The organism is Paraburkholderia dipogonis (assembly GCF_042680985.1).
In the GTDB taxonomy this organism is placed as follows: domain Bacteria; phylum Pseudomonadota; class Gammaproteobacteria; order Burkholderiales; family Burkholderiaceae; genus Paraburkholderia; species Paraburkholderia phytofirmans.
Map to the genome: position 1 here is coordinate 246562 of NZ_JBHUFR010000008.1, position 115343 is coordinate 361904.

Genomic DNA, 115343 nt, shown 5'->3' on the forward strand with positions numbered 1-115343 from the left:
GCGCATCGCCACCGCGACCTTCGACGCATCGCCTTGCTGCGAGAAGTCCGCGTAGCCTTCGCCGTGCGCGATCGCCACCGGAATGCGAGAGCCTTCCATGCCGCTGAAGAAGAGCGACGGCGAAGCCTGCACTTCGACCAGCGAGAAGCGCGCTTCGAACTTCTCCGACTTGTTGCGCGTGAACTTCGGCCACGCTTCGGCGCCCGGAATCATCGAAGCGAGGCTGCTCATCATCTGGCAGCCGTTGCAGATGCCGAGCGCAAACGTATCTTCACGGCCGAAGAACGCGGCGAACATGTCGGCCAGTTGCGCGTTGAAGCGGATCGCCTTCGCCCAGCCTTCACCGGCACCCAGCGTGTCCCCGTACGAGAAGCCGCCGCACGCCACGGCGCCGGCGAAGTCCGCCAGATTGGCGCGGCCGGCCAGCAGATCGCTCATGTGCACGTCGTGCGCGTCGAAGCCGGCGCGGTCGAATGCATACGCGGTTTCGAGGTGCGAATTGACGCCCTGCTCACGCAGGATCGCCACGCGCGGACGCGCGCTCTTGCCGATGAATGGCGCGGCGATGTCTTCTGCCGGATCGAACGTCAGGATCGGTGAAATGCCGGGATCGGCCGCATCGGAAAGCGCGTCGTATTCGGCATCGGCGCAAGCGGGGTTGTCGCGCAGACGCGCGATACGCCAGCTCACTTCGCTCCACGTGCGATGCAGTTCGGTGCGCGGCGCGTCGTAAATCTTCTTGGCGTCGCGATAGATTTCGATCGTGTCGCGCTCGTTGATCTTGCCGATCACATGCGAGCACGCCGACAGCCCATGTTCGCGCAACGCCGCGAGCACCGCGTCGCGCTCGGACGCGCGCACCTGGACCACCGCGCCAAGTTCTTCATTGAAGAGCGCGCGGATGGTGCGGTCTTCGCGGCGCCCGCTGGTCTGCTTGGCCCAGTCTTTGGCGTCGCCATAATCGGATTCGTGGTTCGGATCGAGCACCAGCATGTCGACGTTCAGCGACACGCCCACGTGGCCCGCGAACGCCATTTCGCACACCGTCGCCCACAGGCCGCCGTCCGAGCGGTCGTGGTAGGCGAGCAACTTGCCGTCCTGGTTCAGCGCCTGGATCGCGGCGAAGAAACGCTTCAGATCTTCCGGATCGTCCACATCCGGCACCGTGTCGCCGACCTGCTGCGTAACCTGCGCAAGGATACTGCCGCCCAAACGATGCTTGCCGCGGCCGAGGTCGATCGCGATCAGCACGGACTCGCCCACGTCGCTCGTGCGGCGCAGTTGCGGCGTGAGGTGGCGGCGCACGTCCTGAACCGGCGCGAACGCCGAGATGATCAACGAAACCGGTGCGACCACTTCCTTCGCGACGCCGCGGTCTTCCCACTTGGTGCGCATCGACAGCGAATCCTTGCCGACCGGAATGCTGATGCCGAGCGCCGGGCACAACTCCATGCCGATCGCCTTGACCGTGTCGTAGAGCGCGGCGTCTTCGCCCGCCGCGCCGCACGCGGCCATCCAGTTTGCCGACAGCTTGAGCTTGTCGAGCGACGCGATCGGCGCCGCCGCGATGTTGGTCACGGCCTCGCCGACCGCCATGCGGCCCGAAGCCGGCGCGTCGATGACAGCCAAAGGCGTGCGCTCGGCCATCGTCATGGCTTCGCCGGTGAAGCCCGCGTAGTCCATGGTGGTGATCGCGACGTCGGCCACCGGCACTTGCCACGGGCCGACCATCTGATCGCGCGCAGTCGTGCCGCCCACCGAACGGTCGCCGATCGTGATCAGGAACGACTTGCTCGCCACCGTGGGATGACGCAGCACGCTAGTCGCGACATCCGACAGCGCGAGGCCGGTCACATCCACCGGTTCGAGCTTCCGCTCGACGCGCTTGACGTCGCGATGCATGCGCGGCGCCTTGCCGAGCAGCACTTCCATCGGCATGTCGACTGGCTGGTGCGCGGTGTCTTCGTTCAGTTCGGAATCGATCAGCTTGAGCTGACGCTCGGCGGTAGCCGTGCCGATCACCGCGAACGGACAGCGCTCGCGCTCGCACATGGCGGCGAAAGCCGGCAGATCGGCCGGCGCGATGGCCAGCACGTAGCGTTCTTGCGCTTCGTTCGACCAGATCTCGCGCGGCGACAAACCGCTCTCTTCCAGCTGGATTTTGCGCAGATCGAAGCGCGCGCCCTTGCCGGCGCCGTCGACCACTTCAGGGAAAGCGTTCGAGAGACCACCCGCGCCCACGTCGTGAATGCTCAGAATCGGGTTCTTCTCGCCAAGCTGCCAGCACGCGTTGATGACTTCCTGCGCACGGCGTTCGATTTCCGGATTGCCGCGCTGAACCGAATCGAAGTCGAGTTCAGCGGTGTTGGTGCCCGTCGCCATGGAGCTCGCGGCGCCGCCGCCCATGCCGATGCGCATGCCCGGCCCGCCGATCTGGATCAAGAGCGACCCTTCCGGCAGATCGTGCTTATGCGTGTGCTGGTCCGAGATATTGCCGATCCCGCCTGCGATCATGATCGGCTTGTGATAGCCGCGCACCAGACCCGCGACGTTCTGTTCGTAGGCGCGGAAATAGCCGCCCAGATTGGGCCGGCCGAATTCGTTGTTGAACGCGGCGCCGCCGAGCGGGCCGTCGATCATGATCTGCAGCGGTGAGGCGATGCGGTCGGGGCGGCCGTACGCTTCGTGCTTGTCGTCGGGATTGCGGTGCGCGAGCGGCTGCGCTGCGTCGCGCGCGTTTTCCCATGCCTCGACGCCGTCCGGCAGTTCCAGGTTCGACACCGTGAAGCCCGCCAGACCCGCCTTGGGACGCGCGCCGCGGCCGGTTGCGCCTTCGTCGCGGATTTCGCCGCCCGCGCCGGTCGCGGCGCCCGGGAACGGCGAGATCGCGGTCGGGTGATTGTGCGTTTCCACCTTCATCAAGGTATGCGTGAGTTCGTTGCTGCGGCGGTAGTGCTCCGGCAGCTCGCTCGCACCAAGGTCCGCCGGCGTGCGCGGGAACCAGCGCTCGGCCATGCCGCCCGCCATGATCGCCGAGTTGTCCGAATACGCGACGATCGTGCCTTGCGGATTCAGCTTCTCGGTATTGCGGATCATGTTGAAAAGCGAGATGTCCTGCTTCTCGCCGTCGATGGTCCAGTCCGCGTTGAAAATCTTGTGGCGGCAGTGTTCGCTGTTGGCCTGCGCGAACATCATCAGTTCGACGTCGGTCGGGTTGCGGCCGAGCTTCGTGAAGGCGTCGACGAGGTAGTCGATTTCGTCGTCGGCGAGCGCGAGGCCCAGTTCCGTGTTCGCTGTTTCCAGCGCGCCGCGGCCGTTGCCCAATACGTCGACGGTTTGCAGCGGCTTGGCCGGCAGTTCGTCGAACAGATGCAGCGCGTGGTCGCGCGAGCTCGACACGCTTTCGGTCATGCGGTCATGCAAGGCCGCCGCGACAGCCGCGCGGGCTTCGTCGGAGAGCGCCTTCTTGCCGCCCAGCAGGCCGCTTTTCAGCGTGACCGTGTACTCGACGCCGCGCTCGATGCGGCGCACCTGCGTGAGGCCGCACAGATGCGCGATATCCGTTGCCTTGCTGGCCCACGGCGACACCGTGCCGAAACGCGGCACCACGAGAAAAGTCTCGGCCGTGCCGCGCTCTCTGGTTTCTTCGAGCGGATCGCCGTAATGCATCAGCGCTTCGATCTTCGCGTTGTCTTCAGCCGAGAGCGGCGTCTGGGCATTGACGAAGTGCAGATATTGCCCCCGCACGCCGGCGATGTTCGGATCGATGCGCGTGAGCGTTTCGAGCAGGCGGGTTTGACGGAAATCGGAAAGGGCCGAAGCGCCGGGAAAACACGAGAAGTGGGCCATGGACTTGACGTTGCGTCGCTAATGATGCCGATGAGTGATGCCGTGAGTCGCGCCGATGAGTCGCGCGTGAAGGCGACGTGAGGCGCAAAGGAAGTCCGGGATTATACCCCGGGAAGAGGCTTCCAGCGGGCCTGGCGGTACGGCTTCGGGCGGGTTTCGAGATAGTTTCGGGTGGGTTCCGTGCGGGCTCCACGTGAGTTTCGCGCAAGTTCCGGACGCGTTCCGGCCAGACTCCGGTTCGCCCGCGGCACGCACGGCGGCGGCGCTGCGGCGTTGCGCCCGCGTGGCCGCGCGGCCGGTTTGACTGCTATCATTCGCCCTTTCACCAGATCGGCGCGAGCGGCCTGAGAGGCCGGCAGCGCGCCGCATGTCACGCTCAACGGGCCAGCGCCGCTTCGGCGTCCCGTCGGCCAATCGAATCAGAACATGGATGTCATCGTCATCGGCGGCGGGATCGCGGGCGTCGCCACCGCTTATCAACTGCGCGCGGCCGGCCATCGGGTATGCGTCGTCGAGCGCCACGCAACGGTCGCGCAAGGCGCAACCTATGGACACGGCGGCACCGTCCTGCCGACCCCGCTCGACGTCTGGTTCGGCCCGACTTTCATGGCCAGCCGTCAAAACGCCAGAAACGGCGTCGTCAACAAGGCCGGCTTCAACGGATCGGCGCGCCAGTTCGTCAAGCAACTCGCCGAGTTGCAGGAACCCAACGCGTTCGGTCATCAATACGGCCTGCTGCGACCGCTGATCGAGCTGTCGCGCGACACCATGGCGGACATGGAGGCGCGCTTCGGCCTCGAGTTCGAACAGACCAGCGGCCTGCTCTATCTGGTGCGCTCCGAACAGGAATGGGAGCAACTGCGGCCCGCGCGCGGCCTGCTGCAGCTCTTCGAAGTGCCGCATCACGAACTGACACCCGAACAATGCGCCGCGTTCGAGCACTCCGTGCGTACCGAGCCGGAATTCGCGGGCGGCGTGCTGTTCGACCAGGAGCGCACGGCCAATGCGCCGCTCTTCACCAAGCTGATCAAGCAGACGCTGGATACGCAGGGCGGCGTGCAATTCATGCTGGGCTGCGAAGTCTCGTCGATCCGTCTGGACGGCCAGCGCGCCTCGGTGGAACTGGCGCCGCAGCCGGGCGCGAGCTCCCGTTCGCGCGAAGTCGACGTGATCCACGCCGACGCGGTGGTCGTGGCCGCCGGACATGGCAGCCTGCCGCTGCTCGAGCGGCTCGGCCTGCGCTTGCCGCTGCACCCGCTGCGCTTGCACACACTGGTCGCGCCGATCGCGCATGAGGAATGCGCGCCGCACGTCGCCATCGTGGACGCGGTGAAGCGGATCGCGATCAGCCGGATGAACCATCGCTTGCGGATTGCGGGCGGCGCGGTGCTGCAAAGCGCCGGCCAGATCGACAAGCCGTTGGGCGAAGCGGTGACGAAAGAAGCCCTCGCGCTGCTCGGCCAGGCCACGCACGACTGGATTCCGGGCGCCGCGCGAATCTCGGTGGCGTTGCCGTGGGAAGGCGTCAAATTGCTGTCGCCGGACGGCTTGCCGGTGATCGGCAACGCACTGCATCCGCGTCTTTTCGTCAACTTGGGCCACGGCCCGGCCGGCTGGGGTCTCGCCTGCGGGTCGGGCAAACTGGTGGCCGACCTGATTTCGGGCGGCACGCCAGACGTCCCCGTGGACACACTGGCCGCGCTGCGCGCGGACCGGTTCAAGTAAATCTCGCCGGCCCGCGTACGAGCGGGCCGCAAGAGGCGCCCGCCGGGCGCTCATCGGCACTACCATAGCGATTCCCCAAGCTTTTTCGCCTGCCGCCGGGCGAACCGCCAAGCCTCGCCATGACAGAAGCCGACCACACGCCGCCGACACTCATCAGCCCGCACAACCGGGCGCTGCCGCTGCTGACGCTCACCGACCTGCGGATCGCCGAATCCCAGGCGCGGGCCGCCTTGCCGCAACACACGCTGATGTCGCGCGCCGGGAAATCCGCCGCGAGCTTGCTGCGCGAGCAGATCACCCGCGATACCTCGTTCGAGAAATCCAGACAGAAGGTGTGGCTGATCGCCGGGCCGGGCAACAACGGCGGCGACGCGCTGATTCTCGCGACGGAACTGCACCAGGCCGGCATTGCCGTCGAACTGTGCATGCCGGTCGAGGTGAAACCGGAAGATGCGCGCTGGGCGCTCGAGACGGCCCGCGCGGCCGGCGTCGCGATCACCGGTGCGCCGCCCGCGTCGCTGGACGGCTACAGGTGGCTGGTGGACGGCATGTTCGGCATCGGCCTGACGCGGCCGCTCGAAGGCGTGTTCGCGGCCGTCGCCCGGCAGCTTTCGCAGCGCGCCAAAGCGCGGCCGCGCAAAGGCGGCGTGCTGGCGCTCGACGTGCCGAGCGGCCTCGACAGCGACACCGGCACAGTGGTGGGCAATGGGGATGGCGCCGTCGTCCATGCCACCCATACGGTCACCTTCATCGGCGCCAAACCCGGGCTCTTCACCGCGCAAGGGCGTGATCTCGCCGGCGCCGTCACGGTCGCGCCGATCGGCGTCGACACGAGCGGCCGCGCGGCCGTGCAACTGAACGCGCCCGAACTCTTCGGCGCCTTTCTGCCGCCACGCGATTTCGCAACCAACAAGGGCAGCTTCGGTAGCCTCGCCGTGGTCGGCGGCGACACCGGCATGTGCGGCGCGCCGATCCTCGCCTCGCGCGCGGCGCTCTACACCGGCGCCGGCAAAGTGCACGTCGCGTTGCTGGGCGAAGGCGCCCCGCCCTACGATCCGCCGCATCCCGAACTCATGCTGCATGCCATCGACGATCTGCCGCTCGACCAGATGGACGCGCTCGCCGTCGGCTGCGGCATGGGGCATCGCGAACGCGCCACGCGCGTGATGCACGACGTGCTGCAACTCGACGTGCCCAAGCTGTTCGACGCGGACGCGCTGAACCTGATCTCGAAAGACGCCGCGCTCGCCGCCGAAGTCACCGCGCGCGGCGTACAAGGCGATCCGTGCGTCCTCACGCCGCATCCGCTCGAAGCCGCGCGCCTGCTCGGCACCGACGCGCCGGGCGTGCAGCGCGACCGCCTCAGCGCGGCGCGCTCGCTCGCCGCGCGCTATGCAGCCGTGGTGGTACTCAAAGGCACGGGCACCGTCATCGCGGCTCCGGACGGGCGCCTCGCGATCAATCCGACCGGCAACGCCGCGCTCGCCACGGGCGGCACGGGCGACGTGCTCGGCGGCATCATCGGCGCCCTGCTCGCGCAACATCTGCCGCGCTATGAAGCGGCGCTCGCGGGCGTCTATCTGCACGGCCTCGCCGCCGACACGCTGAGCGCGCAAGGCCACGGTCCGGCCGGCCTGACGGCGGGCGAACTGGCGCCAATGGTGCGGACCTTGCTCAACCGCTTGTTCTATCCGGCAGCGGAGTGCTGAAGCTGTCCGTCCCAAGCTATGGGTGGACCGCCCAAACCGCTGCCGTCTCTCACGCAACGCCGTTATACTGACTGACTGCGCCGCGCGTCGGAGCCACTACGGGTGACGGCGAATTTTCACCGCCACCCATGGCGAACCGGGCCGCGCGGCATCGCTCTAACAGCATCGTTGCATCATCCTCGGCAGCGCTTCACGCGCGCGCCTTTCTTCGTGCCACTTGGTTAGACGGACGCTATGACCCAGAACTCGCTCCCCTCCTGGTCCTCGCTGCAAACGCATTACGACAAGATTCGCGATGCGCACATGCGCGACTGGTTCGCCCCCGAGAACGACCCCGCCCCTACCCGCGCCGAACGCTTTGCGTTCGCGGGCGGCGGTCTCGCGGCCGACTTCTCGAAAAACCGCATCACCGACGAAACACTGAAACTGCTCGTGCAAGTCGCGCGCGAAGCCGGCGTCGAGAAACGCCGCGACGCCATGTTCGCGGGCGACATCGTCAACCCGACCGAAGGCCGCGCCGTGCTGCACACGGCACTGCGCGCCACCGATCCGAAAGCGCCGTTCTACGCGCAAGTGCAGGCCGAGCGCAAGAAGATGGCGGCGTTCGCCGACCAGCTGCGCAGCGGCGAATGGAAAGGCTATACCGGCAAGCGGATCCGCTATGTCGTGAACATCGGCATCGGCGGCTCGGACCTTGGGCCGAAGATGGTGGTGCATGCGCTGCATCATCTGGCCACGCCGGAGATCACCACGCACTTCGTGTCGAACGTAGACGGCGCCGATCTGTACAACGTGATGCAACAGATCGATCCCGAAGAGACGCTCGCGATCATCGTCTCCAAGACTTTCACCACGCTCGAAACCATGACCAACGCGCGCTCGCTGCGCGACTGGTTCATCGAGAAAGGCTGCCCGGAAAGCGCGCTGGCGAAGCACTTCGTCGGCGTGTCGGCCAATCCCGCGGAAGTGGTCAAATTCGGCATCGCGAAAGAGAATGTCTTCGAGATGTGGGACTGGGTCGGTGGGCGCTATTCGCTGTGGTCGGCGGTTGGGCTATCCATCATGATCGCGATCGGACCGAAGCAGTTCGACGAACTGCTCGCCGGCGCCAACGAGATGGACCAGCATTTCCGCAACGCGCCGCTGGAAAAAAATCTGCCGGTGTTGCTCGGCATGATCGGCATCTGGTATCGCAACTTCTTCGGCTCGCAAAGCTACCTGGTCGCGCCGTATTCGCAAGCGCTGCATTTCCTGCCCTCGTATCTGCAACAGCTCGAAATGGAGAGCAACGGCAAGTCGGCGCGCCTGGACGGCGCGATGGTCGACTACCCGACCGCCGCGGTGACATGGGGCGAGCCCGGCACGAACGGTCAGCACGCTTTCTTCCAGATGCTGCACCAGGGTCCGACGATCGTGCCGATCGACTTCATCGCCGTGTTGACGCCGGAGCATCCGCTCGTCAGCCATCATCCGAAGCTGCTCGCCAATTGCTTTGCGCAAAGCGAAGCGCTGATGGTCGGCCGCACGCTCGAAGAGGCGAAGAAAGTGGCCGGCGCAGACAAGCCGGAACTGGCGCCGCACCTCGTATTTCCGGGCAACCGTCCGACCACTACGCTGCTGGTCGACGCGCTCACCGCACGTTCGCTCGGCGCATTGATCGCGTTGTACGAGCACAAGGTGCTGGTGCAGGGGACGGTGTGGGACATCAACTCCTTCGATCAGTGGGGCGTGGAGTTGGGCAAGATTCTCGGCAAGGTGGTCGAAGCCGATCTGACGGCGCCGAGTGCCGATGTGAAGAAGCATGATTCTTCCACGTCGGCCTTGATCGCGCGGGCGCGTGCCGCGTTGAAGAAGTGATGGCGTGCGGCGCGGTGGTCCGCGCCGCTTGAAATGAATGGTACGGTCGCCCGGTACGGGATGAGCCGTTAGGAAAAAGCGGGCCCTTGCGGCCCGCTTTGCTTTTTGCAGCGTGGCTCGACGCTCACTCAGGCGAGACGTCCCGCCTCGATCGTCACCGTCGTGTCGCAACGGCGCGCCAGTTCGATGTCATGCGTGACGAGAATCAACGTGGCGCCGTTCGCGCGGTTCATCTCGAACATCAGATCGATCACCGCGTGGCCGGTCGCGGCGTCGAGACTGCCGGTCGGTTCGTCGGCGAACAGGATTGCCGGATGCGTGACGAACGCGCGTGCAAGCGCCACGCGCTGCTGCTCACCGCCCGAGAGCAGCTTCGGATAGTGACCGGTGCGCTTGCCCAGACCCACCTGCTCCAGCAAGCCGCGCGCACGCGTTGCGGCTTCGCGCGTACCGATGCCGCCTTGCAACTCCAGCGGCAACGTGACGTTTTCGAGCGCGGTCAAATGCGGCATTAGCTGAAACGACTGGAACACGAAGCCAACCGAACCGCTGCGCAATGCGGCACGCTCGTCTTCGTTCAACTCACCGAGTTCGCGGCCGAGCAACCGAACCGAGCCCGAACTCGCGCTGTCCAATCCTGCGAGCAAGCCGAGCAGCGTAGACTTGCCCGACCCGGATGCACCGACGATCGCCACACTGCTGCCGGCATCGATAGCAAGATCGATGTCGTCGAGAATCGTCAGTTCGCCTGTTGCATCTTTAACCTTCTTGCACAAACCCCGCACTTCGATGACTGGATCAGTTTTGTTTAGCATGGTGAAGCGTAGGTTGAAAGTGCGTGCCATGACGACTCGCGCCACGGCGTCGACAACGGCATGCGGCTGCGCCGTCGTGGCCGCCAGCCTGTTTTCGGTGAGCTTCACGGCGCGGGCGGCCAACGCCCCCGAACCGGCCAGGCCGGTGATCGTCGTGCTCGGCGACAGCATCTCCGCCGAATACGGCCTGCCTCGCGACACGGGCTGGGTTGCCTTGATGCGCCAGCGCCTCGCCGACGAGCGAATCGATTATAGCGTCGCCAATGCGAGCATCAGCGGCGACACCACGAGCGGCGGACGAGCCCGCATGCCGGCGCTCATGCAACGCCTGAAGCCGAGCATTGTGATCGTCGAACTCGGCGCCAACGACGCGTTGCGCGGCGTGCCGCTCTCCACCACCGAAGACAACTTGCGCACGATCATCGAGCAGGCTCAGCAAGGTCACGCGAAGGTCGTGCTGGTGGGCATGTATGTGCCGCCTAATTACGGCCCCGACTACACGCAAAAGTTCCACGGCTTGTACGGCGAACTGTCCAGACAGTTGCGTGTGCCGCTCGTGCCGTTTCTACTCGCCGGCATCGCCGATAAACCGGATATGTTCCAGGCCGATCAGATTCATCCGACCCAGCAGGCACAGCCAGTGCTACTTAACAACGTGTGGCCCGCAGTCAAGCCACTCCTTCGCACAAGTTCGCCGCACTGAAAAGCCTGCTAACAACTTGTTTCCAGAACTGTGGGAACGCGGATCGGTAAGTTCTCTCTGACACTTTCGTAATCCCGCGTAACCGGCTCGATTTTGAGCGACTTTTGAGGAGATAACGTGAAATATTTACCGTTAATCGCTTTGACCGTGGCAATTTCCGCCTGCGCCGCTCAACCACCCGCTGGCGTTCAATCCGTTGGTCAAAGCCAGCAACCGCCTAAGGCCGTCGCTACCTGCATCGCGCAGAAGTGGGCCGACAGCTCGCAGCAACAAGTGGTCTCGCAAGACACAATGGCTAACGATCAAGCCATGGATGTGTATGTTCCGGGTCAGCAGCCGCCCAATGGCGCCGCCGCTGTCGTACGTCCGTCGTACTCCGGCAAGGGCACGTGGGTCGGCTTCCGCGCCGGTGGCGCCGGCGGCAGCGACGCCACGAGTGCAATCAGCGGCTGCCTGTAACTGCCTGTAAGACTCGCAGCATGCCGCAGCAACCGTTTGACGAGCTTGCACTCGTCAAATGAAAAAGCCCCGCAATTGCGGGGCTTTTTTGTGTTCGGGCGGCTTTACTCGCCGCTCGCCTGGGCATTGCTGCTGTCGAGGGGACCGTAGAACTTCACCTTCGAACGCGCGCGCACTGCTTCGACATAGGCCTCTGCTTCGGACTGCGCATCGACCTGCGCGATCTGTTGCTGCGCCGCAGCCAGACGTTGCGGATCGACCGTCGTACCCGCCACCACCGCGTTCACGCGATAGATCGCATAGCCGTCGTCGCCGAGATCCACACCGACGTAAGCCGGCAATTTTTGCGCGTCCGCCTTGTAGATTGCACTCAATGCAGCGGGCGGCACGCCTTGCGCGTCGTTGCGCGACACTTTCAGCGGCGACGAGAAGCCGGTGGTCGACTTCGACTTTTCGAACTCGGCCAGTTTGGCCACGCCGTCCTTGTGAGCCGCTTCATTCGACTGGACCGCGATCACCTTCTGACGCACCGCGTCCTTGACGGCGTCGAGCGCGGGCACTGCCGCGGCCTTGTAGTCGGTCACGCGCGCCGCGATCAGCGTGTTGCCGCCGACGTCGATGGCTTGCGTGTTGTTGCGTGCCGTCGTGGAGTCGCTCGCGAACACCGCGGCGAGGAACTTCGCATTGTTTAGCGGACTGTCCGGCGCGAGCTTCGGGTCCGGCTGCGGCGTGACCGTGGCGGTCTGCACTTGCAGCTTGTACTTGTCGGCGGCCGGCTGCAGGCTCTTGGCTTTTTCATAGACGATCGACGTGAAGCCTTCCGAGTCGTCGGTGAATGCCTTGCTGGCCAACTGCGTCTTGAGGTCTTTCGAGATCTGATCTTTCACTTCGTCGAACGGCTTCGTGACCGCCGGTTTCACGTCCGTCACCTTGACGATGTGATAACCGAAGTCAGTCTGCACGATGCCGCTGACCTCGTCTTTCTTCAGCGCGAACACAGCGTCGTCGAACGCCTTGCCGCCCGCGATCATGCCGCGGCCGAAGTAACCCAGATCGCCACCCTTCGACGCCGAACCTGGGTCCTGTGAATTCTGCTGCGCGATCTGCGCGAACTGATCCGGATGCGCCTTGATCTGTGCGAGCAACTCTTCGGCCTTCTGCTTCGCCTTGGCCTTGTCGGCCGCGCTCGCGTCTTTCGGCGCCGCGATCAGGATGTGGCTCGCACGCACCTGACCATCGGTACGGTAGTGCGCGATGTTGTCGTCGTAGTACTTCTTCAGATCGGCGTCGCTCGGCTGCGCGGAAGCGGCGAGCGTTGCCGGCGACATGACGACGTACTGGATCGTGGCCGTAGCCGGCGTGGCGAATTCGTTGCGATGCGCGTCGTAATATGCTTGCAGTTGCGCGTCGGTAGGCTGCACCTTCGCGGCGTAGTCGCGCGGATGGAACGCGATGCCCTGCACTTCGCGCTGCTGTTCCGCGAGTTCGGTCAGATGCCGCGCGAGCGTTTTCGACGTGAAGGCGCTGCCTTGAATGCTGGCCGGCAACTGCTGCGTGGCGATGCTGTAGCGCACGCGCTCGTCGTACTGGTCGGGCGTCATGCCCTGCATGGCGAGCAACTGCTTGTAGCGGTCGACATCGATCGTGCCGTCAGGATTTTTCAGCGACGAGATCACCGGATCGTTCATCAGCACGCGGCGCACTGCGTCGTCGGATGCCGTGAGATGCAGGCGCTGTGTTTCATCGGCCAGCACGCGTTGCTCGATCAGACCGTCGAGCATCTGCGCGCGGCGTTCCGGCGTGTCGAACGACTTCATATCGAACTGCGCGCCGAGCATCTGACGGGCGCGGTCGAGTTGCTGACGCATTGCGTCGTCGTATTCAGCGCGCGTGATCTTGTGACCGTTGACGCTCGCGACGTTTGCGCTTTCGTCAAAGAAGCCGCGAAAGCCCTGAATACCCACAAAACCCAACCCCGGCACAATGACGAGGATGAGCATGAACATCATCAGGCGTTTGTGATTGCGGAAAAAATCGAGCATGCGTGAGGAGTGCCAAAAACAGAACGCCCGATCTTACAACAGCGGGCAATAAAAAAGGCGAACCGGAGTTCGCCTTTCGAGGATACTGGCGGAGTGGACGGGACTCGAACCCGCGACCCCCGGCGTGACAGGCCGGTATTCTAACCGACTGAACTACCACTCCTTAATACAGCAACTGCGCTGAAACACTTGAACGAATCTGAAACTGGTGGGTGCTGAGAGGCTCGAACTCCCGACCTACGCCTTGTAAGGGCGCCGCTCTACCAACTGAGCTAAGCACCCGTTTCACGATTCAGTGCTTCTGCTTGCTTCTATCTGCTGCCTGATCTTTGTCGCTTAACGTGAATCAACGCCCCTCAAGCAGCAAGCCCATTAGTTTAGCGCATCCTTCAGAGCTTTGCCAGGCCTAAATTTGGGGACCTTGGCCGCCTTGATCTTGATGGCAGCGCCGGTGCGCGGATTGCGCCCGGTGCGCGCGGTGCGCTTGCCGACCGCGAACGTGCCGAAACCGACCAACGTCACCGAACCGCCCTTCTTCAACGTACCCTTGACACCATCGATCACAGCATCGAGTGCACGGCCTGCCGCTGCCTTCGAAATGTCGGCTTGCTGCGCAACGTGATCGATCAATTCCGTCTTGTTCATCCCAACCCCCGAGAATGTTTATGGCAATCGTGACGGCGCTTTGTTAGCGCCTGGCATCACGCGGCCGGCGGCCAACGCCGGGCGCAATCATTAGAATTGGCCGAAACCCTTGTGTCAAGCGGGGTTGAGCCTGATTTGCGAGGTTTTCGAGGAGGCTTCCTATAACAAAATGTTGCCTCGAATCGATGCACATACAACTAGTCGGCAAACGTACTGCGGCTTTGCTCAATAGGTGGGAAAACGCGCCTCACTGATGCTTGACGAAAGTCACGCGGCCAATAAAAAACCCGCGGCCGTGACCGCGGGTTTTCTTCAAGCAAACAGCTTTGTTACTGACTGTCTCAGTGCTTCACGACTTCCGTTGCTGCGGCGTCTTTGCCCGGTTCTGCCGCGACCGGCGCAGCAGGTTTCGGCTCTTCTTCCGGCAACGCCGTCGGCACGCGTTCGAGCGCCAGTTCGAGCACCTTGTCGATCCAGCGGACCGGCACGATTTCGATTGCGTTCTTCACGTTGTCCGGAATCTCCGTCAAGTCTTTGACGTTTTCTTCCGGGATCAGCACCAGCTTGATACCGCCGCGATGCGCCGCCAGCAGTTTTTCCTTCAGGCCACCGATCGGCAGAACTTCGCCACGCAACGTGATTTCGCCCGTCATCGCGACATCGGCGCGCACCGGAATTCCGGTCAACACCGACACCAGCGCGGTCGTCATCGCGATACCGGCGGACGGACCGTCCTTCGGCGTCGCGCCTTCCGGCACGTGAATGTGAATGTCCTGCTTCTCGAACGCTTCGTCCTTGATACCGAGACGGCGCGAACGCGAACGAACCACCGAGCGTGCTGCCTCGACCGACTCTTTCATCACGTCGCCGAGCGAACCCGTGCGGATCACATTGCCCTTGCCCGGCATCACCGCGGCTTCGATGGTCAGCAGATCGCCGCCCACTTCCGTCCACGCGAGACCCGTGACCTGGCCAACCTGATTTTCCTTCGCGGCCAGACCGAAGTCGTACTTGCGCACGCCGAGGAACGTATCGAGATTGCTGCCGTCGACCTTCACCGCGCCTTCCGCCTTCTTCAGCAGAAGCATCTTCACGACCTTGCGGCAGATCTTCGAAATTTCACGCTCGAGTGAACGCACGCCCGCTTCACGCGTGTAGTAACGAATGATGTCGCGGATCGCGGTTTCCGTCACATCGACCTCGCCATCCTTGAGGCCGTTGTTCTTCTTCTGCTTGGGCAAAAGATAACGTTGCGCGATGCTGACCTTCTCGTCCTCCGTGTAACCCGACAGACGGATCACTTCCATCCGGTCGAGCAACGGCGGCGGAATGTTCAGCGAGTTCGACGTCGCCACGAACATCACGTCCGACAGATCGAAGTCGACTTCGACGTAGTGATCGGCGAACGTATGGTTCTGTTCCGGATCGAGCACTTCCAGCAGAGCCGACGACGGATCGCCGCGGAAATCCTGACCCATCTTGTCGACTTCGTCGAGCAGGAAGAGCGGATTGCGCACGCCGACCTTGGTCAGGCTTTGCAGAATCTTGCCGGGCATCGAACCGATATACGTGCGACGGTGACCGCGAATCTCGGCTTCGTCGCGCACGCCGCCGAGCGCCATACGCACGAACTTGCGGTTCGTGGCGCGAGCGATCGACTGACCCAGCGACGTCTTACCGACACCCGGAGGCCCAACGAGGCACAAGATCGGAGCTTTGACCTTGTCGACACGTTGCTGGACCGCGAGATACTCGAGAATGCGTTCCTTCACTTTCTCGAGACCGAAGTGGTCTTCGTCGAGCACGCGCTCCGCATTCGAGAGGTCGTTGTTGACCTTGCTCTTCTTGCGCCACGGCAAGCCGATCAGCGTGTCGATATAGTTGCGCACGACCGTTGCTTCAGCCGACATCGGCGACATCAGCTTGAGTTTTTTCAGCTCGGCGTCGGCCTTCTTCTTGGCTTCCTTCGGCATGCGGGCAGCGGTGATGCGTTTCTCGAGTTCTTCGAGGTCCGCACCTTCTTCGCCTTCGCCCAGTTCCTTCTGGATCGCCTTGACCTGTTCGTTCAGGTAGTACTCGCGCTGACTCTTTTCCATCTGGCGTTTTACACGCCCACGGATGCGCTTTTCGACCTGCAGGATGTCAATCTCGGCTTCGAGTTGCGCGAGCAGATGCTCGAGCCGTTCGATCACCGGGAACATTTCGAGAATGTGCTGCTTCTGGTCGAGCTTGAGCGGCAGATGCGCCGCGATCGTGTCGGCCAGACGACCCGCTTCGTCGATGCCCGACAGCGACGTCAGGATCTCGGGCGGAATCTTCTTGTTCAGCTTCACATACTGGTCGAACTGCGACACGATCGCGCGGCGCAGCGCTTCGGTTTCAGCGCTGTCGGCGTGGTCGGGTTCGAGCGGCATGACTTCGCACGAGAACTGCGTCTCCTGTTCTTCGATGGAAAGCGTTTTCGCGCGCTGCAAGCCTTCGACGAGCACCTTCACGGTACCGTCGGGCAGCTTGAGCATTTGCAGGATGTTGGCGACACACCCTACTTCGTACATGTCCTTTTCGGTCGGCTCATCTTTCGCAGCCGTTTTCTGGGCGACGAGCATGATGTGCTTGCCGCCTTCCATCGCTGCTTCAAGAGCCTTGATCGACTTCGGGCGGCCTACGAAGAGCGGAATCACCATGTGCGGGAAGACGACTACGTCGCGCAGCGGGAGCAGCGGGAGCGTAATGCGTTCCGGCGGAAGGAGTTGGGTTCCTGACATTTCATTTCCCCATGAGTGGAATCAGTTCGTTCGATAGGTGAGGCCAGCAGAAAAGATTGCAAGCCTCCGCGTGTGGGAAAAGTTCAGTGACTCCGAAGGTTCAGTGACTCCATAGTGAAAACAACCAGCCTGACCACACGATAAACGAAAAAAGCCGTTCACGTTGCCATGAACGGCTTTTTTTGCAGAACCCGAAAGCCGATCAGTTCGAACCCGCCACTTTGGGCGCGTCTTCGTAGATCAGTAGCGGTTTGCCGTCGCCGTCAATCACGTTGTCGTCGATGATGACCTTGCTAACGCCTTTCATTTGCGGCAGGTCGTACATCACATCAAGCAACGCCTGTTCCAGGATGGAGCGCAAACCACGCGCGCCCGTCTTGCGACGAATTGCCTTACGCGCGACAGCTTGCAACGCGGCCGGGCGAATTTCGAGCTCGACGCGCTCCATGTTGAACAGCTTGTGGTATTGCTTCACCAGCGCATTCTTCGGTTCAACGAGAATTTTCATCAACGCGACTTCGTCGAGCTTGCCGAGCGTGGCCACCACCGGCAGACGGCCGATCAGTTCGGGAATGAGACCGAACTTGATCAGATCTTCCGGTTCCACTTCGCGCAGCACTTCGCCGGCGTCGCGGTCCTGCTTGCTCTTTACGCTCGCGCCAAAGCCGATGCCGGTTTTCTCGGTACGATCGACGATGACCTTTTCGAGGCCGTCGAAGGCGCCACCGCAGATGAACAGAATGTTGGTGGTGTCGACCTGGATGAAGTCCTGATTCGGGTGCTTACGGCCGCCCTGCGGCGGCACCGACGCCATCGTACCCTCGACAAGCTTCAGCAAAGCCTGTTGCACGCCTTCGCCCGAGACATCGCGGGTGATCGACGGGTTGTCGGACTTGCGGCTGATCTTGTCGATTTCGTCGATGTAGACAATGCCGCGTTGCGCCTTGTCGACTTCGTAATTGCAGTTTTGCAGCAGCTTCTGAATGATGTTCTCGACGTCTTCACCGACATAGCCGGCTTCCGTCAGCGTGGTTGCATCGGCAATCACGAACGGGACGTTCAGGAGGCGCGCGAGCGTTTGCGCGAGCAGCGTCTTGCCAGAACCGGTCGGGCCGATCAGCAGGATGTTGCTCTTGGACAGCTCGATTTCGTCTTTCTTGTCGAGATGCTTGAGGCGCTTGTAATGGTTGTACACCGCGACCGCGAGAATTTTCTTCGCGCGTTCCTGACCGATCACATACTGGTCGAGGATTTCACGGATTTCCTGCGGACTCGGCAGATCGGACTTCGACAAGCCCGCCTCGATGCCCGCACCTGCAGCCTCATCACGAATGATTTCGTTGCACAGGTCGATACATTCATCGCAGATGAACACCGACGGGCCGGCAATCAGTTTTTTGACTTCATGCTGGCTCTTGCCGCAAAACGAGCAATACAACAGCTTTTCGCTGTTAGAACCTTTCTTGTCCGCCATAGATGTTTGAGCCTCCGGACACTCGATTACATGATACGCCGTTTGCCCTGGCCTCGCAGTTTGGGCGGGGCCGGGCTTGAGCCAAGGTGACGGCGTTTGCCGCAGGCACTCGGACGAAGTTTGATTATTTCACAACCGATCCGGCCACGTTTTTGCCCCATTTCAGGGCAAAAACGCACCATCTCAAGGACGCTTGTGCGCCACCTGGTCGACGAGGCCGTAAGCCTGCGCGTCGTCGCCCGACATGAAGTTGTCGCGGTCGGTGTCGCGTGCGATACGCTCGACCGGCTGGCCGGTGTGATGAGCGAGCAGATGATTCAGCCGTTCCTTCAGATACAGGATCTCGCGCGCCTGAATTTCGATGTCCGACGCCTGGCCACGCGCGCCGCCAAGCGGCTGGTGAATCATCACGCGCGAATTCGGCAAGGCAAAGCGCTTGCCCTTCGCCCCGGCTGCCAGCAGGAATGCGCCCATGCTGGCCGCAAGACCCATGCACAGCGTGGAGACATCCGGCTTGATGAACTGCATCGTGTCATAAATCGCCATGCCCGCCGAAACCGAACCGCCCGGGCTGTTGATATAGAAACTGATGTCCTTATCGGGATTCTCGCTCTCGAGGAACAGCATCTGCGCGACGACGAGATTGGCCGTCTGGTCGTTCACTTCACCGACCAGGAACACGATCCGTTCCTTCAGCAGACGCGAATAGATGTCGTACGAACGCTCGCCCCGGCCGCTCGTTTCCACGACGATCGGCACCAGTCCGAGCGCCTGCGCTTCGAGATCCCGCGACGACTGGGAGGTCAACGTGTCCAGCATTTGAGCGCGAAAGGTCATGCAGTGGATCCTTGTCTGAAATATTCTAAATATTAGATGCTGGACAGGTGTGGCCGACAACCCCGTATTCAAGTGCGCGTTCAGTGCGGCGCAATGCGTGACACCCGCGCAAAACGCACCGCACATTCACAGCACAAAAAAAACGGCGTGCGGGCCGTCGCTCCGACAGCCGGCACGCCGTTGCAGCGACGCTTACGCTTGCGCCGTTGCGCTTGCCAGTTCTTCGAAGCTCACTTCCTTGTCCGTCACCTTGGCCTTGCTGAGCACGAAATCGACGACGTTGGCTTCAACGACGTACGCTTCCATTTCGGCAAGACGTTGCTGGTTGGAATAATACCAGCGGACGACTTCCTTCGGGTCTTCGTAGCTTTTAGCGAATTCGTCGACTTCGGCACGAATCTGCTCCGGCTTGGCTTGCAGTTCGTTGGCCTTGACCAGTTCGGCCAGCACGAGGCCCAGCTTCACGCGGCGCTCAGCCTGTTCCTTGAACATCGCAGCCGGGATCGGCGCATCTTTGGCGTTCGGCACGCCGCGTTGCTCCAGATCCTGACGCGCCATCGCGACCAGGCGCTCCTGATCCTGTTCGATCAGCGCGTTCGGCACGTCGAGTTCGGAAATCTTCAGCAACGCGTCCATCACCTGGTTCTTGACGATGGCTTGCGTGCGGCGCTTTGCTTCGCGTTCGAGATTGTCTTTGATCTCAGCGCGCATCTTGGTCAGGTCGCCGTCTTCGATGCCGAGCGACTTGGCGAATTCAGCGTCGATTTCCGGCAGATGCGGCCACTCGATCTTCTTCATCGTGATCGTGAATTGCGCGGTCTTGCCGGCGACGTCCTTGCCGTGATAGTCCTCAGGGAACGCCAGATCGAATTCCTTCGATTCGCCGACCTTCAGGCCCGTGGCGGCCTTTTCGAACTCCGGCAGCATGCGGCCTTCGCCCAGCACGAACGCGAAGTCGTCGGCGCTGCCGCCCTGGAACACTTCACCGTCGATCTTGCCGACGAAGTCGACCGTCACGCGATCGCCTTCTTTCGCTGCCGTGTCGCCGCCGCCGTCACCGTGCTCGCCGGCTTCGCCGCGAGCGTGGAAGTGCACGCGCTGCTTGCGCAGGATGTCCAGCGTGCGGTCGATTTCCGCTTCGCTGATGGTGGTCGTGGTGCGCTCGATTTCAGCCGTGGCGACGTCGCCCAGCTTCACTTCCGGATACACCTCGAACGTCGCGTCGAACGCGTAGTCGCCTTCAGTCGCGTCGCTCTTCGGTGCGAAGCTCGGCTGACCGGCGACGCGCAGGTTTTCGGTGCGGCTGATGTCGAAGAATTCCTTGCCGACCTTGTCGCTCAGCACTTCGGCTTCCACCTGGCCCGAATACTGTTGCGTCACCATCTTGAGCGGCACCTTGCCCGGGCGGAAACCCGGCATGCGCACGTTCTTCGCGAGTTGACGGATACGCGAGTCCACTTCCTTCTGCACGGCGTCCTTCGGCAGGGAAATCGTGACGCGGCGTTCGAGCTTGCCGAGGTTTTCAACAACGTTAGCCATGGCTTCAATCGTCCTAAAATTATTCGAGCGAATCAGTTATCTTCTCCGTGCCGCTTGTCGATGTCGTGCGACGTCGCGTTTTTTGGTCGCGTTTAGGTCGCTTCGCATCGATTGCGCGCCTGCGCCGCGGGCTTGCAGGCCGCCGGCAGCACGGTTGAGTCCAAAGAGCCGAATATTTTAGCAAACTATTTGCGCGCCTAGCCGGGATTCGATGAATGCGTGCGTTTTTGTCGAGGTTTTGGTCGGATTCCGGCCGCTTTCCGCGCTGTTTCATGCCTGTTCGCGCACTGTTCCAGTGCGGCCGGGGTGCTTCGCCGCTGCTGTACACGAATTTTCCCCGGCGACTTCGCTCCAACCTGTCTGCACGAATTTCCCCAAGCGAATTCTTTTGGATCAACACACGCCTACAAAAGCAGCCGCGCCCGCCGCGCATACGCGCCCAGCCGCCGTCCATGCCGGCTATGCCATTCGACATATTCAGTCGGCGCGCCCATGCTGATAAGCTAGTGGACGCGCTTGGGGTCGCGCCCGCATCTCGCCGTTTCACCCGCCCTCGCAACGATATCAACCACTCAGAGACACCATGCCGAATTCGCCGTCCTCGCCCGTCGTCGTCATTGCTCCCGACTCCTTCAAAGGCTCGCTTAGCGCGGAACAGGTCGCGCAAGCGATCGCAGCGGGCATCAAGCGCGCCAGTCCCGCCGCGGAGGTGCGCATCTGCCCGATGGCCGACGGCGGCGAAGGCACGCTCGACGCCATGCTCACGCGCGGCGGCGAACGCCGCACGCTCAGCGTGCGCGGCGCGGCCGGTCCGGTGCGCGAGGCGCTCACGGGCCTGCTCGCCGACGGCAGCGCGATCGTCGAAACGGCGGAGGTCGTCGGCATCACGGATCCGGTGGGAATGGGCGTGCCCGTCGAGGCGCGCAGCACACGCGGCATGGGCGAGGCGATTCGCGCGCTGATGGACGCCGGCGTGCGGCGCTTTTTTGTCGCGCTCGGCGGCAGCAGCACCAACGACGGCGGCGCGGGCCTGTTGGCGGGTCTCGGTCTCAAGCTGTTCGACGCACAAGACAATGAACTCGACGCCACGCCGGAACAACTCGCGCGTCTCGCACGAGTCGACGTGTCGCAGCTCGACGCGCGTTTATCGAGCGCGCAGTTCGTCGGCATGTCGGACGTAGACAATCCGCTTACCGGCGAACACGGCGCAACCGCGGTATTCGGTCCGCAAAAGGGTGTGAAACCGGAACAGGTTGCCACGCTCGACGCAGCGCTCGCCCGCTTCGCCGATCTGCTCGAACCGGCGCTCGGCCGCACGGCGCGCGAACTGCCCGGCGCGGGTGCTGCCGGCGGCCTCGGCTTCGCATTGCATATGCTCGGTGCGAAGTTCGAACCGGGCGCGGAAACCGTCGCGCGGCAAATCGGCCTGGACGCCGCGCTCGAAGGCGCCGATTGGCTGATCACCGGCGAAGGTCGTTCGGATGTGCAGACGCTGCATGGCAAGGCGCCTTTCATCGCCTGCCGTCATGCACAGGCAGCAGGCGTGCCGGCCACGCTTCTTTCCGGCGGAGTCGACTCGGCCGCCTTGCCGCGCCTCGCCGAATATTTCAGCGGCTGCTTCTCGCCGGCGCCCGGCCCGATCACGCTCGAAGTCGCGATTCGCGACGCGGCGCGTCTGTTGGCGGACGAAGCCGAACAGTTGACGCGCCTGAAATACGGCACGCGTTGACCGGCAGGACGGTTGCGGCAACAATCACAGCGCCGCGACCGCTCACACACTACGGGAAGACCATGAAGGACGCCAAAGCCGGCCTCGAACAGTTCCTGACGTACCGTCTGCATGTCCTCAACAAACTCGCCGAACGCGGCATCAGCGAACGCTATCAGAGCAAGCTCGGGGTGACCTTGCCTGAAGCGCGCGTGATTGCGTCGGTGGGATCGTTCGGGCCGTTCTCGATCATGGAACTGGCAAGGCATGCCAATCTCGACAAAAGCCAGGCAAGCCGCGCCGCCGAAGCGCTGATCAGGCAGGGACTCGTGAAACGCGAGGCGAGCGCCGAAGACGGCCGCGTCGTGCTGGTGTCGCTGACCCCCGAAGGCCGCGCGCTGTATCGGAAGGTCATGCCGATCGCGCGCAAATGGAACGGCGACATGTTCGACTGTCTGGACGAGCAGGAAAAACTTGCTTTCGGTCACGCGCTCGACAAGATCATCGGCACAATGACGGCGCCCGAGGAATGACTTGCGCGCCGAAGGCGGCGCTGAGTTCAGCGCTTGCCTTCGCCCTGTCCGTTGGTGTCGCCGGTGGTGGGAGCATTGGCTGCCGGGCCCGCTCGATCGGATTCCGCCGACGCATCCGCTGCGCCCGTCCCCGCCGACGTACCCGCTACGCCAGATCCTGTAGACGCACCCGCAACGCCCGTCCCCACTGACGCACCCGCCACACCGGGTCCACTAGAGCCGCCCGACACACTACCCTGCCCACCGCTCGCCGGCACACGCGCACCCCGCGCGAGCCGCCACGCAATCGCTGCAAGCGAGCCCACGGCCAGCAGCAACGCCGCCCATAGCAAATAGCGGCGCATCGCATCCGGATCCCTCGCGGACTGCGCTCTCGCTGCCTGCTCGGCTGACAACGCCTCACCCAGACGCGCCGTCGCGGGGACCGCCGAGGCGCCCATCAACAGATCGTCGCGGCTCACCGCCGACGACACCGTCGTCGCGCTGCCCACCGCCAGCGTGAACGGCGCCGTCCCACGCGCGACGAACGTCAGCATCGCCGGACGCCAGCCCGCGGCGACGGTCAGCGTCCCGCTGCCGAGTCCGCCATTGCGCGTGTCGACCACCACACGCCATTGACGATCCGTGTCGGGCGTCAATTCGAGCGAAGGATTGCTTTGCTCCACCTCGCCGTTGTGCAAGCGGAACAATGTCGCGCCCGCCACTTCGCGCCATGGCGTATCGAACCCCGTGCGCGAATAGACGACCGCGGGCGCGACGGTGTTCGGCTGAGGCAGGTTCAGGCGCAACCGGTCGACGGGATACGGGCCGCTAGTGCTAAAAAAATACTCGCCGGGTTTCGGTCCCGCGTGCGCGACGATGCCTTCGCGCCATGCCCGCTCCGCGCGCTGCGCCGCGTCGGCGGCAAGCGGTTGGATCTCCATGTCCAGCGACTCGACATATGGCGCGCCGTCAAGCCAGCGCAAACGCAAATAGCGCGCGCGATTGCCGTCCAGTTCGATCCGGTCCTGACTCAGCGTGCTGCCGTTGTAGCTGACCTTGAGCAGTTGCGCATCGCCGGCCGGTTGCCAGTGACGCAAATCGTCGCTCGATTCGACCGTGACGCGCCCCTGGTAATTGTCGTCGCGCAGGTGCACGACCAGAGCGGTCACGCGGCTTGCACGCGACGCCCGCCCGAGGTCGATCAGGTCCGTATCGTGTTGCGCGCGCGGCGGCGGCGCCGAGGTCGCGCGCAGCGAACCGTCGCCGGCGATCGTCACGCCGAGCGGTGCGGAGGTACTGCTGGCGGCTGCGGGCGGCAACGGAAACCAGCGCACCGGACGCAGCGTGGGCGGCTTGCGCGCGGGCTCGCGCGGCGCATCGAGCGAATACGGAACGGGTTCGCCCGTGCCGTTGAAGACCCGCACGTCGCCGAGATCGTGACGCTGGCTTGCCGCGTAGACGGCGGCCGAAAGCGTCACGCTGTAGTACGCGGCGCCCTCTTCGAGTTGCAGCGCGAAATGCTGCGCGAAATCGTCGGCCGCGGTGGCGGGCGCGGACGCCCACATGGTCGCGATTGCAAAACACCAGCCGCTAAATGCAAAGACACGCTTCATTGCTTGGATTCCACGACCAGAGCCTTAGGCGGTAACGGTGAGAAGTAGCCGATCAGCAACAACATCAAACCGATGCCGATAAACGAAACGATCCGCTCGATTCCCGTCACGTGAGACAGATCGAACAGGAACAGTTTGACCACGGTCGCCGCCAGCAGCGCGCCGCCGATGAACCAGAACATCCGGCTCGCCCGGCGCGTCGCCCAGATCATCACGGCCAGAGCGCACACCGTCCAGAATACCGATATTGACGCCTGCACGAGCATCGAGTGTGACATGGTCTCGAACTCATATGGCACGCCGGTCCAATGATGCAGCGTACGCAGCAGCATCGCGTTCAGCCAGACGAAGCCGGTCGCGCCGGCCGCCACCTGCAAAGGCATGCGATATTCGCCGATCGGCACGCCAAGCCGGCGAATCCGCACGAGCCAGAACGCCGCCAGCGCGAACACCACCGCCTGCACCAAATCGAGCGGATTGAGCAACGGCAGACGCGCCGATGTGCCGCCGTCCTGCGTCAGATTCGCGAAGAACGTCCATAGCCACATCACCAGCACGAGCGGCGTCGACGCGATCGCGCACAGCCGCGCGATACTGTCGCGGCGCGCGAGCCACAACCCGGCAAAAGCAAACGCGCTCCAGCCAACCAGGAACACCTGCTGCAGGCTGAACGAGGCGAGCACCGCACCGACATCGTACGCCGCGTGAAAATGATGATGCAGCGTGCGCAACAGCAGCGCGTTGAACCAGAGGAACAGCGTGGCGAGCACCAGATAATCGAAGGCGCGCGGACGCCATTGCACACCCAACGCGCGGAGTCTGCGCAGCCACGCCACACCGGCGACGAACGCGAGAATCTGCGCGACGTCGAGCGGATTGAGGATCGGCAGCCACATGAGCGGCGCGGAGCTGCCGTCGCTTGTCACGCTCGCGATACTCCACGCCCACAGCAGCACAGCGAGCGGCGCGGCGGCCCACACCTGATACGCCCGCATGAAGCGCGCGACCGGCCAGCGCAGACGGTGCCCGGCCCCCGCCAGCAACAGCAGCAGCCCGCCGAAGCCATACGCCCACGCGCTCCAGCTCCATGCGCCTTCGGGCACGCAGGCCCGCAAACCCCAGTAGCCTTCGAGCGCGGCAAGCGCGCCGGCCGTCCAGAACATCAGCGTATGCAGCGGCGCGAGCACGATGTCGCTAACGTCACGCTGCTGGCGCCACAACAATCCATACGCCGAGAACGCAGCGAGCGCGCCGACCAGCCAGCCGTAGCCGCTCAACGGCGCCATGCCCAACGTGAAGAGTTCCGCGGTGAGCAGCGCGAGAACCGGCACGAGCGCCAGCGCCGGCAATTCGGCAAGCGGCCAGCGCAGCGTGCGGCGCGCGCCGTGCGCGAGCCACGCTGTCAGCACCGCGAAGAGCGCGACGGCGGCCGTATCGAAACGGGCGTGTTCAACGCCAGGATGAGCGCTCGTGTATGCATGGATTTCGTACAGGCCGCCAAAGATCCACCACGACAAACCCCACACGCTGGCGACGAGGCCGATCTGCGGCATCCACAGATGCCATTCGCCTGCTTCGCTGCGGCCGTGCAAACGCCATCCGGTGAAAATACCCGCGAGCGCGATCAGCACCGACGCGATGTAAGCGCCGTTCAGGACCGGCCAGACATTCGCATCGTGAGTCTGCGCGATCGTGCCGGCCGCGTAGGCGCCCGCCGCGCCCAGTTGCAGCAGCAGGCCGAAACCGAACGCGCTCAGGCGCCGCTGACGCACCGCGAGCCAGCTGATCGCGGCGCCTTCGATGGCCCAGGTCGCGCTTGTGGTCGGTCCGGTGAACGCGAGCGGCACGGCGAGCGTGGCAAAGATCACCGCGAGCGCGAGCATGGCCTCGAACATCATGCCGAGGCGCTCGCGGCGTCGCGCGAGCCAGCCCGCGATCGCCAGGTAGAACGCGGCGAGCGCCACCGCGCTCCACGCCAGGCCGAACTCGGTGTTTCTCATCAACGCGGCTTGCAGGCCGATCGCCACCAGCGGCGTGCCGAACACCAGCGTGCCGTCGACGTAATGCTTGAGGGCGATTTCGCGCCGCACCGCGTAGAGCAGCGCGATGCCGACGTACATCAGGAAAAACAGAATCAGGAACGGCTCCGTGCTGGCGAGCAACTCGGGGCGGTAGGCCGTCGCGCCCCACGCGGCGCCGATCGAAAACGTGAATACGAAACCGAGCAGATTCAGCGGACGCCACGCCTTGAACCAGGCGATCGCGAAGATGCCGGCGTTGAGCAGCGCGTAGTAGCTAAACAGCATGACGTGACTGCCGCCGCCCGTCGACAGCAAAATCGGCGCGAGAAAACCGCCCGCGCTGCCCATGAAGGCCAGCGACGACGCGTTCTGCCGCACTGCAAGAAATGCACTGAGCGCGCAGATCGCGACCATCAGCGGCAAGGCCGCGCCCGCCGGCAGCAGATGGTAGAGCCGCGTGGCCGCAAAGACTGTCAGATACAGCGCGCCGACGCCGCCGCCTTGCAGCACCAGCCCATAGGCGCCGCTTCGCTCGCCGATGCGCCAGCCGAGCACGATCAGGGCGGTCGCGGCGAGCGCCACGCCGGCAAGGCGAAATTCGATCGGCAGCAGGCTGTTGTCGGCGGCGTATTTGAGCAGGAAGGCGATGCCGAAAAACAGCACGATGATGCCGACCCGTACGACCGTGTTGCCGCCCAAAAGCCAGTCACGGCCGGCTTTGAAGAGGCGCTCGGCGAGACCGGGGCCGCGTGGCGGCGCGGGCGGTGAAGGTGGAACGGGAGGCTGCGGCGCCGACGCTGGCGTGGAAGCAGGTTGTGCGGTCGCAGCGACTTGAGATGCGCCGGACATGCCAGGTGCACCGGGCACGCTTGGTACGCCTGTTGCACCACGAGCGCCCGTTGCGCCTTCCGCACTCGCAGCAGCCTGCACCATCGCTTCGGCGCTTGCCGACGAGCGCGCGGCGGTGAGTGGCATCGCCGGCACCTCGGGCTGCGGACGTACTGTCCGCTCATTGACAGGCGGTATCGCGTAGGGACTCGAAGCTGCATCCGACGGCGACCGCCTGAACGCCGCCGTGTCAGCGGTCTGCGCACCAACATCCGCAGCACCCTCGACGCCTCCCGCTCGCAACTGACGAATCTCGCCGCGCAATGCGACGACCTCCCGCTCGAGCCGCTCGACGCGCGCCGCCAGTTCGCCCGGAGGATTCGAGCCATAAGTGGTGACCGCTGTGGTGGCCGCTGTGGCCGCGGATCCCGTCGCGGTATCCGCAGACTTCCTTTGCAGCAGACGCGAAAACGCAAAACCAGCCACGGCGCCCAGCAGTGCGCCGAAGCCGATCGGGAAATCGTTCGACAAGGCAGTCAGCATGCCGACCACCGCGCCGAGCACGGTCAATATCACCCTCATCGCATCCCTCTTTTTTATTGTGTTCTATTGCGAGATTCGCTTGGTTACGCACTGATTAATCCGTGCGTATTACATCAACGATACGGCTAAAATCGGCGCGGAGAATACCATGTAAACCGCGCCTCAGAGCTAACTATCAGGCGAGTCAATGACGCGTGCGTAACGATGCTTGGCAATTCGCCGGCGACATTGCGCCATTAGTCCCAACCGCATCGATGTCAGCAGCCGCGCAAGCCGCCAATCGTGTCAAAATTCGCCACCGGCCGTCGGCCATCGGGCCATCCCTCTCCCATATTTCATCTAAGGAAGTAGCAGTGGACATCAACAAACAGGTCGCGGCCCTCACCGCTTCGGAACTCCAGACGGCCGGCGCGAGCCAGGCCACGGCAATTGCCGTTAGCGTACTGCTGCGTCATCTGCGCTCGCCTGAGTTGGCGAAGCTGCTGTCGTCGGCGTTCGAAAACCATCAGGCGGTGATGCTGCAAACGCCGTGGCCCGAGCCGATGCTGCAGGCGTTCGAATCGACCCGCCGCTTTCTTGAAGGCGCCACGCAAGCGGACCTGCCGGGCACGCAAGCGTCTGCGCAAACGCCGGACGCCTGAGCGCGGCCGGCACCCTTCAGGAAGACATTCAGGAAGACGCCGCGAGCAGCGCGCCGAGCCAGGCGCGCAGCGCCGATATCTCCTCCGCGCAGACTGAATGCGGCATCGGATACGCACTCCAGTCCACCTTGCAACCTCGCGTGATCGCAAAATCGCGCGCGGCCTCCCCTAGCTGGATCGGCAACACGTCGTCGTACATGCCATGCGCGGCGAAGACAGGCGTGCCACGGTTCGCGGCGCTCAAGCGGCTGTCGATAAAGCCCGGCGACGGCACATACCCCGACATCACGATCAAGCCGGCAAGTGTCTCCGGATGCGTCAGCCCTGCCGAATAGGTCATCGCCCCGCCTTGCGAAAACCCCGCGAGAAAAATGTTCGAAGTCGGAATGCCACGCCGGTTCTGCGTCTCGATCAACTGACGCACGGTTGCGCAAGACGCTTCGATACCCGCTTCGTCGACCTGCTCATTGATGTTCTGAAACGAGCGGATGTCATACCACGCGCGCATCACGTAGCCGTTGTTCGCCGTAACGGCAATCTCCGGCGCATTGGGAAACACGAAGCGCACGCCAGGCGCATTGCCGAGACGCAGTTCGGGCACGAGCGGCACGAAGTCGTTGGCATCGGCGCCGAGACCGTGCATCAGGATCACGGCGAAGCTCGGATTCGGCGCGCTTTCAATTTCAATGGTAGGCGGTTGCTCGGTCATGTATCGCGATTACCCGGTTGCGAAAAACGGTTCAGAGGATCGGAATGAGTACGAGGAGGATATACCGCGAGGCGAGACAAGGCACATCCGGCTTCTTCAAAGCCTGTCCCCTGCCGCCTCGGCCCGCGACCGCCCGCGCCCTGCCGCGCTTCGCGCCGGCGCCACGACCTCGGCGAGCAGTTCCTCGTGCAGCGCTCGCAAGACCTCGACGAACGCCGACGCCAGCCGTTCTCGCGGCCTGTGCGGAGGAAACAGCAAATAGGTCTGAAAACGCGTAGCCGGCAGGAACGGACGAATCGCGATTTCCGGCCCGGCGAAGTCGCGCGCGACGATGGGATGCGCGAGCGTCACGCCCATGCCGTGGCGAACCATCTCGCAGCACATCGCGGCGTATTGCGCCTCGATCGACATGACGCGCTGCACGCCCGCGCGCTGGAACACTTCGTCCATCAGGGCGCGCGTGCCGTCGCCGTGACACAGCGAAATGAACGGCTCGCCTTCCAGATCCTCCGGCTTGATGCTGCGCTTCTTCGCCAGCCGATGCGCCGCCGGCATCACACACACGGCGGCCACGTCCGCCAGCTGTTCGACTTCGCAATCGGATGCCTCGCTGACATACACCGCCACGCCGAGATCGCAGAACTGCGAGGCCGTCCAATGATTGACCGTGCCCGACGTATTCACGTGCAGCGACACGGTGACATCCGGAAATAGCGCCACAAAACGCTTGATGGCGTGCGGCACCAGCGTCATGCCCGCCGACGGCATCGCCGCGATGCGCAGACGGCCGCTGCCGAGATTGCGAATCTGCGCCGCGGCATTCGCCAAACCCTGCAGGCCGACAAACGCGCGCTCGACTTCGCGAAAGAACGCCTCGCCCTCGCTCGTGGGAATCAACCGCACGCCGCTGCGCTGAAAGAGTTGCAGCCCCGTGTCGCGCTCGAGCTGCGCGATCAGACGGCTCACGTTCGGCTGCGACGTGAAGAGCGCCTTGGCCGCGGCGGTCATCGACCCCGACACCATTACCGCGCGGAACGCCTCGATGTGCTTGAGATTCATCCGTACTCTCCCTTAGACGACGCCCTGCAATCCATATCATCCATGCATAGATTGCTATTTTATTCGTATTGGACGGCATGACCAGCCGGCGCGACACTGCATTCTAACGACGGGCAGCAAAGCCCGCGTCCCCACACCGGAACTGGAGATCGTCGTCATGAAAAGAGCGTTGCATCGCCGCCTGTCCGCCTCGTCCCGCCCCGCCCTCGCACCGCTTCTGGCCGCTTGCGCCCTTGCCGCTCCGCTCCTCGCGCAGGCCGACACCACGCTTTATGTCGCCAATGTCGGCGGCTCGAACGAGCAGCTCTACCGGCAGAAAATCATCCCGCCGTTCGAGAAGGCGCATAACGTCAAGATCGTCTACGTCGCGGGCAATTCGAGCGATACGCTCGCCAAGCTGCAGGCGCAGAAAGGCCATCAGCAGATTAACGTCGCCGTCATGGACGACGGTCCGATGTATCAGGCAATGCAGCTCAACCTGTGCGCGAAACTCGACGACGCGCCCGTGATGAAAGACGTCTACCCGCTCGCGAAGCTCGGGCCGAGCGCGATCGGTGTCGGCATGGTGGCGACCGGCATCGGCTACAACGAGGAGGCCTTCAAAAAGGCCGGCCTGCCGCCGCCCGACTCGTGGAAGGCGCTCACCGACAGCCGCATCAAGGGCAAACTCGGCGTGCCGCCGATCACCAACACCTATGGTCTGCATACGCTCGTGATGCTCGCGCGTCTTTCCGGCGGCGGCGAGAAGAACATCGATCCCGGCTTCACCGCGATGACCAAACAGGTCGCGCCGAACGTGCTGTCCTGGGCACCGACGCCCGGCGAAATGGACGGCCAGATGCAGTCCGGCGACGTGATCCTCGCGCCGTACGGCAGCGGCCGCGCCGTCGCCTTGCAGAACACCGGCTTCCCGCTCAAGTTCATTTACCCGAAGGAAGGCGCGGTCGCGTTGCAGGTGGCGGCCTGCGCGATCGCGGAGAACGCGCAGCCGCAGTTGTCGCAACAGTTCGTGCAATACCTGTTGAGCCCGGAAGTGCAGGTCTTGCAGGCACAAGGCATCGGTCTGGGTCCGGTCAACAAGACCGTCAAGCTCACGCCTGAGATCGCCGCCCGCGTGCCCTACGGTCCCGAGCAGATCTCGAAGCTGACGGCGATGGACTGGGCCACGATCAACCAGCATCGCACCGAGTGGACCGAGCGCTGGAACCGTTCGGTCGAACGCTGAAGTGCGGCACCAGCACGTTCCTCGCGCGACGCGCGATCTGATGAAGGAGCGAGGCGCATGGCCTTCCTGACTCTGCAAGGCATCTCGAAACGCTACGGCGATTTCACGGCGATCGAACAGCTTGATCTTGCCGTCGAACGCGGTGAACTGCTCTCGCTGCTCGGACCGTCCGGCTGCGGCAAGACCACCACGCTGCAAATGGTCGCCGGTTTCATCACGCCGACCACGGGCCGTATTCTGCTCGACGGCCGCGATATTACCGTCGAGCGTCCCGAGAAGCGCGGCATCGGCGTGGTGTTCCAGAGCTACGCGCTGTTTCCGCACATGACGGTGGCGGGCAACGTCGGCTTCGGGCTGGAGATGCGCAGGGTCAGGCGCAAGGAGCGCGACGAGCGCGTCGCCGAAGCGCTTTCCCTCGTGCGCCTGAAAGGCCTCGGCCACCGCTATCCGAAGGAACTGTCGGGCGGTCAGCGCCAGCGTGTGGCGATTGCGCGCGCCATCGCCATGCAGCCGGAACTGCTGCTGCTCGACGAACCGATGTCGAACCTCGACGCCAAGCTGCGCGAAGAGATGCACATCGAACTGCGCGCGATCCAGAAGCGCCTCGGCATCACGACGATACTCGTCACGCACGATCAGGTCGAAGCGATGACCATGAGCGACCGCATCGCGGTGATGCATCGCGGCGTCATCGCACAACTGAGCACGCCGTATGACGCGTACGAGCGTCCCGCCACGCCGTTCGCCTCGACGTTTCTCGGGCGCACCAACGCGTTCTCCGGCGAAGTGCTGCGGCGCAACCCGCGCTGCGCGGAAGTCGCCGTCGCCGGCACGACGCTGCATGTGCCGCACGAAGGCCGTCATGTGGACGGCACGGTGAACGTCTATATCCGCCCGGAAAAGGTTCATCTGGCCAATGGCGATGCGCGCCTGCGCGGCCGCATCGCAACGCGCGTGTTCGTCGGCAATCAATGGTTGCTCGAAGTGGACACCGAACTCGGCAAGTTGCGCATCGCGCAACCGAACCACGGCGCGCCGCCGCCCGAGGAAGGCCACGAAGTCGGCCTCGCATGGACCGACGACGACCTGCGCGTGCTCACGCAAGACACTCCGGAGAGCGCTCATGGCCACGCTTGACGACGCCCGTCCCGGCGCCGCGCCGTGGCTGCTGTCGGGGCCCGCGCTGCTGCTGTTCGTCGGTTTGCTGCTGGTGCCGCTGCTGCTCACGCTGATGCTGTCGTTCCGCGTGTTCAGCGACACCGCCGGCGTCACCGCCGCCTATACGCTCGCGAACTACTGGGAAGTCGTCAGCGATCCTTACTACGGCACGATCTTTCTGCGCACCGCCGGCCTCGCCTTCGCCGTCACGCTGCTGTCCATCGTGCTCGGCGTGCCGGAGACCATCGTGCTCGCGCGCATGAAGCGGCCGTGGCAATCGCTGTGTCTGCTGGTCGTGCTCGGCCCGCTGCTCATCTCCGTGGTGGTGCGCACGCTCGGCTGGCAGATCTTGCTCGGCAACAACGGCGTGCTGAACAACCTGCTCCAGGCACTGCATGTGACCGACGAACCCATCCGCCTCGTCTTCACGATGACCGGCATGATCATCGCGCTCACGCATGTGCTGGTGCCCTTCATGGTGATGTCGGTGTGGGCGACCATGCAGAAGCTCGACCCGCAAGTGGAATGGGCCGGCCGCTCGCTCGGCGGCTCGCCGTTCGCGGTGTTCCGCCGCGTGGTGCTGCCGCAGATCATGCCGGGCGTGCTGTCGGGCTCGATCATCGTGTTCGCCCTGTCGGCATCGGCGTTCGCCACGCCGGCGCTGATCGGCGGCCGGCGCCTCAAGGTGGTCGCCACCGCCGCCTACGACGAGTTCCTCGGCACGCTGAACTGGCCGCTCGGCGCCAGCATCGCCGTGCTGCTGCTGATCGCCAACGTGGCGATCGTGATGGGCTGCAGCCGCCTCGCCGAGCGCCGCTTTCAGCACATCTTCGATTGAGCGGGAGACAGCGATCATGAAACAGAACGGCATTCTCGGGCTCGTCTACAACGCGTTTTTTCTGACCTTTATCCTCGCGCCGCTCGCGGCGGTGATGCTGGTGGCCTTCACCGACAAGGGCTTTATCTCGATGCCTTTCGATGGCGCGTCGCTGCGCTGGTTCCGCGCGATCATCGAGAACGGCGACATCGTCGCGGCCTTCTGGCTGTCGGTGCGGCTCGCGTTCGCGGCGGCGAGCATCGGCGTGCTGCTCGCGGTGCCCGCCGCGCTGGCGATCGCGCGTTATCGTTTTCCGGGCCGCGCCGCGCTCACCAGCTTCTTCCTCTCGCCGATGATGATTCCCGCGGTCGTGCTCGGCATCGCGTTCCTGCGCTTTCTGTCGCTGCTGCATCTGTCGGGATCGTTCTGGTCGCTGGTCTGCGCGCACGTGATCATCGTGCTGCCGTATGCGTTGCGCCTCGCGCTGTCGTCGGCCGTCGGGCTCGACCGCGATGCCGAACGCGCCGCGCTTTCCTGTGGCGCGAGCCGCTTCACCGCGTTTCGCCGCGTGGTCCTGCCGATGATCCGCACCGGCGTGGCGGGCGGCTGGGTGCTCTCGTTCATTCAGAGTTTCGACGAACTGACCATGACCATCTTCGTCGCGACACCGGGCACGACCACGCTGCCCGTCGCCATGTACAACCAGATCGCGCAGACGATCGATCCGCTGGTCGCTTCGGTGTCGGCGGTGCTGATCGTTGGCACGGTCCTTCTGATGATCCTGCTCGACCGCATGGTCGGACTGGATCGCATTCTGATCGGAGAAACCCGATGACATTGACAAGCACCGATAGCCCCGACGTGCTGGTGCTCGGCGGCGGCCTGGTCGGTTCGGCCGTGGCCTACGGACTCGCCCGCGAAGGCGCGCGCGTCACCGTACTCGACGAGGACGACGGCGGCTTGCGCGCGTCGCGCGGCAATTTCGGCCTCGTCTGGATTCAGGGCAAAGGCTATGGCCTGTCGCCTTATGCACGCTGGTCGCGCAGTTCGGCCATGCGCTGGCCGGGACTCGCGCAAGCGCTGCATAACGAAACCGGCGTGGACGTGGCGTTGCGCCAGCCGGGCGGCTTCCACTTCTGCTTCAACGACAACGAACTCGCCGAACGCGAGAAACGTCTCTCGACGCTGCAAATCGAGCTGGGCGATTACCCCTACCAGATGCTCGACGCCGCCGAAGTCCGCGCGCGCATTCCGCAAATCGGCCCGGCGGTGATCGGCGCGAGCTATTCGCCGATGGACGGTCACGTGAATCCGCTCAAGCTGCTGCGCGGTCTGCATACCGCCATGCAGGCGCGCGGCGTGCGGCTCGTGTCGGGCGAACGCGCGGAGCGCATCGAGCCGCAGGCGCAGGGCTTCGTCGTGCATGGAAAGCGCGGCACGTATCGCGCGGCGCGCGTCGTGCTCGCCGCGGGACTCGGCAATCGCGCGCTCGCGCCGTCCGTCGGACTCGACGCACCGGTCGCGCCGAATCGCGGGCAGGTGCTGGTGAGCGAACGCGTCGCGCGCTTTCTCGACTATCCGACGCTCAACGTACGCCAGACCGATGAGGGCAGCGTGCAGTTCGGCGATTCGATGGAAGAAGTCGGCTTCAACGATTTCACGACCACGCATGTGCTGGCCGACATCGCCCGGCGCGGCGTGCGCGCCTTCCCGATGCTGCAGCACGTGCGGCTCGTGCGCATGTGGGCCGCGTTGCGTGTCTATAGCCCGGACGGTTTTCCGATCTACGACCAGTCCGAGGCGCACCCCGGCGCGTTCGTCGTCACCTGCCATAGCGGCGTGACGCTCGCGGCCGCGCATGCGCTGCGCGTCGCGCCGTGGATCGTGGGCGCGCCGATGCCCGACGAACTGCCCCATTTTTCCGCGCGCCGCTTCGAGCACGCCGGTGACCTGACTCCCGCTCATTGAATTCGACATGACTACCCAATCGACTCATTCGCTTTTCAAGCCGCTGCCGGGCGCGCAAGGCGCGGCCGCCACGCAGGTCGCCATCTGGTTCAACGACCGGCCGCTGTCCGTGCCGGGCGGCTGCTCGGTCGCGGCGGCCCTGCTTGCGGCGGGTGTGTCGCGCTTTCGCGCGACGCCCGTGTCCGGCGCGCCGCGTGCGCCCTTCTGCATGATGGGCGCGTGCTTCGACTGCCTCGTCGAGATCGACGGCATGCCGAGCCGCCAGGCCTGCATGGTCGAAGTCACGGCCGGCATGCGCATCCGTTCGCAGGAAGGCGCGCGCGATCTGCCGCCTTGCGGCGCGACCGACATCAACAACGCCCCGCTGGAGACCGCCCATGACCGCTGATTTCGCATCCGAAGCCGTCGACGTCGTCGTAGTCGGCGCCGGCCCAGCCGGCATGAGCGCGGCGACGCGCGCGGCGCGCGCAGGCCTCTCGACCGTGCTGATCGACGAACAGGACGCCGCGGGCGGCCAGATCTATCGCGCCATCGGCCGCGCCGACGCGCGCCGCAAGGAGATTCTCGGGCCGGACTACGCGGCGGGCGCCGCCATTGCCGAAGCGTTCGCAGTCTCGGGCGCGCGGCATCTGACCCATGCGACCGTGTGGCAGGTCACGCGCGAGCGCGGCGTCAACTATCTGAAGGACGGCAAGATCGGCAGCTTCGACGCGCAACGCGTGATTCTCGCCAGCGGCGCGCTGGAGCGGCCCTTTCCGATTTCCGGCTGGACGCTGCCCGGCGTGCTGACGGCGGGCGCGGCGCAGATCCTCTTGAAAAGCGCGGGCGAAGTGCCCGCCGCGCCGCCGGTGCTCGCGGGCTGCGGACCGCTGCTGTATCTGCTCGGCTGGCAATACGTGCGCGCCGGCGTGCCGATCCGCGCGCTGGTCGACACCACGCGCCATGAAGACCGCTGGCGCGCGAAGCGTCATATGCTGGCGGCGCTGCGCGCGTGGCCGTTCCTGAGCAAGGGCTTGCAACTGATCCGCACGCTGCGCGACGCCAACGTGCCGATCTTCGAGGCCGCCGACGATCTGCGCGTGGAAGCGCGCATCGGCACGGATCACGTCGAGCGTGCCGCCGCGCTGCGTTTCACGACGCAAGGCACCGCGCATCGTCTCGAAGCCGACGTGATCCTGCTGCATCAGGGCGTCGTGCCGAACACGCAATTCACCCAGGCGCTGCGCGCCGCGCACCGCTGGGACGACGCGCAACTGTGCTTCACCCCGAAAGTCGACGCGTGGGGCGAACTGGACGTGCCCGGCATCTTCGTCGCGGGCGATGGCGCGGGCATCGGCGGCGCGCAGGCGGCCGCTTTGCAGGGCACGCTCGCGGGTCTCGCGGCAGCCGCGCAACTCGGCGCGCTCACGGCCGAGGCGCGCGATGCCGAAGCCGTCGCGCAGCGTCGCGCGCTCGCGGGCGTCATGCGTATCCGGCCATTTCTCGACAGCCTGTATCGTCCACGCGACATCAACCGCATTCCGCGCGACGAGACCATCGTCTGCCGTTGCGAGGAAGTCACCGCTGGCGAGCTGCGCAAGTTCGTCGAGCTCGGCTGTGTCGGACCGAATCAGGCGAAGTCGTTCGGACGCTGCGGCATGGGTCCGTGTCAGGGACGCATGTGCGGCCTCACGGTGACCGAAGTCATCGCCGATGCGCGCCGCGTCTCGCCCGCGGAAGTCGGCTATTACCGCATCCGTCCGCCGATCAAGCCGCTCACGCTCGGAGAACTCGCCGGTGAGTGACACGACCGACCTCCAGCGAGCCGATGTCCTCGTGGTCGGCGGCGGCCTGCACGGCACGAGCAGCGCGTTCCATCTGGCGCGGCGCGGCGTGAAGGTCGTCGTGCTCGAAGCCGATTATGTGGCGCGTCACGCGTCGGGCGTGAACGCGGGCGGTGTACGCACGCTGGGCCGCCCGTTGCCCGAAATTCCGCTCGCGCTGATGTCGCGGGAAATCTGGCACGGCATGAGCGAGCTGCTTGGCGAGAACGGCGGCTTCGTGGCTTCCGGCCAGTTGAAGATCGCCGAAACCGATGACGAACTGGACGCGTGCCGGCAACGCGTCGCGCTGCTCGAAGCGCATGGATTCACGCACGAGAAGGTGATCGACCGCGAGACCGTGCTTGAACTCGAACCGGCGCTCGCGCGGCATGTTACCGGCGGCATCTGGGTCGAGCACGACGGTTACGCGCTGCCTTATCGAACCACCACGGCCTTTCGGCTCGCCGCACAGCGGCTCGGCGCGCGCTTTCTGGAAGGCACGCCGGTCCGCCGCATCGAGCAGCGCGGCACGAGATGGTTCGCCGTCACGCCGCACGGCACGTTCAGCGCGAACCAGTTGCTCGTCACGGCGGGCGCATGGTCCGGCGAGTTGGCGAAGCAGATCGGCGAGAGCGTACCGGTGCATCCCGAAGGTTTGATGCTGATGGTCACGCAGCGCGTGGCGCCCTTCTGTCGGGCGACGCTCGGGGCAACTGGCCGGCCGTTGTCCTTCAAGCAGTTCGATAACGGCACGGTGGTGATCGGCGGCAAACTGATCGGCATTGCCGATCTGGCGAATCGTCACGGCGAAGTCGATTTTTCGCGGCTCGTGCGCAGCGCGCGAACCGTGACCGATTTGTTTCCTCATCTGCGCCATCTCGGCGTGAACCGCGCGTGGGCCGGTGTCGAAGCTTTTACGGAAGATGAACTGCCGGTCATTTCCGCGAGCCGCAAGGCGGCGAATCTGTATTACTCGTTCGGCTATTGCGGCAGCGGTTTTCAGCTCGGACCGGGTTGCGGCAAGCTCGTATCCGAACTGATGCTGGACGGCAAGCCCTCGCTTTCGCTCGATACGTTTGCCATCGATCGTTTTGGCCGCGCGGCCGCGGCTTCCCGTCCTGGCGCTTCGCATCTCGTTGCGCACTAACCGATTTTTTTCCGTCGCGCGCTTCTGTCGACGCGCGCGGCGGTTTCGTTCGCCTTTTCAAATGGAGAGATTGTCATGACCGATATCGTTCGTATCGAAACCAACCAGCGGATGAGCCGCGTCGTCAAAGCCGGCGGCCTCGTATTCGTCGGCGGCCAGACTTCAGCCGATCACACCCTTGACGTGAAACTCCAGACCGCGAAGGTGCTGGAAAAGATCGACGGTTACCTGGAAAAGGCCGGCATCGACAAAACGCGCCTCGTCTCCGCGCAAGTCTGGCTCGCGGACATTGGCCGCGATTTCGCGGGCATGAACGAAGTATGGGATGCGTGGGTGCCGCAAGGTCACGCGCCGGCCCGCGCGACGGTGCAAGCGAAGCTCGCCGCGCCCGAGTTGCTCGTCGAGATCGCGGTCGTGGCACTGGGTTGAGGGACGCGGTAAGCGCGTCCGCACAGCACTGATCTCGGTGTGCCGATGCCCTGCCGCCCAATTCATGCGGTTGGCGAGCGGCCAGTCACCAGGGTACCGGCCGCCCGAGATAGTCGAGGTAATGCAAGCCCGCGCGCCCTTCATAAGCCTCGATCGTATTGACGAGGTTCGGAATGCTTTCTTCGATGGTCAAGCGCGCCGTGGGACCGCCCATGTCTGTCTGGACCCATCCGGGCGCCATCAGCAGAAGGCTGCGCGGAGAGCCGGCGCTGCGCGCCGCGAAGGTGCGCATGAACATATTCAGCGCGGCCTTGCTCCCTCTGTAGACTTCATAGTTCGCGTTCGTGGCGTTAGTGATACTGCCCTGCCCCGACGACATGACACCGATCGTTCCAGTCGGCGGAACAAGGTCCTGAAACGCGTCGACGACTCTCATCGGACTCAGCGAGTTCGTTACCATCACGCGCACGAATTCCTCGGTCGAGACGTCCGCTAGCGTTTCACGATCGTCGTTCTTCACGCCTGCATTCACGAAGAGCACATCTATACGGCGCCCTTCGAGACGGGCGCGCAACGCCGCGATCTGCTCTGGAATCGTGATATCGACAGTGTCTACCTCAAGCGCGCCAGCGAAAGCTTCAGCCAGATGCCGAAGCTTTTCTGTCGAAGCCGCTCGCCCGGTGGCGATGACCCGGCAGCCGCGCTTCAAAAACTCCTCGACCATCGCGAGACCAAGGCCGCGCGACGCGCCGACGAGGAGAACGGTTTTCTGCGAAGGTGTGTCTTGCATGGGCATCCTCGATAAACAAAGCCGCTCTCGAACTCGGAAGTAACGGGAGCGATGCTTTCAGGTCAATTTCGGGTCATTCACCCAAACCAATGTAGCGGTTCATCAGGGACGGCGGAAGCCGCACCGAATGCAACTAATATATGCGTCGGACGCCCTACCTCATCTTGCCTACTGCGATCACGCGATGCCAGAACCGGACCTCAATCTACTTTTCGCGCTCGATGCGTTGCTGACCGAGAAAAACGTCACACGTGCCGCTCGATCGCTGCATCTCAGTGCGTCCGCAATGAGCCGCACGCTGACTCGCCTTCGTGCCGCGACCGGCGATCCATTGCTGGTCCGCGCGGGGCGCAACATGGTGCTGACTCCGCATGCCGAGGAGATTCGTGAGCAAACACACAACATCGTTCTCGAGGCGCGTTCGTTGCTGTGTCCGTCGTCGGCGGCAGCGGATTTTTCAACGCTGCGCAGAACCCTGAGAATTCGCGCCAATGAAGCTTTCGTGGAAGCCTTCGGCGCACGATTGATTGCTGAAGTGACCGCGGTTGCGCCGCTCGTGCGTTTGCACTTTTCCTCGAAAGCGGAAAAGAGTGCGGAGTATCTGCGAAACGGTTCGGCCGATCTCGAGATTGGCGTGCTGGAAGAAATGGGCCCTGAAATACGCGTGCGCGCGTTGTTTCGCGACCGCTATGTCGGCGTGGTGAGAAAGGGGCATCCGCTGGAAACGGAACAGGACGTGACTATCGCGCGATATGCTGCGTTCGGCCATGTAGTCGCGCCGCACGGTCGCCAGATAATTGATGCGCTTGACGCCGCGATTGCATTGCAAAGATTGGAACGAACGACCGTGGCGGTCGTGCCGGGTTTTCCAGCCGCGTTGGCGGTGGCGCGAGCGTCCGATCTGGTCGCGCTCCTGCCTGCCTCTTTCGCGAACGCGCAGCAGAGCGAGTCCGTCCACTCTTTTGAGCTTCCCGTGGCGACTGACGGCTTTACGATTTCCCAGATGTGGCATCCCCGTTTGGAGAATGATCCGGTTCATCGTTGGTTTCGGCAGTTGGTGCTCGATGTGTGCCGCCGGCAGGTGCCGTTCTGAACGCAGCTTGGGTTGCGTTCAGAACGGTGCGGCAGCGCGTTGTTCGACGCGAACCCAGTTGGTTCGCGACTGACGGGCTGCGAGTAAGCGTGGCCTCCGGCAGGCTGCGCTCACAAAAGGATCACGACGAGGATCACGACGAGGATCACGAAGACTCCGCGTCTCCGGCATTGCGCGCGCCGCACAGGCGCCATGCGGCCTTGGGTGCCGCAGCGGTCTCGCCGACATGGCGCCACCAGCGTTCGCCGCGATGCGGCGCGCTCAGATCCAGCCGTTCACCCATGCGCGGCGTCGATAACGCGACGCCGCGCGCGAGGGCGAGTGCCATCACCCTTTCGAACGGCTCCTGCCAGCGGTGCATGGCGAGGTCGAAGGTGCCGTTGTGAATCGGCACGAGCCAACGGCCGCGCAGATCGATGTGCGTCTGCACGGTTTCTTCGGGCTGCATGTGAACGTAGGGCCACTGCGCGTCGTAGGCGCCCGTTTCGACCAGTGTGACATCGAACGGCCCAAGCCGCTCGCCGATCGTCCTGAAACCATCGAAATAGCCCGTGTCGCCGCTGAAGAACACGCGCAGATCATCGTCGACGATTACCCACGACGCCCACAACGTGCTGTTGCCGTCGAACAGGCTGCGGCCGGAAAAATGCTGCGCGGGCGCAGCGGTGAATTGCACGCCGTCTACCTCGGTGCCTTGCCACCAGTCGAACTGCCGCACCTTCGACGCATCGATGCCCCATTCGATCAACCGGTCGCCGACGCCGAGCGGCGTCAGAAACACGCCGGTGGTCTCCGCGAGCGCGAGCACCGTTTCACGGTCCAGGTGGTCGTAGTGATCGTGCGACAGGATCACGCCGCGCAATGGTGGTAAATCGGTGAGCGCGATCGGCGGCGCATGGAAGCGCTTCGGGCCGAGATGCCGGAACGGCGAGGCTCGTTCCGCGAACACCGGATCGGTCAGCCAGAACTGGCCGCGCAGCTTCAGCAGCATCGTCGAATGGCCGAGCCGGTAGAGGCTGCGGTCGGGCGCCGCATCGAGCTGAGCGCGCGTCAGCGCATCGACGGGCAAAGCCTCGGCCGGCACGGTGCCGCTCGGCTTGTTGAGCAACACATTCCACACAATGCCGAGCGTCTTGCGCAGGCCTTCGGTGGGACGCGGCTTGACGTTGCGAAAGCGTTCGCCGTCGTGCTGCGGCGAGGTGCTGGACAACGCGCGACCGCGACGCGCGGCGGTCAAGCCGAGCACGCGGCTCACAAGAGCGGGAAGCGACGTCATGAGATTGGCCGTCCATAGAAAAATGTACACTCGGCAGTGTAGTTTATTTTCGAGAAAAGTAAACTGCCCGGTGTAAAATCTATCGATGGATCCGAGCGCCACTCACCAACGCCTGACTGACCGCAAGCGTGTCGCCATTGTCGACGCCGCAATCGAGGAATTCCTCGCGGCCGGCTACGACGCGACCAGCATGGACCGTATCGCCGCCCGAGCGAATGTCTCGAAGCGTACGGTCTACAACCATTTCCCAAGCAAGGAAGCGCTTTTCGCGGCGATTCTCCACCAGCTATGGGACGCGAGCCAGAGCGGCGATGCGCCCGCGTACAGCGCCGACCAGCCATTGCGCGCGCAGTTGCTCGACCTGTTGGGCCGCAAGCTGCGGCTGCTGAACGACGAATCTTTCCTGGCGCTGGCACGGGTGGCGATTGCGGCCGGCATCCATTCGCCGGAGCGAGCGCGAGACATGGTCGCCCGACTCGGCGAACGCGAGGAAGACCTGACCGTGTGGATCCGGGCGGCCGCCGCCGACGGCCGTCTCAAGACCGACGATCCGCTGTTCGCGGCGCTGCAGTTGCAGGCGCTGGTGAAAGCCTTCGCTTTCTGGCCGCAGGTCACGATGGGCCAGGCGCCGCTTGGCGAACGCGAGCAAAAGCAGGTCGCTGAATCGGCCGCTGACATGTTCCTCGCACGTTATGCGTGAGCGTACCGCCGGGCCGCTTTCGTGGGCATAAGGGTCGGCCAAACGGCTTGTTCGAGCGTCTACAATCGACGTTTTCTACTCGTTCACATTGCGCCGATGTCCCAAAAGATCGACTACCTCAACCCCGCCCTTCCCTCCGGCCTGCGGCGCGTGTCGATGCCCGTGGTCGACGCGACTCCGGCAACGCTCGACGGATTCGGCCGGCTCGTGACGGACCCGAGCGAGTGTCCGATCGAGATCGTGCAGTGGCCGGCGGCAGGCTCGCGGCCCATCGACCCCGGCACCGGCGATGAGGCCGGCACCACCGAAGGCACCTTCGTGAGCGAATGGCGCGGGGACATTCTCTACGGCCGCAACGAAGCGGTGGGTGGTCACTACGTTCTTGCGTACGCAACCGAGCCTGAAGCCGCCCGCGACGACAGCGCCCGCACACCGGAACGGATGCTGCTGTGGCACGCGAACTACCATCCGGATGGCGGCCAACTGTTCTTTCCGCTGGACCATCGCCCGTTCTACGTTCCCCTGGCGTTGCCCGGCGACGACATCGCGCCGGAGAAGTTCGTGTGCTTCCGCTTCGACGGAAAGCAAGGGCTCTACATCCATCCGAACATCTGGCATGAAGGGGTGTTCACGCTCGAAGGGACGCAGCGGTTCTTCGACAAGCAGGGCGCCGTCCATGCACGGGTCTCTGTCGACTTTGCCCGTGAGTTTGGCTGTCTTCTCGAGGCGTCGATCGACCTGTAGCGATACGAAGCGGAGGCGCTCGAATACGCGCTGCAGATGTAGAAAAGGCCACGTTCCTTTTGGGAACGTGGCCTTATTTCCTGGTGCGTGAGGCCGGACTCGAACCGGCACACCATTTCTGGCGTCAGGACCTAAACCTGGTGCGTCTACCAATTTCGCCACTCACGCGAATTTTCACTGCAGGCAGGACCGCTACGGTTTCGCACGCGATACAGTTCGCCGCAATACCAGCAACAGCCCTTATTCTACGCGGGTTCCAACGGCTTCAGCCCTGCCGCCGCCCAGGGGAACGTCAGGCCTGGAGCAGGTGCGCGCACCTGCTTCGTCGCCCGCGTAGGCAGGCATGACACGATGCGCCTGCCTGTTGTCCCGCGTGCCGTCAGCCGCGTCAAAAACACGCGCCCGAAAGCGTAAGCGCGAGATTCTAACCGATTGATTCGCGCTTGTCTGCATTTGCCCGGCATCTGTCAGGGCGGCGCCGATGCTACAATTTTTGGCTCGATGCACGCACGGCGTGCTCCCTCTTCGCCTGCCCTTCCCCACATTCCCAATCCCGTGAATTTCGACGAATATTGCCAGCAGAAAGCGGCGCCCCCTGGATCGAGTACTTACTATGCGCTTCGGCAGGCGCCCGCAGCGAGCCAGCCGCTGTTGACCGCGCTGTTCGCGCTGCGCCGCGAGTTCGAGGAAACGGTCAAGGAGACCAGCGATCCGGCCATCGGCCGCACGAAACTCGCGTGGTGGCAAAACGAGCTTGCCGCGCTGGCTGCGGGCACGCCGTCGCATCCGGTGTCCAAGGCGCTGGCCGCCTACCTGCCCGATGTGAAGGCCGAATACCCGATGCTGCAGGCGTTGCTCGCCGGCTTCGAGATGGATCTCGACCAGGCGCGCTACCTCGACTATCCGAATCTGCGGCGCTATGTGCAAGGCGTCGGTGGCACGTTCGCGTCGCTGGTCGCGCGCGCCACGGCGAAAGATGCCGCGCAGGCGTCGACCTGGTCCGCGGCGCTCGGCGAGGCGCTGCTGCTCGCGCAGTTCGTGGTCGAAACGGGCAATGACGCGCGCCACGGCCGCATCTATATTCCCATCGACGAAATGCAGCGTTTCAATGTGACCGCCGCGGATCTGATCAATCGAAAATATAGCGACGCGTTCACCGAGTTGATGCGCTTCGAGACCAGGCGCGCCCGCGACGCGCTGCAGACCGCGCTCGGCGCCGTGCCCGCCGGCGAGCGCCGCTCGCAGCGCACGCTCGTCGCGCAAACTGCATTGGCGTTGGCCTTGCTGGATGAAATCGAACGTGACGGCTATCACGTTCTGCATCAGCGCATCGCGTTGACGCCGATTCGCAAGCTTTGGATCGCGTGGCGCGCGAAGTGAACTGAGCTACTGGCGCGTCGGCGTCACGCGACGCGCGTTCCGCACGTCGTCATGCGCGTAACAACGGCAGCGGTTCGAACCGCTGCTGCAGGATCGCCGACGCATCGAGTCCCCACCAAGGCCCGAGCACGGTGGCATAAAGCTGCTGGAAATCGATGCCGACCGGCAAGTTGCCATTGCCGTCGAGCCGCGCCAGTACCGGCGGCACGCCATATAGGCCGCCGCGCACGCGTCCACCCATGACGAAATGCGGCGCCACGGTGCCGTGATCGGTGCCGTTGCTCTGATTCTCACGCGCACGCCGGCCGAACTCGGCATAGGTCATCACCAACGTATTGTCCCAGCGGCCAAGTTCGACGAGCGCCGACTTCATCGAGATCAATCCGTCCGCGAGTTGCTTGAGCAGCGCCGCCTGCTGACCCGGCTGATTCTGATGCGTGTCGAAACCGTTCAGCGTCAGACGGATCACCGCGACGCCGGCGCCTCGCTGCGCTTGCGCTTGCCCTTGCTGCGGGTTGCGCGAAGACGCGTCTTTTGGAACCTCACCCGCTGCCAGCACCTGCATCGCCGTTCTGATCGAACTGCCGAACGCGCCGCCGGGAAACACGGCCTTCAACGGCGCCTGACCTTGCGCGGGACGCAGCCGGTCGGCGGCTTTCACAATATCGTTTTCGACGTCGAGAATATGCGCGAGCTCGGGATTGCGCTCGTGCAGCGACACGGGTGTAGCAAGCCGCGAAGCCTTGACGAACTGCGCCGGATTGACCAGCGCGATCGCGCGCGCGCCGTTCGCGAGCGGCCCCATCTCGGCGCTGCCGATCACCACGCCGTCGGCGGCAAAACCGGCGGGCACCGGCGCCTGCGCAAACGCGCGCGTCAGCCATCCCTCGCGCAGATACTGGTCGGAACGCGAAGCGGTGTCCCAGATTTCGATCGAGCGGAAGTGTGACAGGTTCGGTTGCGCATAGCTCACGCCCTGCACGATCGCCAGTTGCTGGTCACGCCACAGCGGCAGCAACGCTTGCAAGGACGGATGCAGCGCGGTGCGCTCGTCGAGTTGAATGACCTGCTCTCGTTTGATGCCGATGTTTTTGCGCAACTGGTAGTACGTGGGATCGGCAAACGGAATCACGGTATTCAAACCGTCGTTGCCGCCCTTCAGTTCGACGAGAATCAACAGGTTGTCGTAGCCACGCGCCGAAGACGCGCCCGGCGCCGCCATCGGCGCGCCGAATGCGCGAGGCAGCCAGAGTGTCGCGCTCGCGGCCGCGCTCATCGAGAGAAAGCTGCGTCGTTTCATCCTGCACCTCGTTCGATCGCCGCGGCGCGAGTCGTATCGCCGTCGACAGACATATTCTTTTTAGCTGCGCGGCGCGTGCTTATTTCAGCGGCTCACTTCAATTGATACGCCGGGTCCATCAGCAATGCTTCCAGATACGCACTCGCGGTCGCACCGGTTTCGATCGCGTCGACCGGCGTGAGCGGCAGGACCGCATGCTGCAACTGCAATTCGGCCGACAACCCCGGTCTCGCGGTCGGCGCGGTGTTGTAGTGCGCGAGCCATGTCTCGATGTCGAAGCGTACGCCACCTTGGCCACGTTGAGCGGCTCGGGTCATCGTGCGTTGCAGCGTGGGAGCCGTCTGCATCTCGGGCATCGTGCCACTCGCCGCGACATTTGCGTTCATCGGATTGGTCATGCGCCGCGGACCGGCGGCCTCGGTCGCGCGAAACAGTTGCTCGACGAATTGCTTGCGGGCGAGCAGCGTGGAACTGTTGATCCATGTCGTGCCGCCCGGCCACCCTTTGACGTTCGGCGGATAGAACAGGTTCTCGCCGAGCGTGCGGATTTGCGAGGCAAACGGCGCCGTGTTGTCATAGCCGATGTCGAACGCGCGCAGCGTGCCGGCCACGAACTCCGCCGGCGACTTCACGAGGACGCCGCGATTGCCGTCGTCCCAGAACGCGTCGCTCAGGAAGACGCCGCGCAACGCGACCTTGATATCGTAGTGGCTCGCGCGAAAGCGCGCCGCGATCGGTTCGATGCGAGCAAGGTCCGGCGTATCCGAGACGAATTCGCGCCACAGCTTGCTCGTCACAAAAGTGGCCGTTTCGGGCCGCGCGAGCAGGATATCGAGCACCTGATCGCCGTCGAACGCCCCTGTCTCGCCGAGCACCGTCCTCTCGCCGTCGTCGTGCTGGTTGGCGCGCCACACGTAGGCCTGCGTGTCCGGATCGAGGCTCCAACCCGTATATGCGCGCGCGGCCTCCGACACGTCGCGCTGCGTGTAGTGCCCTTCACCGAGCGTGAAGAGTTCCATCACTTCACGGGCGAAATTTTCGTTGGGCTTGCCCTTGCGATTGCTTGCGCCGTCGAGGTATTGCAGCATCGCCGGATCTTTCGCGACGTCGTGCAACAGCTCGCCGAAATTGCCGAGCGCGTCGCGCCTCAACAGCATGTTCTGCAGTGCCATCTGCTGCGGATACGGCACCTTGTCCTGACCCGAGGTGAAGTGGTTATGCCAGAACAGCGTCATGCGCTCGGTGAGCGGCGACGGCGTGGTCAACATCTCGCGCACCCACCATGAGCGTAATAATTCGTAACGCTGCGCGCGCAGTCGCTGCTCGTCGCGCCGTTGATCGTCGGTCCACGTCTTCTTCGTTTCGCGAGTCGGAATCGGTTCGAGCACCCAGTCGGGCAGGGGCGTGACCGCCTCGGTCCGAGCGCTCGCGAGCACTTTATCGACGGCCTGCGCTCGCGTGAGTCCAATGTATTGCGCGAGCTCGGCGCTATCCGGCGCGAAGCCGACGCGCGTCAGGAAAAAACGCGCATCGTCGGCATCGAGGATGCTCTGATCACGCTCCGAAGCGGCATGCTCAGCGTGCTTGACGTGCGGAACATGAACCGCGCCGGATTGCACTGCGGCGGCCGGCCCACCCAACGTCACGACCGCCAGGGCAATCGCCAATGCTACAAACTTGCGGCCACAACTACCACGCGTGTGCAATTTCATCATCGTCATCAAGGTTGGCGCGATCTGATGGAGGGGGCATTGGCGCGTGCCGTGATTGCAACACGCGCTTCGCTCTGACGACTCAACGGCGGATCGAATGGGGACGTGGACAGGAGAAGTGCAACGAATTCTTTCACGCAGGCGAGAAACGTGAAACGCGTGCCGAGGGCTGGCACGATAATAGCTACCGCTTATAGAGTTCGCGGACAGCATCTTCGATATGCTGCCGCAACAGACGCCGTTCGTCGGGTGTCATGTGACCATCGCGACGGCGTTGATCAAGATCGGGGGGAACTGCGGTGCGCAACATGACGTCTGATGCGGGGTGGTCGGTGTTCGGGTCGTGGCGGTTGGCCCTGCCCTGCCTGGGCGCGTGCACGCCGCGCTCGCTCGCAGCTCTGTCGGCGGAAGGCTGGGCATGCGCGAGCGTTGGTCCTAGTGAGCCTGCAAGCGTACCGGCTACCGCCAGTGCAATCACGCTTAGGCGCACATTCGGCCAAACCCCTCCCTTCATGTTGTTCCCTTCGTGGCGCGGCAACCGGCTACCTCAAATGCGTATACAAACCCCGGTAACGAGCCGGGTGCGAGAGTTTTAGTCGTGTGAAGTATCCACCGAACAGCCGCATTCAGTAAAGGAGTCTACCTGCCCCCGCTTTACGTCGTGCCACAGTGCGGGTAAATTTTGTAACTGACTGTAACCCGTTAATTGATGCAAACGCGCACCACTTTCTAATCGCGCTAAGATGCCGACCATGGAAACCAAAAACCCTTCGAAAATCCTCGTCGTCGATGACGATCCGCGCCTGCGCGATCTGCTGCGCCGCTACCTCGGTGAACAGGGCTTCAACGTCTATGTCGCCGAGAACGCGCCGTCCATGAACAAGCTCTGGGTGCGTGAGCGCTTCGACCTGCTGGTGCTCGATCTGATGCTGCCGGGCGAAGACGGTTTGTCGATCTGCCGCCGCCTGCGCGGGAGCAACGACCGTACGCCGATCATCATGCTGACGGCCAAGGGTGAAGACGTCGACCGGATCGTCGGTCTGGAAATGGGCGCCGACGACTATCTGCCCAAGCCGTTCAACCCGCGCGAGCTGGTCGCGCGCATCCACGCGGTGCTGCGCCGCCAGTCGCCGTCGGAGTTGCCGGGCGCGCCGTCCGAAACCACCGAGGTGTTCGAGTTCGGCGAGTTCGCGCTGAATCTCGCCACCCGCACGCTCACCAAGGCCGGCCAGGAAATTCCGCTCACCACGGGCGAGTTCTCGGTGCTCAAGGTGTTCGCGCGTCATCCGCGCCAGCCGCTGTCGCGTGAAAAGCTGATGGAGCTCGCACGCGGCCGTGAGTACGAAGTGTTCGACCGCAGTCTCGACGTGCAGATTTCGCGTCTGCGCAAGCTGATCGAACCCGATCCGGGCAGCCCGCGTTTCATCCAGACCGTCTGGGGTCTGGGCTACGTGTTCATCCCCGACGGTGCAGCCTGAGTTTGTTCTCGCCTCCAGTTTTTGATTTCAGATAAGAAGGGCCCATGCGGATCGACCGGCGCCTCCTGACGCTCGCGTTCGGCGGCCTTTTCTGGCGGACCTTTCTGTTGATCGCGCTGTTGATCGCAGTCAGTCTCGCCGCGTGGTTCCAGAGCTTCCGGGTGATCGAACGCGAGCCGCGCGCGCAGCGCGTGGCGTTGCAGCTCGTCGCCATCGTGAAGCTCACACGCACCGCACTCCTCTATTCCGATCCCGACCTGCGGCGCGCCCTGCTGCAGGATCTGGAAAGCAATGAGGGGGTGCGCGTGTATCCGCGCGAAACCACCGACAAGTACAAGCTCCAGCCCGACGAGTCGCTGAATCGGCTGATCGAACACGACATACGCGGGCGCCTCGGCGACGACACCGTCATCGCGCAAAGCGTGAACGACATCCCCGGCGTGTGGATCAGCTTCAAGATCGACGACGACGACTACTGGGTCGCGCTCGACCGCGATCAGCTCGACAACGCCACCGGTTTGCAATGGGCCGGCTGGGGCGTGTTCGCGCTGGCGCTCTCGCTGTTCGGCGCGGCCTTCATCACGAGTCTCGTGAACCGTCCGTTCGCGCGCCTCGCCATGGCCGCGCGCAAGGTCGGCTCAGGCCAGTCGCCCGAGCCGCTGCCCGAGCGCGGCATGGGCGTGGCCGCGGAAACCAATCGCAGTTTCAACCAGATGGTGCAGGATCTCGAACAGCTCGAGGCCGACCGCGCGCTGATGCTCGCGGGCATCTCGCACGATCTGCGCACGCCGCTCGCGCGCTTGCGGCTTGAAACCGAAATGAGCCCGTCCGACCAGGCCACCAAAGATGCGATGGTCGACGACATCGAGCAGATGGACATGATCATCGGCCGGTTCCTCGATTACGCGCGGCCGGTGCAGCGCGTGCCGGAGCCTGTCGACCTGTCCGTGATCGCGGGCGAGTTGGCCGCGCGCATGCAGAGCGAAGACAGCATGCGCCTGATCACGCGGCTCGCGCCGTCGGCGGTGATCGAGGCGGATGAGACCGACATGCGCCGGGTAGTCGGCAATCTGCTGGAAAACGCGCGCAAGTATGGCCTGAGCGACGGCGACGGCATTCCGCATGTGATTCTGGAAACGCGGGTGTCGCACTCGCGAGTCGAGCTCTCGGTGGTCGACGAAGGCCCCGGCATTCCGGAAGACCAGTTGGCGCTCGTCACACGGCCGTTCTATCGTGTGAATTCGGCGCGCACTCAGGCGAACGGCACAGGCCTTGGCATGGCCATCGTCCAGCGCCTCGTCGGCCGTTACCGCGGCGCGCTGCGCTTGCGCAATCGCACGCCTGGACCGGGTCTCGAGGTCACCATCGAATTTCCGCTTGCCAAGGGCGTCTGAACGGAACAGCGGTCATCCGCCCTTCGTGCGAGTTTGCCGCGTCAACGGCTATCGATCGAATCACCCAATAGAGGCGAGACAGATAACGTATAACGGGTTCGTTGCGACGAGTTGGTCGCTTTAACCATGCTATTTTCCGACGCACGAAGGAGCACTCTCATGAAAACTGTCGGCGATAAAGTTGAAGCGTTCACCGTCACTGCCGCGAAGCCGGGCTTCAACCATCATGAAGAGAACGGCATTTCGGCATTCGAAGAGATCACGGAGCAGTCGTTTCCGGGCAAATGGAAGATTATCTATTTCTACCCGAAGGATTTCTCGTTCCTGTGTCCGACGGAGATCGTCGAGTTCGGCAAGCTGGCCAGGGATTTCGAAGAACGCGACGCGGTGTTGATGGGCGGCAGCGTCGACAACGAATTCGTGAAGCTGGCGTGGCGCCGCGAGCACAAGGACCTGAACAAGCTCAATCACTATGCCTTCGGCGACGTGAAGGGCGAGCTGATCGACCAGCTCGGCGTGCGTGACCAGGAAGCGGGTGTCGCGTTGCGCGCCACCTTTATCATCGATCCGGACAACACGATCCAGCATGTGTCCGTGAACAACCTGAACGTCGGCCGCAATCCGGAAGAGGTGCTGCGTATTCTGGACGCCCTGCAAACGGACGAGCAGTGTGCCTGCAACCGCCCAATCGGCGGCGCCACGCTCTGAGCGGTGCCTGTCAAAAGGCTCCGTCTGGCTTGAATGCGCGCGGCGCGACGACAAAACGCCCGCCGCTGCGCGCGTCTTGTGAACCCAGGCTCAGTTCTTGATCAGCAGAACCGCGGCCTGAGCTTCGATACCCTCGCCTCGGCCGAGATAACCGAGCTTCTCATTGGTCTTGGCTTTGACGTTGACGCGCTCGACCGGCAGTCCGAGATCGGCGGCGATATTGGCGCGCATGCCCTCGATATGCGGCGCGAGCTTCGGCGCCTGCGCGACCACGCTGCTATCCACATTGGCGATGGAAAAACCCGCCGCTTTCACGCGCGCGAAACATTCACGCAGCAACACGCGGCTGTCCGCGCCGGCAAACTTCGCATCGGTGTCGGAGAAATGCCGGCCGATATCGCCCATCGCGGCGGCGCCGAAAATGGCGTCGGTAATGGCGTGCAACAGCACATCCGCGTCCGAATGGCCGAGCAGACCGCGCTCATAGGGAATCGTCACGCCGCCGATAATCAACGGACGTCCCGGCACCAGCGCATGCACGTCATACCCTTGCCCAATTCTGAAATCCATATGCGTCAAGTCCTCAAGCCCGCTAATTAAAATTGAAATCGTCCAGTCAGGACGCCGCCGCCGGCCGGCTCAGAATTGCCTCGGCCAGATCGAAGTCTTCCGGATACGTCACCTTGAAGTTGCGCAAGCTGCCCTGCACCAGCTTCGGCGCGTGGCCCAGCCACTCGATCGCGCTCGCTTCGTCCGTCAGGTCGTGACCGTCGGCCTGCGCGCGCAGGATCGCCTCGCGCAGCATGCCGATGCGGAACATCTGCGGCGTCTGCGCCTGCCACAAGCCGTCGCGCGCCTCGGTGCGGGCGATCCGGCCATCGGATGACGTCGCGTCGATCCGCTTCAGCGTGTCCGCCACGGGCAAGGCCATGATGCCGCCCACCGGGTCGTCCTTCAGCGCGCCGACCAGCGTGCGGATCAGCGCGGGCGTGATGCCGGGGCGCGCCGCGTCGTGCACCAGCACCCAGTCGTCGTCACGCGCGCCGAACTCGGCGAGCGCGTGCAGGCCGTTGAGCACCGACGCCTGACGCGAGGCCCCGCCGCTGCGGCGCACGGCGAAACGCAAGCCGCCGAAGCGGCGGCCGTCGAAGTGGGCGTCGTCAGGAGCGATCACGACGAGGGTTTGCGCAAACTCGCTGCAGGCGTCGAACGCCGCCAGCGAGTAATGCAACATGTCGCGGCCGGCGACGGTGCGATATTGTTTGGGCATCGCGGCGCCGGAACGGCTGCCGGTGCCAGCGCACGGAATCAGGGCAAATAGACGGGAAGTCACGAGTGCGGATGCCGCGAAGTCAAAGTAAAGGACGGATTTTATAATAGGTCCTTCGCATCCACGCCCCGACACGCGTAAACTTGCCGCTCACGTGTGAGCCTGAGGCCGCTTTTTCTCTTCTATGCCAGACATCGCCGCATCATCGCAGTACTCTCCGCCCGTCGCGCTCGTCAAGGCCGGCCAGCGTTTCGCCTTCGACGGCACGCACGGTTCGTCCGACGCGCTGCTGATCGCCCGCTACCATCTCGCCTATCGCGAGAAGGTGCCGCTGCTCGCGGTCGTGTGCGAAAGCGCCGTCGATGCGCAGCGTCTGGCGCAGGAAATCGGCTTTTTCGCGCCCGAAGCGCGCGTGCGTCTGCTGCCTGACTGGGAAACGCTTCCTTACGATACCTTTTCACCGCATCAGGATCTGGTCTCGGAACGTCTCGCCACGCTGCACGATCTCGGCGAAGGCCGCTGCGACATTCTGCTGGTGCCCGCCACCACGGCGCTGTACCGCATGCCGCCCGCCTCGTTCCTCGCGGCCTACACGTTTTCCTTCGCGCAAGGCGAGCGGCTCGACGAGGCCAGATTCAAGGCGCAGTTGACGCTGGCTGGCTACGAACACGTGAGCCAGGTGGTGCGTCCGGGCGAATACTGCGTGCGCGGTTCGCTGCTCGACCTTTATCCGATGGGCTCGCCCTTGCCCTACCGGATCGACCTGTTCGACGATCAGGTCGACTCGATCCGCGCGTTCGACCCTGACACCCAGCGCAGCCTGTACCCGGTGAAAGACGTGCGCCTGCTGCCCGGGCGCGAATTTCCATTCGACGAAGCCGCCCGCACCGCTTTCCGCAGCCGCTGGCGCGAGACCTTCGAGGGCGATCCGAGCCGCGCGGCGATCTACAAGGACATCGGCAACAGCGTACCGTCGGCGGGGATCGAATACTATCTGCCGCTGTTCTTCGAAGACACGGCCACGCTGTTCCACTACCTGCCCGAAGGCGCGCAACTGGCGTTCGTCGGCGATCTCGACGCGGCGATCCGGCGCTTTACCAACGACACGAAGCAGCGCTACAACTTCCTCTCGCACGACCGCGACCGGCCGATTCTGGAGCCGCAGCGTCTGTTCCTCTCGGACGAGGATTTCTTCACGCTCGCCAAGCCCTTCGCGCGGCTCTCGCTGCCTGCGAACGCCGGCGGCGGCTGGTCGACGCCGTTGCCGAATCTCGCGATCGACCGTCATGCGGAAGATCCCGTCGCGGCCCTGCGCACGTATCTCGACACCACGCCGAACCGCGTGCTGTTCGCCGCCGAATCCGCGGGCCGGCGCGAAACGCTGTTGCAGTTGCTCGCCGACAATCATCTGCGGCCGGTATCGAGCGACAGCTTCCAGGACTGGCTTACGAGCGACGAGCGCTTTTCATTGGGCGTCGCGCCGCTCGCCAACGGTTTTGCCGTGCCGGTCGACGGCATCGCGATCATCACCGAGACCGAGCTGTACGGTCCGCTCGCGCGTCGCGCGGGACGCCGCCGTCAGGAACAGGCGAGCAACGTCGATTCGATGGTGCGCGACCTCTCCGAGCTGAAAGTAGGCGATCCGGTCGTGCATTCGCAGCACGGCATCGGCCGCTATATGGGACTCGTCACCATGGATCTCGGCGAAGGCGAGACCGAGTTCCTGCACCTCGAATACGCGGGCGACAGCAAGTTGTACGTGCCCGTCGCGCAACTGCACGTGATCTCGCGCTACAGCGGCGCCGATCCGGAAAGCGCGCCGCTGCACTCGCTCGGCTCCGGCCAGTGGGAAAAAGCCAAGCGCAAGGCCGCGCAGCAGATCCGCGATACCGCGGCCGAACTGCTCAATCTCTACGCGCGCCGCGCGGCACGCGAAGGCCATGCGTTCCCGCTCGAACCCAAGGACTACGTGAAGTTCGCGGAGAGCTTCGGCTTCGAGGAAACGCCGGACCAGGCCGCGGCGATCGCCGCCGTGATCGGCGACATGACGAGCGGCAAGCCGATGGATCGCCTCGTGTGCGGCGACGTCGGCTTCGGCAAAACGGAAGTTGCACTGCGTGCGGCGTTCATCGCGGTGATGGGCGGCAAGCAGGTCGCCCTGCTCTCGCCGACCACGCTGCTCGCCGAACAGCACACGCAAACCTTCAGCGACCGCTTCTCCGACTGGCCTGTGCGGATCGCCGAACTCTCGCGCTTCAAATCCACCAAGGAAGTGAGCGCGGCGATCCAGCAGATCAACGAAGGCACGGTTGATATCGTGATCGGCACGCACAAGCTGCTCTCGTCCGACGTGCAGTTCAAGCGGCTGGGGCTCGTGATCATCGACGAGGAGCATCGCTTCGGCGTGCGTCAGAAGGAGGCGCTGAAGGCCTTGCGCGCCGAAGTGGATGTGCTCACGCTGACCGCCACGCCGATCCCACGTACGCTCGGCATGGCGCTCGAAGGCCTGCGCGATTTCTCCGTGATCGCCACCGCGCCGCAAAAGCGCCTCGCGATCAAGACCTTCGTGCGCCGCGAGGAAGACAGCGTGATTCGCGAAGCCATGCTGCGCGAGTTGAAGCGTGGCGGCCAGGTCTACTTCCTGCACAACGAAGTCGAGACGATCGAGAATCGCCGGCAGATGCTCGAAGCGCTGGTGCCCGAAGCGCGCATCGCGGTCGCGCATGGACAGATGCATGAACGTGAACTAGAACGCGTAATGCGCGACTTCGTCGCACAACGCGCCAATGTGTTGCTGTGCACGACGATTATCGAAACCGGCATCGACGTGCCGAGCGCCAACACGATCCTGATTCATCGCGCGGACAAGTTCGGTCTCGCGCAATTGCATCAGTTGCGCGGCCGTGTGGGCCGTTCGCATCACCAGGCGTATTCGTATCTGCTGGTGCACGATCCGCAAGGACTGACCAAACAGGCGCAACGCCGCCTCGAAGCAATCCAGCAGATGGAAGAACTCGGTTCGGGCTTCTATCTGGCGATGCACGACCTCGAAATTCGCGGCACGGGCGAAGTGCTCGGCGACAAACAATCCGGTGAGATTCACGAGATCGGCTTCCAGCTCTACACCGACATGCTGAACGACGCGGTGAAGGCGCTCAAGGAAGGCAAGGAGCCGGACCTCACCGCGCCGCTCGCCGCGACCACCGAGATCAATCTGCACGCGCCGGCGATTCTCCCCGCCGACTATTGCGGCGACGTGCAGGAGCGTCTGTCGCTCTACAAGCGGCTGGCTAATTGCGAACACAACGATTCGATCGACGGCATTCAGGAAGAACTGATCGACCGCTTCGGCAAGTTGCCGCCGCAAGCGCATGCGCTAGTGGAGACGCATCGTCTGCGGCTGGCGGCGAAGCCGCTAGGCATTTCGAAGATCGATGCCGGCGAAGCGGTGATCGGCTTGCAGTTCATCCCCAACCCGCCGATCGACGCGATGCGGATCATCGAGATGGTGCAGAAACACAAGCACATCAAGCTCGCGGGCCAGGACAAGCTGCGTATCGAAACGCGCAGCCCCGATCTCGCGGTGCGTGTCGCGACGGTCAAGGAAACCTTGCGCGCGCTCGGCACGCCGAGTCGCGGCACGGCGACGAGCGCGGTGGCGCGCTGAGTTCGTGCGCTACGCCGCCGCGCTGGCGCAGCGTCGAAAACCGGGGTACGTGTAGCGTTTTTCCCATTCATGCTGCGGTGCGCAAACACGCACCGCAGCATACGGGCGTCTTTTTTTTGGGTATGATCGAAAGACTCAAATGCCGGAGTCTTGTCATGTCCCATGTCGCTGAAACAGCGCAGTCCACGCCGCAGTCCACCTCGTCTTCTCCCGTTTCGCTCCCGTGGGTCACCCGTCTCGTGTCGATGGACACGGTCAGCCGCAATCCGAATCTCGGCCTGATCGAAACCGTGCGCGACGAATTGCGCGCGGTCGGCGTCGAGGCCACGCTCACGCACGACGAAAGCGGCAAATGGGCCAACCTGTTCGCGACGATTCCCGCGCACAACGGCGAAACGAACGGCGGCGTGGTGCTCTCGGGCCACACCGACGTGGTGCCCGTAGACGGCCAGCAATGGGACAGCGATCCGTTCAAGCCGGAGATTCGCGGCGACAAGCTGTACGGCCGCGGCACCTGTGACATGAAAGGCTTCATCGGCGCGGCGCTGACGCTCGTGCCGGAGATGCAACGCACCAAACTCGCCAAACCGATCCACTTTGCGCTGTCGTTCGACGAAGAAGTGGGCTGCGCCGGCGCGCCGCTCCTGATCGCCGACCTGATGAAGCGCGGCGTGAAACCGGATGGCTGCATCGTCGGCGAACCGACCAGCATGCGGCCTATCGTGGCGCACAAGGGCATCAATGCCTACCAGTGCTGCGTGCGCGGTCAGGCAGCGCATTCGTCGCTTACGCCGAAGGGTTTGAACGCGATCGAATACGCCGCGCGCCTGATCTGCTACATCCGCGACATGGCCGACCAGTTCCGCGAGCAAGGCCCGTTCGACGAACTGTACGACGTGCCCTTCACCACCGCGCAAACCAGCACGATCGTCGGCGGCAACGCGATCAACACCGTGCCGGCCGAATGCAAATTCCAGTTCGAATTCCGCAACCTGCCCACGCTCGACCCCGACCCGATCTTCGCGCGCATCGATCAATACGCTCGCGAAACGCTGCTGCCGAAAATGTTGCGCGAGCATCCATCGGCGGCGATCGAGATCACGAAGATCGCCGCGGCGCCCGGACTCGATTCGTCTGAACAAGCGGCCATCACGCAACTGGTGCGCGCGTTGACCGCCGACCAGGACAAGCGCAAGGTTGCCTATGGCACGGAAGCCGGCCTGTTCTCGCTGGCGGGCATTCCGAGCATCGTCTGCGGCCCCGGCGACATTCAGCAGGCGCACAAGCCCAACGAATTCGTCGCGCTGGATCAACTGGTGGCGTGCGAGCGCTTCCTGCAGAAATTCATTCGCAGCATGTCGGTCGACGCGCACGCGCACTGAAACTGTCACATGTAGAAAGAATCTTACCCACACCAACCCAGGCACGCCGACGCCATGTCCACCGCCACGCCGCAACACACCGACCATACGATCGACGGCGAGCCGATCCCCACGCTCGACGACATCGCCGCACAGCACTTTGCGTTGACGCCGTGGGTGGCGCGAACGCCGGTGTTCGACCGGGTGGACTTTCCATCGCTGGAAGGCACGGTGGTGAACTTCAAGTTCGAGCTATTGCAGGAGGGTGGCAGCTTCAAGGCGCGCGGCGCGTTCACCAACCTGCTCGCACTCGACGAAGCGCAGCGCAGCGCGGGCGTCACGTGCGTGTCGGGCGGCAATCATGCGGTGGCGGTCGCGTATGCGGCCATGCGCCTTGGCATCAGCGCCAAGGTCGTGCTGTTTCACGCGGCCAATCCGGCGCGGGTGGCGCTGTGCCGGCAATATCGCGCCGAGATCGTGTTCGCGCAAGACATTGCCGAAGCATTCGAACTGGTGCGCCGGATCGAGGCCGAAGAAGGCCGCTATTTCGTGCATCCGTTCAACGGCTATCGCACGGTGCTGGGTTCGGCCACGCTCGGCTACGAGTGGGCCACGCAAACACCGGATATCGAAGCGGTGATCTTGCCGATCGGCGGCGGCGGCCTCGCGGCGGGTGTCGCGACCGCCATGCGGCTCGCGAATCCGAACGTGCACGTGTATGGCGTGGAACCCGAAGGCGCGGACGTGATGGGCAAGAGTTTCGCCGCCAATCACACGGTCAAGATGCGCCAGATGCACGGCATTGCCGACTCGCTCATGTCGCCGCATACCGAGCAATACAGCTACGAATTGTGCCGCCGTCATATCGATCAGCTCGTCACCGTGTCCGACGACCAGTTGCGCGCGGCCATGCTGACCTTGTTCGGACAACTGAAGCTCGCTGTCGAACCGGCCTGCGCCGCGGCTACCGCGGGTTTGCTCGGCCCGCTGCGTGAACAGTTGCAAGGCAAGCGCGTCGGCGTTCTGCTGTGCGGCACCAATACCGACCCGGTCACATTTGCCGCGCATATCGAACGCGCGCGGCATAGCGAGTCACAGTTTCCTCAATAACGAAACAAAGCTCGCGTTCCTGGCCAAAAGACTAGCCTATCCTTCTTAGGTTGGTATCATTCGAACATCGACTTCTGGGAGGAACCTCTATGAGCATGGTCAAGGAATTCAAGGAATTTGCCCTCAAGGGCAACGTGATGGATCTGGCGGTCGGTGTGATTATCGGCGGCGCGTTCTCCACCATCGTCAATTCAATTGTTAAAGACCTGATCATGCCGGTTGTCGGGCTCGCCACCGGCGGCCTCGATTTCTCCAACAAGTTCGTTCGCCTCGGTCCCATTCCGCCTACTTTCAAGGGCAGCCCCGAGTCGTATAAAGACTTGCAAACGGCGGGCGTTGCCGTGTTCGGCTACGGCTCGTTCATTACCGTGCTGATCAACTTCCTGATTCTCGCGTTCATCATTTTCCTGATGGTCAAGTTCATCAACAATCTGCGCAAACCGGCCGAGGCAGCGCCGGCAGAACCGCCGCCGACGCCGGAAGACGTGCTGCTGCTGCGTGAAATCCGCGATTCGTTGAAGAACTCACCGCGTTAACTATTCCGGCGTATCGGCCGGAGTCATTCGTCAATAAAAAGGCCTGTTGCGATTAAAGTCGCAACAGGCCTTTTGCTTACTTTCATGGCCCCGATGCGGGCGGCCTAAACACTCACGCGTCCCGCTGCTCCTTCAGAGTCACCGCGCCTTCGATCATCGCCTCGAGCTGGCTGAAGTTGACCGGCTTGGTCAGATGCGAGGTAAAACCGGCGCTCAGGCAACGACGCACGTCTTCGTCGGTGCCGAAGCCCGTCAGCGCGACCGCAGGCGCGTCCGAGTGCTCGCGGAACGCCTTGATGAAGTCGAGACCGGTGCCATCGGGCAATCCTACGTCGCTGACGATCAGATCGAAGGTCTGCGATTGGGTCGCGGCCAATGCATCGTCGACCCGGCCCACCGTCGTGACTTCATGGCCGAGGCTGCGAATCAGTTGCTCCATGACTTCGGCGGTGTCCACATGATCTTCGATCAGCAGGATGTTCAGCAGACCGCCCGAATGCACTTCGTCGGGCACCACGACCGGTGAAGTCACCTCCGGCGCCGCAGCCGTCGGCAAGGTGATCGCGAAGGTCGCGCCGCAGTGCGCACCCGGACTCTGCGCGGTCACCGTGCCGCCATGCACGTCGGTCAACGCCTTCGTGATCGCGAGTCCGAGGCCGAGGCCGCCGAACTGCCGCGTCATGTTCTGGTTGCCCTGCTCGAACGCGTTGAAGAGTTTGCCGATCTGGTCCGGCTCGATGCCGATCCCCGTATCTTCGACCGATATCTGCACGTGCATGCGTTCGTCGCGCGTGCGCACATAAATATGGCCGCCATCTGGCGTGAACTTGGCGGCGTTGCGAATCAGGTTCCACAGCATTTGCTGCAGCCGCGCGCGATCGGCCAGCACGTAATGATGCTGCGCGTCCTTATGGACGTGCACGTCCTGCTGCTTGACCTGAATCTCGCTGCGAAACAGTTCGAGCACGCTGTCGATCACGTCGTGCACGTCGACGGTTTCCAGCGACAGCCGCAGCTTGCCGTTCGCCACGCGCGTGAGATCGAGCAGGTCGTCGATCAGCCGCGCTTCGAGTTCGACGTTACGGCGGATCATGCGCACGCTTGCCCGCGCCTGATCGGGCAGACCCGGAATCATTTCCAGCACGCTGGCGCCGGCCAGCACCGGCGTGAGCGGCGTGCGCAATTCGTGCGACAGCATGGCCAGAAAGCGGTCTTTGGCGCGATTGGCTTCTTCGGCGGTCTGGCGGGCGGCCTGCTCCGACGCCAGCAGCCGTTCACGTTCCTCGATCGCCTCGCGCTGCGAATGAATGTCCGTGCAACTGCCGAACCATTTGCTGACGTTGCCTTCGGCGTCGCGCATCGCCACCACGCGCAAGTCGAACCAGCGGTATTCGCTGTCGTGACGGCGAATCCGCAACTCCTGCCGGTAGTCGCCGGCGTCGCCCGACACCGTTTTTAGCCAGCTTCGTCGAATCTTTTCGCGGTCGTCCGGATGCACGGCGTCGAGCCAGGCGAGGCCGTACGAACAGCTTTCAGCGAGGCCCGTGTAGTCGTACCACTGCTTGGACAGAAAATCGCAGTCGCCTGTGGCGTTGCAGGTCATGACGAGGTGCGGCAGCGCCTCGGACAAGGTGCGGTAATGCTGCTCGCGATCGCGCAGCAGCAAGGCTTCGTCAGACGCACGCTGCAGGCGCACTTGCGAGAGCACCCGTTCGACGGCTTCGGGCAGGTAATCGAGGTAATCGCCGGATTTTGGCACGACATCGGACACGCCCGCGCGCAGCGCTTCGATAACACGCGATTCGTCGGTAAAGCCCGTCACGAGGATGGCGGGAATCCGCACGCCTTCCGCGCGCAGACGGCGAAAGAAGTCCAGGCCGGTCTCGGGCCCGCTCAGTTGGTAGTCGAGCACCAGCAGGTCGGGACCGCCGCCCGCGAGCCGTTCACGAGCCGCTTCGACGCTGGCGCAGATCGCGACCCGGCAGCCGGCGCGCTCGAGCGACTTGCGCGCGAGCCGCAGGATGCCTTCGTCGTCATCGACGACCAGCACGTAGGCGGCGGGCTGCGTGGACACTTCGTCGGTCATGCGGAGTCTTCTCTGGCTAGGGTCAACAAGTGGTCTATCTTGTCACGAGCGGCTTTCGGCCGGCTTCATGCGAACCTTCCATCACGGCGCCGCAAGACGATGCCCCGAAGGCAGCTTGACCACCTGGAGGAAAAAACCGAGGCGGCGCACCGCTTCGATAAACGCATCGTACTCGACCGGCTTGGTGATGTAGACGTTGCAGCCGAGTTCGTAGCAACGCGCGATTTCGCGCGGGTCGTCGGTCGTGGTCAGGACGATCACCGGCACGGCGGCCGTCTGCGGCGATTCTTTCAGGCGCCGCAAAACTTCGAAGCCGTCGACTCGCGGCATTTTCAGATCGAGCAGCACGACGAAATTCATCAAATCTTCACGCGCGGGCACGGCGCTCTGAGCGGGGTCGGCCGCGCAACTCGCGGCGGCGTCCGCTGGCGACGGCGCCGGGCCGAAGAAATAATCGAGTGCCTGCTGGCCGTCGCGAAAACGCACGAAACCGTTCGAAATGCCGGCACGGCGCAGATTGCGCTCGACGAGCGTGGCGTGGCCGTCGTCATCTTCGATCAGTACGATGCTGACCGTTTCCCCGTGATTCATATGCTCTCCGTGCTCAACGATTGGTTGATGCCTGCCGCTTGTGATTATCCGCGCCGCCGCCCTCTTTGCCTGCCGAAGTTCACAGACGCGCGGGCTGTTCCGGCAACACCACGAAAAACGTCGACCCCGCGCCCTCCGCCGATTCGACCCACACGCGGCCCCCATGCCGCTCCACCGTGCGACGCACCACCGCGAGACCGATGCCGTCGCCGTTCGCAACGTCGCCGTGCAGGCGCTGAAACGCCCGGAACACTTTCGACATATACGCGGCCGGAATGCCGAGGCCGTTGTCGCGCACATAATACGTGCGCATGCGGACCGCGCGCGGCTCACCCGCCTGGGCCGGCTCGACCGGCTCGGGTTCCAGTGCGCCGATTTCAATACGCCCGTTACGCGCCGGGTCGAGATAATTCAGCGCGTTGCCGATCAGATTGCTGAAAATCTGCTCGATCGCGCCGGGGTCGCCCCATGCGGGCGGCAAGTCGCGCACGGTCACCACGGCCGCATGCTGGCCGATCTTGCCCTGCAGCGCGTCGACCACCCGGCCCACCACACGCCCGACGCTCACGCGCTGCCACTGGTATTCGAGCCGGCCGGCGCGTGAAATGCGCAGCAGCGCGTCGATGATCGCGGCGGCCCGCGTCACTGCCGTGCGCAAATATTGCAACGACTCGCGCACCTCGCCGTTAAGAATATGCGCCATGCGCCGGTGCTCGGCGTCCGGCAATTTTGCCGCCTCGACGACGCTGTCCAGTTCGTCGCACGAGACCTGCAATTCCTTCGAGAAACCTTGCAGATTCACCAACGGCGAGCGCAGATCGTGCGACACGCTGTAGATGAACATTTCATTGTCTTGCGTCTCCTGACGCAGTTCCTCGTTGACGCCCGCCAGTTCCCGCGCGCGCGCTTCGAGCCGTGTTTTCAGCATGGCCTGCTCGGCTTCCGCCTCACGCAGGCGCGCGCCGGTCTGATGCAGCACGGCGTCGAGCGCGGCAATTTCGTCCTTACCCGACAGCGCCGGCGCCAGCGTGCGCCCGCTGCCCAAACGCTCGGCGTTTTCCGTCAACACTTCCAGCCGCCGGCCGATGCTGCGCGCGAAGACCACTGCGGTGACGGCCCAGATGAGCATCGAGCCCAGCACGGCGCCGATCAGCGCGTACTGCTGACGGTCGCGGCGCCGCGCGAGCGCGGCCGAGCGCTCGGCATCGAGCCGCGACGCCTCGTCGCCGAACGCCGCGAGCTCATCCCGAAACACGGCGATCTGCTGCGGCAACGCGCCGGTCTCCAGCGCCGCGAACGAAGTCGAACGACGCCCTTCGTGCAGCGCCTGCGAGATCGCGACAGTCTGCGTGCGATACGCGTCGATCGCCCGCTGCATCTTGTGCACGCGCTCGACCTGAGGCGGCGTGCCGGCGACCAGCGCCTCGAGATTCGACAGCCGGTCGCCCAGATCGACCCACACCGTATGGCGGTCGATCAGCGACGCATCGCCGATCACCATACCCGTGCGAACCCGCGCGGCCTGGCGCAGCAGCGGATCGATGATGGCCGACGACTGATAGAGAATCTGCTTGCTGTTGGTGACCTGCTGGGCGGCCTGCGCTGTCTGCTCCTGGGTATCGAAGACGACGCCAAGAAGCGCCAGTTCGACCGCGCTCGGCACTGCAATCAGCAGCAGACCCTTGGTGAATAGTTTCATGTTCGCCCGAAGGGTCGCAAAGGGTCGCTCAAGCCGCGGCGGCTCATGACCAGCGATGCAACGCCGCGCCGGAGGGACTTTGCGGTGGGACATCGGCGAGCTCGGCGCAGTGCAGCCGGACGGGCCATTATCGACGTGAATTCGAGATATTTCAACGTATCGGCAAGATGCGCCTGCCCACACAAAAACGACATTTTTATTGGTATGAGATGATTTTTCGACGCCTCGTGCGTCTATGATGGAAACAGATGGGATGGGAAGCGAAAGCGCGCGGCGAGGCGGTTCGGCATGATTCGTGCGGGAGGCGGTGGGGCGGCGTCGTTGTCGAATCACCGTGAATCCGACCTTGTCGTATGCTATAAAAGATCGACGTGCGGCGCGCGAAGCCGGGAGTGGTCGCATGAGGACGCTGCGTTTCTTGCAATTCTTTTTCAGGCGAATTTTTATGTCCTTCCCGAAAAAGCGTAGACGCGCGAAGGTGGACGGCGATGAGTCGTTCCTCGCGGTACTACGGCATTTCAAGCCGTTCGGTCAGCTCGACACCAAGATTGCGCGTGCTCGTGCGCAAGACGAGCCGGTCCTTTATGCCCATGTGCTGCCGGGGCTCGATGTCCTCCTGTGCAGTGTGCGTGGTGCACAACCGCCCTATCCGGCACCCGCGGAATTGCGGCGTCGCTGTATCGAATCCATTACGAATGCGCTGGAGCAGCCGCTCGACGGTCTCGAGAACGGCGGCTACTGGTATGAGGCGGACGGCTTCGGCTTTCTCGTGTTCGCCAGCCGCGCCCGCGGCAAGATCCTGACGGAATTCGGCGCGACTCGCGTTGGCGGCACACGTCGCGGGGTGCGTCGGCAGGATGCTGCCGGAGACGCCGCGCCACGCTCGCTCAGGTAAATCTTTTAGCTTTACAGTAGACCTTCATCTTCGCAACTCCGTCTGTTCGCACAGTTCGTCGGGCGGCGTTGCGTCATCACCTTTCCTTGCCTTGCTTGATTCGACTTGTCATCTCAGGTGATCTGTCGACGCGCGCGTGCAGCACTCGCCTTGTCCTTTTTCATCATGACGTCATCGAAGTGGCCGCGCCCGGGCGGCACACTGATCAGCCACAAAAGGATCAAGGAGAGGCCACCGCCAAAACTCCAGCTCAGCCAATCCAAAGGCAGGATGAAAGGCATCAGCTTCCCTTGTAAGTAGCCGCGCTGGCGGGCGACATCACCGCCGGCTTCTTCTTATCCGTCGTAGCCGGCGACGAAGCTCCGCCCGAAGACTTGTTGACTGGCGCGCCATCCAGAGAAATCGCCGCCTTGGGCTGCTGCTTCACGCCCGGCGGCGGCGCCGTCGGCGCCTGACGGATCTGCTCCAGCATCTGCGTGCAGGGCAACGGCTTGTTGTTGCTCGGCGCGAGCAACGGAATCAGCGCCGCGAACGGATTGATCAAGCCGAGGCCGACCGCCGCGCCACCGCGCAGCGCCAGCGCGGCCGCATTCACGCCCACGTGCGGATCCTTGAAGGTGCCTTTCACGTACAGCGGCGAGCGCAGCGAGAAGACACGGAAGCCCTTGGTATGCGGATGCACGCCGAGGTCCATCGACTCGTCACGCAGATTCACGTTGCCGTCGATATTGATCACGGCGTCGTCCGTATCGAGCGCGAAGATGCGCGATTCGAGCACGCCGTTGGTTGCGACAAAATCAGCGGCCGCGCAGTTGATCTTCACGTCGCGATTGGCGAACAGCTTTTCGTAGACGACGTTCGCCACGTTCAGCCCCGCCGCTTCCATCAGCAGGCGGCTTACCGTGCCGTCCGTCACCAATGCCTTTACCTCGCCGTTCGAGGTGGCCGCAAGCGCCGCCGGCGAATTGCCTGTCGCGGTCAGGGCGGCGTCGCCGTTGATTTCACCGAGTGCGTTCTGCATCGTCTTGAAGTTCGGGAACAACTGCTTGAGCTTCAGATGCCGCGCCGATGTCGCGAAGCGGCCCTTGAGCGGCGTCGCGCTGCCGTCCAGATGAATGTCTGAAGCGAGCGTGCCGCCGGCCACGCCGAACTTCAACGGTTCCAGCGAGAGCACGCCGTCGGTCATCACGACGTGCGTGTACAGATCCGTGATCGGCAAATTCACGTCCTTGACGATGCGCCGGCCGGTGAACTTCACGTCGGCGTCGATCGCCTTCCAGCGGTCGGTGCGGAATTCCTCGACCGGCAGCGCCTTGTTGGACGGCTGCGCCGTTGCATCGCCGCGCTTGGCCTTGCTGGCGTTCGAATCCGCGCCGATCACGGGCGCCAGATCGGAGAACTGCAGCAGATGCGAGACGAGTTCGCCCTGCAACAGCGGCCGCGGTTCACGTGCCGTATAGGTCAGCGAGCCGTTGATATCGCTGCCGCCGACCCGGCCTGTAAAATTTTCATACTTGAAGACGTTGCCGGTGGACTTGAACTGGCCGACCAATCGCCCCTCGGTCGCATACGGCGGCGTGTCGGGCAAGGTCACACCGGTCAGTGAATACAGGCGCGCCATGCTGTTGCCTTGCAGCCAGAGGCGCAGATCGACCGCGGCAAGATGCGCCGGATCGGTGATCGTGCCCACCAGGCCGACATGCAGATCGCCGGCCTTGACATCGGCCTGCACCGGGAACGGCCGGTTGGCATCCTGCAAAGCGAGCACGCCGCCCACCTTGCCGCTGCCCGACACCGGCGTCTTGTTGTAAGTCCCTTTGACGGTCCAGCCGATCGCGTACGGCGGAATCTCCTGCTTCGCGCCGGCTTGCGCCTCGCTCGCGCCCGAAGCGCCCGAAGCATTTGAAGCCGACGCCACGACTGCGCCGCTCGCGCCTGCCGCGACGGCTTCGCTCGCACCCTTCGAGCCGCCCGCGACCAGGCCGCCCGAGGCGCCCGTGGCCGCCGTCGTCCCCGACGCGCTGATCTCCGTCGACGACGCGCCCGAAGCCGCCGCCGCGGACGCCGCCGCGGCCTCCGACGCCGCCTGCGCATTTGCCTGCTGCGTGAGCTTGTTTGCGCCCGACTTGCCGATGGTTTGCGCCGACGAACTGCGCGACGCCGCTTCCTGCTGTTTCATCGCCTCGCCGATCGGAATCGGCTGACCGAGCGTGTCGATGGCCATCTGCAAATCGACCTTCTTCTGCTGATCGGACAGTGCAATGTTGCCCTTGGCAAAGGCGATATCGTGCAGATCGAGCTTCCATTCCGAAGGCCCGCTCGACGACGCCAGTTTGAACGTCCAGTTGTTGCGCCCGTCGAGCACGCGTTCGAGATCGACCGAAGGATTCACGAGGTTGATTGTGGGAATCACGATATCGTGCGCGAGCAGCGGCAGCACCTTGACCTGAAAGTCGATTTCGTCGAGCGTGGCGAAGTGCGGCTGCTTCGTCCAGTCCGGATTGCCCACGGTGATATTGGCCGCCGAGAAACGCGGCCACGGCACCCAGCCGCGCCAGCCGGTCTCGCCGACCGGATGCCGCCAGCCGACCTTCAGATCGCCGTTGATGGCGAACGGCCTGCCGATAGCTTGCGTGACCTTGTCATTGACATAGGGCCTTGCCCGGTTCCAGTCGAAGGTCAGAATGAAAATAGTCAGCGCGACAATCAGAATGACGATAATCGCCAGCAGCCATGCGATGATTTTTCCGATCCGCCGTCCAGTCGTGCTCGACACTGCCATTGAGAGGCTCCGCTAATTCTTCTACGTTGAGCACCGTGCAGCACGTTGCATGCCCGATCCTTGCACGGCCTGCGTTAGGCCGTTGCCGCTTTATCATGTTGCACGCATGTTGCACGCGCACGTCGCAACGCGCTTCGACCTTACGCATCCCCCATTACAAATTCACCCATGACCGATGTTCCATTAGTCCTCGCCGACGGCATCGTCCGGCGCGATGCCGCGCGCGGGCAGACGCTGCTGCAGCCGACCACCTTCGCCTTGCAGGCGGGCGACCGCGTCGCGATCACCGGGCCGTCCGGCTCGGGCAAGAGCGTGTTCCTGCGCGCGCTCGCGCTGCTCGATCCACTCGATGCGGGACGCATCATGTGGCATGGCGCGCCGGTGGAACGCGCCGCGATTCCACGCTACCGGCGCAACGTCGCGTATATCCGGCAGCGGCCCGCGCTGCTCGACGGCAGCGTCGAAGACAATCTGCGCTACCCGTTCGAGTTGCGCACCTATCGCGACGTGCATTTCGATCGCGCGCGTGCGGCGAGCCTCGCCGCTCAGGCCGGCCGCGGCGACGATTTTCTCGACAAGCGCGCAAGCGAACTGTCTGGCGGCGAGGCGCAGATCGCCGCGCTGATTCGTGTGCTGCAACTCGCGCCCGAAGTCCTGTTGCTCGATGAGCCCACCGCCTCGCTCGACCCGGAGTCGTCGCGTGCGATCGAAGGTCTGGTGCACGCCTGGTTCGACGCCGACCCCGGACGTCATGCGTCGATCTGGGTGTCCCACGATCCGGCGCAAGCCACGCGCATGAGCGCGCGGCATCTGACCATGCGCGCCGGCGTGCTCGACGAAACCGCACGGTCCGAGATCCCGTCCGCGCATCAGGATCACCAGGAGTTCGGCCAATGACACTGCAAAACCTGAGTCTGTGGGATGTCGCGATTGCCGCCTTGCTGATCGTCGTGAACGGTGTCGTGTCGGTGGCGCTGAAGCTCGATCTCGAGCGCAAGCTGGCGTGGGCCGCCGTGCGCACCATCGTGCAGTTGCTGGCGATCGGTTACGTGCTCGGCTGGGTGTTCCGTTACGACCGCTGGTACGTGGTGTTGCCGCTGATGATCGTGATGACGCTGATCGCCGGCTTCGCGGGCGCGCAGCGCGGCAACCACACCTATCGCGGACAACGCGCGGACAGCGTGCTGTCGATCTGGGTCAGTTCGTGGCTGGTGGCCGCGGTCGGGCTGTTCGTCGTGATCCGCATTCATCCGTGGTACGAGCCGCAATATGCGATTCCGATTCTCGGCATGATCCTCGGCAACACGCTGACCGGTGTGTCGCTCGGCATCGAACGGATGACCGAGGAATTGACCGCGCGGCGCGATCGCGTCGACATGGCACTCGCGCTCGGCGCGACGCGCTGGGAAGCGGCCCAGGCACCCGCGCGCCAGGCGGTGCGGGCGGGCATGATGCCGACGCTCAATCAGATGGCCGTGGTCGGCGTGGTGAGCCTGCCCGGCATGATGACCGGCCAGGTGCTGGCCGGGCAATCGCCGTTGCAGGCGGTGCGCTATCAGATCGTGATCATGTTCCTGATCGCCGCGTCGTCGGCGCTCGGGACCGTGGGCGCGGTGCTGCTCACGTACCGGCGGCTCTTTTCCGCCGAGCACCGGTTTCTGTCGGCGCGGCTCGTGGAGCGAACCGCGGCGCGGCGTTGAGCCGCGCCGCTGTAATCCCATCACACGCCGGGCTCAACGCTTCGCGCTGATCGCGACTTCCGTGCCGTCGCTGAGCGTGAGCGTTTTCGTGCTGCCGTTGACCGGCATCGTGAAGCGCACGATCTGACTGACGCTCACGTCGTTCGGACACTTGAGCGTTTTGCCGCCGCTCGTGACGGTTTTCACGCCCTTCGGCGTCTGCGCCTGGAAGCTCAATTGCACGGTCGCCGTGCCGTCGCCGGCGACCACCGGCGCGAAACGGATCTGCGTTTGCCGGATCATCGCGCCGTTGGTGTCGGTCGGCAGCGACGCATAGTTCGGGCACGCATCCGTCGCGGGAACCGGGCCGCCAGGCGGCACCGTCTTCCACGTGAAGTCATCCGATTCGCCGGAGCGGATCGTGCGGGTTTCCTGCGAGTTGCCGAACTGTTTCGACGTGACGCGCACCGTATAGCGGATCGGGCCGTCGAGGGCGGACTGGGACGTGACCGTGATCGGCGTGGCCGCGTGAGCCACCGGCACGAGCATGCCGGGCGCGAGCGCGCATGCGAGAGAAGCGACAACTGAAACGGCGGAGAGTCTGAAGCTCATACTGTCACCTCGTTGTTGTGCCGCTGCGCGCCCGCTTCAGCGCTACTGCCCGCGCACCGGCGGGCATCAATGATGCCGGGCCGCGAGACACGCAACTGTTTTAGCATGATGCCCCGCCAGTCTAACGCCAAGCGGCGCTGTGCGCGCTGCCCGCGAATCGGGTGTTAACCCGCTTGCGGCGACGCGTTTTCTGCGCGTGTCGCCGCTCTGGCGCATGAAAGCGCGCGCCGCACCGCACTGCTGCATATCGACGCACCGGGTAGCACAGTTTGATGTGCATCAAATGGACACGGCCGGCGCGCATTGCTGCGACGCCGGCCGTGTTCCGTTGCAACCCGCTTCAGGTGAAACGCTATTTACGCCTCGAAACCTGTCAGCACCAGTTTGCCGATCGCGCGCCCTTCTTCGAGAAGCTGATGCGCGCGACGCAGATTAGCGGCGTTGATCGCCCCGAGGTTCTGGCCGACGGTCGTGCACAGCGTGCCCGCATCGACGAGACGCGCGACTTCCGTCAACAGCTTGTGCTGCTCGATCATGTCCGGCGTGCCGAACATCGAACGCGTGAACATGAACTCCCAATGAAACGCGGCGCTCTTCGCCTTCAGCAGTTCAACCGGCACAGGCTGGCTGTTTTCCACGATCGTGCAGATGCCGCCCTGCGGCTTGACGACTTCGGCGGCGACCGGGAAGTTCTTGTCGGTGTCGTTGAACATCAGCACGTAATCGACCTGGTCGATGCCGAGCTTTTTCAATTGCGCGGGCACGTCGCCGAAGTGATCGACGATGTGATCCGCGCCCAGTTCCGTGGCCCATTTCGCCGATTCGGGCCGCGACGCGGTTGCGATCACCTTCAGCTTCGCGAGCTGCTTCGCCAGTTGGATGCCGATTGAGCCGACCCCGCCCGCGCCGCCGAAAATCAGCACGCTGCGGCCTTCGTCGGCGCCTTGCGGCGACACGCCGAGACGGTCGAACAATGCTTCCCAGGCTGTGATCGCGGTCAGCGGCAGCGCGGCCGCGTGGGTGAAATCGAGCGACGCCGGCTTGCGCCCGACAATCCGCTCATCGACCAGATGGAACTCGCTGTTGGCGCCCGGCCGTGTGATGCTGCCCGCATAGAACACCGGATCGCCGACCTTGAACAGCGTGACGTCCGGCCCGACCGCGGCGACAGTGCCGGCGGCATCCCAGCCGAGGATGCGCGGCGTCTCCTCGAGCTTGTCTTTCGGCGCACGCACTTTGGTGTCGACCGGATTGACGGAGATCGCCTCGACCTTGACCAGCAGATCGCGACCGGTGGCTTCCGGTTTCGGGATCTCGACATCGACGAGGGCTTCCGCTTGATCGATCGGCAAATAGCGATAGAGACCGACGGCTTTCATACATGCTCCTGTTGGTTCAAATCAGATTGAAAAGTTCGCGATTTTTGCGGCCGGCCTGCGGCGCCGGTTGCGTATCGGCGATTTCATGGGTGTGATCCTAGGGCGGTTCTTATTCTTTTAAAACCGTCATAATGACTGAAACATCTTTTGGAATTTCAGAAGAATGAACCTGCCTGCTATTTCGCCCGAGCGTACGCCGCCCGGCGAACGGGAGCGGCTCGATCTGCTCGACGTCGCGCTGTTCGTGCGCGCCGCGCTGCTCGCCAACGTGTCGGCGGCCGGCCGCGAATTCGGTTTGTCCGCGGCGGTGGCCAGTTCCCGCATCGCCCAACTGGAAAAGCTGCTCGGCGCGCGCCTGCTGCACCGGACCACCCGCCGCATCAGCCTCACGCAGGACGGTGAAGTCTTCATGACGCGCGCCGAAGCCCTGCTCGATGCGGCCGCCGCCGCGCGCGCGTCGGTGGGCCGGGCGCAGGCCGAGCCGCAGGGCCGCTTGCGAGTCTCGATGCCGTCTTCGTTCGGACGGCAGCACGTGTCGCCGGTAATCAGCGAATTTCTGCGCCGCTATCCCGGCGTGAGCGTCGATTTGCGGCTCACCGATCAGCTGGTCGATCTCGTCGATGCGGGTATCGATGTCGCGATCCGCGTCGGTGTGCTGAGGGATTCGTCGCTGGTGGCGCGGCGCCTCGCGGTGAATCGGCGGGTGCTGTGCGCGGCGCCCGCTTACCTTGCCGCGCGCGGTACGCCGCATCATCCTTCGGACCTCGCGGAACACGAGTGCATGATCCTGTCGGACCAGCGCGACTGGGCCTTCGTGACGCCTGCCGGACCACTCTCGGTGCGGGTGAGCGGGCGCCTCGTCACGGACAATGGCGAAGTGATTCGCGATGCCCTGCTGGCCGGTTTCGGCATCGCGCTCAAATCGACGTGGGACGTCACGCCTTATTTGCGCAGCGGCGAACTGGTGAGCGTGCTGGACAGCTATCCGCTCGCCGAGAGCGTGGCGATCTGGGCCGTGTATCCGAGCCGTTCGTTCGTGCCGCCGAAAACGCTCGCCTTCATCGAATTCCTGGCGGCGCATTTCGGCGATCCGCCTTACTGGGACAGAGAGCCGGCTTGAGACCGATCGATGCGCCGCCTACGGCGCTCGAATCGACCAGTCCTCAGTGCTTGTTGCCGCGTGCGCCGCCGGCTCCTTTGTCATCGGAGTTGACGTCAGTGTGTGCATCGTTCTGCGTGTTCTGCTGATACTCGTCGCCGCCGCGGCGGTCGGTATCTTTCAGCCCGCGTTCGAGGTCGCGATGCGCCTGCTTGCCGACATGGCGCGGACCATCCTCGTGTTGCGATTCCGGATTCTGATCGGCTTCGTGCGGCAGAGGCGCAGCTGCCTCCTGCATCGATTTGGGCTGCTTTCCGGCATGCGGGTCCGCCTGCTTGTCGCCGTCGGAGGATTGCGGTGAGGTCTTCATGGTGTAGCTCCTTGTGGCTCTGAATCGGGTCCGTCCAGGCTTATTGCGCGTCATCCAGACGTTTTTTCATGGCCGCGGTGATGCGCTGACGCGTCTTCGCATAGTCCGCCCACGGGTCGCTTTTGAGTTCGGCGAGACGCTCGTGCAGATTCTCGATGGTCCATTGATCGCCGCCCGTGGTACCGGCGACTTCGTCCCACGCAAGCGGAACCGATACGCCGAGGCCAGGACGCGCCCGCGCCGAGAACGCGGCGACCGTGCTGGAGCCGCGGTTGTTGCGCAGATAGTCGACGAAGATTTTCTGCTTGCGGTTCTGCGCGCCCATCTTCGCGCTGAAGTACTTGGGCAGGGTTGCCGCCATGTGCTGCGCGACGGCTTGCGAGAAGTCCTTTACTTCGTCCCAGCCGGCCTGTTTCGCGAGCGGCACGACCACATGCAGGCCCTTGCCGCCGCTCGTCTTGCAGAACGATTTGAGGCCGAGTTCCTCCAGCAGCGAACGCGTCAGTTGCGCGGCTTCGATCATGCGTTCCCAACCTAACGCAGCATCGGGGTCGAGGTCGAAGACAACGCGGTCCGGTTTTTCGATATTCGATGCGACGGCATTCCACGTGTGAAATTCGACGGTGCCCATTTGCGCGGCGCCGACCAGCGCTTTGATGGTATCGACGGTGATCAGCGGCGGATGGCCGGGATCGAGGCCCGGATGCTGCGTGACATTCGGAATCGACAGCTTCTGGCTGTGCTTCTGAAAAAACAGCTCGCCGCCGATGTCCTCGGGCGCGCGCACCAGCGAAACCGGCCGGTCTTTCAGATGCGGCAGCATCCATTCGGCCACCGACTCGTAGTACTGCACGAGATCGATCTTGCGCGCGCCGCTGCTTTTGTCGATGACGCGATCGGGATGCGAGATGCGCACGCCGGCAACTTCGGCGGGTGGCGCGGCGGTGGTTGATTTTGCGGGTGTGGGTTTGGTGGTTTTGGGTTTGGTGGGTGTGGTTTTTACGGCGGCGGTTTTCGTTGCAGCGGTTTTCGCTGCGCCGACTTTAGCTCCGTCGCCCGGCTCCGCGCCGGCTTTCCCTACGCCGCCATCTGTCGCGTCCGCCGACTTCGCCTTGCCCTTCGATTTTGCCGCGCCAGTTCTCTCTGCGCCGGCTGCGGCCACTGTACTACCGGAAGTTTTCCGCGCCGCACGTTTCCTCGGCGCGTCGTCGGAGATGGAATCGGTTTGCTGTTGCACGTCGGCTCCCTGGCGAGGTGTTTCCTTGACGATCTGGCGCGCCGGCTTGTCATTGCGCAAACTCACGAACGACGCCTGACGCACGATGCCGTCACTCGTCCATTCCGCGAAATTGCATTCGGCTACGAGCACCGGTTCGACCCAATGCACCGGCGTGCGGCTGCGCTCGCGCGGCGCGGCTGCAAAGGGCATGCGCTTAGTCGCGTGCGCATCGAGTTCTTTCTTGACCGAGCGCAGCAACGCCGCGTCGAAGCCGGTGCCCACGCGCCCCGCGTAATTCAACTTGCCTTTGCTGTCATAGACGCCGAGCAGCAGCGCGCCGAATGCCGCACGACTGCCGGACGGTTCCGAATAACCGCCGATCACGAACTCCTGGCGCCGGCGGCATTTCAACTTGATCCACGTCGACGAACGGCCCGACAGATAGCCGCTATCGCGCCGCTTGCCGATGATGCCCTCCAGCGCCATGTCGCATGCGCTTCTGAGCAGGTCTTCCGCGCTGAAGTCGAAATTGTTCGAGAAGCGCAGCACGCTGTCGTCGACGTCTTCCATCAAGGCGCGCAGAATCGCGCGGCGCTGTTCGAGCGGCACGCCGCGCAAGTCGTAGCCGTTCAGGAACGGTATATCGAACAAATAGACGATGATGTCTTGCGGCCGATTCGCATCGAAAGCGTTCTGCAGCGCCTGAAAATTCGGCACGCCGTTCTGGTCCAGCACCACGGCTTCGCCGTCGAGCCATGCGCTTTCAATTCCGAGTTGTTCGAACGCCTTGACCTGTTTGCTGAATTTCGCGGTCCAGTCGTTGCCGGCGCGGGTGAATACTTTAACGGCGCTCCCTTTCGCGTCCCGATCGATTCGGGCCAGCACGCGGTAGCCGTCAAACTTGATTTCGTACGACCAGTCGTCACCGGGCGGCGCGGCGTCGACGAGTGTCGCCAGTTGCGGTTTGAAGCTCGCGGGCAAGCGAGCTTTCACCGCGCCCTCGATCGCGGGCGTGGCGGCGAGTTCACGTAGCGACTGCGTGTTGCGCGTCGCCACGATGTCCGGCCGCCTGGGATCCGCGCGGGTGGATGAAGCGGCTTTCGCGCCGCTTTTGCCGCCTCGTTTTACGGCGGACTTCGCATCAGATGCCGCGGTTTTGCGTGCGGTCCTGGATACCGCTGTCGTCGTTTTTTCGCCTTTGTCCACCGAGGCGCTGCCGCTGAGCACGCTGCCCGGGCGCTTCTTCAGAATGTCGTAGTCGCTCTCATCGCGCGCCTGGTCGTCGCGTTCCTTGATCAGCAGCCACTGCTCCTTGTCGCCGCTGCCGCGCATATGGCTGCGCACCAGTGTCCAGCCGCCTTGCAGCTTTTCGCCGTGCAGATGGAACTTGAGTTTGCCGGCCGCATAGGAACGCGCCGCTTCCGCCGCGCCGCCAACCGGTTCCCAGGTGCCGCGATCCCACACGATCACGCTGCCCGCACCGTAGTTGCCGGGCGGGATTTCCCCTTCGAACGAACCGTATTCGACCGGATGATCCTCGACATGCACTGCCAGCCTTTTCACCGAGGGATCGAGGCTCGGCCCTTTGGGCACCGCCCACGACAGGAGCGTGCCGTTCAGTTCCAACCGGAAGTCGTAGTGCAAGCGCCGTGCGTCGTGCTCCTGAATCACGTATGAGAGCGCCTCGCCGGCTGCCTGGCGGGTCGCTTTCCGGCCGCCCGGTTTGCGCCTGGCGCGCGTGCCCGCCGGCTCCGGCGTGTCGTCGAAGCGGCGCTTGCGGTTGTAGAGATCGAGTCTGTCGTTCATGGCGATGACGTCGTCGTGATTGCCTCAGGCGCGATGCCGGCGATCAGGCCGCCGCACGGCGTTTGCGGGCCGCCGGCGCGGACGCGGACTTGGCGGCCGCACGACCGCCGCCGCGCGTTGTTGTCTTACTCGCCGTACGAGTCGTGCGCGGCTTCTTGCGCGCCGGCGTTTCGGCCTCGGCATCCGCGTCGCCCTCGTCGCTGTCGTCGTCCGCGGCGCGCTTGCGGCCGCCCGCCGCCGGTTTGCCCTTGCCGCGTCCGAGACTGCGCTTGAGCAGATCGGACAGATCGAGAATATCGGCGGATTGACGCGACTCGTGCGGCGCTTCGACTTCGGTGATTTCCTCGGTCTTGCCCGCGCGAATCTTGCGATCGACGAGCGCCATGATGTCGTCGCGGAAGGTGTCGTGATACTGCGACGGATCCCACTTGTCGCTCATGTCGTCGATCAGCTTCTTCGCCATGTCGAGCTCGCGCGCGGACACGCCCGCCGCCTTCACACCGTCGGCCGGCAGCTTGAATTCGTCGAAATCGCGCACCTCCGCGGCCCAGCGCAGCGTGTTCAAGGCCAACACCGGACCCACCGGAATCAGCGCCGCCAGATGCTGCTTGTTGTGCAGCACCACGCTCGCCACACCGATCTTGCCGGACGCCTTCATGGCTTCGCGCAGCAGCGCGTAGACCTTTTCGCCCTTGCGGTCGGGCGTGAGGAAATAAGGCGTGTCGAGGTAAAGAAACGAGATATCCGGGGCGTCGACGAACGCCAGAATATCGACCGTTTGCGTCGACTCGGGATTCGCCGAGCGAATCTCGTCGTCAGAGAGCACGACGTACTTGTCCTTCTCGTACTCAAAGCCGCGCACGATGTTGTCGCGCGTCACATCCTTGCCGGTGCGTTTGTTGATCTGCTTGTAGCCGATCGGATCGATCGAGCGCTTATCCAGCAGATTGAAACCGACTTTCTCGGACTGCGTCGCCGGATATAACTGCACCGGCACGTGGACGAGGCCGAAGCTGATTGCGCCTTTCCAGATCATGTGTGGCATCGTGCGCTCCCCTGGGCCTAAGACCTGACACGAAGCAGCAAGCGTGCCACGGCTTTGCGCGCAGCGCCGGCGCGCGTGGCGGTGCGGCGGGCGCCGACAGAGGCTGTAAGTCTTGCGTCAGCACGGCAAAAGCTACGCCGTGCGGCTCGCGGCCGGTTCGAGTTCCAGCGGCACTTCGGCGAAGCCGCGAAAGCGGACGCGTCCGCCGCGCGTCGGCTCGCCGTCGAGGCGATAAGCGGGAAAGCGCTGCACGAAGCGGCCGATCGCGATACGCGCCTCCAGCCGCGCGAGCGACAGTCCGGCGCACTGATGGATGCCGAAGCCGAACGCAAGATGCCGGTTCGGATCACGGCGAATGTCGAAGCGGTCCGGATCCGCGAACTGTTCCGGGTCGCGATTCGCCGCGCCGATGCACAGCGTGACCGGCGTGCCGCGCGCGATCGCGACGCCGCCGATTTCCGTGTCGACGGTCGCCATGCGGTTGCCGAGCTGGTTCGAACTCTCGAAACGCAGACATTCCTCCACCGCCGATTCGATCAGCGACGGTTCGTGCAGCAACGCCGCCCGCTGCTCCGGCCATTGCGTCAACGTGACGAGGCCGTTGCCGATCAGATTCGTGGTCGTCTCATGGCCAGCGTTCAGAATGAAAATGCAGTTCTGCAGCAACTCCGCTTCCGACAATTGCTCGCCACCCTCCTCGCCCTGAATCAGACGCGTCAGCACATCATGCTGCGGGTCGCCCGGTTCGCGCCGGCGCCGTGCGACCAGATCGCGCAGATAGCCGACGAATTCGTCCACCGCGCGATTGCCGCGCTCGAACTGCGCCTCGGTCAGCGACGGTTCGAGCGCGCCGAGAATCGCGAGCGACCAGTCGCGCAACGGCTCGCGCTCAGCGTGCGGCACATCCAGCAGATTGCCGATGATCTCGACCGGAATCGCCGACGCGAACTCGCCGATCAAATCGATCCGGCCACACCCGGCGGCGGCATCGAGCAAGCCGTCGACGAGGCGTACCAGCCCCGGCTCCATCGCCGCGATGGCGCGCGCCGTCAGCGCCCCGGCGATCAGCTTGCGCACGCGCGTGTGGCGCGGCGGATCGTTGAAGACGAGACTCGTGGTGTGATGCGCGTAGAGCGGCGAGTCGCCGTACTTCGGCTTGAATTCGACGGTCTTGTCCGAACTGAAGGTTTTCGCGTCGCGATACACCGCCTGCACGTCGCGAAACCGTGTCAGAAAGAGTGAGCCGTCCGGCATGCGCTTGACCGGCTCGTAAGCGCGTAATGCGTGATAGACCGGATAGGGATCGGCATGGAAAGCGGGATCGAGGTGGCGCAGATCGAAGTCGCGCGCAAGAGTGGATGCGTCGCTGGCGGTCGCCTGGGGCATGCGTTGTCTCCGTAGTGGTGCGCCTCGTCGTGGATGCCGGTGTGTTCACGTGCCGGACGTTGCACGCCGCGGGAGGCGGATGCGACGGTCGGTGCGCACAGCGGCTGCGGGGCGTCGTTCGATGCGCCAGTATGAACTGGGCGCCGCGGGATTGCACGGCGCGATGCGAGGTGTGGGGCGGTGTTCGTTGCGGGTTGCCAAAGGCGGGGTGCAGTGCGTAGCGTTCCCTGCCGGTTGCCAAAGGCGAGGCGCACTGCGAAACGCGGCGTAGCGTTCCCTCCCCGCTGCCAAAGGCGCGATGGCGCGCACCTCTCCAGGCAGATCGCAAGCGGCAAGGCCCACCGGCGAACCGTTACAATAGCGGGATTTTCCGCGCGCGCCGCGCGCCGCCCTTTTCCGCGTTACTGCGTCGTCGTCCATGAACCTCGTCATTCAAAGCCCCGCGCCCCTTTCCGCCGACCATCACAAAGCGCTCGTCGCGCTCGCGCGCGGTTCGCACGCCAGCGTCGTCGACGCGAACGCGATTCGCATTGCCGACGCGAACGTCGCTCAGCGCGCCGACCTCGACGTCTATTGCGGCACCCATCAACTGGACTACGCGTTTGTCGAAGCCGGCCGCCGGTTGCGCGACTTCGGACTGGTCGCGATGGACATGGATTCGACGCTGATCACGATCGAATGTATCGACGAAATCGCCGACTTCTGCGGCCTGAAAGCGGAAGTGGCCGCGATCACCGAGGCCTCGATGCGCGGCGAGATCAAGGACTTCAACGAAAGCCTGACGCGCCGCGTGGCGCTGCTCGAAGGCCTCGACGCGAGCGCGCTGCAACGTGTGTACGAAGAGCGGCTGCAACTCTCGCCGGGCGCCGAGCGGATGCTGGCGGGCGCGAAGGCGGCCGGGCTGAAAACGCTGCTCGTGTCGGGCGGATTCAACTTCTTCACCGAAAAATTGAAGGCCCGTCTCGGCCTTGATTTCACTCGCGCCAACACGCTTGAAATCGTGGACGGCAAACTGACCGGCAAGGTCATCGGCGAGATCGTCAATGCCGATGTCAAAGCACGCACGCTGCGCGAAACGTGCGCGCAATTGGGCATTGAACCGAGCCGCGCTATTGCCATGGGCGATGGCTCGAACGATCTGAAGATGATGGCCGAAGCCGGACTCTCCGTTGCGTTCCGTGCAAAGCCGGTGGTGCGTGAAGCGGCTAGCGTGGCGTTCAACTATGTCGGACTGGACGGGTTGTTGCGGCTGTTCTGATGGCGGTTGGATGCGCTGGCCGATGCAACGACGGCCAGCGCCGACAGTGACGTTATTTTTTCAGAACGTCTACTGTGATTAACGCCAGCATGTAAGCGAAATCGACGACACCGATGATCCCACACCACTTCACGAAGCGCGTGTAGTTTTCCTCTACCGTCAGCCACATTGTCATTTTCTTCATGGTGCCTCCTTTGAGAAGACAAGTATAAGTGCTGCACTATCTGAAAAAAGCTAATTCAAGTGCACATGTAGGAATGCCAGGATAATCGCGGCGGCGCATGTAAAAAGGATCGACATGCCTATCTCTACGCGCGAAAAAGCCCCGTCGGCAAACGGTTTGTTTCGCGGCGACGCCTTCGCCTTTGTCCGTTCGTAGTGTGTGTTGACCAGACCCGACATCACGAGACTGGAACAGGTGAATGCCGCCACGCACAGCCCGACAACGTAGTACGCCAGAACCGGCGCCTCGCTACTTCCACGCGCAAGCGCCGTCACCGCCTCATACACCGCCGACGCAAACATCCCGATCGCACACCAGAACAGTTGGCCGTCTTTGACCGAGCCGGCGATCAATGCCTTTGCAACGCGCCAGCCGTGCGCGGGCGCGACGAGCACCAGCGTGAAGATCGGGCCGATGATCGGCACGCCGAGATTCAGCAACACCCAGAGGAAAAAATTCATCGAAGCTCACCATAGTGCGGCAACCGTAAGTTGAGATGCGCACCATCGTAGCGTCGCGACCGCACGCCGGACATTCGGCCGAATGGTTAGGCTTACTGGCTATCTTGACAAGAAAAAAGCCCACCGGGAACATGTCCCGATGAGCTCGCTCTTCCTGCCGGAAACGTCGTCGGACGTTTAACCCAGCGTGGCCAGAGACTGCTCCATATCCGCGCGCAAATCCGCCTCGGCCTCGAGGCCGATATAGAACCGCACCAAGGTCCCGCCGTGCGGCCACTGCCCTGCCGTGCGCATCGACGCGACGTTGTACGGCATCACGAGACTGTGTGCACCGCCCCAGCTCCAGCCGAGCGAGAACAGTTCGAGCGACTCGCAGAACGTATCGATTTGCGCCGGGCTGTAGCGGCCGTCGAATACGACGGAGAAAAGGCCGCCCGCGCCCGTGAAGTCGCGCTTGTAAAACTCGTGTCCCGGACAGTCGGAGAGCGCCGGGTGCAACACCGCGGCAATTTCCGGCCGCGTCTTCAGCCATTTCGCCAGGCCGAGCGCCGCGCGGTCATGCTGCTCGAAGCGCAGTTGCATGGTCGGCAGGCTGCGCAGAATCAGCGAGCAGTCGTCCGACGAGACGCCGATGCCCATGCGCATGCGCGCCGCCTTCAGCTTCAGATGCAGTTCGCGATCGACGGTAATCGTCGCGCCCATCAGCACGTCGCCGCCGCCCGATTGATACTTGGTGAGCGCCTGCACCGAGATGTCGACGCCGTGATCGAACGGCCGGAAACCGAGCCCCGCCGACCACGTATTGTCGATCGCCGTGACGACATTGCGCGCGCGCGCCGCCGCGGTGATGGCGGGCACGTCGGCCACTTCCATCGTCACCGAGCCGGGCGCCTCGAGCCAGATCAGGCGCGTATTCGGCTGGATCAGATCGACGATGCCCGCGCCGATCATCGGATCGTAGTAGCGCACCGTGATGCCGAAATCGCGCGCCAGCCAGTCGCCGTGATCGCGGTTCGGCGAATAGACGTTATCGGGAATCAGCACGTCGTCACCGGCTTTGACGAGGCCGAAATATACGTTCGAAATCGACGACAGCCCCGACGGCTGCAGCAACGCGTGATTGCCGCCCTCGATGGCGGCAAGGCGCTGGGCCAGCGCGAGCGAAGTCGGCGTGGCATGCAGGCCGTAGCGCCATTGCGCGTCGTTTTTCCAGTCGAGCGCGCGCATGGTGGCGAGATCGGGGAACACGACCGTCGACGCCCGCGTGACCGGCATCGAGAACGACTCGAAGCCCGGCGTGAGCTGGTCCTCGGCACGCACGATGCGGGTTTGCAGATCGCGTTGGAGTTTGGGTTGGGTCATGGTGGGTTCTAGTGAGAAGCAGACGGAAACGGAGCGCGCGTCGTGTCAGGGCGCGCGCCGCACACGCAAGAGTAGACGAGCCGGCGGGATTTCGCTCGCGAGCCAGAGCGCGAGCGGTTGGGCGCCGCGCGGCTGCGGCTTCACTCGCCGGTTTGCAGATTGCTGACACCGCCCACGGCGTGGCCGCCGGTTGCGGCAGCGCTCGAAGCCGGCGCAGCGGCAGCGCCCGCCGAAGGCTGCGCCGCAGGCTTGTTCGTCGCGGCCGCACTCGCGCTCGCCGGTGCGCCGGGAGGCGGGACCGCCTGCCCTGCCGCCAGCGGCTTCAGGTCGAACGGCTGCGGGTCGGAATCGTCGACGTTCATGCGGTCTCCCGCCACCGAGCCATCCGCCGCGAACTTGCCGACCCAGTTGCCGGTGATATGCGTGCCGTCGTTCGATTCCTCGACTTCGAGCGTATCGCCGTCGCGATCGCCCGCGATCAGGATCACCGCGCCGGTGTCCGTGAACTGATACTCGCCGTGCACGCCGGACGGGTCGTCGCTTTTCGGGCCGAGTTTCAGGACGATCTGGCGCGAGCCCAGCATGCCGGCGTAGCGCGGGAACTTCGCGAACTCGGGGCTCGGCTTGAGTGGCAACTGGATCGGCGGGGGCGCCGCCAACTCCTTCACCGCGTCGCTTTCCGCCCATGCCTGTGCGGGTAGCATCGCCGCCGCGCCGGCGCACAGCAAGACGCCAGCGCTCGTCACTATCCGACCGCGCCGGCGCACCGCACCCTTGATCGCTTTCAGTTCCCGCATCCTTCCTTTCCTCATTGCTCGCTACCGCTTACTGCCGACATGCCAAGCTTCAAATCCGTTCGAAGATCGCCGCGATACCTTGCCCGCCGCCGATACACATCGTGACCAGCGCATAACGCCCGCCGATCCGCTGCAACTCGTACAGCGCCTTGACGGTGATAAGCGCACCGGTCGCGCCGATCGGGTGGCCGAGCGAAATGCCCGAGCCGTTCGGATTGACCCTGGCCGGATCGAAGCCCAGTTCCTTGCTGACCGCGCAGGCTTGCGCGGCGAACGCTTCGTTGGCCTCGATCACGTCGAGGTCGGCGACCGTCAGCCCGGCGCGTTCGAGCGCGCGGCGCGTGGCCGGCACCGGGCCGATGCCCATGTACGCCGGATCGACGCCGGCATGCGCGTACGACACCAGCCGCGCCAGCGGCTTGATGCCGCGCTGTTCGGCGAGGCTGCGCTCCATCAGCACGACGGCCGCGGCGGCGTCGTTGATGCCCGACGCATTGCCCGCCGTCACCGTGCCGTTTTCTTTCGCGAACACCGGCTTCAGCTTGGAGAAATCCTCCGCCGATGCGTTCATGCGCGTGTGTTCGTCCGTGTCGAACACGACGTCGCCTTTCTTCGACGGGATCGTGATCGGCAGGATCTGTTGCTTGAAGTAGCCGCTCGTGATTGCGTTGGCCGCGCGGCGATGCGATTCGAGGGCGAGTGCGTCCTGCGCTTCGCGCGAGATGTCGTATTTGCGCGCGACGTTCTCGGCGGTCACGCCCATATGGATCGACTGGAACGGATCGTTCAGCGCGCCGACCATCATGTCGACGAGGCGCGCGTCGCCCATGCGCTGGCCGAAGCGCGCGGCCGGCATGGAGTAAGGCGCGCGGCTCATGTTTTCCGCGCCGCCGCCGATCGCGATGTCGGCGTCGCCGAGCAGCACGCTTTGCGCGGCTGAAACGATGGCCTGCAAGCCGGAGCCGCACAGCCGGTTCACGGTCAACGCCGGCGCATGTTGCGCGACGCCGCCATTGATCGCGGCCACGCGCGCCAGGTACATGTCTTTAGGTTCGGTATGCACGACGTTGCCGAACACCACGTGGCCGACTTCGTCGCCCGGCACGTTGGCGCGCGCCAGCACTTCGCGCACCACGCGCGCACCGAGATCGGTCGGCGAAAAGTCTTTCAGACTGCCGCCGAAACCGCCGATTGCCGTACGCACACCGCTCACCACCACTACGTCCCGTTGCATCGCTCGCTCCTCTTCCAGTCTCTCTAGATGATCTTGCCTCGGCGGGCCGCGCTCTGTAGCGCGTGTGTTCAGCCCGCCAGAAGTTGTTCGACCGTCGCGCGCGAAGGAATCGGCGCCACCGCGCCGTAACCTTGCGTGGACAGCGCCGCGGCGACGTTCGCATAACGCGCCGCGGCGAATGGATCGTCGCCCGCGACGATGCGCGCGATGAACGCGCCGCCGAAGCAGTCGCCCGCGCCGGTTGCGTCGACGGCATTGACGACGTGGCCCGGCACGACGCGCCGCTCGTTGGGCGTCGCGATATACGAGCCCTCTTTGCCGAGCTTCAATGCAACGACGCTCGGACCGTGCGACAGCAGGAAATCGACGATCTCGTCGCGACCGGTCAGGCCCGTGAGGTCGGTGACGTCGTCCCAGCTCGGCAGGCAGATATCGGTCTGGCGGATGGCTTCGAGCATCACGGCGCGCGCCCGCGCGAGCGGCCAAAGCTTGAGACGCAGATTGGTGTCGAAACTCACGCGCACGCCGTTGGCGCGCGCATGCGCGATCGCTTCGAGCGCCGCGTCGCAGGCGCTCAGGCTGATCGCGAGGCTGATGCCGGACAGATGGATCACCTTGGCCGCGGCGATCGCGTCGAGCGGCAGATCGTGCGGCGCGTAGCGGCTCGCGGCCGAGCCGGCGCGCAGATAGTCGAACGCGTGGCCGTTCGGGCCGTGCGACACGAAATACACACCCGTGGACGCCTGCGGATCGACGCGCACCAGCGACGTGTCCACCTGCTCACGTTCCCACAGATCGACCAGCAGCCGCCCAAAATGATCCGCGCCGACCGCCGACACGAAACCGGTCTGCGCGCCTTGCCGCGCGGCCGCGATACAGAAGTTCGACGTATCGCCGCCAAAGCCTTGCAGATAGTTCGGCTGGTCTTTCGCCGACTGATTGAATTCGATCATCGCCTCGCCGAGCGCGAGGATCTCGGGACGCCCCGTTTGAGGCGCTGCAGTCGTGCCGACCGTCATCGATTACACCTCGCCCCACAGATCGTGACCGTCGGCGCCGGTGATCTTCACCGACACGAAATCGCCGACCTTGTAGCGCTTCGACGCCTTCGCGGCCGGCGCGATATACACCACGCCGTCGATCTCCGGCGCGTCAGCCGCGGTGCGGCCGATGCCGCCGTCCGCGTTGATCTCGTCGACCAGCACCTTGAGCGTCTTGCCGACCTTCTTCGCGATACGTTTCGCCGACACTTCTTCGGCGACTTCCATGAAACGCGCGCGGCGCTCTTCGCGCACTTCGTCGGGCAAGGCGCCGTCGAGTTCATTAGCCGTCGCGCCTTCGACCGGCGAATAGGCAAAGCAGCCGACCCGATCCAGTTCCGCCTCGCGGATGAAATCGAGCAGCGTCTGGAACTGCTCTTCGGTCTCACCGGGGAAGCCGGCGATAAACGTGCTGCGGATGGTCAGATCCGGGCACATCTCGCGCCACTTCTTCACGCGCTCCATCACCTTCTCGGCGTTGGCCGGGCGCTTCATGCGCTTCAACACTTCCGGATGCGCGTGCTGGAACGGCACGTCGAGATACGGCAGCACGTGGCCCTTGTACGGACCCTCGGCCATCATGGGAATCACTTCGTCGACGCTCGGATACGGATACACGTAATGCAGACGCACCCACGCGCCATATTGCGCGGCGAGTTCGCCGAGCGCGCCGACCAGATCGGTCATGCGCGTCTTGATCGGCTTGCCGTTCCAGAAACCGGTGCGGTATTTGACGTCGACGCCATAGGCGCTCGTGTCCTGCGAAATCACCAGCAGTTCTTTCACGCCCGACTTGAAGAGGTTTTCCGCTTCGAGCATTACATCGGCGACCGGGCGCGACACGAGGTCGCCGCGCATGGACGGGATGATGCAGAACGTGCAGCGGTGGTTACAGCCTTCGGAGATTTTCAGGTACGCGTAATGACGCGGCGTGAGTTTCACGCCAGCGGCCGGCACCAGGTCGACGAACGGATCGTGCGGCTTCGGCAGATGAGTGTGCACGTGCTGCATGACTTCGCCGAGCGCGTGCGGGCCGGTCACGGCCAGCACTTTCGGATGCACTTCTTCGATCAGCCCCGAGCCGCTCGCGCTTTTTTTCGCGCCGAGACAGCCGGTCACGATCACCTTGCCGTTTTCGTTGAGCGCTTCGCCGATCGCGTCGAGACTTTCCTGCACCGCTTCGTCGATGAAGCCGCAGGTGTTGACGACCACGAGGTCCGCGCCGTCGTACGTGCCGGAAATCTCGTAACCTTCGGCGCGCAGTTGAGTGAAGATCTGCTCGGAATCGACCAGGGCTTTCGGGCAGCCGAGGCTAACGAATCCGACCTTTGGCGTGGCAGTCGGGACAATCGGGGGTGTGGCAGACATGGGGGACCGCTTGAAGACGTTAAACCTTGAATTGTAGCGGTTCGCCAAGGCTGCCGCTCGTAAGTCTTTGAATATTCGCCCTCAAACGACCGCGAGGTCCACTGGATCGCGCTGCGAAAGGCGCCCGGATCGAGGTGTCGCCGTTGATTGACCGACGCCCAAAGCACGCTCGATCACTTCCAGAATTTCCTGCGAATCCTGCAGCCGGCGGATCGCCGCATGCAACTCGGCTGCCTGCGGCCAGGTCCGCTGCAGGTAACTCAGCCACTTTTTGACGCGCCCATGCTCGTGCCGGGAGGCGACACGCGCCTGCAATTTGCGCAGATAACCGGCGATGTGACCCAGCACGTCGCGCCAGTCCCCGTCGGATGGGGAGCGGTCCATCAGTCCGCGGATCCTCAGCGCGAGGAAAGGGTCCGAAACAGCGCCGCGTCCGATCATCACGTCGTCACAACCGCTAACCGCGCGGCAGCGCTCCCAGTCGGCTACCGTCCAGACCTCTCCGTTCGCGACGACCGGCACGTCCACGGCGGCGTCGATCCGCGCGATCCACTCCCAGTGGGCGGGCGGCCGGTAGCCGTGATCGCGCGTTCTGGCGTGGACGACGAGCGAGGCCGCGCCGCCTTCCGCGAGCGCCGTGGCGCAGTCGATTGCAAGCGATGTGTCGGACACGCCAAGGCGCATTTTCGCCGTCACGGCGATGCCGGCCGGCACCGCGGCGCGTACCGCCGACACGATCCGGTTCAGTTGTTCAGGGTCCGCCAGCAGCATGGCTCCGCCGCCGTGCTGATTCACGACCTTGGCGGGACATCCGAAGTTCAGATCGACTCCATGCGGCGACAAGGTAGCCGCGTGGGCTGCGTTCAGCGCCATCCATGCGGGGTCGCTGCCGAGCAACTGGATGACCATCGGCGTGCCGTTCGGCGTGTGGCCTCCGTCGAGCACCTCGGGGGCTTCCCGCTCGTAGACGCGGGTGGGAAGCACCGAGCCCGTCACGCGGATGAACTCGGACACGCATCCGTCGAATCCGCCGATGCCGGTCAACACGTCGCGCAAGACGTAGTCCGCGAGACCTTCCATGGGGGCAAGATAGAGGCGGCTCATGCGGAAATGGGCGCCGGGAAGTGGCGCGTTTCCTGAGGATAAATGGGGCATCCGTAAAACATGAGATCGACGCTCGGAATGGGGATGAAGTTGGCGGCCAGAGCGCCCTCTCCGAGGAAATGCCCCACACACGCAGCCCGCGATTGTACCGCGCGGGCAATGGATCGCCCGCGGCCGGCCGCCCAGTCCTGGCGAAGACCGCGCCCGCGACGCGTCAAAACTCCGGGGCGCTTCCCGGCGACGCCCCAACGCCGGAAGACCCCGTTCGCAGGATCGCCTTACTTCTTCTCCGCCTCCGGGTCAACCTCCGGGTTGCCTTGCGGATTGGCCGGCGCATTCCCAGGATTGCCGGGGTTGACCGCGCCGCCCGGCGTGAACGGGAACGTGGCGAACATCGATTTCGCCTGGTTCTGCATCTGCTCCTGCATCTGCACGAACATGTTCTTCGACTGCTCGATGTAGCTGGTCATCATGCCCTGCATCATCGGCGCCTGCATGTTCATGAACTGCGACCAGACCTCGGGGTTCATGGCCTTGCCTTCGTACAGATTCTTCGACTGGTCGGCGAGCTTCGCCTGAATGTCGATGAAGGCCTGAATGTTCTTTTCCAGATACGTGCCCATCATGCCCTGCATCGCATGACCGTAGAAGCGGATGATCTGCGACAGCATCGACGACGAGAACATCGGCAAACCGCCGCTCTCCTCTTCGAGAATGATCTGCAACAGGATCGCGCGCGTCAGATCCTCGTTGCTCTTCGCATCGATGACCTTGAAATCCTCCTGATCCAACACGAGCTGTTTGACGTCCGTCAGCGTGATGTACGTGCTTGTCTCGGTATCGTAGAGCCGACGATTCGGATATTTCTTGATCAGTCGTTCGGCTGTTTTCTTTGTAGTAGTGGTCATGTAACGCCTTTGAGCGCAAGTTGAGCGCGGAAACGGCGTCAGCGGCTGCGCAATTGGGCCTTTGCGCAGTCGAGACGCCGCCGAACCATCTGAGCCGAAGCGCGCTGCCTTGTGAGCGGCGCGCCGGTGACTCAGCCCATATGCAAACCGCCGTTCAGCGAAAAATCAGCGCCCGTGGAGAAACCCGATTCATCCGATGCCAGCCATGCCACGATCGAGCCGATTTCGTCCGGCTGGCCGAGACGGCGCACCGGAATTGTCGCGACGATCTTTTCCAGCACGTCGGGGCGGATCGACTTGACCATATCCGTGCCGATGTAGCCCGGCGACACGGTGTTGACCGTCACGCCCTTGGTGGCCACTTCCTGCGCCAGCGACATCGTGAAGCCGTGAATGCCGGCCTTCGCGGTCGAATAGTTGGTCTGGCCGAACTGGCCCTTCTGGCCGTTCACCGACGAAATGTTGATGATGCGGCCAAAGCCACGCTCGACCATGCCGTCGATCACCTGCTTGGTGACGTTGAAGAGACTGGTCAGGTTGGTGTCGATCACCGCCGTCCAGTCTTCGTGCGTCATCTTGCGAAACACGACGTCGCGCGTAATGCCGGCGTTGTTGACCAGAATGTCGATCTCTCCGACTTCGGCCTTCACCTTGTCGAACGCAGTCTTGGTCGACTCCCAGTCGCCGACATTGCCTTCGGACGCGACAAAATCGAAGCCCAGCGCCTTCTGCTCTTCGAGCCACTTCACGCGGCGCGGCGAGTTCGGGCCGCAGCCCGCGACGACCCTGTAGCCCTCTTTGTGCAGCCGCTGGCAAATGCTCGTGCCGATGCCACCCATCCCGCCCGTTACGTACGCAATTCGCTGTGTCATAACCTACACTCCGTTATCGTTTTCGAGGCGCCGAGTGGCTGCCTCTTTCCTCGCCTGTGTTTCATCTCCGCTGCCGCCGGGCGACCGGCTGACGAGGCCTCCGCTGACCGCGCGCCACAGCGCGCGGCAACGTTCCGTTCGACGCATGGCCGACGCCCGCGGCGCCCGCCATGCGCACCTGCTTAGTCGCGCTCGAGCGCCAGCGCCACACCCATGCCGCCGCCGATACACAGCGACGCCAAGCCCTTCTTCGCATCGCGCTTCTGCATTTCGTGCAGCAGCGTGACGAGAATCCGGCAACCGGACGCGCCGATCGGATGGCCGATCGCAATCGCGCCGCCGTTCACGTTGATCTTCGACGTGTCCCAGCCCATTTGCTGATTCACTGCGCACGCCTGCGCGGCAAACGCCTCGTTGATTTCCATCAGGTCCAGATCGGCCGGCGTCCAGCCCGCGCGTTCGAGACAGCGGCGCGAGGCCGGCACCGGGCCCATGCCCATCACTTTCGGATCCAGACCCGAGGTGGCGTATGCCTTGATGCGCGCGAGCGGCTTGAGGCCGAGCGCTTCTGCCTTCTTCGCCGACATCACCAGCACCGCCGCCGCGCCGTCGTTCAGACCCGACGCGTTAGCCGCCGTCACCGAGCCTTCCTTCGAGAACGCCGGCTTCAGGCCGGCCAGCGATTCGGCCGTCACGCCATGGCGCACGAATTCGTCAGTGGCGAAACGCAGCGGCTCGCCCTTGCGTTGCGGAATCTCGACCGGCACGATTTCGTCGTCGAAACGGCCTGCCTTCTGCGCGGCTTCCGCCTTGTTCTGCGACAGCGCCGCGAACGCATCCTGCTGCTCGCGCGTGATGCCGTATTCCTTGGCGACGTTTTCCGCCGTCACGCCCATGTGGTACTGGTTGTAGACGTCCCACAGGCCATCGACGATCATCGAGTCGATCAGCTTCGCGTCGCCCATGCGGAAACCGTCGCGCGAACCCGGCAGCACATGCGGCGCCGCGCTCATGTTTTCCTGACCACCGGCCACCACGATATCCGCGTCACCCGCGATGATGGCGTTGGCCGCAAGCATCACGGACTTCAGGCCGGAGCCGCACACCACGTTGATCGTCATGCCGGGCACAGCCGTAGGCAAGCCGGCCTTGATCACGGCCTGACGCGCCGGATTCTGGCCCGAGCCAGCGGTAAGCACCTGACCCAGGATCACTTCGCTCACCTGCTCCGGTTTCAGACCGGCCCGCTCGAGGACGGCGCGAATCACGGTGGCGCCGAGTTCGGGTGCGGCGATCTTCGCCAGCGACCCACCGAATTTGCCCACTGCCGTACGGGCGGCCGATACGATCACAACATCAGTCATTTCCATATCCTCCGGGCGGTCGGCCGCATGCGCCGCTGCCCGTCAAGTTAAAAATCTCGTTGCTCTTAATCACGCGCCAACTCAATCAAACGCTCATTCACACCGCAAACAACCGCGCCATGAAGCGCGTTCGAACCTACTCCCGTTGCCGCACGTAACGTCCCGGCGCCGGCTCGATCACAGGAAAGTCAGCCGAGCCTGCCGTGGCACGCGGCTTCACCTTCTTGCCACCGTACTGGTCGAGCCACGTGGTCCATTCGGGCCACCAGCTGCCAGGGACTTCGGTCGCCTGATCGAGCCATTCTTCCGGGTTCTCCGGCAGCGTCTTGATGTCGCCTTCCAGCATCCAGAAGTTGCGTTTTTTCTTCGCGGGCGGATTGATCACCCCCGCGATATGACCCGACGCGCCGAGCACGAACTTCAACGGCCCGCTGAGGAGCGGCACCGACGCGTACGCCGTTTGCCACGGCACGATATGGTCTTCGCGTGAACCGTAGATGAAGGTGGGCACGTCGATCTTCGACAGATCGATTGGCTGGCCGCAAGTGGTCAACGCACCCGGCTCGCGCAGACGATTCTCGAGATACGTATTGCGCAGATACCAGACATACATCGGGCCCGGCAGGCTGGTCGAATCGCTATTCCAGTACAGCAGGTCGAACGGCACCGGCGTGCGGCCTTTGAGGTAATTGTCGACGACGTAGTTCCACACCAGATCGTTCGGGCGCAGGAACGAGAACGTATTGGCGAACTCGATGCCGCGCATCAGCCCCGGCGGCGTACCGTTCTTGCCGCCGATGGTCTGCTCGCGCATCTGCACATGCTGTTCGTCGACGAACACGTCGAGCACGCCTGTGTCCGAGAAATCGAGCATGGCGGTGAGCAGCGTCATGGACGCGGCCGGATGTTCGCCGCGCGCGGTGGCCACCGCCAGCGCCGCGGCGAGCATCGTGCCGCCGACGCAGAAACCGAGCGTATTGATCTGCTCGCGGCCGCTGATCTTGCTGACCGTATCGATGGCGGTCAGCACGCCCTCGCCGATGTAGTCGTCCCATGTTTTATGCGCGATCGATTGATCGGCATTGCGCCACGAAATCAGGAACACCTGGTGTCCCGAATCGAGCCCGTGAGCGACCAGCGAATTCTCCGGCTGCAGATCGAGAATGTAGAACTTGTTGATGCAAGGCGGCACGATCAGAAGCGGCCGCTCGCGCACGGTCGCCGTGCGCGGCTTGTACTGGATCAGCTGCATCAGGTCGTTTTCGAACACGACCGAGCCTTCGGTGTTCGCGAGATTTTCACCGACCACGAAACCCGATTCGTCGGTCTGCGAGATCTTGCCGCGCTGCAAGTCGCCGAGCAGGTTCATCACGCCCTGGCGCAAGCTTTCGCCCTTGCTGTCCAGCAAGGTCTTTTGCGCTTCGGGATTCAAGGCGAAGAAGTTACTCGGCGAAGCCGCCGCGGTCCATTGCTGGACAGCGAAACGGATGCGCTCGCGCACCTTGGGTTCGGTGTCGAGCGCATCGACCATTTCCTGCAGATAGCGCGCGTTCAACAGATACCACGCCGCGGTGAAGGCATAGGCCGGCGCCGAACTCCATGCGTCGGAACTGAAGCGGCGGTCCTTGAGTTGGGGCGCCTGCGTGCCTGACGTGGTGGCTTGCTGGATCAGTTCCATTGCCTCGCGCGAGTAATCAGCCTGCAACTTCTGCAGACGCTCGGAGGGAATGGCTGCGGTCGGAATATTCAGGCCAGCGAACGACGGCATGCCGGGCATCGATCCCGCCGCCAGCTTGCTGAAGTCCGGCATGCCGGGAAACGACGGTATTTGAGGGAAACCCTGCGGCAAGCCCATTTGAGGCATTGCCAGCGGCATCTGCGGCATGGCGAATGGCATGCCGCTGCCGCCGGGCGATGTGCCGAGCGAACGCCATGCGTTCATCCATGCGTCGACAAACTGCTGCATGCCTGCGGCCGGTGTTGCACCGCTCATACCGGCCTGCTGCGTGTGCTCCGTCGAGGAGTCCGTGCTGGGGGAAGCTGAGGGATGTGAAGCTGCCATACCTGCTTTTGACCGGTAAGTCCTTGCGGACGGGTTGAGAGGCAGGTTCGTGCGCACGTGAGCAAATGCTCGCGACCTCGTCACGCCCTGTCCCTTGTACGAGGAGCCGTGAGGAACATTCTTGCTCCCCATCGCAAGGCATGTCAATGCTTGTTCCCGATTTTGCCGCAGTGCGATAGTTTTTTAATTATCGTTTTCCCTGTGTAGAAGATCGCGCTTTTGGAACATGCGTAGGTCGAGTCACACGAGAACGCAAAAAGCTCCCAAATTGCATAGGCTTATGTGCATTTATCCGTTCGCGCGCGGACAGTTTTGGCGGCAGATTTACGCCAGCGTCCGGAATTCCGGCAGCGCAGCAAAAACGTTTGTGCTGCTCCGAACAAACCCTCATACGGGTGCTCGCGGGCAAGGGTCCTGCGAGACGTGACAATGCTCAGACAAGCATGCCCGCATGCATGGCGTCGCGCCGTCTCGACGTCATGCGTGCGGGCATGGGTGTGTTGAATATCGCGAAAAAATGGCCGCGCATGAGGCGCGTCGCGAGTTAGTCCGCGATGGACTGCGCCTGATCGTCCAGCCAGATCATCGCGGCCATGCGGCCGGTCTCGCGATCGCGGCGATAGGAATAGAAACGCTCACGTTGCGTGAGCGTGCAGAGATCGCCGCCGACAATGCGCGTCACGCCCAGACGCTGCAGCCGCAAACGCGCCAGCGCAGGGAGATCGGCGAGATATTTGCCGGGATTGCGCGGGTGCTCGACAAAGGCGTTGGACGTCGCATCGCGTTGTGCGGCGCCCACGCCGTTCATGAAGGCGTCACGCACGTCTGCGCCGACTTCGAAGGCGTCGGGACCGATCGACGGACCGAGATAAGCGTGCAATGCGCCCGCCTCCACACCGGCAAGTTCGGCGACGCGCTGCGCCGTCTCTTCGACGATGCCCGCCGCCAGTCCGCGCCAGCCGGCGTGCGCCGCGCCGACCGCACGCCCCGCTGCGTCGCAGAACAGCACCGGCATGCAATCGGCCACCATCACGACGCACACGGTGCCGGGACGATCGGTGACGCTGGCATCGGCGCGCGTCGGTGCGCCGTTCGCATGCGCTTGCGCGAGCACGTCTTCCGCTCGTACGATGCCGGCGCCGTGAATCTGTTCGAGCCACGCGGCCTCGCTCACGCCGGCCAGCTTCAATAGACGCTCACGATTCGTCGCGACCGCTGCCGGATCGTCGCCGGATTTCATGCCCAGATTCAGGCCGCCGGGCAAGTCCGCGCCGTTTTGCCAGCGGCCGAACGGCGCTTCGCTCACGCCGCCGTCACGCGTGGTGACGAGCGCGCGCACGCGCGGCGAGACATTCCATGCGGGTTGCACGACATCGGCAAAGCTTAGTTCGGGTACGGTCATGCGTGGTCGTCCTCGTCGTGGTCGTCTTGGTCGTCGGCTTCATCGTCGGCGTCGTCGTGATCCAGGGCGCCGTCTTCATCGGCGTCCGCGTCGAGCGACGCGTCGTAGTCGTCTTCCTCGTAATACGTCTCGTCGAACTCGCCCGCGTCGTCGCGGCCGAGGCCGAGCGCCGCCGACAGTGCCTCCATATCGGCCGGCGCGTCGGCACGCCATTGCATCGTGCGGCCGGTCCGCGGATGGATCAGCCCGAGACGCCATGCATGCAGCGCCTGGCGTGCGAAACCGTCGGGTAGCGGCGTGACCGAGCGCTTGCCGCGCGCGCGCCCATACACCGGATCGCCGAGCAGCGGATGACCAATGTGCGCGCAGTGCACGCGAATCTGATGAGTGCGCCCGGTTTCCAGATCGCAATGAATCGCGGTGACCGGCTGACGCTGCCAGATCGCCGAATCCACGCGCCGGAAATGCGTGCGCGCGGGCTTGCCCGACGCGCTCGTGACCACGGCCATGCGCGTGCGTTCGCGCGGATCGCGGCCGATTGGCGCGTCGATCGTGCCTTCTTCGGGCATGTTGCCCCACACCAGCGCGAGATAGCGGCGCTTCACCGTGCGCGCCTGCAACTGGCGCACGAGGTCGGTCTGTGCCTCGAGCGTGCGCGCCACCACCATCAGGCCGGAGGTTTCCTTGTCGAGCCGGTGCACGATGCCCGCGCGCGGCAGGCCCGCGGCGGCCTCGCCGTAGCGATACAGGAGGCCGTTGAGCACCGTGCCGCTCCAGTTGCCGGCCGCCGGATGCACGACCATGCCGGCCGGCTTGTTGATGACCACCAGCGTGTCGTCTTCATAAATGATGTCGAGCGGCACCGGCTCCGGCGTGAACGCCAGCTGTTCGGGCAGCAGATCCGGCACGAGCTCGATGGTCGCGCCGAGCGGCACCGGCTGGCGGATTTTCGCGGGCTTGCCGTCGATCCTTACTCGCTCGGCCTCGATCCAGCTTTGCAGGCGATTGCGCGAGAACTCGGGAAAAACCCGCGCGAGCACCTTGTCGAGGCGCTCGCCCGCCAACTCGTCGGGCACGACGACGCTGCGCGGCGTTTCGTCCGCCACGCGGCTCGCCACGGTCGGCACATGGCTGGGCAGAGCGGCGGCGGCGAGCGCGTCGCTGCCGAGATCGTCGTCGAGGGAATCGACGCCCAACGCGTCGGAGGGGTCAGCGCTTACGCTATAATCTTTGTTGCTATTCCCGGCACCGGTTGCGGCGCCTGGAGTATTTGAGCGGGTCATTGAGTCTGGGTCACCTGGACGTAAAGCTAGACTGGAAAATGCGAGCCTTGAACACCATCACTAAAGCGGCGATCAATTTGGCGGCCATCAAGAAGGCGGCCCGGAAAGTGGCCGGATACATTGCGTGCGCCGCAGCCGTCGCCGTTGTCGCGGCTTGCCACGGCCTGCCGGAAAAGACCGACGAGACGGCAACGTGGAACAACAACAAATTATATACGGAGGCGAACGACGCCCTGAGCGGTGGTGACTTCGGCAAGTGCGCCAAGTACTTCGAAATGCTCGAGGGTCGCGATCCGTTCGGCCACTTCGCCCAGCAGGCGCAGATCAATGTCGCGTACTGCAACTGGAAAGACAACGAAAACGCCGCCGCCGACCAGGCTATCGACCGCTTCATCCAGCTGCATCCGGATCATCCGGACATCGCTTACGCGTACTACCTGAAGGGCATGATTCACTTCAACGACGACCTCGGTCTGTTCGGCCGCTTCTCCGGCCAGGACATGAGCGAACGCGATCCCAAGTCGCTGCGCGAGTCGTACGATGCGTTCAAGGTCGTGGTGGACAAGTATCCGAACAGTAAGTATGCGCCGGACGCAGCGCAGCGCATGCGCTATATCGTGAACGCGCTCGCGTCGCACGAAGTCCATGCGGCGGATTACTACTACCGCCGTGGTGCCTATGTCGCCGCGATCAACCGCGCGCAACTGGCGCTCACGCAATACAAGAACGCACCGGCTATCGAAGACGCACTGCATATCATGATGCTGTCGTACGAGAAGCTGAACCAGCCGCAACTGGCCGACGACACGAAGCGCGTGCTGGCCGGCACCTTCCCCGACAGCCCGTACATCACGGGTCATGCACGGCCGGGGACGGAAAAGTCGTGGTGGCAGTTCTAAGCTTCACCGCGTACTGAGAATCGGCAGGAAGAAAAAACGCCACGACTTCGGTCGTGGCGTTTTTGTTTGTGCGTCGCGTTGCGTTACCTTGCCTTGCCTTACTTCGCCGAGGCGCCGCGGGCCAATGCCACCAGCGCCGCCGGCAGCGCGACTCAATCCCGCTCGAACAACGCAATCGACTCCACATGCGACGTATGCGGGAACATATTGACCACGCCCGCACCCACCAGCCGATAGCCCGCCTCATGCACAAGCAGACCGGCATCGCGCGCGAGGGTCGCCGGCGCGCACGAGACGTACACGATGCGCTTAGGCAGCGGTCCATCGCCGCTCTGCGCGATGTCCACCAGCGCCTTGGCGACGGCCAGCGCGCCTTCGCGCGGCGGGTCGATCAGGAACTTGTCGAAGTGGCCGAGCGCGCGCATGTCGTCGGCGGTGACTTCGAACAGGTTGCGGCACGCGAACGACGTATGCCCCGCCACGCCGTTCAGCTCGGCATTGGCCAGCGCGCGCGAGGTCAACACCTCGCTGCCTTCGATGCCCACGACTTCCCTCGAAATCCGCGCGAGCGGCAGCGTAAAGTTGCCGATCCCGCAGAACAGATCGAGCACGCGATCCGTGCGCGCCGGCGCCAGCAAACGCAGCGCGCGGCTCACCAGCACGCGGTTGATGGCGTGATTCACCTGAGTGAAATCGGTCGGCTTGAACGGCATGCGGATGTCGTATTCCGGCAGCGTGTAGTCGAGCTGCGCGTCGAGCGGATAGAACGGCGTGACCGTATCCGGGCCGCCCGGCTGCAACCAGAACTGCACCTTGTGCTGGTCGGCGAAATCACGCAGCACCTGCTCGTCCGCAGCCGTGATGGGCTCGAGATTGCGCACCACCAGCGCCGTGACCGACGAGCCCACCGCCAGTTCGAGCTGCGGCATGCGCTCGTAAATCGACAGCTTGCGCACCATGAAACGCAACGGCATGAGCATGGCCGACACGTGCGGCGGCAACACTTCGCAAGTCTTCATGTCGGCGATGTAGCTGCTCTTCTTCTCATGGAAGCCGATGCGCATACCGCCCTTTTCCGGCAGAAAACGCACGGCCAGACGCGCGCGGTAGCGATAACCCCAGGACGGCCCATGAATCGGCCGGAATACCGTCTCCGGGCGCAGCTTCGCCAGATGCTGCAGGTTGTCTTCGAGCACGCGCTGCTTGACGGCCACCTGCGCGCGAATGTCGAGATGCTGCATCGAACAGCCGCCGCAGATATCGAAGTAAGTGCATTTCGGCTTGGTGCGCATCACGCTTTCGCGAAACACCTGGACCACTTCGGCCTGCTCGAATTTGGGCTTGCTACGATGCGTCGAATAGCTGACGCGCTCGCCGGGCAACGCGCCTTCGACAAAGATGACCTTGCCGGACGTGCCGTCTTCGGTTTCGGTGCGGCCGACGCCGCGCGCTTCCATATCGAGCGAAACGATTTCGATGACCGGCTCGTTGCCGGTGACGATGTGTGCCGGCGCGGGCGGAGGCGTCTTGGAGCGCTTCGGCGCGCGGCGATGGGGAGCAGTTCGGGACACCTGCGACTTCCTGACAAACTTGGGGAAAGGCGAGATTGTAGACGAAGCGCCGCGCCTGGCCATCATTCGGAGCGGCGGCAACGGCCCCACGCGAGTCCAGGCCGGGCGTGGCGTGAGTCCGCGGACGAGCGCCTTGCATCATGAACAAAAGGACCGCAATGGCCCTGCAATCCGCTGCAAGGCAAACGCGTCACGCCCTGACCGCGAGCGGCCTTACTGGTCGAACGCCGCCAGATACTCGGCCCATTGCGGCGCCGTTTCCAGCGCCAGCGCGTTCTTGACCAGGTTGATCTCGTCAGCATACTCCGCGGGCGAAAACGCGCCGCGAATCAGCTGGAAGCGGCAATAGAGCAAGTACGTATTGACGACGTCGGTCTCGCAATAGTTGCGGATCTCCTCGATACGCCCTTCCTGATACGCGTGCCACACCTGGCTGCCGTCCATACCCATCTTGCCGGGAAAGCCGCACATCTTGGCGAGCGCGTCGAGCGGCGCGTTGGCGCGCGCCTGGTACATGGCGAGCACGTCCATCAGATCCGTGTGACGCGCGTGATAGCGGCTGATGTAGTTGTTCCACTTGAACTCGCGGTCGTCCTCGCCGAGATCCCAGAACTTGCAGGCGGGAATGCCGTTGACGAGCGCGCGGTAGTTCAGCACCGGCAGGTCGAAGCCGCCGCCGTTCCACGACACGAGCTGCGGCGTGTACTTCTCGATCACGCGATAGAACGACTGCACCAGCGCCGCCTCGCCGTCTGCCAGCGTGCCGAGCGAGCGGACCCGGAAGCCGTTGTTGTCGCGGAACACGCAGGAAATCGCCGCGATCCGTTGCAGATGATGCGGCAGGAAATCGCTGCCGGTTTTTTCGCGGCGCGCGGCGAACGCATGCTCGGCGACTTCGGCGTCGCTCAGGTCGGCGGGCAAATCTTCGAGGCGGCGAATGCCGGCGACATCGGGAATCGTCTCGATGTCGAAAACAAGAATCGGTGTCATCAGGTTATAAAACGGCGTCCTTCCGAACGCCGTTGGAGGCGAAGAAGCGCTTCAACCGCACGAGCGCTTCCTGTTGGATCTGGCGCACACGCTCGCGCGTGAGGCCCATTTCGTCGGCGAGTTCTTCGAGCGTGGCGGGTTCGATGTGATTCAGGCCGAAGCGGCGCTCGATCACATGACGATGCTTGTCCGACAGACGAGCCAGCCACGCGCGTGTAAGCGTTTCCAGTTCGCGGTGCTGCACTTCGGCATCTGGCGACTGGCTCTGGTCGTCGGACAGCAGATCGAGCAGGCTGCTCGCCGGATCGAGATCGAGCGGCGCGTCGAGCGACGCGGTGTGCTCGTTCAGCGCGAGGATGTCGGTGACTTCGTCGGTGGTTTTGCCGGTCAGATAAGCGATGTCGTCGATGCTGGCGTCGCGCCGGTCGGCGGCCTCGCCCGAGTTCATCGAATTTTTTTCCAGATGGCGCTTGGCGCGCAGCACCTGATTAAGCTCGCGAATCACGTGCACCGGCAAACGGACGGTGCGCGCCTGATTCATGATGGCGCGCTCGATACTCTGGCGAATCCACCACGTGGCGTAAGTAGAAAACCGGAAGCCGCGCGTCGGATCGAATTTTTCGATGGCGTGCATCAGGCCGAGATTGCCCTCTTCGATCAGATCGAGCAGCGGCACGCCGCGATTCAGATAGCCCTTCGCGATACTGACAACGAGCCGCAGATTGCGCTCGATCATGACTTGCCGCGCTTCGAACTCGCCCGCCTTGGCAAGACGCGAATACTTCTGCTCTTCCTCGACGGTCAGCAGCGGCTTGACGCTGATACGGTTCAGGTAGTGCTGAATCGTGTCGGCCGTCAGCTCGGCTTGCAGCAGTGCGCGGAAATCGTCCGCGTCCGGCGCGGCTTCGCTCGCGCCTTCACGGGTCTCGCCGGCTTCGTCAGCGCCGCCCTGGCGTTCGTCGAGATCGCGTTCCTCGGCGATCTCCTCTTCCACTTCCGAAGCGCCGCTTTCGTCGACCGAAGCGGACATAGCGTGGCTGGTCTTCTCAGACTCGGCTTGCGGCGGGCGGCGCTTCGATTTCGGCATGGTCGTATCGCTTATTGCGGCGGCAAATACTTCAGTGGGTCGACAGGTTTACCCTGCCGGCGAACTTCGAAATGCAACATCACACGGTCGGAATCGCTATTGCCCATCTCGGCGATCTTCTGCCCCTTCGTCACCGCGTCCCCCTCTTTTACCATCAAAGAGCGGTTATGTGCATACGCCGTGAGATAAGTTGCATCATGCTTGATGATAATGAGATTGCCGTAACCACGCAGCCCATTTCCGGCATAAACCACGCGGCCGTCCGCGGACGCCTTCACCGGATCTCCCGCTGCGCCGCCGATATTGACGCCCTTGTTGGTCGAGTCGTTGAACGTGCCGAGCAGCGGTCCGCGCACCGGCCATGCAAAGGCCACGTTGCCGGACGCGCCGGCGTTCGAATCGCTGGCCGCGCCAGGCGTGGCCGGCGGCGTCAGCGACGCGTTGTTCGTCGTAGAACCGTAGATGGGCGGCGCCGCCACACCGGCTGCGCCGGCAGTCCCGCCCGCCGGCGGCGTGCTGCCGAGCGGCGCGCTTTGCACCGCGCCACCGCTGCCGATCGGTGCGGTCGACACGCCCGGCGTCAGCGCCGCGGTGTTCGCACCCGGCGGCACGACGCGCAGCAACTGATCGACTTCGATCTGATTCGGGTTGGTGAGATTGTTCCACGCCGAAATGTCGCGGTAGTTCTGACCGTTCTCCAACGCGATCCGATACAGCGTGTCGCCCGGCTTCACGCGATAGTAGCCCGGCGGCGGCGGTCCGAGCGGCACCGCCGGCTGCGGCGTGCCTTGCGTACTGAGCACACTGCCGCCGGAGCGGTCGACGACCGGCGCCTGATCGAGCCGGGATGCGCAGGCCGTCATCAACAGGGACAAGGCGAGCACGCACACGCTACGCTGGGTTACGGTCATGGGGACATTCAGGCTGGTTCTTCTCATCGCGCGCAACATACTCATCGGTGTCAAATCACTCCGGATTTTAAGGGTACAAAGAAAACGCGATCAAGCCGCGACTCGCGCCACTGCGCGGGTCCGAGGCGCTCGACCAGAGTCAGCACCTGGTTCTGGCCGTCCTGCGAGCCGACCGGCGCGACCAGACGGCCGCCGATCGCGAGTTGTTCAAGCAATGCTTGCGGCACGTCGAGCCCCGCCGCCGCGATCACGATCGCATCGAACGGCGCCGCCGCCGGCAGTCCCAGGCGCCCATCGCCGTAATGCAGGCGGATGTTCGGAATGCGCAGCGGACGCAAGTTCGTCTTCGCGCGTTCGGACAACGGCTTGATGCGCTCGATCGAGTAAACCTCGCGCGCGACCTGGCTCAGCACGGCCGCCTGATAACCGCAGCCGGTACCGATTTCGAGCACGTTGGTGAGCGCGCGGCCGGCGGCGGCCAGCTCGATCATTCGCGCGACCACCGACGGCTTGGAGATGGTCTGGTGATGACCGATCGGCAACGCCGCATCTTCGTAGGCCTGAACCGCGAGACCCGGGTCGACGAACATGTGGCGCGGCACCACCGACATCGCGTTCAACACGCGCTGATCAGTCACGCCGTTCGCACGCAGGCGTTCGACCATGCGTTCGCGAACCCGTTCCGACGTCAGTGCCATCGCGCCGTTCAACGCGACGTTCGGCGCGGCGCGGCGCTCGTTGGACCGGGCCGCGGGCCTGGCCGGCGCCGCCGACTGCGCGCCGCCGCGTGTCGTCGAACCTTGAACGACTGGCTTGGCCGCGTTTTTAACGGAAGGCGCGGCGAGCGGCTTCGGCGGCGTTAGCGCCGAGGCCTTCGCTGGCGGCTTGATCTGCGCCGCGTTCTGCACCGATGCCGGCCTGGATTGGGACTTACCCGTGGAACCGGGCGGCGCGTTCTTCGCGGGTTGCTGACGCGCGTTCAGTGCCGCGCTCGCGGCCAACGCCGCCGCGCGGATTTCGCCCGGGCGTCCTTCGGGCCGGCGCGGTTCGCGCACCAGGTCCTCGAGGCCGAGCGGAAAGCGCCTGGCGCGCTCGCTGGTCATGAAGCGCCGCTGCCTGCGCGCGCCCAGTCGCGCGCCGCGGGCAACATTTGCGTATGAGTCAGGTCGAGTTGCAGCGGCGTGATGGACACGTGACCGTTGGCGACCGCGTGAAAGTCGGTGCCTTCGCTCGCGTCGCGCGCGCTGCCCGCCGGACCGATCCAGTAGATCGGCTCGCCACGCGGGTTGGTCTGGCGGATCACCGGCTGCGACGGATGCCGTTTGCCAAGACGCGTGATCTGCCAGTCGCCGAGTTGCTCGTACGGCAGATTCGGAATGTTGACGTTCAGAAGCGGATGCCCGGGCAACGGCTGAGCAAGATAGTGCGCGACGATTTCAGTGGCGACGCGCACGGCGTCGTCGAGATGCACCCAGTCCTTGTCGACCAGCGAGAACGCGATGGCCGGCACGCCGAACATGATGCCTTCGGTAGCGGCCGCGACGGTGCCCGAATAGAGCGTGTCTTCGCCCATGTTCTGACCGTTGTTGATGCCCGAGACCACGAGGTCCGGCGTATGGTCGAGCATGCCTGTCAACGCGATGTGCACCGAGTCGGTGGGCGTGCCGTTCACGTAATAGAAACCATTGGCCGAGCGCAGGACCGAGAGCGGCCGCGACAGCGTCAGGGAATTCGACGCGCCACTGCAATTCTGTTCGGGTGCCATCACGGTGACGTCCGCGATCGGCTTGAGCGCTTCGTAAAGCGCAGCAAGGCCGGGCGCCAGATAACCGTCGTCGTTGCTGAGTAGGATTCGCATGCGGCGATTGTAACCGAGGAAAGAAGACGCGCGAACGACACGGCGGGCCATGCGCACGACGTATGCAATGCGCACGCGTCGGGATCGTGAAAGGCTGGCGCGAGTCGGCGGCCGGACATGCATCGCGCGCTTGCCGATCACATGCGGACCAATAAAAACGCACGGTCGTGCTGATTGTTTTACACTCAGAATACTTGCGAACCCCTGATCGAAATGGAGACACGATGCGCGCGATTCGCTGCAAACAATATGGGCCGCCCGAGAGCCTGGTTGTCGAAAACCTGCCGGACCTCGAGGCGCCGCCAGGCCATGTCGTGATCGACGTCAAAGCCGCGGCCGTCAACTTTCCCGACGTGCTGATCATCGAGAACAAATACCAGTTCAAACCGCCCCTGCCCTTCACGCCCGGCTCGGAAGTCGCGGGCGTGGTGCGCGCGGTCGGCGCCGACGTCACGCAGTTCAAGCCCGGCTCGCGCGTGGTCGCCTTCACCGGTCAGGGTGGTTTCGCGGAGCAGGCGCTCGCGCCGGCCGCGGCGTGCGTACCGTTGGCGGACGATGTCGACTTCGAACTGGCCGCGGCGTTCACGCTGGCGTACGGCACGTCGCATCACGCCGTGGTCGATCGCGGCGCGTTGCAGGCGGGCGAAACGATGCTGGTGCTCGGCGCGGCCGGCGGCGTCGGGCTGGCAGCTGTCGAAATCGGCAAGGCGCTCGGCGCGCGTGTGATCGCGGCCGCGTCGAGCGACGAGAAACTCGCGACCTGCGTCAAGCACGGCGCGGACGCCACCATCAACTACAGCACCGAAGATCTGCGTGAGCGCATCAAGGCGCTCACCGATGGTAAAGGCCCGGACGTGATCTACGATCCGGTCGGCGGCGTGTATGCGGAGCCGGCGTTTCGCAGCATCGGCTGGCGCGGGCGTTATCTGGTGGTGGGCTTCGCCAACGGCGAGATTCCGAAGCTGCCGCTCAACCTGACGCTGCTCAAAGGCGCGAGTCTGGTCGGCGTGTTCTGGGGTGACTTTGCGAAGCGCGAACCGCAGCACAATCACGCGGCGTTTCAACAGATGACGCGGTGGATCCACGAAGGCAAGCTCAAGCCGTATGTGTCGGCGCGCTATTCGATCGAGGACACTGGGCGCGCGCTGCGGGATATGGCGGAGCGTCGCGTGATCGGGAAAGTGGTGGTGACGCCTTAGTCCTCGCGTAACTGATTCGTCCTTGGCAGCAACCAAAAGAAACGACGCGCGGTTTTCCAACCGGCGCGTCGTTTCTTTTTCGCTAAGCGTTGTGCGTTGCGTGTCGCGTATTGAACATTGAGCTTCGCGCGTATCGAACGCGCGCCGCTCTGCCCTATAGCTTTTCCGTGTCGCCCGTCTTGGGCTGCCACTTCATCAAGCGCCGCTCGCCAATGCCGACGATCGCATCCAGAATCAGCGCAAATGCGGTCAACACCAGAATCCCGGCGAACACGGTATTGATATCGAAGGTGCCTTCGGCCTGCAGAATCAGATAGCCGACGCCGCGCGCCGAGCCGAGATATTCCCCCACCACCGAGCCGACGAACGCCAGTCCGACCGACGTATGCAGGCTCGAAAACACCCAGCTCATCGCGCTAGGCAAGTAGACGAAGCGCAGCAAATGCTTGCCGTTCGCGCCGAGCATGCGCGCGTTGGCGAGCACGACCGGACTGACTTCCTTCACGCCCTGATAGACGTTGAAGAACACGATAAAGAACACCAGCGTGACGCCGAGCGCCACCTTCGACCAGATGCCCAGCCCGAACCACACGCCGAAGATCGGCGCGAGAATCACGCGCGGCATCGAGTTGGCCGCTTTGATGTACGGATCGAACAGCGCGCTCGCCAGCGGCGAGAGCGCGAGCCACAAGCCGACGCCAAGCCCGAGCGCCGTGCCGAGCGCGAATGCGAGCACGGTTTCGACCAGCGTGATCCATAGGTGCAAATAGATCTCGCCGCCCACGAACCACTCCCAGATCCGCTGCAGCACCTTCTGCGGCTCGCCGAAGAAGAACGCGGCTTTGTTAGGGTCGTCGAAATAGAAAGGCGGCAGCAGCGTCGGGCTGGTCAGCACGTACCAGAGCACGAAGCACAGCACGAGCAGCAGCCATTGCCAGATCACCAGATTCGCCCGGTTCGGGCGCAACGTCTTCCACATGACTCGGTTTGCCTTGGACGATTGATTGACGCGAATACGTGACGCGAATACGCGCCGCGTTTACGGCGTTTGCGTTTATACGGCGGTGAGTTGCTGCTGATAGCCCTTGAGTACTTCATCGCGCAGCACGCTCCAGATCTGCGCATGCAACTCGACGAAACGCGGATGCGAACGGATTTCGGCAACGTCGCGCGGACGCGGCAGGTCGATCGTGAATTCGCCGATCGGATGCGTGCCCGGCCCGGCCGAGAGCACCACCACGCGGTCGGACATCGCGATCGCTTCGTCGAGATCGTGCGTGATGAACAGCACCGCTTTGCGTTTGGCGGCCCACAGGTCGAGCAACTCGTTTTCCATCAACTGACGCGTCTGGATATCGAGCGCGGAAAACGGCTCGTCCATCAGAATGATGTCCGGATCGAGAATCAGCGTCTGGGCCATCGCGACGCGTTTGCGCATGCCGCCCGACAGTTGATGCGGATAGCGATCGCCGAAACCGCCGAGGCCGACACGCTTCAACCACTCGTCGGCTTTGCTGCGGGCTTCGGCGGGCGGCACACCGTGGAACGCAAGGCCGGCCATGACGTTGTCGATGGCGGAACGCCACGGCATCAGCGCGTCGGCCTGGAACATATAGCCGGCGCGCCGGTTGATGCCCTTGAGCGGCTCACCGAACACGCTGACCGTGCCCGACGACGGCCCCAGCAAACCCGCGCCGACATTCAACAGCGTGGACTTACCGCAGCCGGTCGGGCCGACCACCGAGACGAACTCGCCCGGCGCGATGCGCAACGTGGTTTCCTTCACCGCCGTGTAGCGCTGCGCGCGGTTGTCGCGCGCAGCGAACGTGCAGGTGATGTTGTCGAGCGCCAGTGCGGCAACGGTCATCGTTCAGCTCGCTTCGAAAGATCGGATGGGTGTGTGATCAGGTCACGTCATGACACGCAGCGCCGGAACCGCGCGATTGCGATGCGCGTTGCGTCGCCGCACGGCCCGAATGCCTGTGCTCGACTCAAGCCTTGACGGTAGTCAGCGCTTTCTTGACGAAGTCGTTGGTCCACGTCTTCGACAGATCGATCGGCTTGCCCTGCACGTTCGGATCGAACGCCTGCAAGGTCTTCAGCGACGTCGCGGGGCCGTCCGCCGGCATCAGGCCATCGGGCGACATCGCTTCCTTCACGTGCTGCCACGCGTCCAGATACACCGCGCGGTCGCCAAGCAGGTACCCTTCCGGCACCGTGTTGATCAGTTCGCTGCCGGTCGCCGTTTGCAACCACTTGAGCGCGCGCACCATCGCGTTGGTCAGCGCCTGCGTGGTGTTGGGATTCTTCGTGATGAAGCTTTGCGACGCGTACAGACACCCCGCCGGCATATCGCCGCCGAAGACGCTGCGCGTGTCGGCAAGCGTACGCGTGTCGGACACCACGCGAATCTCGCCGGTGCGCTCGAGCTTGGTCATGACCGGGTCGAGATTGGCAATGGCGTCGATCTGCCCCGACTGCAACGCGGCGATCGCACCGGCGCCCGCGCCGACGCCGATAAACGCGACATCTTTCGCGCTCAGCCCCGCTTTCGCCAGCACGAAGCTGGCCATGATCGAGGTCGACGAACCCGGCGCGGTCACGCCGATTTTCTTGCCCTTCAGGTCGGCAATCGACTTGTAGTTCGGCATGGTCTTCTTCGAGACCGCGAGCACGATCTGCGGCGCGCGCCCTTGCAGGACGAACTCGCGGAACATCTGCTTTTGCGCCTGCAGCAGCAAGGTATGCTCGAATGCGCCGGATACTACGTCCGCGCTGCCGCCGACCGCAGCCTTCAACGCCTGCGAGCCGCCGGCGAAGTCGGAGATTTCGACCTCGAGCCCCTCGTCCTTGAAGTAATTGCGGCGCTCGGCGATGGTGAGCGGCAAGTAATAGAACAGATTCTTGCCGCCGACGGCGATCGCCACCTTGCTGGTTTCAGGTTTGCCCTGCGCGAAGGCAAGCGGCGTGGCGGCGAGCGTGGCGCCCGCGAGTGCGGCAGTGCCGGCGAGAAAACTTCTCCGTTGCATGGTCTCTAGTCTCCAACTTTTGTGGTGCGATTTTCTGTCCAGCTTTTTTGCCGGCTTTTTTTGCTGCCGCTGCACGCATGAGCGCCGCGTTTGCATCCGCTTTTGAATCACGGCTTACGCGACGTGGCATGCGCGGCATCCGTGAATCATGCGCGGCAGGCATGCTGCGCGGCGCGCTCACTCAAACGATCTGTTGCGCGTGCAACCTTGCAATGTGGTCTGCATCATAACCTAGCGATTGCAGGACTTCATCGGTATGTTCACCCAGTTCCGGACCCAGCCAGCGCGTCTCGCCCGGCGTGGCCGAGAGCTTCGGCGTGACCGACGGCAGCGTAATTTCCTTACCGTCCTGCCACTTGAAACGCTGGATCATCTGGCGCGCCATGAACTGCGGATCGGTGAACATGTCCGCCACACTGTAGATGCGGCCCACCGGCACGTCGGCGGCGTTCAGCACGGCGAGCGCTTCGTCGATGGTGCGCGTGGCGAGCCAGGCGGCGATCGCGCCGTCGATTTCCTGGGTGCGCGGCACGCGGCCGTCGTTGTGCGCGAGCGCCGGATCGTTCGCGAGATCTTCGCGCTCGATCGCGATCATCAGGCGCTTGAAGATCGGATCGCTATTGCCGCCGATCACGATGCTGCCGTCGCGGCACGGATACGTATTGGACGGCACGATGCCCGGCAGCGACGCGCCGGTGCGCTCGCGCACCATGCCATACACGCCGTATTCGGGCACCACGCTTTCCATCATGTTGAAGACGGCCTCGTACAGCGCCACGTCGACGACCTGCCCTTTGCCGCCGTTCACCTGCTTGTGATGCAGCGCCATCAGCGCGCCGATCACGCCGTGCAGCGCGGCGATCGAATCGCCGATTGAAATGCCGATGCGCGGCGGCGGCAAATCCGGGTAGCCGGTGATATGACGCAGGCCGCCCATCGATTCGGCGATCGCGCCGAAACCGGGCCGGTCGCGATACGGACCGGTCTGGCCGTAGCCGGACAGCCGCACCATGACGAGGCCAGGGTTTTCCGCCGACAGCACGTCATAACCGAGCCCGAGTTTCTCCAGCAAACCCGGCCGGAAATTTTCGACGACGATATCCGCTTCTTTCGCTAGGCGCCGCACGATCTCCTTGCCCTCATCGGCCTTCAGATTGATCGTGACGGATTTCTTGTTGCGCGCCTGCACGGCCCACCAGAGCGACGTGCCGCCGACTTCGGGATAGAGCTTGCGCCATTTGCGCAGCGGGTCGCCGCCCTTGGGATCTTCGATCTTGATGACGTCGGCGCCGAACTCGCCGAGAAAACGCGCGGCGAACGGGCCGGCGATCAGCGTGCCGAGTTCCAGCACCTTGACGCCGGCGAGCGGGCCGGTTTTATCTTGCGGCGCGGTGCTCGCGCCTGATTCGTGGGTGGCACTCATGTGTCTCCTTTGTCGACCAGAGTTAGCGCTTTAGCGCTTACTCTGGTCCCATGCAAAGCGGTCGACCAGAGTTAGCGCTTTAGCGCTTACTCTGGTCCCATGCAAAGCGGTCGACCGGAGTTAGCGCTTTAGCGCTTACTCCGGTCCCATGCAAAGCGCTTATGTCGATCCTGAGTGAGCGCTTTATCGACCTCTCCGGTCCCACAGCGCGCTCTGGTCTCATGCAAGCTGTTTGCTGTTCCGATTCCAACGCGCATCGCGCAGCGTTCTAGTCGTTCCCTTGGGCTACATCGAGCGACGGTCGAGCATGGCGCGGGCGATCGTGCCGGCGTCCACGTATTCGAGTTCGCCGCCCACCGGCACGCCGCGCGCAAGGCGTGTGACAGCGAGCCCGCGCGCCTTGAGCGTCTGCCCGAGGTAATGCGCGGTCGCCTCGCCTTCGTTGGTGAAATTGGTGGCGAGCACGACTTCCTTGACCACGCCATCCGATGCACGCCGGACCAGCCGGTCGAAATGAATCTCCTTCGGACCGATGCCGTCGAGCGGACTCAGACGCCCCATCAGCACGAAGTAGAGGCCGCGATAGGTCATGGTCTGCTCGAGCATGATCTGGTCGGCAGGCGTTTCGACGACGCACAGCAAAGTGGGATCGCGTTCCTCATCGAGGCAGACCTCGCAGATCTGCGCTTCGGTGAAGGTGTTGCACTTCTCGCAATGCTGCAGATGCTCGGTGGCGAACAGCAACGAGCGGCCGAGTTTTTCGGCGCCGTCGCGATCGTGCTGCATCAGGTGATACGCCATGCGTTGCGCGGACTTCGGCCCGACGCCGGGCAGCGCGCGCAGCGCTTCGACGAGCGCCGACAAGGCGGAAGGTTGTTTCATGCGGATCGGCGTCGAAGTGGGTAGTGCCCGGCTATTCGGGTGGCGATGCGGTTGATTCGATCGGTTTCCATCATTCCGGCGACGGCCGGCGCAACAGCGCAAGGGCGCACGATGCATGCCTCGGCCGAATCGCGGCCGGTTGGGTCAAGCCGAAGCACGCGCGCAGCGAGTGCAGCACCTGCTGCACCTGCAGCGTGCGCAACTCACGCGTTTCCGTTCATGCCGCGGCGACTACCGCCGCGGCGCCTGACCCGCCGCCTTGCAGCGGTGTCGTTCAGAACGGCAGCTTGAAGCCCGGCGGCAGCGGCAGACCGGAAGTCATGCCACCCATCTTTTCCTGGGCGGTGGCTTCGGCCTTGCGCACGGCGTCGTTGAACGCGGCGGCGACCAGGTCTTCCAGCATGTCCTTGTCGTCGGCGAGCAGGCTCGGGTCGATCGATACGCGGCGCACGTCGTTCTTGCAGGTCATCGTCACCTTCACGAGACCGGCGCCCGACTGCCCCTCGACCTCGATCAGCGCGAGTTGCTCCTGCATCTTCTTCATGTTTTCCTGCATCTGCTGGGCTTGCTTCATCAGCCCGGCGAGTTGGCCTTTCATCATGGACATGCTCCTTCTTGATAGCGTGAAATTCGAAATCGGGCGCGCTATGGTGCGTCGCGCGCGAATCAGTGGACCGACGGCGCGCCGTTCGCGCCGGCGTCCGGAGTAATCGGGCGAATCGAGCCCGGCACGATACTCGCGCCGAACTCGCGGATCAGCGACTGCACGAACGGATCGGCGCCGATCTCGCGCTCCGCTTCCTGCTGGCGCTGCGCGCGCGAGGCGGCGTCGTGCGCGGCGGCCGTGCGACGTGCCGGACCGACTTCGACGAGCACGTCGACAGTCTGGCCTAGCCTGTCGGCGAGCGCGGCTTTCAGTTTAGCGACTTGCGAGGCTTCCGCGTACTGCGGTACCGGCACGTTCAGTTTGAGCGTGTTGCCTTCGAGCGCCATGAGTTCGCTGTTGAACGCGAGCTGGTACGAAATGCCCTTGAGCGGCAAGTCGACGGCGAGCGCCGGCCAGTCGCCCTTGAAGCCCAACGGATCGAGCGGCACGGCGGGCGGCAGTGGACGTTGATCGACCACGGGCGCCGGCGTGGGGGCGGCGGAATTTACGCGGACATCGTCGGGGCCGCTATCGAACACGGGCATGTAGCCGTCGTCCGGCAGGCCGTAATAGCCTTCGTCCGCGGCAGTGAGCGGCATGTATTCGTCGGGCGGCATGTCGTCCCACGGCGGCGCCGACGCGCCGTTCTGCCCGGCGCCGTTGCGCTGTGCGGGCGCTGAAGATGCGGAGGTGCGAGCGGCGGGTGCTGCCGACGCGGCATCCTGCTGCGGCGCGCGGCGCGGTGCGCCCGGCGTCGGCACGGGAACGACGACGCGCGGCGCGGCCGGTTTTGGCGTAGCGGGCGCGGCGGGCTTCGCGGTTGCTGCCGCAGTCGCGCGGCCACGGTCCGACGATACTTTCAAACCGGCGCTGCGCAAGACGTCGAGCGCGGCGCTTGCGCCACCTGCGCGACGCGGTGCGCTGTCGGCAGCGGGCGGCTCCTGCGCCCCTTGTAACTCTTGCGACGCTGCTGCGGCCTGCTCGGTGCGGGCGAGCGCAGCCGCTGCGGGTGCGCTCAACGAAGACGCGGGCGCTGAGTCGTCGAGAGATGCTGCGGCATCGTTCGTCTCCGAACCGTTGGAGACAGCGTTTACGGAAGCTTCGTTCGCGGCCGAATCGGCGGGCGCGTCATCCCACGGCGCCAAGGCGGCGGTAGGAGTCGCGGGCGACGCGGATGCCGCAGCAGCATCGTCCACCGCCGACAACGGCGCTGAATTTACCTCGTGAGCAATCGGCGCCGGCGCTGCACCAGACGATTGCTCCGTCGTTACGTCTTGAGCAGAATCCGGCGGCGTAGCCTGAATTCTGTTAGCAGCAGCCGGCACTTCAATTGCGCCATTGGCTTGCTGCGCAGGCTGAACCGACGCGCCAACCGTAGCGCCCTTGCCCACCGCCACAGCATCGCCAGGCTGCGTCTCACGGACCGGCGCGGCAGCCTTCACGCTCGCTTCACGCGAACTCGCCGATGCAGGCGTCGCGGCTGCCGTCGCCGGCAAACCCGAAGCGCCCTGTTGCGCGGCAACGGCCGGCGCGCCGGCACGTTTCGCTCCGTTCGCCCCTGCCTGGCCAGGCGCACGCGCCGAACCTACGGCGCCACCGCCGCCGCCCGTGGGCGCCGGTTCGAACGCCAGCATGCGCAAGAGCGTCATGGTGAAGCCCGCGTATTCGTCCGGCGCGAGACCCAGTTCGCTTCGACCGATCGTCGCGATCTGATAGAACAATTGCACCTGTTCGGCGCTCAGCGCTTCAGCGAAGCGACGCAGGTCGGCCGCCTCGGGCCACTCGTCCAGTACCGACGACGGCGCGAACTGCGCCCACGCGATCCGATGCAGCAAACTCGCCAGATCCTGCAGCGCCGTCGAAAACGACAGGCTGCGCAACGCCATCTCGTCGGCGACCGACAGCACCGCGGCGCCGTCGCCGTCCGCGAGCGCGTCAAGCAGACGAATCAGGTAGCTCTGATCCAGCGCGCCGAGCATGCCGCGCACGGCTTCTTCATTGACCTGATTGGCCGAATAGGCGATGGCCTGATCGGTCAGCGAAAGCGCGTCGCGCATCGAGCCGTCCGCCGCGCGCGCGAGCAGACGCAGCGCCTGGGCGTCGTACGGCACCGTCTCTTCGCCGAGAATATGTTCGAGATGCGAGACGATATGGCCGGCCGGCATCTGCTTCAGATTGAACTGCAGACAGCGCGACAGCACCGTGACCGGAATCTTTTGCGGATCCGTCGTGGCGAGAATGAACTTGACGTGCGCAGGCGGTTCTTCCAGCGTCTTCAACATGGCGTTGAAGGCGTGGTTGGTCAGCATGTGCACTTCGTCGATCATGTAGACCTTGAAGCGCGCATCCACCGGCGCGTAGACAGCGCGCTCCAGCAGCGCCGCCATTTCGTCGACGCCGCGATTACTCGCCGCGTCCATCTCGACATAATCGACGAAGCGCCCTTCGTCGATCTCGCGGCACGCGCGGCACACGCCACACGGTGTGGAAGTCACGCCGGTTTCGCAATTCAGCGCCTTGGCGAAGATGCGCGACAGCGTGGTTTTGCCCACGCCGCGTGTGCCGGTAAACAGATAGGCATGGTGCAGACGGCCGCCGTCGAGCGCGTGCGTGAGCGCGCGCACCACGTGCTCCTGTCCGACGAGCGAAGCGAAATCCTTCGGCCGCCATTTGCGTGCGAGAACTTGATAGGTCATCCGGAAATTGTATCAGTAACGATGCTACGCAAAACCGATTCGCGACGGCGCGCGAACGCATGCTGCCACTTCATTGGAAGCGGCTAACGGACCGATAGAAAAAAATAGATGATGCGGGCGAGAAACATCAGCAGAGATGGCGGAATGCCGCTGCGCTTAGGGTAAAACAGGAGATGGAATGCGTTTGCGGAAGAACCCGCGGAGAACAACAAGAACAGACAGAAGCAATCAGGAAAAGGAAGGTGACGAGCCCGACCCTCGGCACTGGTGGAAAACGGCTGTGGCTGCTTCGTTCCCGACCTGACCAGGTTGACCATCCCTCCATGCGAGGAGGCCCGTCACGAAACATTCTATCATCGCTTGAGCCGTCGTGCGACTGTTAATACGAGCAAAGCGCCAACGGTGCGCTGAATCGCTACTTCCGCACCATATATAGACAAACTCGCGGCGAGTCGCATTGAAGCCACTTGAGTTTGGCCAGCAAGCCACCAGATACGTTGCGTCATGGTTTGATGAATCACGGTGGCACTTCGTTAGCAGCCATTGGCCCCACTGCCCTGATGAGTACTATCGGCCCCGGCAACGCATAGCGAATTAAGCTAAACTGCCGTACGGATGACCCGCAAACGCGAGCCTTCTGCATATTCCGAAACGGGTTTTCCCTTTTTTCGGCGTGCGCCGGCAAGGCTCCGGTTGCGGCAAAGCGAACGGAAGTTTCCTTAGGTTTTGACGTATCGTGGCGAGCAATTCAGGCGGGCCTCGAACCGATAGAGGTATTCATACAATGAGCGAACAAATCAAGCATATTAGCGACGCATCGTTCGAACAGGACGTCGTGAAATCCGATAAACCCGTGCTGCTCGATTTCTGGGCCGAATGGTGCGGTCCGTGCAAGATGATCGCGCCGATCCTCGACGAAGTCGCGAAGGATTACGCCGATCGCCTGCAAATCGCCAAGATCAACGTCGACGAACATCAATCGACGCCGGTCAAGTTCGGCGTGCGCGGTATCCCCACGCTGATCCTGTTCAAGAACGGCGCTGTCGCCGCGCAGAAAGTCGGCGCACTGTCGAAGTCGCAACTCACCGCGTTCCTCGACGGCAACCTGTAAAGCGTCATAACGGCGCGCCGCGAGGCTTCTGAGGCCCGCGGCGCGGTGTGTTGAGTGTGTTGTCAGCCGGCAACACGCTCAACAAGAAAGATGCCATGCCGTCGCACCGGCGGAAACTGGCGTGTGCTATGCTAGAATCCGCAAAACGTCGAAAAGACGTGTAAGTCCTTGAGCGGTTCCGCTCACTCTCCTCCCAGATTCCATTTCGTCGCACCTTCTCCTGCGGGTTCTCCGTATGCATTTATCCGAGCTTAAGACTCTGCACGTGTCCGAATTGATCGAGATGGCCAATGGCCTCGAGATCGAAAGTGCGAACCGCCTGCGCAAGCAGGAATTGATGTTCGCCATTCTAAAAAAACGAGCCAAAACGGGCGACACGATCTTCGGCGACGGCACGCTCGAAGTGCTGCCGGACGGCTTCGGCTTCCTGCGTTCGCCGGAAACCTCGTACCTCGCCAGCACGGATGATATTTACATCAGCCCGTCGCAAATCCGCCGCTTCAACCTGCATACGGGCGACACGATCGAGGGAGAAGTGCGTACGCCGAAAGACGGCGAACGTTATTTCGCCCTGGTGAAAGTGGACAAGGTCAACGGCCAGCCGCCGGAAGCCTCGAAGCACAAGATCATGTTCGAAAACCTGACGCCGCTGCATCCGAACAAGGTGCTGCTGCTCGAACGTGAAATGCGTGGCGAGGAAAACGTCACGGGCCGTATCATCGACATGATCGCGCCGATCGGCAAAGGCCAGCGCGGCCTGCTGGTGGCGTCGCCGAAATCCGGCAAGACCGTGATGCTTCAGCACATCGCCCACGCGATCAAGCAGAACCATCCCGACGTCGTGCTGTTCGTGCTGCTGATCGACGAACGCCCGGAAGAAGTGACCGAAATGCAGCGTTCGGTGGCGGGCGAAGTGATCGCCTCCACGTTCGACGAACCGGCCGCGCGTCACGTGCAGGTCGCCGAAATGGTGATCGAAAAAGCCAAGCGCCTCGTCGAAATGAAGAACGACGTGGTGATTCTGCTGGACTCCATTACCCGTCTCGCGCGGGCGTACAACACGGTCGTGCCGGCTTCGGGCAAGGTGCTGACGGGTGGTGTGGACGCCAACGCGCTGCAACGTCCGAAGCGCTTCTTCGGCGCGGCGCGCAATATCGAGGAAGGCGGTTCGCTGACCATCATCGGCACGGCGCTGATCGAAACCGGCAGCCGCATGGACGACGTGATCTACGAAGAATTCAAGGGCACCGGCAACATGGAAGTGCACCTGGAGCGCCGTCTTGCTGAAAAGCGCGTCTATCCGTCGATCAACCTGAACAAGTCCGGCACGCGCCGCGAAGAACTGCTCATCAAGCCCGAAGTGCTGCAAAAGATCTGGGTGCTGCGCAAGTTCATTCACGACATGGACGAAGTCGAGTCGATGGAATTCCTGCTCGACAAGATCCGCCAGACGAAGAGCAACTCCGAGTTCTTCGACATGATGCGTCGTGGCGGCGGCAGCTAAGTAGTCGGGCTGATATAGCCGCAGCAATCGCAGATACACACCGCATAGAAAAGCCGCTCGTCGCAAACGAGCGGCTTTTTTTCGGCCTTCGATTTGCCACGTGCGCACGGCGCACAAGCCAGGAGTCCACTTGCCGACGGAGACATCGCTCAGTACTGCAACCTGTACGTGAACGTACACGTTGCAGTACAATGCGACCAGTCCGTTATGTCAGTCACACACCTATGTCCAAGGACTCACCTGCTCTGCTAACGGTGCGCGACGCCGCCGAACGTCTCGGCGTCACACCGCGCACGCTGAAGTACTACGAGGAACGCGGCCTCGTATCGCCCACGCGCAGTGAAGGCCGCTACCGGCTTTACGACGAGGACGATCTGAAGCGCTTCGGCCGCATTCTGCGTTTGCGCTCGCTCGGTTTCTCGCTGCACAGCGTCACCGAAATGCTCAAGCGTCCGCTGGAACCCGTCGATGGTGGCCACCGCTACTCGACCGAATCGCTGCAGCAGATTCACGACGCCATCGAGCAACAGGTCGCAGCACTCGATGCGCGCATCGAAAGTGTGCGCCGCGAACTGAAGGAAGCCCAGAAGCTGCGTGCCGAATTGAGCCCCGACCTCGACTACCTGAAACGGCGCCTTGCCGGCGAGAATGCGGAGGCGTTGCTCGAGCAGCGCCGCAATGCGCGCGCCAAGGCAGGCAAGGCAACACCTTCAAAACAGGCAACAGAACCGGACGCACCCACGCCGGGCGAATCCACGCCGGGCGAATCCTCATGAGCACCACATCGCCCCGCGTGTCGTTGTTCAGCGTCGAAAAACTGCGCGGCGATTTCTTCCCCTGGGTGCTGGCCGTCGTCACCGGCCTCGATTATTTCGACAATTCGATCTTCTCGTTTTTCACCAGCTATATCGCCGGCGGCATCAACGCGTCGCCCGATGAACTGGTGTGGGCGTCGAGCGCGTATGCGGTCGCGGCGGTGCTGGGCATCCTGCAGCAGCAATGGTGGGTCGAACGCTTCGGTTACCGGCGC

Annotated in this window: 96 protein-coding genes, 3 tRNA genes, 1 other RNA gene and 1 pseudogene (2 of these 101 only partly in view); 40 read left to right on the plus strand and 61 right to left on the minus strand. The window is 63.9% G+C overall.

All coding sequences use genetic code 11. The annotated features are described in order from the left end of the window. Nucleotides 1-3849 carry the 5' portion of a phosphoribosylformylglycinamidine synthase gene (gene purL / locus ACFSNN_RS11105; protein ID WP_134456137.1) on the minus strand. Its footprint begins 237 nt before the window's first position, so the window shows 3849 of its 4086 coding nt (coding positions 1-3849); its start codon is at nucleotides 3847-3849; its stop codon lies off the left edge, out of view. Between the two features lie 426 nt (nucleotides 3850-4275). Between purL and ACFSNN_RS11110 the strand changes: the two genes are divergently transcribed. The 3 genes from ACFSNN_RS11110 (at nucleotide 4276) to pgi (ending at nucleotide 9140) form a co-directional block, all read left to right on the plus strand. Further along, on the plus strand, nucleotides 4276-5574 hold the full coding sequence (locus tag ACFSNN_RS11110; protein WP_134456138.1) for an FAD-dependent oxidoreductase: 1299 nt from the start codon (nucleotides 4276-4278) through the stop codon (nucleotides 5572-5574). A gap of 119 nt (nucleotides 5575-5693) precedes the next feature. Further along, a complete protein-coding gene (locus ACFSNN_RS11115) occupies nucleotides 5694-7283 on the plus strand; it encodes an NAD(P)H-hydrate dehydratase (protein WP_134456139.1) in 1590 nt (529 codons plus the stop codon). A 234-nt stretch (nucleotides 7284-7517) separates the two neighbouring features. Further along, nucleotides 7518-9140 carry a glucose-6-phosphate isomerase gene (gene pgi, locus ACFSNN_RS11120; RefSeq protein WP_134456140.1) on the plus strand — a complete coding sequence of 541 codons (1623 nt, stop codon included), beginning with the start codon at nucleotides 7518-7520 and terminating at the stop codon, nucleotides 9138-9140. A 128-nt stretch (nucleotides 9141-9268) separates the two neighbouring features. Here the strand turns inward: pgi and ACFSNN_RS11125 are convergent, their stop codons facing one another. Next, on the minus strand, nucleotides 9269-9955 hold the full coding sequence (locus ACFSNN_RS11125; RefSeq protein ID WP_134456141.1) for an ABC transporter ATP-binding protein: 687 nt from the start codon (nucleotides 9953-9955) through the stop codon (nucleotides 9269-9271). Nucleotides 9956-9983: 28 nt separating this feature from the next. Here ACFSNN_RS11125 and ACFSNN_RS11130 point away from each other — a divergent pair, with 28 nt between their 5' ends. Both ACFSNN_RS11130 and ACFSNN_RS11135 read left to right on the plus strand, forming a co-directional pair. Further along, complete coding sequence (locus ACFSNN_RS11130; protein WP_208949463.1) at nucleotides 9984-10658, plus strand: arylesterase; 675 nt, start codon at nucleotides 9984-9986, stop codon at nucleotides 10656-10658. Between the two features lie 117 nt (nucleotides 10659-10775). Beyond that, nucleotides 10776-11117, plus strand: coding sequence for a hypothetical protein (locus ACFSNN_RS11135; RefSeq protein WP_134456143.1), 342 nt, complete (start codon nucleotides 10776-10778; stop codon nucleotides 11115-11117). A gap of 104 nt (nucleotides 11118-11221) precedes the next feature. Here ACFSNN_RS11135 and ACFSNN_RS11140 read toward each other — a convergent pair whose 3' ends face one another. The 8 genes from ACFSNN_RS11140 to tig all read right to left on the minus strand — a co-directional run bounded on the left by ACFSNN_RS11140 (nucleotide 11222) and on the right by tig (nucleotide 20419). Further along, complete coding sequence (locus tag ACFSNN_RS11140; protein ID WP_134456144.1) at nucleotides 11222-13159, minus strand: SurA N-terminal domain-containing protein; 1938 nt, start codon at nucleotides 13157-13159, stop codon at nucleotides 11222-11224. 86 nt (nucleotides 13160-13245) lie between these two features. Beyond that, nucleotides 13246-13322: transfer RNA gene (locus ACFSNN_RS11145), tRNA-Asp, on the minus strand. 43 nt (nucleotides 13323-13365) lie between these two features. Then, nucleotides 13366-13441, minus strand: a tRNA-Val gene (locus ACFSNN_RS11150). Between the two features lie 90 nt (nucleotides 13442-13531). After that, entirely contained in the window at nucleotides 13532-13804 is a 273-nt protein-coding gene (locus ACFSNN_RS11155; RefSeq protein ID WP_012432917.1) for an HU family DNA-binding protein, read from the minus strand. A 341-nt stretch (nucleotides 13805-14145) separates the two neighbouring features. Then, complete coding sequence (gene lon, locus ACFSNN_RS11160; protein WP_134456145.1) at nucleotides 14146-16569, minus strand: endopeptidase La; 2424 nt, start codon at nucleotides 16567-16569, stop codon at nucleotides 14146-14148. A 202-nt stretch (nucleotides 16570-16771) separates the two neighbouring features. Beyond that, nucleotides 16772-18043, minus strand: a complete 1272-nt coding sequence (clpX, locus tag ACFSNN_RS11165) for an ATP-dependent Clp protease ATP-binding subunit ClpX (protein WP_007182009.1) — start codon at nucleotides 18041-18043, stop codon at nucleotides 16772-16774. Between the two features lie 183 nt (nucleotides 18044-18226). Continuing rightward, nucleotides 18227-18880, minus strand: a complete 654-nt coding sequence (gene clpP, locus ACFSNN_RS11170; RefSeq protein ID WP_007182010.1) for an ATP-dependent Clp endopeptidase proteolytic subunit ClpP — start codon at nucleotides 18878-18880, stop codon at nucleotides 18227-18229. Nucleotides 18881-19072: 192 nt separating this feature from the next. Further along, nucleotides 19073-20419 (minus strand): trigger factor, encoded by a 1347-nt coding sequence (gene tig / locus ACFSNN_RS11175; protein ID WP_134456146.1) that lies wholly within the window; start codon nucleotides 20417-20419, stop codon nucleotides 19073-19075. 583 nt (nucleotides 20420-21002) lie between these two features. On the opposite strand from tig, the gene ACFSNN_RS11180 reads away from it, so the two are divergent. Both ACFSNN_RS11180 and ACFSNN_RS11185 read left to right on the plus strand, forming a co-directional pair. Next, nucleotides 21003-22148 (plus strand): glycerate kinase, encoded by a 1146-nt coding sequence (locus ACFSNN_RS11180; protein ID WP_134456147.1) that lies wholly within the window; start codon nucleotides 21003-21005, stop codon nucleotides 22146-22148. A gap of 62 nt (nucleotides 22149-22210) precedes the next feature. Then, complete coding sequence (locus tag ACFSNN_RS11185) at nucleotides 22211-22660, plus strand: MarR family winged helix-turn-helix transcriptional regulator (protein WP_134456148.1); 450 nt, start codon at nucleotides 22211-22213, stop codon at nucleotides 22658-22660. A gap of 26 nt (nucleotides 22661-22686) precedes the next feature. On the opposite strand, the gene ACFSNN_RS11190 is transcribed toward ACFSNN_RS11185, so the two are convergent. Continuing rightward, a complete protein-coding gene (locus ACFSNN_RS11190; RefSeq protein WP_134456149.1) occupies nucleotides 22687-24255 on the minus strand; it encodes a DUF3999 domain-containing protein in 1569 nt (522 codons plus the stop codon). Beyond that, entirely contained in the window at nucleotides 24252-27686 is a 3435-nt protein-coding gene (locus ACFSNN_RS11195; RefSeq protein WP_134456150.1) for a DUF2339 domain-containing protein, read from the minus strand. Before ACFSNN_RS11195 ends, ACFSNN_RS11190 begins: the two co-directional genes overlap by 4 nt. A gap of 314 nt (nucleotides 27687-28000) precedes the next feature. Between ACFSNN_RS11195 and ACFSNN_RS11200 the strand changes: the two genes are divergently transcribed. Further along, on the plus strand, nucleotides 28001-28288 hold the full coding sequence (locus ACFSNN_RS11200) for a hypothetical protein (protein ID WP_134456151.1): 288 nt from the start codon (nucleotides 28001-28003) through the stop codon (nucleotides 28286-28288). 28 nt (nucleotides 28289-28316) lie between these two features. On the opposite strand, the gene ACFSNN_RS11205 is transcribed toward ACFSNN_RS11200, so the two are convergent. Together ACFSNN_RS11205 and ACFSNN_RS11210 are read right to left on the minus strand one after the other, a co-directional pair. Further along, nucleotides 28317-28997 carry an alpha/beta hydrolase gene (locus ACFSNN_RS11205; protein ID WP_134456152.1) on the minus strand — a complete coding sequence of 227 codons (681 nt, stop codon included), beginning with the start codon at nucleotides 28995-28997 and terminating at the stop codon, nucleotides 28317-28319. A gap of 96 nt (nucleotides 28998-29093) precedes the next feature. After that, nucleotides 29094-30056, minus strand: a complete 963-nt coding sequence (locus tag ACFSNN_RS11210; RefSeq protein ID WP_134456153.1) for a LysR substrate-binding domain-containing protein — start codon at nucleotides 30054-30056, stop codon at nucleotides 29094-29096. Between the two features lie 157 nt (nucleotides 30057-30213). On the opposite strand from ACFSNN_RS11210, the gene ACFSNN_RS11215 reads away from it, so the two are divergent. From ACFSNN_RS11215 to ACFSNN_RS11255, 9 genes are all read left to right on the plus strand, one after another. After that, on the plus strand, nucleotides 30214-31281 hold the full coding sequence (locus ACFSNN_RS11215) for an ABC transporter substrate-binding protein (RefSeq protein WP_134456154.1): 1068 nt from the start codon (nucleotides 30214-30216) through the stop codon (nucleotides 31279-31281). Between the two features lie 57 nt (nucleotides 31282-31338). Further along, nucleotides 31339-32418, plus strand: coding sequence for an ABC transporter ATP-binding protein (locus ACFSNN_RS11220; protein ID WP_134456155.1), 1080 nt, complete (start codon nucleotides 31339-31341; stop codon nucleotides 32416-32418). Next, nucleotides 32405-33277: an ABC transporter permease gene (locus ACFSNN_RS11225; protein WP_012432905.1), complete on the plus strand. Its 873-nt coding sequence runs from the start codon at nucleotides 32405-32407 to the stop codon at nucleotides 33275-33277. Before ACFSNN_RS11220 ends, ACFSNN_RS11225 begins: the two co-directional genes overlap by 14 nt. A 16-nt stretch (nucleotides 33278-33293) precedes the next feature. Then, nucleotides 33294-34091, plus strand: coding sequence for an ABC transporter permease (locus ACFSNN_RS11230; protein ID WP_134456156.1), 798 nt, complete (start codon nucleotides 33294-33296; stop codon nucleotides 34089-34091). Then, a complete protein-coding gene (locus ACFSNN_RS11235) occupies nucleotides 34088-35224 on the plus strand; it encodes an NAD(P)/FAD-dependent oxidoreductase (protein WP_134456157.1) in 1137 nt (378 codons plus the stop codon). Before ACFSNN_RS11230 ends, ACFSNN_RS11235 begins: the two co-directional genes overlap by 4 nt. A gap of 7 nt (nucleotides 35225-35231) precedes the next feature. Then, nucleotides 35232-35612 (plus strand): (2Fe-2S)-binding protein, encoded by a 381-nt coding sequence (locus ACFSNN_RS11240; RefSeq protein ID WP_134456158.1) that lies wholly within the window; start codon nucleotides 35232-35234, stop codon nucleotides 35610-35612. Further along, nucleotides 35602-37008, plus strand: a complete 1407-nt coding sequence (locus ACFSNN_RS11245; RefSeq protein WP_134456159.1) for an FAD/NAD(P)-dependent oxidoreductase — start codon at nucleotides 35602-35604, stop codon at nucleotides 37006-37008. Before ACFSNN_RS11240 ends, ACFSNN_RS11245 begins: the two co-directional genes overlap by 11 nt. After that, nucleotides 37001-38173 (plus strand): NAD(P)/FAD-dependent oxidoreductase, encoded by a 1173-nt coding sequence (locus ACFSNN_RS11250; protein ID WP_134456160.1) that lies wholly within the window; start codon nucleotides 37001-37003, stop codon nucleotides 38171-38173. The genes ACFSNN_RS11245 and ACFSNN_RS11250 overlap by 8 nt, the downstream gene beginning before the upstream one ends. 75 nt (nucleotides 38174-38248) lie before the next feature. Next, nucleotides 38249-38602, plus strand: coding sequence for a RidA family protein (locus ACFSNN_RS11255; RefSeq protein WP_012432899.1), 354 nt, complete (start codon nucleotides 38249-38251; stop codon nucleotides 38600-38602). Between the two features lie 85 nt (nucleotides 38603-38687). Here the strand turns inward: ACFSNN_RS11255 and ACFSNN_RS11260 are convergent, their stop codons facing one another. Continuing rightward, on the minus strand, nucleotides 38688-39392 hold the full coding sequence (locus ACFSNN_RS11260; protein WP_134456161.1) for an SDR family NAD(P)-dependent oxidoreductase: 705 nt from the start codon (nucleotides 39390-39392) through the stop codon (nucleotides 38688-38690). 184 nt (nucleotides 39393-39576) lie between these two features. On the opposite strand from ACFSNN_RS11260, the pseudogene ACFSNN_RS11265 reads away from it, so the two are divergent. Next, nucleotides 39577-39711 (plus strand): annotated as a pseudogene (locus ACFSNN_RS11265) (LysR family transcriptional regulator); the annotation flags it as partial. Nucleotides 39712-39894: 183 nt separating this feature from the next. Continuing rightward, nucleotides 39895-40485 carry a LysR substrate-binding domain-containing protein gene (locus ACFSNN_RS11270; RefSeq protein WP_377765435.1) on the plus strand — a complete coding sequence of 197 codons (591 nt, stop codon included), beginning with the start codon at nucleotides 39895-39897 and terminating at the stop codon, nucleotides 40483-40485. A gap of 145 nt (nucleotides 40486-40630) precedes the next feature. Here the strand turns inward: ACFSNN_RS11270 and ACFSNN_RS11275 are convergent, their stop codons facing one another. Then, entirely contained in the window at nucleotides 40631-41761 is a 1131-nt protein-coding gene (locus tag ACFSNN_RS11275; protein ID WP_134456163.1) for an MBL fold metallo-hydrolase, read from the minus strand. An 85-nt stretch (nucleotides 41762-41846) separates the two neighbouring features. Between ACFSNN_RS11275 and ACFSNN_RS11280 the strand changes: the two genes are divergently transcribed. Both ACFSNN_RS11280 and ACFSNN_RS11285 read left to right on the plus strand, forming a co-directional pair. Continuing rightward, nucleotides 41847-42461 (plus strand): TetR/AcrR family transcriptional regulator, encoded by a 615-nt coding sequence (locus ACFSNN_RS11280; RefSeq protein ID WP_134456164.1) that lies wholly within the window; start codon nucleotides 41847-41849, stop codon nucleotides 42459-42461. Nucleotides 42462-42557: 96 nt separating this feature from the next. Beyond that, complete coding sequence (locus ACFSNN_RS11285) at nucleotides 42558-43205, plus strand: ureidoglycolate lyase (RefSeq protein ID WP_134456165.1); 648 nt, start codon at nucleotides 42558-42560, stop codon at nucleotides 43203-43205. An 81-nt stretch (nucleotides 43206-43286) separates the two neighbouring features. Here the strand turns inward: ACFSNN_RS11285 and ACFSNN_RS11290 are convergent. Beyond that, nucleotides 43287-43373: transfer RNA gene (locus tag ACFSNN_RS11290), tRNA-Leu, on the minus strand. A gap of 387 nt (nucleotides 43374-43760) precedes the next feature. Between ACFSNN_RS11290 and ACFSNN_RS11295 the strand changes: the two genes are divergently transcribed. Further along, complete coding sequence (locus tag ACFSNN_RS11295) at nucleotides 43761-44585, plus strand: squalene/phytoene synthase family protein (RefSeq protein WP_134456166.1); 825 nt, start codon at nucleotides 43761-43763, stop codon at nucleotides 44583-44585. A gap of 49 nt (nucleotides 44586-44634) precedes the next feature. Here the strand turns inward: ACFSNN_RS11295 and ACFSNN_RS11300 are convergent, their stop codons facing one another. The 3 genes from ACFSNN_RS11300 to ACFSNN_RS11310 all read right to left on the minus strand — a co-directional run bounded on the left by ACFSNN_RS11300 (nucleotide 44635) and on the right by ACFSNN_RS11310 (nucleotide 48111). Next, the gene (locus ACFSNN_RS11300; RefSeq protein ID WP_134456167.1) at nucleotides 44635-45885 is read right to left on the minus strand and encodes a DUF1501 domain-containing protein; all 1251 of its coding nucleotides are present in this window, start codon (nucleotides 45883-45885) and stop codon (nucleotides 44635-44637) included. 92 nt (nucleotides 45886-45977) lie between these two features. Continuing rightward, nucleotides 45978-47600, minus strand: coding sequence for a DUF1800 domain-containing protein (locus tag ACFSNN_RS11305; protein ID WP_134458866.1), 1623 nt, complete (start codon nucleotides 47598-47600; stop codon nucleotides 45978-45980). 181 nt (nucleotides 47601-47781) lie between these two features. Then, on the minus strand, nucleotides 47782-48111 hold the full coding sequence (locus tag ACFSNN_RS11310) for a hypothetical protein (protein ID WP_377765430.1): 330 nt from the start codon (nucleotides 48109-48111) through the stop codon (nucleotides 47782-47784). A gap of 229 nt (nucleotides 48112-48340) precedes the next feature. Here ACFSNN_RS11310 and ompR point away from each other — a divergent pair, with 229 nt between their 5' ends. The 3 genes from ompR to ACFSNN_RS11325 all read left to right on the plus strand — a co-directional run bounded on the left by ompR (nucleotide 48341) and on the right by ACFSNN_RS11325 (nucleotide 51177). Then, nucleotides 48341-49075, plus strand: a complete 735-nt coding sequence (gene ompR, locus ACFSNN_RS11315) for an osmolarity response regulator transcription factor OmpR (RefSeq protein ID WP_006048917.1) — start codon at nucleotides 48341-48343, stop codon at nucleotides 49073-49075. A 44-nt stretch (nucleotides 49076-49119) separates the two neighbouring features. Then, nucleotides 49120-50469, plus strand: a complete 1350-nt coding sequence (locus ACFSNN_RS11320) for an ATP-binding protein (RefSeq protein ID WP_007182020.1) — start codon at nucleotides 49120-49122, stop codon at nucleotides 50467-50469. 159 nt (nucleotides 50470-50628) lie between these two features. After that, complete coding sequence (locus ACFSNN_RS11325) at nucleotides 50629-51177, plus strand: peroxiredoxin (protein ID WP_134456168.1); 549 nt, start codon at nucleotides 50629-50631, stop codon at nucleotides 51175-51177. Nucleotides 51178-51267: 90 nt separating this feature from the next. On the opposite strand, the gene ispF is transcribed toward ACFSNN_RS11325, so the two are convergent. After that, nucleotides 51268-51747, minus strand: a complete 480-nt coding sequence (gene ispF / locus ACFSNN_RS11330; protein WP_012432887.1) for a 2-C-methyl-D-erythritol 2,4-cyclodiphosphate synthase — start codon at nucleotides 51745-51747, stop codon at nucleotides 51268-51270. A 46-nt stretch (nucleotides 51748-51793) separates the two neighbouring features. Next, the gene (ispD, locus tag ACFSNN_RS11335) at nucleotides 51794-52510 is read right to left on the minus strand and encodes a 2-C-methyl-D-erythritol 4-phosphate cytidylyltransferase (RefSeq protein WP_106307548.1); all 717 of its coding nucleotides are present in this window, start codon (nucleotides 52508-52510) and stop codon (nucleotides 51794-51796) included. Between the two features lie 121 nt (nucleotides 52511-52631). On the opposite strand from ispD, the gene mfd reads away from it, so the two are divergent. From mfd to mscL, 4 genes are all read left to right on the plus strand, one after another. After that, entirely contained in the window at nucleotides 52632-56114 is a 3483-nt protein-coding gene (gene mfd / locus ACFSNN_RS11340; RefSeq protein WP_134456169.1) for a transcription-repair coupling factor, read from the plus strand. Nucleotides 56115-56269: 155 nt separating this feature from the next. After that, nucleotides 56270-57496 (plus strand): acetylornithine deacetylase, encoded by a 1227-nt coding sequence (argE, locus tag ACFSNN_RS11345; RefSeq protein ID WP_134456170.1) that lies wholly within the window; start codon nucleotides 56270-56272, stop codon nucleotides 57494-57496. A 54-nt stretch (nucleotides 57497-57550) separates the two neighbouring features. Then, nucleotides 57551-58585, plus strand: coding sequence for a threonine/serine dehydratase (locus ACFSNN_RS11350; RefSeq protein WP_377779169.1), 1035 nt, complete (start codon nucleotides 57551-57553; stop codon nucleotides 58583-58585). Nucleotides 58586-58674: 89 nt separating this feature from the next. Beyond that, nucleotides 58675-59121: a large conductance mechanosensitive channel protein MscL gene (mscL, locus tag ACFSNN_RS11355; protein WP_134456172.1), complete on the plus strand. Its 447-nt coding sequence runs from the start codon at nucleotides 58675-58677 to the stop codon at nucleotides 59119-59121. 112 nt (nucleotides 59122-59233) lie between these two features. Here mscL and ACFSNN_RS11360 read toward each other — a convergent pair whose 3' ends face one another. The 3 genes from ACFSNN_RS11360 to ACFSNN_RS11370 form a co-directional block, all read right to left on the minus strand. Further along, a complete protein-coding gene (locus ACFSNN_RS11360; RefSeq protein ID WP_134456173.1) occupies nucleotides 59234-61207 on the minus strand; it encodes a hybrid sensor histidine kinase/response regulator in 1974 nt (657 codons plus the stop codon). Between the two features lie 81 nt (nucleotides 61208-61288). Beyond that, nucleotides 61289-61798: a response regulator gene (locus ACFSNN_RS11365; RefSeq protein WP_134456174.1), complete on the minus strand. Its 510-nt coding sequence runs from the start codon at nucleotides 61796-61798 to the stop codon at nucleotides 61289-61291. Nucleotides 61799-61877: 79 nt separating this feature from the next. After that, nucleotides 61878-63497 carry a sensor histidine kinase gene (locus ACFSNN_RS11370; protein ID WP_134456175.1) on the minus strand — a complete coding sequence of 540 codons (1620 nt, stop codon included), beginning with the start codon at nucleotides 63495-63497 and terminating at the stop codon, nucleotides 61878-61880. A 400-nt stretch (nucleotides 63498-63897) separates the two neighbouring features. Between ACFSNN_RS11370 and ACFSNN_RS11375 the strand changes: the two genes are divergently transcribed. After that, on the plus strand, nucleotides 63898-64392 hold the full coding sequence (locus ACFSNN_RS11375) for a hypothetical protein (RefSeq protein ID WP_134456176.1): 495 nt from the start codon (nucleotides 63898-63900) through the stop codon (nucleotides 64390-64392). A gap of 113 nt (nucleotides 64393-64505) precedes the next feature. On the opposite strand, the gene ACFSNN_RS11380 is transcribed toward ACFSNN_RS11375, so the two are convergent. Both ACFSNN_RS11380 and ACFSNN_RS11385 read right to left on the minus strand, forming a co-directional pair. Continuing rightward, nucleotides 64506-64673: a hypothetical protein gene (locus tag ACFSNN_RS11380; RefSeq protein WP_166799223.1), complete on the minus strand. Its 168-nt coding sequence runs from the start codon at nucleotides 64671-64673 to the stop codon at nucleotides 64506-64508. Further along, nucleotides 64673-67174, minus strand: a complete 2502-nt coding sequence (locus ACFSNN_RS11385; protein WP_134456177.1) for an AsmA family protein — start codon at nucleotides 67172-67174, stop codon at nucleotides 64673-64675. The genes ACFSNN_RS11380 and ACFSNN_RS11385 overlap by 1 nt, the downstream gene beginning before the upstream one ends. Before the next feature lie 168 nt (nucleotides 67175-67342). Here ACFSNN_RS11385 and ACFSNN_RS11390 point away from each other — a divergent pair, with 168 nt between their 5' ends. Further along, nucleotides 67343-68071, plus strand: a complete 729-nt coding sequence (locus tag ACFSNN_RS11390) for an ABC transporter ATP-binding protein (RefSeq protein WP_134456178.1) — start codon at nucleotides 67343-67345, stop codon at nucleotides 68069-68071. Then, nucleotides 68068-68874: an ABC transporter permease gene (locus ACFSNN_RS11395; protein ID WP_134456179.1), complete on the plus strand. Its 807-nt coding sequence runs from the start codon at nucleotides 68068-68070 to the stop codon at nucleotides 68872-68874. Before ACFSNN_RS11390 ends, ACFSNN_RS11395 begins: the two co-directional genes overlap by 4 nt. A 33-nt stretch (nucleotides 68875-68907) precedes the next feature. Here the strand turns inward: ACFSNN_RS11395 and ACFSNN_RS11400 are convergent, their stop codons facing one another. Together ACFSNN_RS11400 and ACFSNN_RS11405 are read right to left on the minus strand one after the other, a co-directional pair. Beyond that, nucleotides 68908-69465 (minus strand): DUF6013 family protein, encoded by a 558-nt coding sequence (locus ACFSNN_RS11400; protein WP_134456180.1) that lies wholly within the window; start codon nucleotides 69463-69465, stop codon nucleotides 68908-68910. A gap of 356 nt (nucleotides 69466-69821) precedes the next feature. Next, entirely contained in the window at nucleotides 69822-70844 is a 1023-nt protein-coding gene (locus ACFSNN_RS11405) for a zinc-binding alcohol dehydrogenase family protein (RefSeq protein ID WP_134456181.1), read from the minus strand. Nucleotides 70845-71007: 163 nt separating this feature from the next. Between ACFSNN_RS11405 and ACFSNN_RS11410 the strand changes: the two genes are divergently transcribed. Further along, nucleotides 71008-71964: a LysR family transcriptional regulator gene (locus tag ACFSNN_RS11410; protein ID WP_134456182.1), complete on the plus strand. Its 957-nt coding sequence runs from the start codon at nucleotides 71008-71010 to the stop codon at nucleotides 71962-71964. A gap of 43 nt (nucleotides 71965-72007) precedes the next feature. On the opposite strand, the gene ACFSNN_RS11415 is transcribed toward ACFSNN_RS11410, so the two are convergent. The 4 genes from ACFSNN_RS11415 to ACFSNN_RS11430 form a co-directional block, all read right to left on the minus strand. Further along, complete coding sequence (locus tag ACFSNN_RS11415; protein ID WP_134456183.1) at nucleotides 72008-72313, minus strand: hypothetical protein; 306 nt, start codon at nucleotides 72311-72313, stop codon at nucleotides 72008-72010. A gap of 40 nt (nucleotides 72314-72353) precedes the next feature. Continuing rightward, the gene (gene ligD, locus ACFSNN_RS11420; RefSeq protein WP_134456184.1) at nucleotides 72354-75338 is read right to left on the minus strand and encodes a DNA ligase D; all 2985 of its coding nucleotides are present in this window, start codon (nucleotides 75336-75338) and stop codon (nucleotides 72354-72356) included. A gap of 43 nt (nucleotides 75339-75381) precedes the next feature. Then, nucleotides 75382-76383: a non-homologous end joining protein Ku gene (gene ku, locus ACFSNN_RS11425; RefSeq protein WP_134456185.1), complete on the minus strand. Its 1002-nt coding sequence runs from the start codon at nucleotides 76381-76383 to the stop codon at nucleotides 75382-75384. A 132-nt stretch (nucleotides 76384-76515) separates the two neighbouring features. Beyond that, nucleotides 76516-77769, minus strand: a complete 1254-nt coding sequence (locus ACFSNN_RS11430) for a cytochrome P450 (protein WP_134456186.1) — start codon at nucleotides 77767-77769, stop codon at nucleotides 76516-76518. 418 nt (nucleotides 77770-78187) lie between these two features. Between ACFSNN_RS11430 and serB the strand changes: the two genes are divergently transcribed. Continuing rightward, a complete protein-coding gene (gene serB, locus ACFSNN_RS11435) occupies nucleotides 78188-79027 on the plus strand; it encodes a phosphoserine phosphatase SerB (protein WP_134456187.1) in 840 nt (279 codons plus the stop codon). Between the two features lie 52 nt (nucleotides 79028-79079). Here the strand turns inward: serB and ACFSNN_RS11440 are convergent, their stop codons facing one another. The 14 genes from ACFSNN_RS11440 to ACFSNN_RS11505 form a co-directional block, all read right to left on the minus strand. Next, the gene (locus ACFSNN_RS11440; RefSeq protein ID WP_279631103.1) at nucleotides 79080-79211 is read right to left on the minus strand and encodes a hypothetical protein; all 132 of its coding nucleotides are present in this window, start codon (nucleotides 79209-79211) and stop codon (nucleotides 79080-79082) included. Nucleotides 79212-79261: 50 nt separating this feature from the next. After that, a complete protein-coding gene (locus tag ACFSNN_RS11445; protein WP_134456188.1) occupies nucleotides 79262-79711 on the minus strand; it encodes a hypothetical protein in 450 nt (149 codons plus the stop codon). A 177-nt stretch (nucleotides 79712-79888) separates the two neighbouring features. Next, complete coding sequence (locus ACFSNN_RS11450; protein ID WP_134456189.1) at nucleotides 79889-81073, minus strand: cystathionine beta-lyase; 1185 nt, start codon at nucleotides 81071-81073, stop codon at nucleotides 79889-79891. 140 nt (nucleotides 81074-81213) lie between these two features. Next, a complete protein-coding gene (locus tag ACFSNN_RS11455; protein ID WP_134456190.1) occupies nucleotides 81214-81870 on the minus strand; it encodes a hypothetical protein in 657 nt (218 codons plus the stop codon). A gap of 49 nt (nucleotides 81871-81919) precedes the next feature. Beyond that, nucleotides 81920-83104, minus strand: coding sequence for a beta-ketothiolase BktB (gene bktB, locus ACFSNN_RS11460; RefSeq protein WP_134456191.1), 1185 nt, complete (start codon nucleotides 83102-83104; stop codon nucleotides 81920-81922). A 68-nt stretch (nucleotides 83105-83172) separates the two neighbouring features. Then, nucleotides 83173-84123: a sugar kinase gene (locus ACFSNN_RS11465; RefSeq protein WP_134456192.1), complete on the minus strand. Its 951-nt coding sequence runs from the start codon at nucleotides 84121-84123 to the stop codon at nucleotides 83173-83175. Nucleotides 84124-84126: 3 nt separating this feature from the next. Further along, a complete protein-coding gene (gene rimO, locus ACFSNN_RS11470) occupies nucleotides 84127-85512 on the minus strand; it encodes a 30S ribosomal protein S12 methylthiotransferase RimO (protein WP_134456193.1) in 1386 nt (461 codons plus the stop codon). 81 nt (nucleotides 85513-85593) lie between these two features. Then, nucleotides 85594-86616 carry a tRNA dihydrouridine synthase gene (locus ACFSNN_RS11475; RefSeq protein ID WP_134456194.1) on the minus strand — a complete coding sequence of 341 codons (1023 nt, stop codon included), beginning with the start codon at nucleotides 86614-86616 and terminating at the stop codon, nucleotides 85594-85596. 278 nt (nucleotides 86617-86894) lie between these two features. Further along, entirely contained in the window at nucleotides 86895-87524 is a 630-nt protein-coding gene (gene phaR, locus ACFSNN_RS11480) for a polyhydroxyalkanoate synthesis repressor PhaR (RefSeq protein WP_134456195.1), read from the minus strand. A gap of 131 nt (nucleotides 87525-87655) precedes the next feature. Further along, a complete protein-coding gene (locus ACFSNN_RS11485; RefSeq protein WP_134456196.1) occupies nucleotides 87656-88396 on the minus strand; it encodes a 3-ketoacyl-ACP reductase in 741 nt (246 codons plus the stop codon). 182 nt (nucleotides 88397-88578) lie between these two features. Continuing rightward, nucleotides 88579-89760 (minus strand): acetyl-CoA C-acetyltransferase, encoded by a 1182-nt coding sequence (locus tag ACFSNN_RS11490; protein ID WP_134456197.1) that lies wholly within the window; start codon nucleotides 89758-89760, stop codon nucleotides 88579-88581. Nucleotides 89761-89896: 136 nt separating this feature from the next. Continuing rightward, entirely contained in the window at nucleotides 89897-91726 is a 1830-nt protein-coding gene (gene phaC, locus ACFSNN_RS11495; RefSeq protein ID WP_134458868.1) for a class I poly(R)-hydroxyalkanoic acid synthase, read from the minus strand. Nucleotides 91727-92366: 640 nt separating this feature from the next. Continuing rightward, nucleotides 92367-93224, minus strand: a complete 858-nt coding sequence (gene pgeF, locus ACFSNN_RS11500) for a peptidoglycan editing factor PgeF (protein ID WP_134456198.1) — start codon at nucleotides 93222-93224, stop codon at nucleotides 92367-92369. After that, a complete protein-coding gene (locus tag ACFSNN_RS11505; RefSeq protein ID WP_134456199.1) occupies nucleotides 93221-94507 on the minus strand; it encodes an RluA family pseudouridine synthase in 1287 nt (428 codons plus the stop codon). Before ACFSNN_RS11505 ends, pgeF begins: the two co-directional genes overlap by 4 nt. Nucleotides 94508-94545: 38 nt before the next feature. On the opposite strand from ACFSNN_RS11505, the gene ACFSNN_RS11510 reads away from it, so the two are divergent. Then, nucleotides 94546-95406 carry an outer membrane protein assembly factor BamD gene (locus tag ACFSNN_RS11510; RefSeq protein WP_012432851.1) on the plus strand — a complete coding sequence of 287 codons (861 nt, stop codon included), beginning with the start codon at nucleotides 94546-94548 and terminating at the stop codon, nucleotides 95404-95406. Between the two features lie 152 nt (nucleotides 95407-95558). On the opposite strand, the gene rlmD is transcribed toward ACFSNN_RS11510, so the two are convergent. The 6 genes from rlmD to surE all read right to left on the minus strand — a co-directional run bounded on the left by rlmD (nucleotide 95559) and on the right by surE (nucleotide 101823). Then, nucleotides 95559-96977: a 23S rRNA (uracil(1939)-C(5))-methyltransferase RlmD gene (gene rlmD, locus ACFSNN_RS11515; protein WP_134456200.1), complete on the minus strand. Its 1419-nt coding sequence runs from the start codon at nucleotides 96975-96977 to the stop codon at nucleotides 95559-95561. A gap of 213 nt (nucleotides 96978-97190) precedes the next feature. Next, a complete protein-coding gene (locus ACFSNN_RS11520; protein WP_134456201.1) occupies nucleotides 97191-97967 on the minus strand; it encodes a 3'-5' exonuclease in 777 nt (258 codons plus the stop codon). 4 nt (nucleotides 97968-97971) lie between these two features. Beyond that, nucleotides 97972-99054 (minus strand): RNA polymerase sigma factor RpoS, encoded by a 1083-nt coding sequence (rpoS, locus tag ACFSNN_RS11525; RefSeq protein WP_134456202.1) that lies wholly within the window; start codon nucleotides 99052-99054, stop codon nucleotides 97972-97974. A gap of 11 nt (nucleotides 99055-99065) precedes the next feature. Further along, a complete protein-coding gene (locus ACFSNN_RS11530) occupies nucleotides 99066-100010 on the minus strand; it encodes a peptidoglycan DD-metalloendopeptidase family protein (protein WP_377688873.1) in 945 nt (314 codons plus the stop codon). Between the two features lie 5 nt (nucleotides 100011-100015). After that, nucleotides 100016-101068, minus strand: a complete 1053-nt coding sequence (locus ACFSNN_RS11535) for a protein-L-isoaspartate(D-aspartate) O-methyltransferase (RefSeq protein ID WP_134456203.1) — start codon at nucleotides 101066-101068, stop codon at nucleotides 100016-100018. Further along, nucleotides 101065-101823, minus strand: a complete 759-nt coding sequence (gene surE / locus ACFSNN_RS11540; RefSeq protein ID WP_134456204.1) for a 5'/3'-nucleotidase SurE — start codon at nucleotides 101821-101823, stop codon at nucleotides 101065-101067. Before surE ends, ACFSNN_RS11535 begins: the two co-directional genes overlap by 4 nt. Before the next feature lie 224 nt (nucleotides 101824-102047). Between surE and ACFSNN_RS11545 the strand changes: the two genes are divergently transcribed. Continuing rightward, complete coding sequence (locus tag ACFSNN_RS11545) at nucleotides 102048-103022, plus strand: NADPH:quinone oxidoreductase family protein (protein ID WP_134456205.1); 975 nt, start codon at nucleotides 102048-102050, stop codon at nucleotides 103020-103022. Nucleotides 103023-103176: 154 nt separating this feature from the next. Here the strand turns inward: ACFSNN_RS11545 and ACFSNN_RS11550 are convergent, their stop codons facing one another. The 8 genes from ACFSNN_RS11550 to ffs form a co-directional block, all read right to left on the minus strand. Then, entirely contained in the window at nucleotides 103177-104001 is an 825-nt protein-coding gene (locus ACFSNN_RS11550) for an ABC transporter permease (protein ID WP_012432843.1), read from the minus strand. A 75-nt stretch (nucleotides 104002-104076) separates the two neighbouring features. Continuing rightward, nucleotides 104077-104889, minus strand: a complete 813-nt coding sequence (locus ACFSNN_RS11555; protein ID WP_012432842.1) for an ABC transporter ATP-binding protein — start codon at nucleotides 104887-104889, stop codon at nucleotides 104077-104079. A gap of 124 nt (nucleotides 104890-105013) precedes the next feature. Further along, nucleotides 105014-106051 (minus strand): ABC transporter substrate-binding protein, encoded by a 1038-nt coding sequence (locus ACFSNN_RS11560; RefSeq protein WP_134456206.1) that lies wholly within the window; start codon nucleotides 106049-106051, stop codon nucleotides 105014-105016. 181 nt (nucleotides 106052-106232) lie between these two features. Next, nucleotides 106233-107474 (minus strand): CaiB/BaiF CoA transferase family protein, encoded by a 1242-nt coding sequence (locus ACFSNN_RS11565; protein ID WP_134456207.1) that lies wholly within the window; start codon nucleotides 107472-107474, stop codon nucleotides 106233-106235. A 285-nt stretch (nucleotides 107475-107759) separates the two neighbouring features. Further along, nucleotides 107760-108356 carry a recombination mediator RecR gene (gene recR / locus ACFSNN_RS11570; protein ID WP_011488245.1) on the minus strand — a complete coding sequence of 199 codons (597 nt, stop codon included), beginning with the start codon at nucleotides 108354-108356 and terminating at the stop codon, nucleotides 107760-107762. 274 nt (nucleotides 108357-108630) lie between these two features. After that, entirely contained in the window at nucleotides 108631-108957 is a 327-nt protein-coding gene (locus ACFSNN_RS11575; protein ID WP_007182071.1) for a YbaB/EbfC family nucleoid-associated protein, read from the minus strand. Nucleotides 108958-109022: 65 nt separating this feature from the next. Beyond that, nucleotides 109023-111698, minus strand: a complete 2676-nt coding sequence (locus ACFSNN_RS11580; RefSeq protein ID WP_377688874.1) for a DNA polymerase III subunit gamma/tau — start codon at nucleotides 111696-111698, stop codon at nucleotides 109023-109025. A 241-nt stretch (nucleotides 111699-111939) separates the two neighbouring features. Then, nucleotides 111940-112038, minus strand: an RNA gene (gene ffs, locus ACFSNN_RS11585) — signal recognition particle sRNA small type. Between the two features lie 444 nt (nucleotides 112039-112482). On the opposite strand from ffs, the gene trxA reads away from it, so the two are divergent. The 4 genes from trxA to ACFSNN_RS11605 form a co-directional block, all read left to right on the plus strand. After that, nucleotides 112483-112809, plus strand: coding sequence for a thioredoxin TrxA (gene trxA, locus ACFSNN_RS11590; protein ID WP_006048864.1), 327 nt, complete (start codon nucleotides 112483-112485; stop codon nucleotides 112807-112809). Between the two features lie 235 nt (nucleotides 112810-113044). Then, a complete protein-coding gene (gene rho, locus ACFSNN_RS11595; RefSeq protein ID WP_006048863.1) occupies nucleotides 113045-114313 on the plus strand; it encodes a transcription termination factor Rho in 1269 nt (422 codons plus the stop codon). Nucleotides 114314-114537: 224 nt separating this feature from the next. Then, nucleotides 114538-115089: a MerR family transcriptional regulator gene (locus tag ACFSNN_RS11600; protein WP_134456208.1), complete on the plus strand. Its 552-nt coding sequence runs from the start codon at nucleotides 114538-114540 to the stop codon at nucleotides 115087-115089. Further along, nucleotides 115086-115343 carry the 5' end (the start) of an MFS transporter gene (locus tag ACFSNN_RS11605; protein WP_134456209.1) on the plus strand. 1299 nt of this gene lie beyond the right edge of the window, so the window shows 258 of its 1557 coding nt (coding positions 1-258); it begins with the start codon at nucleotides 115086-115088; its stop codon lies off the right edge, out of view. The genes ACFSNN_RS11600 and ACFSNN_RS11605 overlap by 4 nt, the downstream gene beginning before the upstream one ends.

Bases quoted from the DNA above. Each gene is read 5' to 3' on its own strand.
- ispF (WP_012432887.1), bottom strand. From the start codon at position 51,747: ATGGATTTCAGAATTGGGCAAGGGTATGACGTGCATGCGCTGGTGCCG.
- ACFSNN_RS11510 (WP_012432851.1), top strand. From the start codon at position 94,546: ATGCGAGCCTTGAACACCATCACTAAAGCGGCGATCAATTTGGCGGCC.
- clpP (WP_007182010.1), bottom strand. From the start codon at position 18,880: ATGACCTTTCGCGCTCAAATGCTGGACACGTTGACCTCCCAGTCGTCG.
- ACFSNN_RS11400 (WP_134456180.1), bottom strand. From the start codon at position 69,465: ATGAGCTTCAGACTCTCCGCCGTTTCAGTTGTCGCTTCTCTCGCATGC.
- clpX (WP_007182009.1), bottom strand. From the start codon at position 18,043: ATGGCGGACAAGAAAGGTTCTAACAGCGAAAAGCTGTTGTATTGCTCG.
- ACFSNN_RS11375 (WP_134456176.1), top strand. From the start codon at position 63,898: ATGAGGACGCTGCGTTTCTTGCAATTCTTTTTCAGGCGAATTTTTATG.
- ACFSNN_RS11180 (WP_134456147.1), top strand. From the start codon at position 21,003: ATGCCGAATTCGCCGTCCTCGCCCGTCGTCGTCATTGCTCCCGACTCC.
- bktB (WP_134456191.1), bottom strand. From the start codon at position 83,104: ATGCAACGGGACGTAGTGGTGGTGAGCGGTGTGCGTACGGCAATCGGC.
- ACFSNN_RS11520 (WP_134456201.1), bottom strand. From the start codon at position 97,967: ATGACACCGATTCTTGTTTTCGACATCGAGACGATTCCCGATGTCGCC.
- phaR (WP_134456195.1), bottom strand. From the start codon at position 87,524: ATGACCACTACTACAAAGAAAACAGCCGAACGACTGATCAAGAAATAT.
- ACFSNN_RS11455 (WP_134456190.1), bottom strand. From the start codon at position 81,870: ATGCGGGAACTGAAAGCGATCAAGGGTGCGGTGCGCCGGCGCGGTCGG.
- ACFSNN_RS11545 (WP_134456205.1), top strand. From the start codon at position 102,048: ATGCGCGCGATTCGCTGCAAACAATATGGGCCGCCCGAGAGCCTGGTT.
- ACFSNN_RS11115 (WP_134456139.1), top strand. From the start codon at position 5,694: ATGACAGAAGCCGACCACACGCCGCCGACACTCATCAGCCCGCACAAC.
- ACFSNN_RS11155 (WP_012432917.1), bottom strand. From the start codon at position 13,804: ATGAACAAGACGGAATTGATCGATCACGTTGCGCAGCAAGCCGACATT.
- ACFSNN_RS11395 (WP_134456179.1), top strand. From the start codon at position 68,068: ATGACACTGCAAAACCTGAGTCTGTGGGATGTCGCGATTGCCGCCTTG.
- ACFSNN_RS11195 (WP_134456150.1), bottom strand. From the start codon at position 27,686: ATGAGGGTGATATTGACCGTGCTCGGCGCGGTGGTCGGCATGCTGACT.
- ACFSNN_RS11255 (WP_012432899.1), top strand. From the start codon at position 38,249: ATGACCGATATCGTTCGTATCGAAACCAACCAGCGGATGAGCCGCGTC.
- ACFSNN_RS11580 (WP_377688874.1), bottom strand. From the start codon at position 111,698: ATGACCTATCAAGTTCTCGCACGCAAATGGCGGCCGAAGGATTTCGCT.
- ACFSNN_RS11125 (WP_134456141.1), bottom strand. From the start codon at position 9,955: ATGCTAAACAAAACTGATCCAGTCATCGAAGTGCGGGGTTTGTGCAAG.
- serB (WP_134456187.1), top strand. From the start codon at position 78,188: ATGAACCTCGTCATTCAAAGCCCCGCGCCCCTTTCCGCCGACCATCAC.
- ACFSNN_RS11485 (WP_134456196.1), bottom strand. From the start codon at position 88,396: ATGACACAGCGAATTGCGTACGTAACGGGCGGGATGGGTGGCATCGGC.
- ACFSNN_RS11445 (WP_134456188.1), bottom strand. From the start codon at position 79,711: ATGAATTTTTTCCTCTGGGTGTTGCTGAATCTCGGCGTGCCGATCATC.
- mfd (WP_134456169.1), top strand. From the start codon at position 52,632: ATGCCAGACATCGCCGCATCATCGCAGTACTCTCCGCCCGTCGCGCTC.
- ACFSNN_RS11230 (WP_134456156.1), top strand. From the start codon at position 33,294: ATGAAACAGAACGGCATTCTCGGGCTCGTCTACAACGCGTTTTTTCTG.
- ACFSNN_RS11390 (WP_134456178.1), top strand. From the start codon at position 67,343: ATGACCGATGTTCCATTAGTCCTCGCCGACGGCATCGTCCGGCGCGAT.
- ACFSNN_RS11380 (WP_166799223.1), bottom strand. From the start codon at position 64,673: ATGCCTTTCATCCTGCCTTTGGATTGGCTGAGCTGGAGTTTTGGCGGT.
- ACFSNN_RS11325 (WP_134456168.1), top strand. From the start codon at position 50,629: ATGAAAACTGTCGGCGATAAAGTTGAAGCGTTCACCGTCACTGCCGCG.
- ACFSNN_RS11305 (WP_134458866.1), bottom strand. From the start codon at position 47,600: ATGATGAAATTGCACACGCGTGGTAGTTGTGGCCGCAAGTTTGTAGCA.
- rpoS (WP_134456202.1), bottom strand. From the start codon at position 99,054: ATGCCGAAATCGAAGCGCCGCCCGCCGCAAGCCGAGTCTGAGAAGACC.
- ACFSNN_RS11185 (WP_134456148.1), top strand. From the start codon at position 22,211: ATGAAGGACGCCAAAGCCGGCCTCGAACAGTTCCTGACGTACCGTCTG.
- ACFSNN_RS11490 (WP_134456197.1), bottom strand. From the start codon at position 89,760: ATGACTGATGTTGTGATCGTATCGGCCGCCCGTACGGCAGTGGGCAAA.
- ompR (WP_006048917.1), top strand. From the start codon at position 48,341: ATGCCGACCATGGAAACCAAAAACCCTTCGAAAATCCTCGTCGTCGAT.
- ACFSNN_RS11205 (WP_134456152.1), bottom strand. From the start codon at position 28,997: ATGACCGAGCAACCGCCTACCATTGAAATTGAAAGCGCGCCGAATCCG.
- ACFSNN_RS11440 (WP_279631103.1), bottom strand. From the start codon at position 79,211: ATGAAGAAAATGACAATGTGGCTGACGGTAGAGGAAAACTACACGCGC.
- ACFSNN_RS11275 (WP_134456163.1), bottom strand. From the start codon at position 41,761: ATGACGTCGCTTCCCGCTCTTGTGAGCCGCGTGCTCGGCTTGACCGCC.
- rho (WP_006048863.1), top strand. From the start codon at position 113,045: ATGCATTTATCCGAGCTTAAGACTCTGCACGTGTCCGAATTGATCGAG.
- ACFSNN_RS11130 (WP_208949463.1), top strand. From the start codon at position 9,984: ATGACGACTCGCGCCACGGCGTCGACAACGGCATGCGGCTGCGCCGTC.
- surE (WP_134456204.1), bottom strand. From the start codon at position 101,823: ATGCGAATCCTACTCAGCAACGACGACGGTTATCTGGCGCCCGGCCTT.
- ACFSNN_RS11240 (WP_134456158.1), top strand. From the start codon at position 35,232: ATGACTACCCAATCGACTCATTCGCTTTTCAAGCCGCTGCCGGGCGCG.
- ACFSNN_RS11465 (WP_134456192.1), bottom strand. From the start codon at position 84,123: ATGACGGTCGGCACGACTGCAGCGCCTCAAACGGGGCGTCCCGAGATC.
- ACFSNN_RS11385 (WP_134456177.1), bottom strand. From the start codon at position 67,174: ATGGCAGTGTCGAGCACGACTGGACGGCGGATCGGAAAAATCATCGCA.
- ACFSNN_RS11320 (WP_007182020.1), top strand. From the start codon at position 49,120: ATGCGGATCGACCGGCGCCTCCTGACGCTCGCGTTCGGCGGCCTTTTC.
- ACFSNN_RS11405 (WP_134456181.1), bottom strand. From the start codon at position 70,844: ATGAAAGCCGTCGGTCTCTATCGCTATTTGCCGATCGATCAAGCGGAA.
- ACFSNN_RS11140 (WP_134456144.1), bottom strand. From the start codon at position 13,159: ATGCTCGATTTTTTCCGCAATCACAAACGCCTGATGATGTTCATGCTC.
- ACFSNN_RS11555 (WP_012432842.1), bottom strand. From the start codon at position 104,889: ATGACCGTTGCCGCACTGGCGCTCGACAACATCACCTGCACGTTCGCT.
- ACFSNN_RS11450 (WP_134456189.1), bottom strand. From the start codon at position 81,073: ATGACCCAACCCAAACTCCAACGCGATCTGCAAACCCGCATCGTGCGT.
- rimO (WP_134456193.1), bottom strand. From the start codon at position 85,512: ATGTCTGCCACACCCCCGATTGTCCCGACTGCCACGCCAAAGGTCGGA.
- ACFSNN_RS11285 (WP_134456165.1), top strand. From the start codon at position 42,558: ATGTCCCAAAAGATCGACTACCTCAACCCCGCCCTTCCCTCCGGCCTG.
- ACFSNN_RS11110 (WP_134456138.1), top strand. From the start codon at position 4,276: ATGGATGTCATCGTCATCGGCGGCGGGATCGCGGGCGTCGCCACCGCT.
- ACFSNN_RS11220 (WP_134456155.1), top strand. From the start codon at position 31,339: ATGGCCTTCCTGACTCTGCAAGGCATCTCGAAACGCTACGGCGATTTC.
- pgi (WP_134456140.1), top strand. From the start codon at position 7,518: ATGACCCAGAACTCGCTCCCCTCCTGGTCCTCGCTGCAAACGCATTAC.
- ACFSNN_RS11365 (WP_134456174.1), bottom strand. From the start codon at position 61,798: ATGAATCACGGGGAAACGGTCAGCATCGTACTGATCGAAGATGACGAC.
- ACFSNN_RS11600 (WP_134456208.1), top strand. From the start codon at position 114,538: ATGTCCAAGGACTCACCTGCTCTGCTAACGGTGCGCGACGCCGCCGAA.
- ACFSNN_RS11505 (WP_134456199.1), bottom strand. From the start codon at position 94,507: ATGACCCGCTCAAATACTCCAGGCGCCGCAACCGGTGCCGGGAATAGC.
- ACFSNN_RS11190 (WP_134456149.1), bottom strand. From the start codon at position 24,255: ATGAAGCGTGTCTTTGCATTTAGCGGCTGGTGTTTTGCAATCGCGACC.
- ACFSNN_RS11280 (WP_134456164.1), top strand. From the start codon at position 41,847: ATGGATCCGAGCGCCACTCACCAACGCCTGACTGACCGCAAGCGTGTC.
- mscL (WP_134456172.1), top strand. From the start codon at position 58,675: ATGAGCATGGTCAAGGAATTCAAGGAATTTGCCCTCAAGGGCAACGTG.
- pgeF (WP_134456198.1), bottom strand. From the start codon at position 93,224: ATGACCGTACCCGAACTAAGCTTTGCCGATGTCGTGCAACCCGCATGG.
- ACFSNN_RS11370 (WP_134456175.1), bottom strand. From the start codon at position 63,497: ATGAAACTATTCACCAAGGGTCTGCTGCTGATTGCAGTGCCGAGCGCG.
- ligD (WP_134456184.1), bottom strand. From the start codon at position 75,338: ATGAACGACAGACTCGATCTCTACAACCGCAAGCGCCGCTTCGACGAC.
- lon (WP_134456145.1), bottom strand. From the start codon at position 16,569: ATGTCAGGAACCCAACTCCTTCCGCCGGAACGCATTACGCTCCCGCTG.
- ACFSNN_RS11565 (WP_134456207.1), bottom strand. From the start codon at position 107,474: ATGAGTGCCACCCACGAATCAGGCGCGAGCACCGCGCCGCAAGATAAA.
- ACFSNN_RS11215 (WP_134456154.1), top strand. From the start codon at position 30,214: ATGAAAAGAGCGTTGCATCGCCGCCTGTCCGCCTCGTCCCGCCCCGCC.
- ACFSNN_RS11410 (WP_134456182.1), top strand. From the start codon at position 71,008: ATGAACCTGCCTGCTATTTCGCCCGAGCGTACGCCGCCCGGCGAACGG.
- ACFSNN_RS11360 (WP_134456173.1), bottom strand. From the start codon at position 61,207: ATGACCGACGAAGTGTCCACGCAGCCCGCCGCCTACGTGCTGGTCGTC.
- ACFSNN_RS11235 (WP_134456157.1), top strand. From the start codon at position 34,088: ATGACATTGACAAGCACCGATAGCCCCGACGTGCTGGTGCTCGGCGGC.
- argE (WP_134456170.1), top strand. From the start codon at position 56,270: ATGTCCCATGTCGCTGAAACAGCGCAGTCCACGCCGCAGTCCACCTCG.
- ACFSNN_RS11260 (WP_134456161.1), bottom strand. From the start codon at position 39,392: ATGCAAGACACACCTTCGCAGAAAACCGTTCTCCTCGTCGGCGCGTCG.
- ACFSNN_RS11475 (WP_134456194.1), bottom strand. From the start codon at position 86,616: ATGAGCCGCCTCTATCTTGCCCCCATGGAAGGTCTCGCGGACTACGTC.
- ACFSNN_RS11430 (WP_134456186.1), bottom strand. From the start codon at position 77,769: ATGCCCCAGGCGACCGCCAGCGACGCATCCACTCTTGCGCGCGACTTC.
- ACFSNN_RS11310 (WP_377765430.1), bottom strand. From the start codon at position 48,111: ATGAAGGGAGGGGTTTGGCCGAATGTGCGCCTAAGCGTGATTGCACTG.
- ACFSNN_RS11530 (WP_377688873.1), bottom strand. From the start codon at position 100,010: ATGAGTATGTTGCGCGCGATGAGAAGAACCAGCCTGAATGTCCCCATG.
- ACFSNN_RS11300 (WP_134456167.1), bottom strand. From the start codon at position 45,885: ATGAAACGACGCAGCTTTCTCTCGATGAGCGCGGCCGCGAGCGCGACA.
- ACFSNN_RS11560 (WP_134456206.1), bottom strand. From the start codon at position 106,051: ATGCAACGGAGAAGTTTTCTCGCCGGCACTGCCGCACTCGCGGGCGCC.
- ACFSNN_RS11535 (WP_134456203.1), bottom strand. From the start codon at position 101,068: ATGACCAGCGAGCGCGCCAGGCGCTTTCCGCTCGGCCTCGAGGACCTG.
- trxA (WP_006048864.1), top strand. From the start codon at position 112,483: ATGAGCGAACAAATCAAGCATATTAGCGACGCATCGTTCGAACAGGAC.
- ACFSNN_RS11550 (WP_012432843.1), bottom strand. From the start codon at position 104,001: ATGTGGAAGACGTTGCGCCCGAACCGGGCGAATCTGGTGATCTGGCAA.
- ku (WP_134456185.1), bottom strand. From the start codon at position 76,383: ATGCCACACATGATCTGGAAAGGCGCAATCAGCTTCGGCCTCGTCCAC.
- ACFSNN_RS11210 (WP_134456153.1), bottom strand. From the start codon at position 30,056: ATGAATCTCAAGCACATCGAGGCGTTCCGCGCGGTAATGGTGTCGGGG.
- ACFSNN_RS11245 (WP_134456159.1), top strand. From the start codon at position 35,602: ATGACCGCTGATTTCGCATCCGAAGCCGTCGACGTCGTCGTAGTCGGC.
- ACFSNN_RS11350 (WP_377779169.1), top strand. From the start codon at position 57,551: ATGTCCACCGCCACGCCGCAACACACCGACCATACGATCGACGGCGAG.
- tig (WP_134456146.1), bottom strand. From the start codon at position 20,419: ATGGCTAACGTTGTTGAAAACCTCGGCAAGCTCGAACGCCGCGTCACG.
- recR (WP_011488245.1), bottom strand. From the start codon at position 108,356: ATGAAACAACCTTCCGCCTTGTCGGCGCTCGTCGAAGCGCTGCGCGCG.
- ACFSNN_RS11415 (WP_134456183.1), bottom strand. From the start codon at position 72,313: ATGAAGACCTCACCGCAATCCTCCGACGGCGACAAGCAGGCGGACCCG.
- phaC (WP_134458868.1), bottom strand. From the start codon at position 91,726: ATGCAGCAGTTTGTCGACGCATGGATGAACGCATGGCGTTCGCTCGGC.
- ACFSNN_RS11225 (WP_012432905.1), top strand. From the start codon at position 32,405: ATGGCCACGCTTGACGACGCCCGTCCCGGCGCCGCGCCGTGGCTGCTG.
- ACFSNN_RS11575 (WP_007182071.1), bottom strand. From the start codon at position 108,957: ATGATGAAAGGCCAACTCGCCGGGCTGATGAAGCAAGCCCAGCAGATG.